The sequence below is a fragment of the Ensifer adhaerens genome, assembly GCF_001270265.1.
GTDB lineage: Bacteria > Pseudomonadota > Alphaproteobacteria > Rhizobiales > Rhizobiaceae > Ensifer > Ensifer adhaerens_B.
In genome coordinates this window covers 1-113,796 of record NZ_LGAP01000010.1, presented here as the reverse complement: position 1 = coordinate 113,796, position 113,796 = coordinate 1, and the positions used below count along the sequence as shown (strand labels likewise).

The following is a 113,796-nucleotide window of genomic DNA, read 5'->3' as shown; positions in this document are numbered from 1 at the left end:
TGAGAGACCCGCACACTTTCCGCACGAGCGATCGCGATCAGTGCGCCGAGCTGGTAAAGCATCTGCTGGCGCAGTTCGTCAGGTCCGAAGGGCAGTTCGCGGCGGCCGAAACCTTGCCGGTCCGGCAAGCCTGGATGCGCACCGATATCGACACCCCTCTTCCGCGCCAGGCGCACCATCCTTGCCATTGTCTCCGGATCGCCGGCATGAAAGCCGCAGGCAACGTTGGCGGAGGTGATGACATCCATCATCGCCTCATCATCGCAGAGGGAATAGGGCCCGAAGCCCTCGCCCATGTCGGAATTGAGATCCACCTTCATGAATTGCTCCTATGCCATGGCGGCAAGCGCCTTGCCGACCAGGCGCGCGGTCTGCCTGATATCGTCGACATAGGTGGCGAGCGCCTTCTCTATGCCCTTGGCCTCTGCATGCGTGGCCGGCACAAAGCGCAGCGTCGAGCCGATGCGAGCCTGCCCCATCCGCCAGAGATCGGCCTCTATAATGCCTGCGATCTTCGGATAGCCTCCGGCCGTGTTGGCATCGCTCATCTGGACGATCGGTTCCCCGGCTGGAGGCACCTGTATGACGCCGGGCACCACACCGTGCGAACGCATCTCCACCACTTCCACCGGATGGATCGGATCGCCGCTCAGGCGGTAGCCGGTGCGGTCGCTGCGTGCCGAGATCTTCCACGGCTGGCTCCAGAACCGCTCTGCGTCGGCCCCGAAAAGGTCATGTTCGCCGGCGGGCAGAGCGCGAATGACGAGTTCGCCATTCTCGCCGACGGGAAACACGTCCTTCAAAGCCACCGCCGGCGGCACGGCGCCGAAGCCGCCCTTTGGCACGGCAGCAGGCTGGACTGCACCAGTCGCGATGCTGTCGCCGACCGCAAGGACCCTTCCACCAAGCCCGCCGAAGCTTCCACGCAGCGACGTGCTGCGCGAGCCCATCACCGGCGCCACGTCCACGCCGCCAGACAGGCTCACATAGGCCCGCGCATCGCGAAGCGGCGGGAAGAGCTCCAGCACCTGACCGGGCTCGGCTTCCCCGGCCCACCAGGGCGCCAGGGCGACACCGTCGAGCTTCGCCCGGCAATCGGCACCGGTGACGGCGAATGCGCCACGTTTGGTAAAGAGCAGCCGGAACGGGAAAGTCTGTACCTCGATTACGGCCGCGCCCTCGGGGTTGCCGAGGAGAATGTTGCCGATCTCCAGAGCCAGAGGATCCATTGCTCCGCAGGCGGTTACTCCGATATTGCGATAGCCCGGCCGTCCCATATCCTGGACAGTGTTCAGCGGGCCCGTTTCGACGATCTCGATCACAACTCGATCCTTTCGGGGCGGAAACGCACGGTATCGCCCGGCGCCATCACGGCTGGCGCGGCGGCCAGCGGATCGAACATCTGGACTTCGGCAAAGCCGATCGAATTCCATCCATTCGGGCCGGTCAGCACCGCAACGCCGGTCTGCATGCCGCCGATCGTGACGCAACCACGCGCCATCTTGAGTGAGGGCACGGTCTTTCGCGGCATGTGGATGCGTGGATCTAGCCCATGCAGGTACCCGAAGCCCGGCGCACTGCCGAGGGCGAAGACGCGATAGGTGCCTTCGTGGTGAATGCGCACGACTTCCCGGTCGCTGAGGCCGCTGAGCTCGCAAAGCGCCGGCAGGTCGGTCGCATGTTCGCCGCCATAGGTGACGGCGATCTCGATGTGCCGACCGGCAAGATCGATACCCTGCGCTCGCTGCCATTTCTCCTGTAGCTGGTGGATGACCGTGTCTGGATCGTCCGGGGTCTCCTTGAGGATCACCAGAAGGTTCGTCATGCCCGGAACGATCTCGGCGACCTGTTCATGCGCCTCGAGCGCGCGGGAGAGCGCCCAGATGCGTCGCTGATTCGGCAGGTCGAAGGGGCCAGGCGCTTCCAACAGGAAGGCGCGCGTGCCGATGAACGAGATTTTCGCCAGTCCCTCGGCATTCGGAACGATTGAGGCGGGAGACGGGAAGGATGCCTTTTGCAGGAGGCTCATTGGGCGTGCTCCATCGTCAAAATAGGATCGCCATAACCGATCAACTCTCCGGCGCGGGCGTGAACTTTTGCGACGACGGCCGCCTCACGCGCGATCACGGGCAGCAGAATGGGCCCGATCTCGACAAAACCGGCAACAGCGCCCGGTTCGAGCGACGTCCCCTCGCCGGCAAGCGACGAAACATTGGGGGCACCGGGATGCCGGTCACGAAACACCCCGGCGAGGGGCGCCTTGAGGACCCGACCTTCGGGCCGCGGCGCGGTCACGTCCGGAGCAGCTTCACGAACGTCCACCGGGCTGGCGCCTGGGTTCAGAACGATCTTCAGCGCGCGCCCGTCCTTCGTGCTGATTTCCAGCTCGCTCGCGCCCGAAGCGCCAAGCCAGGCGGTGAGCGTGGAGATGAGGGCCGGATCGGAGAAGTCACCGATCGCAGATGCGCTTGTCGCGCGGTCACGCCTGGACACCAGCTTCCTCCCTCAAACGCTTTTCAAGATGATGGATATCGACGCAGCCCCGCACGAAATCGGGATCGGCGAAGATCCTTTCGTGCAGCGGAAGGTTGGTGGAGATGCCCTCGATCCTGGCTTCAGACAGGGCGACCTGCATGCGCCGGATCGCCTCGTCCCGGGTCGGCGCGTGGACGATCAGCTTGGCGATCAAGGAATCGTAGTAAGGGGAGACCTGGTATCCGGCCGAGACATGGGTATCGACGCGAATGCCTGGTCCGCTCGGAAAGCGAACGTAAGAAATGCGTCCGGGCGCGGCAATGAATGTGACAGGATCCTCCGCGTTGATGCGACATTCGAAGGCGTGGCCCCGCGCCTCGCCGCAAAAACGGGTCGTATCGAGCACTTCTCCCTGCGCCGCACGCAGTTGCTCGTGCACGAGATCGACACCGGCCGTCGCCTCCGTCACTGGATGCTCGACCTGCAGCCGGGTGTTCATCTCGATGAAGTAGAATTCGCCGCGCTCATAGAGGAACTCGAAGGTGCCGACGCCGCGATAGCCGATCTGCCGGCAGGCCTCCGCGCAGCGCTCGCCGATCCTCTGTGCGAGTTCCGGCGCGATGCCGGGCGCGGGCGCCTCCTCCACTACCTTCTGGTGCCGCCGCTGGACGGAGCAATCGCGATGGCCAACCCAGACAGCGTTGCCGTGATTGTCACAGAGTATCTGGAACTCGACGTGGCGCGGGTGCTCCAGGAATTTCTCCAGGTAAAGTTCGGGCCTGCCGAAGGCGCGGCGTGCCTCCTCGCGCGTGATGGCAACGGCGTCGGTGATATCGGCGCTATCGCGCACGACGCGCATGCCCCGTCCGCCTCCGCCACCGGCCGCCTTGACGATGACCGGGTAGCCAATGGCCTCAGCGATGGCGGGCACAGCGTCGACGTCCTCCGGCAGCGGTTCGCCCGGTCCCGGAACGCAGGGAACGCCTGCCGCCATCATCGCGCGCTTTGCAGCGATCTTGTCGCCCATGGTGCGGATTGACGAGGCCGGAGGGCCCACGAAAACCAGCCCGGCCCTTTCGACGGCCTCGGCGAAATCGGCGTTTTCCGAGAGGAACCCGTAGCCCGGATGGATCGCCTCGGCGCCGGTCACGCGTGCTGCAAGGAGGATCGCCGCCTGGTTGAGGTAACTCCTTGCAGGCGCCGACGGTCCGATCGAGAGCGAACCGCCTTCGCTCGGTGTTGCCGCCCCCGCCTTGTCTGCCTCGGAGGCAACCAGAATCGGGCGAAGGCCAAGCTCCTTGCAGGCGCGCTCGATCCGGACGGCGATTTCGCCGCGATTGGCGATGAGGACGGAATTGAACGGACGACCGACTTCCCGAGCGGCCTTGAAAGACGCGTCCATCAGCCGATCTCCACGAGCGGGTCGCCGAAGGCGACCTCCTGGCCATCATCAAAGAAGATGCGCTTGACCACGCCGGCGAACGGAGCAGAGACCGTCGTGAAGACCTTCATGGCCTCCACGATGCAGAGAGCCTGCCCCACTTCCACCTGATCGCCCACCACTACGATTGGAGCGGCTCCCGGGCTATTTGAGTGATGCACGATGCCTGAGGTCGAAGCACGAACAAGCTGGGTTGGCGGCTGGTCATCCAGGCTTACCGGCTTGACCGTCGAAAGCTCTCGCCCATCTGAGGTCGGAATATCTACCTTGGCTGCCGCTTCGCGCGCCGGATTGCGAATGACGACAGTCGTATCCGCATCGCTGACTGTCAGCTCCGAGACACGCGAACGCCCGACAAAGTCGAGAAGCGTCTTGATCTTTTGGAGATCCATGGTTTTCCCCAAGGCACGAAGATTACCGGTGTGCAGCCCTCAGAGCTGTGTTCCGGTTCGAATTGGGGAGATCTTACACAGCATCCCGTTTGATGGGGGCAGACAAACTTTGAATACGGGCATCGACACCATCAGCCGCAGGCGTCGGACGCGGCAGGTAATAGGCACTGCCACGGCTGATCCCGAGCAAGCGGACCTGAAAGGCAACGGAAAGCTCGTGTGTACCTCAAGAGCGACTGGCATCGGGAATGCGGTAACCAACCTGTGCATCAGAGCTTGATCATCGACGTCCTTGAGTTCCGCCTCCACCCATGCGCGACCAATCTCATAAACAGCCGCTCTATGCGCGGCCGAATTTGCGCGGCCAAGTGTTGACATCAGAGCGTTGTTGCGGGACCACCTTTCAGGCCTGAGCTCAAGCCAAGACTCCGGCATGGATCAAACGCGATCCAGGAACTCGAGCACTCGGCTGGTGAGTAGCACGGTTGCATCCGCGTCATACGACGGGAGCGAGCTGTCGGCGAAGTAGTGCTGATCGCCGGGGTACAGGAAAAGCTCCGCGTCCTCGACCTTCTCCACGATCTCGCGGGCGGCGTCGATATCGCCCTCGCCGACGAAGATCGGGTCGTTGTCCATACCGTGAATCTGGACGGCGACGCCATCCGGCCAGGATCCGAAGGACCACTCGCCACTGATCGGTAGGCAAGAGTAGAAGAGCAGGGCTCCGCGGGCTCCGGGCCGTGTCTGTGCCAGCTTCTGCGCCGGCAGCACACCGAACGAGAACCCGGCGTAGACGAGCTCGGGAGCCAGTACGTCGGCGACGCGGACGCCGCGCTCCCGCATGTCGTCGAATCCGATCTTACCGATATAGGCGAGACCCTCATCGATGCTCTGGAACGTGCGTCCGTCGAACAGGTCCGGTGTGTGCACGATGTGGCCTGTGGCCCGCAAGTCGTTGGCGAACGCGCGCACACCTGAGGTCAGCCCCTGTGCGTGGTGGAACAACAAGACCTCGGCCATACGGAGCTCCGGTTGGGATAGTCTGGTGCACGTTTGGCCACCCTACAGCGTCATCGCCTCGCCGGGAAGAGTGCGGACACGTTACAGAAGTAACGTCGGCGACTCCGGCACAATACCCCGACAAGCCGGGTTTGTCTGAACTATGCCGCTATGCACTTTCCGTGGATCGGATAAAGGGACTGCTACAGCTTCAATGGCAGCTCATCCTTCCTTGCGACCGACCGGTACCGGACTTGCGGTATCGCGACGGATCGTCACGCGATAGGTGTTGTTTTCTATTTTGGCGCGGGCGGTTAGCCGCCCTACCCCTCTCGATGCTTTTTCTGAATCGCCTACCGCGAACGGCCGAATTGCCGAAATCCTCGCCAAGCCACACGCTGAGCCAATCACAAACCCGCTAGAGGTGAAGTGCCATGGCAACAAGAGTTGATGCCGCAACCGCACTTACGGCAGAACTCAGCAAGCGTTTGCGCGAGGTGCGGCTGGAGCGACGATGCTCAAAGGCGAAGCTAGCCACGGCGCTCGGGATCAGTATTCAAGACGTCCAGAGATACGAAGATGGCAAGCACCAGATTTCGGTGCCTATACTCATCCTAATGTGCGAGGCGCTCGGAGCGCATCCAATGGAGATCATCGGTACATCGGTGGAGACTCTCGTGCATGTACGCAAAACACCGAACGTCATCCATAAGCGGCTGCTCGTGGCACAGCAGAGACTGGAAGATATCTGCAAGGAGATTGCAGCGGCAAAATAAGCCCCGTCCGAGGCTGCTGTAATGAGTGAAGGTTCCCTCGAGCTTAAGCTCCAAGAGCGCTCGCGGCGGTCGGATTCTCATTGTTCCTGGTGGCCCCGAGCCCGATCCGGAAGTCGATGCCCACATTGCGCAGCTCGAAATTGCGGTTGTACAGATCTCGCGTCCATTCCGGCACAAAACCGATACCGAGACAGATTTTACAGCATATCGTTTCGACTGAAGAGCAACCGGTCCAAGCGAAAGCCTCACGGAACGGCAGCGACTACATCCCTCAGCTTCGTTGGCGATTGGCCAAACGCTTTTCGGAAAGCCTTCGCGAAGTGGGAGGCGTTTTCAAACCCAACTTCCATCGCGATCTCGATCAAAGGGGCGTCGGTCTCCATCACGAGGTGCTTTGCGCGCTCCAGGCGCATACGCCGATAGATGATGGCCGGCGAGCTATTGGCTTTCTCGACGAAAAGGCGCTCGAGTTGCCGTCGCGACAGTCCCACGGACGCTGCGAGTTTGTCGATGGAGATGGTTTTTTCGATGTTCCTCTCCATTATGATGAGTGCCGCCTTGAGCCGGGGATCGTTGGATTCTATGGACAGCGGCCGACGCGGCTGGATATGCAAGGCGGTGCGGGCCTTGTCGATCTGTAACACTTCGAGGGCGTTTCGCTCCGCGGCTTTGCTGATATGCCGTCTTACGATGTAAGCGGCCATGTCTGCGGCGCTGCTGCCACCTGCACACGACCCGCGGTTGCGATCGAGATTGAAAATCCGGTCTGCCCTGACTTCGTGCCCCGGAAACCGTTCTCGGAACACGTCATGATGAAGCCAGCTCACGCAACTTTGGTGGTTCTTCATCAAACCAGCTTCCGCCAGGATGAACGTTCCCGTACAGACACCGATCAACGAAACCTTTCGTGCGGCGGCTTTCTTCAGATACTCCACGGTGTGATGGTCAACCGGCGTTTCGCTGTTGAGTAGCCCGCCGACGACCACGATGTAATTAAACTCGCTTGGGTCAATGAAATCTGATGTCGGCGCCACCTGTACGCCGCAACTGGAGGTAATCAGGTGGCGGGTGCTTCCCAACACTTGCCAATCAGCCAAGACCCTGCCGGATTTGTCGGCCTCGTCGCTGGCCAGTCTCAGAGTGTCGACGAACAACGCGAAAGCCGAAAGCGTAAACGACCGGGCGAGAATGAAGCCAATCTTCAATCGGCTGACGCTTGGGACATCGTTTGCAGAGTTCATGACCACCTCATTTCAACCTCATACACAGACAGCGGTTCGACGTTCCCGGATGCCGCGTAAAAACCGGCTATGATCATCGTATCCTACCTAATCTGGAATCCGTGGACCAACGGGTCGCGATCATCCACAAAGATCGTGTTGTGGCCAATGATCCGCGCCCAGCCACTCACACTGGGCTTGATGGCACTGAAGTTTCCAATGTCAGTCTCCTCCTCTACACGGCCTTCGAACACCGTGCCGATCAAGCTTTCCTGGCGGAATGTCTCGCCAACTTTCAGCCGGCCCTTACCGTGAAGCTGAGCCATGCGTGCCGAGGTTCCCGTTCCGCCTGGCGAGCGATCTATTGCTTTGTCTCCATAAAACACAGCCCCTCTACCATCGGCATCAGGCCTTGCCGGCTTGTCGCACCATAGAGCATGATGCACGCCGCGTATCCGATCGTCCCAGGGATGAACGGGGTTGCAGACAGGAGCGAGAGCGTCGCGAAGTCTGCGACTGAAGTCGACCACATCACTAGCAGTCATGCCGTCCAACCCCTTCCACGTCTCCTGCGGCTCGACGACAGCGTAGTAGTTCCCGCCATAGGCGATATCGACAACCAGTCTGCCGATTCCCGGCACGTCCACGGAGACGTCGGCGGCGTGCAAATAGCTGGCGACGTTGAACATCCGGACGGACTCCACGAAGTCTCCGACCATCTCATACTGAATGTCCACCCTTCCAGCAGGCGTTTCGATCGAGAGCTTACCCGGAGAACGTGGCGTTACCAGGCCTTCCTCTATTGCAGCTGTCACGAGACCGATCGTGCCCGCACCGCACATGGGCAGGCACCCGCTAACCTCGATGAAGATGACAGCGAAGTCACAATCCTTTCGGTAAGCAGGATAGATGATTGCCCCTGACATCATGTCGTGACCGCGCGGCTCGAACATCAATGCCTGCCGAATCCAATCATGGTCGCGTACAAAGATTTCGCGTCGCTCTGCTATCGGGAGATGCGGCAATAGTGGACCTCCTCCCGCGACAAGTCGGACAGGATTTCCGCAGGTGTGGGAGTCGATACAGAAGAAACTGCGGCGCATCGTTTAGCTTCCCTTAGTGTGTGGTCTCTGCCGCGCCCCTCGTTCGACGGCCTTGCAGCGCGCCTTTGGAGAACCTGTCGAGGAGGATGGCAATTGCAACGATGGCCAATCCGGCTCGAAGACCGAGCCCCATTTCCATGCGGGTCAGGCCGCGGGTGACTTCGGCACCCAGGCCTCCGGCTCCCACAAGACCCGCAAGGACGACCATGGCCAGTGAAAGAAGAATGCACTGGTTTAGGCCGACCAAGAGCGTTGGCGTCGCCGATGGGATCTCGATCTTGAACAGAATTGATCGGGGCGGCGCACCCGTTGCCTGCCCTAACTCCAGAAGGTCCTTGGGAACCTGGTTGAACGCCAGCGTGGTGAGACGCAGCATGGGAGGGACGCCGTACACAATCGTCGCGATGATTGCCGGCACTCGGCCCAAGCTAAAGATCATGACGGCCGGAATTAGATAGACCCATGGCGGCACGGTCTGCATGATATCAAGGACGGGGCGGATGCCGGCTTCAAATCCCTTATAGCGCGAAGCTAGGATTCCGAGCGGGAACGCGATCGATACCGAAATGACGACCGCCACGGTCACCAGACCAAGCGTCTGCATCGAAGCCGTCCAGAGCCCTGCAACGAAGCAGAATGCGAGAGCTACCGCCGTCACGATCGAAACCCTGACGGTGATAAAATACGCCGCAAGAAAGGTAGCCAAGGCAATTACCACGTAAGGAGGTGGGTACAAAAGACCGGCTTCTATCCCGCCAAGCACCATTTCGATGAACTTTGTGACCGCATCGAAGAATGGATGGAAGTTCGTATTCAACCAATCCACCGCAGGGGCAAGATATGCGCCCGGCGAAAACTCAAATAGATCGAGGTTCATCTTCCACCTGCCTTAGCGCGCCGAGCCGCACTTTGTGTAAGCCTGTCGAGCACCATGGTCAGAATGACGATCGCAATTGCCGCATTGATGGATGTGGCGATATCGAGCGTTCGAACCGCGCCATAGATCGTCTCCCCGAGGCCACCGGACCCAACGATGCCGGCGATGACGACCATTCCAAAAGCCATCATCAGGCTCTGGTTTATCCCGGCCATGATGCTTGGGATTGCGAACGGCAGTCGGATTTTCGTGAACATCTGCCAGGACGTGAGGCCACTGGCCTGGCCCAACTCGATGAACTCCCGAGGCGTCATCCGGATGCCGAGCGAGGTCAACCGGATTGCGGGCGGCATCGCGACGATGAACGTGGCGATGAGCGCTGTCGCAGGTCCGTAACCAAGCAGAGCGATCGCTGGCAGAAGATAAATGTAAGGTGGCAGGGTCTGAATGAGGTCGAGCACAGGCTCAAGGACCCGGTTGAAGGATGGAACAAACCCAGCAACGATACCGACGGGTATTCCGACAACCAGAGCAAGGATTGTAGCGGTTGCCACCAGCGCCAGTGTGCTCATCGTTTCGGCCCACAGCCCCATGACAGCGCAGAAGATCAATGCGATCGCAGCGAGGATGCCGGATGCAAGGTTGATTAAGCGCCAGCCGAGCAACGCTGCGATGATTGCGATGATGTAGAACGGGGGAAGCTGAAGGAGCCAGAGGATGCCGTCATAGGTTCCCTCAAGAAGCATTCTGATGAATTCAAACAGCCACTCGCCGTTGTCGTTGATCCAGGCAAGTGCATCATCCGTCCAAGTGTCAAAACGATCCGTGATGATTGAGGTGTCCATTTGCGTCCTCCACCTATGCCGCCGCGGGCTCGTGCTCGGGTGTCCCGGCGACGCCGCGGAGCAATGCGCGGGTCGTGACGACACCGATTACTGTGCCATTCTCGACGACCGCGACCGCGTCACGGTTGGATTGCATGGTAAGATCGATCAGCTCGCCGATGTCCGCGTCAGGTGATGTTCGCAACAGTGCCTCGACATCATGCTGGGGATGCGAGGCCCTGAATTTGGCGACAGGCTGCATGACTGAATGCGCTTTCACCAGATGAATTCTGGAAATTCCGGCGACAAAATCGGAGACGTAATCGTCGGCCGGCTTCGTCACGATTTCCTCGGCGGTTCCGACCTGCACGATTACGCCGTCCTTCATGATGGCGATCCGGTCGCCAATGCGGATAGCTTCCTCGAGATCATGGGTGATGAACACCGCGGACTTGCCGAGCGACTTTGTCAATTGCCGAAACTCGTCCTGGAGCTGCCGGCGGATGAGCGGATCGAGCGCACTGAAGGGCTCGTCCATAAGGATTATTTCGGGGTCGGCCGCTAGCGCTCGCGCAAGGCCAACGCGCTGCTGCATACCGCCCGATAACTCGTTGGGATATCGCGCAGTCCAGTCGGCGAGCCCGACTTTTTCGAGCGCCGCCCGAGCAGTCTTGTGTCGTTCGTCCTTGGCCACCCCTCGAACTTCGAGACCGAAAGCAGCGTTTTCGAGAACGGTCCTGTTGGGAAGCAGTGCCACGCTCTGGAACACCATTCCGATGTTGCGTGCCCGCATGTCGCGCAGCTGCGCGGCGTTCAGCCTCGCGACGTCTTTTCCCTTAACCGTGATCGTGCCGAGGCTCGGTTCAATCAAGCGGTTGAGCAAACGGATCAAGGTCGATTTACCGCTGCCGGACAAGCCCATGATGCAGAAGATTTCGCCGCGGCGGACATGGAGACTGGCGTCAGACACCCCGACAACACAGTTGAAGTCCTGGAGGATCTGCTTTTTTGACAGGCCTCGATCTGCGACCGCCTGAATGGCGGCTGGAGCGCGAGCGCCGAAAATCTTCCAGACGTTCTGGCAGTCGATCAATACTTCATTGGAGTCATTCATCGCTGTTTTCATTGCGTTCCCCTCGGGCCGGCTTGATGCCAACCTTCATGTTTCGAGAGACCGGGACGAGCCGTGATCGTAACGGCCCGCCCTTGCTTGGTTCATTCGGCCTTTATGTTGCCCCAACGCTTTAGGAGATCGGTATGGCTGTCAGTCCACGCCTTGATAGCATCGTCCATTGCCTTCCCGTCGTTGACCGCGCCATTGATCGCGGTGATGTCGGCGAGCGGTACATAGACGCTGGCGATAATTTCGCGTGCATGCGGATATTCGGCGGAGAAGCCCTTCTGGCCAATCCAGTAGTAGCTCTGCGGTGGCGGGAAAACGGCCTTGGGATCATGGAGGAACTTGACGTCATACTTCTGCATCATCCAGGACGGTTCCCAGATTGTGACCGCGATCCATTCCTGCCGATCGACGGCCGACTTGAGTGCAGCGGTCATGGCGGCGGTGCTGCCTTCCACAAGCTGCAGTTTAAGGTCGTAGTCCTTGACGGCGTTGCTGGTGTCGCGCATCAGGCCCGAACCCGGTTCAATACCAACGATCTTGCCGCCGAACTTGTCGGCGTTGTCATTCAGCTGGTCCATGGAATCGATCGTTACATATTTCGGCACGGCGACGCCCTGAAAGAGGCCGTGCGAAACCGGGGAGATTTTTTCCAGGCGGTTTTTATTCTTGTCCCAGTAATCCTGAGCGACGTAATCCGTCTGCGAGGCAAGGATTTGGATGTCCCCTTTGCCGAGAGCGGCGTAGGCGATACCCCACTCGGAGAACGGCACGACCTTGACCGTGTAGCCGGCGTCCTCGAGCACCTTCTTGGTGATCCCGGAAATGGGGGTGAGGTCCTCCCAGGACATCGTGCCCATCGTGATCGACTTCTCTTCCGCGTGAGCGGACATCATGGTCATCCCGACCATCGCGGCGGCGCAGAGCGCTTTCCACAAAGTCTTCATTTTACTCACTCCTAGTTTTTTGTTCCCATTCTCATTGAAGACTTGCGGGCGGCTCAGTCTTCACATTGCGCGGCGAGGGATCATCCCTCGCGGCCTGCACGCAATTCCTGCAGACGGATCACCGAGTTGATGCCCAGCCACGCGAACGGCTCCGGCGGAAGCCGGGACGGCTCGGGATGATCCATATATTTTTCGAGATGCCGGGAGGTGGTCCCGGTCGCCAGCTCGGCTGCCATCATCCCAGCGAGCGTACTCTTCACCGTGCCTAGCCCGTTTTCGCAGCAGGCGGAGAAAAGTCCCTCTTCAATCTCGCCGAAGGCAGGCACGTGGTTCAGGCTGAGACAAATCCGCCCGGCCCAGCAATGGTCGAATGGTATCCCCTTGAGACCTGGAAACCGCGCGTCGAGTGATTTGCGATGCGCCTCCGCCATCTTCGCGAGACGCCGTCCTGTCACGGTGACGGTGGTGTCGTACGTATATTTCGTCCGGATCGCGATGCGCGACTGGCCACCGGATGTGATCTTCCTGACGGTCGCACCCATTGCGTCGGCGGGAAGCAGCGCCCATCCGTCGCGCCCCGAAACCTTACGGCCGAAATCGTCCGAAGGAAAAGCCGCGGTCATCGACGCGTAAGCGAAGATGTGCATCAGTCGCCCGCGGAAATGGCCAAAGTCATCGATGTGACCGTTGACGCCTAGGATAACCTTGCGGGCTGTCACCCTGCCCCACGGAGAAACGGCGGTCCAAGTGCCATTCTCGCGCTTCAACGCGGTGATAGGCGAGCGTTCGAAGATGTCGATCCTGCGCGAAAGCCCGGCGGCAAATTCGCGGATATAGTCCGCGGGCTGGATCAGAACAGCGCCCGGCGTGTACAGCCCGCCGAGATAGTAGTCCGATCCCGTGAGATCGCGCATTTCGGCGGCATCGAGGAACGTATGTTTCTCGCCGGCGCTCTTCAGTGATACGCCGAAGCTCTGGTTCAGCTTCATGCCGCGTGCGGTTGCGGCCGCGTTTATCTTTCCAGACGGATCGAACGTCTCGCGCGACATCCCATACTCCGCCGCCGCCTCGGACGCAAAGGCTATCGCCGAGCGGTTTTGCGCCATCTCAATTCTAGTTGCGTCAGCGCCGCCGCTTGAATACTCACTGGACGAGAGGTTGTGGGGGACATCGATCATAAATCCCGAATTCCGGCCCGATGTCCCCTTCCCCACTTCGCTCGCATCGATGACCACAATCTTATCGTCGGGCCGTAGCTCAAGAAGGCGACGGGCGGCAGAAAGACCTGCAAAGCCTGCACCAATAATCAGCCAGTCCGCGGTCACGTTGCCGTCTAGGCAACGGACCGGGAACGAACGTTGACTGATCGCCTCCCAGCCCGAGATGCCATTTTCGACAGGCAAACGTTTGACGGACTTTGTGATCATCGGATCGTCTCGTCCACCGACCGGTCTGAGATATCGATCCAGATCGTCTTGAGCTCGCAATAGTTGTCATGCGCGAAAATCGACTTATCGCGCCCGCCAAAGCCAGACTCCTTGTAACCGCCGAATGGGGTGGTGGCGTCGCCTTCGCCGAAGCAGTTGACGGTCACGAGACCTGCCCGGATTTCGCGCGAGAGCTTGATCGCGTTTCGAAGGCTTCCGGTGTAAATCGACGCCGTCAGGCCATAGTTGGTGTCGTTGGCAAGTGCTAGGGCCTCGGCCATGGTTTCAAATGTGGTCACGGACAGGATCGGCCCGAAAATCTCTTCCTGGAAGAGACGGCTCTTAGGCGTGACGCCGTCGACGACCGTCGGCTCGATGAAGATGCCTTTCTGTGTTTCACCGCCATGGGCAACCGAGAGCTTCTCGGTTTTCACGTCGTCGAGGAAGGATTTCACTTTTTCGAAGTGGCTTTTGCTGACGAGGGCACCGATGCGGTTTTCGGGATCGAGCGGATCGCCTGTCTTCCATTCGCGCATGTAGGCACCGACGCGCTCGAGCAATTCGTCCTTAATCTTGGAGTGAACGATGAGCCGCGACGTGGCTGAGCAGTTCTCACCCATGTTCCAGAATGCGCCGTTGACGACTTGTTCTGCTACCAGGTCGAGGTCTTCCGCATCCTCAAGCACGACCGCCGGGTTTTTCCCACCGCATTCCAAGACGACACGCTTCAGATTGGAATCGGCAGCGTAGTGCAGGAAACGACGGCCAGTCGGCGTCGAACCGGTGAACGCCACCATGTCAACGTCCATATGCATGCCGATCGGCTCTCCCACATCCTTACCGCTACCGGTAACGACGTTGAAGACGCCCGCCGGAATCCCAGCCTCATGGGCGAGTTCCGCTGCGCGCAGAGTAGAGAGCGTCGTCTCCTGCGCAGGCTTGACGATCACGGAGCACCCTGAGGCGAGCGCCGGGCCAATCTTCCAGGCCAGCATTAAAAGGGGGAAGTTCCACGGCAGGACGCAGCCGACAACGCCGACGGGTTCACGCACCACCAATGTCAGCGCGTTCGAAGCGACTGGAGCGGTGTTGTCATAAAGCTTGTCAATCAACTCCGCGTGCCAGCGGAGGGTGTGAATGGTGTCGGGAATATCGACGGTCTGGCACTCGCGGATCGGCTTGCCGCTGTCGAGGCTCTCTATCACGGCAAGTTCGTGACGGTTTTCCTCAAGCAGCTTGGCAAACTTGAGCAGAGCGGTCTTACGATCACCAGGCGATTGAAGACGCCAGCGGCCATCGTCGAAGGCCGCCCTGGCATTCGCAACAGCAAAGTCCACGTCGACGGCGTCACAAGCCGCGATCTCGGCCAAAGTTTCGCCGGTAGCGGGATTGGTCGTCCTGAACGTCTTGCCCGAGTGGGCCGGACGAAAGGCTCCGTCGATAAACGCGTTGGTGGGCAATTGAAGGTTCGTGGCGATCGCCTTGTATTCGGCGGCGGTCAAGGGTTCATGCATAATTGGCTCCCGACGTGATCTGGGCGACCGTGCGCTTCAAGGTGGCGACGACAGTCTGCAGCGTTCTTTTCTCTTCGGAGTTGAGTGGACGCAGGGGTGCCCGGACCGGGCCTACGTTCAGGCCAATCAATTCGCAGCCGTGTTTGATCGACTGGACGAACTTGCCGCATTCCAGGAAGTCCATGAGCGGAAGCATCGCGGTCATGATCGCGCGGCCCTTGTCGAAGTTTTTCTCCAGCACGCAGGCTTCGTATAGCGCGACGTGTTCGCGTGGGAGGAAGTTGGAGCCCGCACAGACCCAGCTCTTCGCACCCCATGCAAAGAATTCGAGCGCTTGATCGTCCCAGCCACAGGACAGTGAAATGTACGGAAATTTCCGGGCCAACAAATGGAGGTTGGCCATGTTGCCGGAGCTTTCCTTGATCGCTACGACGTTTTTGGATCTGCCCACGCGAGAGAAATATTCGTCTCCCATCATCACGCCCATGCGGGCGGGATAGTTGTAGAGCATGATCGGTAAATTGGCCGCCCGGTCGATCGTGAGTGCGTGGACCGCATTCTCGCGCGCTGTCGGCAAAGCATACGGCGGAGACGACACAAGGATCGCATCGGCACCGATCTCCTTGGCGGCAATTGCATAAGCTACCGAGTCTTCGGTTCTCGTCGCACCGGTTCCAACAATGAGCGGCAGGCGTGAGCCAATGACGTCCTTAGCGAAGGCAGCAAGATCGATGCGCTCCTCGGCACTTTGGGCGTAGTACTCACCCGTTGATCCGCCCACGATAATGCCGTGTACCTTCGCCTCAATCAGCGATTCAAGCACGGCAGCGAAGGCTTCGCGGTCTATCTGCCCGTCCCGTCCGAGCGGCGTGATCGCCGGGGTATAAATACCTTCGAACTTCAAGATGATTTCTCCATCGATGCAGCGGGGACTTCCACGAGCGCGTCCGCCTTCATTCCCTCCGGTGCGATGAACATTTCCATGTTCTCGCGCGACAATTCCCAGTGCTCGAAGACCAGATCGACGACGGTGTCTTCGTCATGTGAACCGATCGCGGCGATGAAGCCGTCGTGATGCTCCACGGCGACCTGAAGACGTTGGCGCATGTCGTCGTTGCGGGGTCGGAAGAAGGTGTGGCCGATCCGTGCGTGGTCGATCAGAAGCCGGCCAAGGCTCGGCTGCAGGTAGGCGTTGCCGGACATTTCGCCAATGATTTCATGAAAGCGGTTGTTCGCGAGCACCATCGAGAGTGCATCGCCGGTCACGCTGGCCGCGCGAAACCGCTCCTGCGTATCCTTGAGGTCGCCAAGCTGCCTTTGCTTGAAGTTCTGGACCGCGAGGCGACCGATCGCCGCGTAGATCATCGGCGCGACGAGAAAGAAGTGCCTGAGCGTCTGATGGTTCATCGGGATGACCCGCGCGCCACGGTTGGCGCGGATGTCGATGTAGCCCTCCCCCTCAAGCCGCCGGAAAATTTCCCGGACGGGCGTGCGAGACAGCCCGTATTGCTCACCTAGACTGACCTCATCCAAGTCTTGGTCTGGATCAAGTTCCATCGTCAAAATCTGACGCTTGAGATCGTCGTAGAGACCGTTCTTTCCGCTCTTCACCGAAACATCCCTCCTGAATTCCGCGAGCGTGGATCCATCGATCCGCGCTGACGACAGGAAGGTCGCATAGTGGGTCGACTGAGTCAATGAAATTGTATAATCTCCGTATACATTGCTTATTACCCAGAAATACAATTCGAAAATCAACCAAGGTTTCCACCACCTGAGGCGAGGTTCAGTTAGCCAGCGTGGACCGCACGAAGGTGCGCTTTGGAGAACAGGCAAACCATTGGATGGAACATGCGCAGGCTCAGTGTCGCCAAGGGCCTTTCGGAGGAAAAACTTGCTGGAGGCGAGCATCACATGACCGGGCCGTGGGGATAGTCGGGCGGCATCATGGCCCACTGTGGCTTCCGCCAAGCGATAGCCACGAATATGGGCGCTGGCCCGCTTAATATATTAGCGATCCTAAATTTTCATGGTGGTGGAAAAAAGCACCGCGGGTATCTCGGCGTTGTCCGCGTCAGTGACGAGCAGAAGATCCAGACGATTTTCATCCAATCGAGCGTGGATGCCCTCGATCTTGTATGGGCGGTCAAGCCGGTGCAACGAACGCAGGTTGCCATTGTTGTCAGCTATTCCAATAGCCGCGCCGACGCAGGGCCCATCGCGGATTGCATCTTCGGTATCTTCAGCAACGGCGCTGAAAACCATGTTGCCGTTAGGCAGAGCCGCTGCGTCCGTGAAAGAGAATGGAACACCTTGGATGGAACCCAGGTCCAGCCGGCCGACAGCGGATGGCTTGATGGCGTCGATACGCTCGCTCTGCAACGCATCCAGTACAGTCGAAAGCTGGTACCGAATGATCGCGTTGCCAGCTTGCCCCTTGTTCCCGCGCTGAAACAAGCGCAGTTCATCGGCAACGACGACCGCGCCTTCGATATTGACCTCTGAAAATTCCTCGTTGAGCGGAACAAGGATGGGGGAAAGATCCAGGCTCCGCGGCGATCCGCAGATGGCGCCATGGGGGTCAAGTCGAAGTAGAACGCCCCTGCGGCGGTTGGGCCTGGACCCTGAGCCAAAAGCCAAGAGCGCACCATGAGGAAAATCCCGGAAAGCGGGAAGGCATGCAAGCGCTTCGAGATCGGGTTTTTGCCGCTTACGAGCAGCCTTAGTTTCGGGCAACACCCCATCAAACAGACGGATCAGATGTCCGGGCTTGCGGTCCGCAACGGAAAACACGCCTAGGTGAAGCTCATCGTCGGCAACAACGTACATGATCGAATTGAGGCACACGAGCCCGCTCGCAGCGCTGAGATGCAAAGGCCGGATGCCGGCATCAGCCGCTGAGATATTGAGCTCGCGTAACTTCGTGAGAACGATCATCACTCTGTCATATCAGGCTGAATTGGTTAGCTCCATCCTACCTGGGGTGGGAGAACAGCTTAGACCGCTACGTTTGGTCAGCAGGATGAGGGCCCAGGCAAGAGCACTCGTGCCGGATAGCGGGAACCAAAGCACGGGGTCCGCGAAGACTGTGGATGGAAACGGGTCCATATCCTTTGCAGCTGAGGCTAGGCTCACCAGGCCAAGCCCCACAAAGTAAACGGGAGCGGTTGCCGCAAGGGTCGGCAGGCAAGACGAAGACGGCTGGCGGCCGGCAACCAAGCCTTGGCAGTGCGCAGACATGGCTGGCTATCTTGTGCATAGCAGCGGCGGCGGCAGGGCTCTTTCTGTTGTTGATCGTGGCCGCGGCCGTGTTGGTCCAACGCGGGTGAAACAAGACTGACGAACGCCCCGATCTGCCAAAGAGAGGTTCTCGATCCGGGCGCAACGGAAATGGATTATGCAGCATGGCCGAGTTTGGCGGCTGTCGCGTCTGTTTTCGGCCATGCGACAGTTCGGTATAAGCCGACGAACTGTCTACAACGCATATCGGATCGAGAGGCTTTGCGTAGACATTGCGGTTGATGCGAAATTTCCCATCTCACAACATCGTGGAAGCCGGCCTCGACGTTGTCGCGTAGTTGAGACTTGCGACAGCAGCGTTGGTCCTGCTGGGGAGTCTCCCCCCTTATGGAAGCAGGACGACCGAACCGCTGGTTCGGCGAGCTTCCATATCAGCATGGGCCTGCGGCGCGTCCTTCAGGGCATAAACTCGAGGTTTTGCAGTCTTGATAACTCCGGTTTCGATAGCCGAGAACAAGCGCTGTGCCGCAGCTTCGTATTCGGTGCGATCCGCCGTGTAGTGCGCAATCGAAGGCCGGGTTACATAGAGCGAACCCTTAGCTCCGAGCATGCTAATCGGCAAAGGTTCTACCGGACCCGAGCTTTCGCCGAAGCTGACGAGGATGCCGCGCGGCTGAAGGCAGTCGAGTGATCCCATGAAGGTATCTGCACCAACCGAGTCGAAGACCACCTTGACGCCTTTGCCGCCTGTGATCTGGCTCACGCGCTCGCGGAAGTCTTCGCGGGCATAGAGGATGACATGATCGCATCCGTAGGCACGGGCGGTTTCGGCCTTCGCCTCGGTGCTGACCGTTCCGATCACTGTGACGCCGAGCGCTTTCAGCCATTGGCTTGCCAGCGATCCGACGCCTCCGGCTGCCGCATGCAGCAGCACCGTGTCGCCCGCCTTGAGGGTCACGCAGCGATGGGTCAGATACTCGGCGGTCAGCCCCTTGAACACTGTGGCGGCGACCGTTTCGCTGTCCAGTCCGGCAGGCACATGCAAGGCCCGGGCGGCGGGGACATTGCGGCAGATTGCATATCCACCCGGAGGTCCACCGACATAAGCCACCCGATCGCCGATCGCGAATCCGGAAACATCCGGGCCGAGTGCGGTGACCTCGCCCACCCCCTCCACGCCCAGGCCGGTCGGAAGCGGCAGCTTCGCGGCGAACACGCCCTTTCGATGATAGATGTCGAGATAGTTCACGCCAATGGCGAAGTGGCGAATCTGAATCTCCCCAGAACCGGGAGGCAGCAGTTCGATTTGCTGGAGAGACAGGACTTCCGACTCTCCATATTTGGAAAGCCGGATGGCATCAATGATATGGGACATGGCTCATCATCCTCTTGTTCGCACAAAAGTCTCCTGATTTACTGCTTTTGTCGATTTGTGTTTCCGGGATATGGTTTTGCAAAAATGGAAAGCGAATGGACTGGAACGACCTAAAATTCTTTCTCGCCGTCGCCCATGCGAAATCCCTGTCAGCGGCGGCAATCCAACTCGGGGTCAGCCCGTCGACGGTTTCCCGGCGGATCGAGGCGCTTGAACAGGCGCTTCAGGTGAAGCTGTTCCACGCCCGCCGCGATGGTTATGACCTGACCGAAGCCGGGCATGGCCTTGTGCCAGCCGCAGAGCGGGCGGGCGCGCAGATGCGGGTATTCGAACGCAGCGCGCAGGAAAAGGACAGCGACCTCGCCGGGCCGGTGCGGATCGAGGCGCCGGAACTTCTGGGGCAGGATTTGTTGCTGCCGGTGATGGTGCGATTCATGGACATGTATCCGTCGATCCGCATCGAATTGCGAAGCTCGGTGCGGCCAGTGCGGCTTGCCGCAGAAGAAGCCGATATCGTTCTGCGTCTCGTGCGCCCGGATCACGGCAGCTATCGCATGAAAAAGATTGGAGAGATCGGGTTCGGTCTCTATGCGTCCGACGAGTATATTCGGCGCAACGGTATTCCAGCCCGATCTGAGGATTTGCACCGGCACAGGATTATCGGCTGGACGGAGGACCTTCACTTCCTAACCATGGCGACATGGCTCGAAAGCGTCTGTCCTGGAATTCAACCGTCGCTTCGTCTCTCCTCCCTTGGGGCGCAACTGTCGGCCGCCCGCAGTGGTGCGGGATGGGCCGTCCTGCCTGACTTTGCCGCTGTTCCGGCCGGGCTTTTGCCGGGGCTTGTCGAATTGCCCGGGCTTGCGTCGGACCTGTGGCTACTCACACACGAACAGTCACAGTCCCTGCCACGTGTGAAACTGGCGCGGGATTATCTGGTAGAAGCCTTGCGGGGTGAGCTGATCGGTCACGCGCGAGATAGCTGAACGGCCGCTCCCCGTGTAGGTGGCCACATCGGCAAAGGCTGAATCCTGATTACATGCCGATGTTCTGGCATGAAATTTGTCGCTCCAACAACATGGAGCACAAGAAATGGAAATATCCGACCAGATTACCTGCCTCGATCCCTACTTCGCATCATTAGAGGAAAGTCTTTCCTCTAGGAACTCCGCTTATGAGCAACCATTTCATCGAACTCTCTGCCAATATCATTGTCGACAAATTGCCTACATGTAAAATATATAAAATCGACAGATGGGTTTCGGCCTCGTACATTGGCTAAGCCTCAAAGAATCCGACACAGGAGCCGACATGCCTTTGCCATCCCGCCCTGCCTCGATCTCCGCAACGGAAAGACATGCGCGATTGGGAAGATTGCGCGAAAACATGGAAGCTGCCGGTTTCTCGGCCGTTCTAATCGGAGCGACAGAAAGCCTTCGCTATTTCACCGGCCTTGTCTGGCATCAAAGCGAACGGCTCCTCGGTGTGCTGGTGACACCCACGACACTTACGTACATCGTTCCGGGTTTCGAGCGCAGTCGCGTGGAGTCACTGCCGCACTTGCCTGGCGAAATCGCCACCTGGGAGGAAGAGGAAAGCCCCGCTCGGTTCATCGCTTCACTGCTGCGAGCCAATGACCGGCTCGCCCTCGACGATGCGTTGCCGCTGTTTGCCTATCATGAACTCGTCAGGAATCTGGGCGTTGATCGCATCGGCGATGGTGCTCGTTTGATCCGTGATCTCAGGCTGTGCAAGTCAGCAGCCGAAATCGCGCTGATCCAGTACGCCATGGACCTCACCCTCGAGGTTCACAAACGCGCGCACGCCATCATGGAGCCGGGTGTACGGGCCTCCGATGTCGTGCGCTATATTGATGAACAGCATCGCGAGCTCGGCGCCTCCGGTGGCTCGACCTTTTGTATCGTATCATTCGGAACCGCCACATCCCTGCCTCACGGGTCTGATGGCGACCAGGTGCTCGAGAAAGGACAGGCGATCCTTGTCGATACGGGCACACGCATCGACGGCTATCACTCGGACCTCACCCGCACCTACATGCTGGACGAGGCGGATGCAGAGTTTGAGCGCGTCTGGTCGATCGAGCGCGAGGCACAACAGGCGGTCTTCGAAGCCGCGCAGCTCGGCGTGGAAGCCCGCCTGCTGGATGACGCGGCCCGAGCAGTGCTGGTGCGCAAGGGCCTTGGTCCGGATTACAGATTACCGGGCCTACCCCATCGGGCCGGTCATGGTCTGGGCCTCGAGATCCACGAGGAACCTTACATTGTGCGCGGTAACGACACGCGCCTTCGTGCCGGCATGTGCTTCTCCAACGAACCAATGATCGTCGTACCGGGTCAGTTCGGAATCCGGCTCGAAGACCACATATTCATGTCCGACACTGGACCGCGCTGGTTCACGCAACCCGCCACCGGCCCAACCAAGCCTTTTGCTTGAACGACATGAGCTGCGCTCGCGCCGGATTTCGAGCCTGAGAACCAGACAAGGGGGCATGCTGCCACCGGTTCAGGATGTTGGCGCATCCTGGCGAAAACGGACCACGGTTCCTGTACGTGCTTTGGTCCACTGCCTGCCGAGATTCGACAGCCGCGGAGCGGCGCAACGGCTCGCTCCGCAACATCTCTCGACATCAAACGACAACGGCTCGCCATGCCCCTGCCCTGGCCAAATCACTAATCAGCCCATCGCCAGCGAGCGACCCGTCGTCGGGTCGAACAGATGCATCTGATTCATGTTGAACGACAGCGGCATCGTGGACTTGGGCTTCGGATTACTTTCGGGGTCGATGCAGGCGCACAGGCCTCGATCCCCGACAGCAAAATAGACCATAGTCTCAGGTCCGAGTGGCTCTACCAGATCGATCTTCGCCTGGATTTCGGCAAAGCCCGGGCGCTCCTGCCGATCACTGATCGACTCTGGTCGAATGCCGAAAGTGACGGTCTTGCCGACGTGACGCTCATAGAGCTCAATGCGCGCGACTGGCACCGGCAACGAACTACCGTCCTCAAGCTGCACGAGCAGGCCCTTGCCGCCTGAAACGAGGGTCGCAGGCATGAAGTTCATCGCCGGCGACCCTATGAAACCTGCGACGAACTGGCTGACTGGCCGATGATAGAGCTCTTGCGGCGGTCCAACCTGTTCAATGACGCCGCCATTCATCACTACTACACGATCAGCCATGGTCATGGCCTCCACCTGATCATGTGTCACATACACCGTCGTCGTCGGCAGCAGTTGGTGCAGCCGTTTGATCTCCGTGCGCATCTGAACCCTGAGCTTGGCATCAAGGTTGGAGAGCGGTTCGTCGAAGAGGAAAACCTTGGGATTACGCACGATCGCCCTCCCCATCGCGACACGCTGGCGCTGGCCGCCGGACAACTGACCAGGGCGACGGTCGAGAAGCTCGCCGATATGAAGCGTTTCGGCCGCCGTGACGATGCGGCGCTGAATTTCCTCCTTCGAGATTTTCTGCTGCTCCAGGCAGAATGAGATGTTTTCGCGAACCGACATATGCGGATAGAGCGCGTAGTTCTGGAACACCATCGCTATGTCGCGTTTGCCGGGGCCCAGGCGGTTGACAATCTGATCTCCGATGACGATCTCGCCCGCTGTGATATGCTCCAGGCCGGCGATCATTCTGAGTGTCGTCGACTTGCCGCATCCCGATGGTCCGACGAAGACAACGAACTCATTGTCTTCGATTTCCAGGTTGATGCCGCGCACAGCCTCGTAGATGCCGTAGGATTTGACGACGTTCTTCAGTTGCAGTCGAGCCATCGGAGCCTCCTACTTTTCCTGCAGCCAGACGAGCATGGCGCCCGCTTCGCGATTGGCCCAGAGGTGATACGGAATTGCCTTGAACGCTTTGGGCTTGAGGACCGGCGGCGATGTTCGGTAAAGACTTCCATCCCAGTCTTCGGAACCAGCCTCGAGCGCCTGTCCTTCGAGAACGACCGCCCCGCCAAGCAGATCCGCGTCGAAGCGCGCGGTGATCTCCGCATCGGCCGGAAGGCGCAATCGCTGCGGCTCGCCGCCGATGTCGGTTTCCTCGACGCAGTAGACGACCGGTCCGCGCTGCAGTGCCACTCGGCCGGCATCTTCGCTTGCAGCCGGATGAGCGTAGAGGCGATCGACCGGCATCGCGATGGAAAGGCGCACTTCGTCACCGTCCTGCCAGTCACGAGTGATCGCGGCATAGCCCTTGTGCGTGCACGCAGCGAGGTCGATCGTCCGACCGTTGACAGTGACGTTGGCGTCGCGGCACCAGCCGGGGATGCGCAGGTGAAGGGTAAAGCGGCTTGGCTTGTCCAGATTGAGGGCAAGGCGCACGTCGCCATTCCACGGATATTGCGTGTCCTGCTTCAACCTTACGAACGTCTCGCCGACCATCAGTTCAGCGGTGTTGGCACCATAGAGATGGACGGCAAGCTCGCCCTCCCGCGACGAATAATAGTATTGGCCAAGAGAGGTGATGAAGCGCGCGATGTTTGTCGGGCAGCAGGGGCAATAGTGCCACTTCCAGCGACGGTTTTGCCCATGGCTCTCGAGGACGTTTTCATAGAAGTAATGTTCGCCGTCGCGCGAAATGCCGGAGAGCGCGCCGTTGAACAACACCGTTTCGAGCCTGTCGGTAAACTTGCTGTTAAGATCTGTCTGGGCCATGCGGTGGCTCCAGAAGCCGAGCGCGACGGCTGCGCAGGTTTCCGCATAAGCAGTTTCATTCGGCAGGTCGTATTCGCGGGTGAAGCCCTCATTTGAAGCGGACGGACCGAGACCGCCGGTCACGTAAAGCTGCCGGCCGACAAGGTTGTCGAACAGACGATCGCATGCCTCTTTGAGCGTGGGATCATCGTTCTCATAGGCGAGATCAGCCATGGCGGAGAAGAGATACATTGCACGCACGGCATGGCCGACCACCTGCCCCTGCTCTCGCACCGGCATATGCGCCTGGCTATAGGCGTAGGTCTGGTAGACGTAATCGGCCGGATCCTCGCCGCGCTTGCGCGCCTCCTCGTCATAATAGGACGGCATCACACCGCGCTCGTCGACGAAGTAGGTTGCAAGCTCGAGATGCCTGGGATCGCGGGTCACACGATAGAGCTTGACGAGCGCAAGCTCTATCTCTTCGTGAGCATCGTATCCGGCAAGCTTGCCGGGCTCACGGCCGAATGTGCCGATGATATGGTCGACCGCGCGGATCATGACATCAAGGAAGCGGCGCTTGCCGGTCGCCTCGTAGTAGGCGACGGCTCCTTCCAGCAGGTGCCCCATCGAGTACATTTCGTGCAAATCGCGTAGATTGGTCCAGCGCTTCTCAGGTTCGCGGCGGATGAACCAGCTATTGAGATAGCCGTCGGCCATCTGGCCCTTCGCTAGTTGCTCGACGATGTCGTCGATCTTCGCCTCGATCTCCGGATTGGGATACGCTTTCAGGGTATAACTCGCCGCCTCGATCCACTTACCGAAGTCGGAATCGAAGAAGTGCTGCATGGAGAGGCCGCTCGGCTGGATTGGCCGCGCAAGCGGGCCGGCTGGCTTGTCGAAATCGAGCACTTCAAGGAAGTCTTCTTCATCCAGCCGCATATGCTGCGTGGGAATGGTGACGTCGCGGACGGTCTGCGACCAGCTTTGCCAGAAACCACCGGTGAAATCGACACGGGCATGATCGGCGGGCACAAAGCGGCCGGCGGGCGCCGCAGGCTTGGCGGAGAATTTGAGAGACTGGGACATGGAACTCCTTTTCGCGGAAAACCGCGTATTCACTTCACTGCGCCGGCGGTCAGGCCGCGCACGTAGTAGCGTTGCAACAACAGGAAGAGGATGATGCAGGGAACCATCGTCACGGTTACGCCGGCCTGCAGCGCGCCCCAGTCGATGATCCCATAGATGCCGGAGGAAACGTTCACCAGCATGATCGGCAGGGTGAACTTGTTCTGATCCGACAGGAAAATCAGAGCCGCGAGGAACTCGTTCCAAGAATTGAGGAAGGCGAACATCGCAACGGTTGCGACACCAGGCAGCGCGATCGGCAGCATGATCCGTCGCAAAATCGTCCACTGCGAAGCACCGTCGATGCGCGCTGCCTCGATTAGTGCTCTCGGTACGGCATCGAAGGCATTGCGCATCATGAAGATCGAGAACGGTAGCTGGAACGTGACGTAGATCAGCACCAGGCCGAACAGATTGTTCTGCAGCCGCAATATCTTCAGAATCAGAAACAGCGGTGTCAGGATCGACTGGAATGGGATCATCATGGTCGCCATAACGACGACGAAGATCAGGGACTGGCCGGGGAATCGGAACTTCGCAAAGCCGTAGCCGGCCGGAACTGAGACCAGCACCGTCAGGACAATCGTGCCGAATGCGATCAGGATTGAGTTGCCCGCATAGACGTACCATCCAGCACCGACATTCTCGAGTCGGCGGTAGTTTTCAAAGGAAAACGCCTTAGAAAACAGGGCTGCCGGGTTTGCCAGTGCCTCCGCGGCGGGCTTGAGCGAGTTGGCGAACGACCAGATGATCGGCATCAGGAAGAAGATAGCGAACAGGATCGAGACTGCGACGAAAGCCACAAATCCGAGCCGCTCGCCGACCGGCAACGCCGAGGAAGTGTGTTTGGGAACATTCATCAGCTTTCCTCCGGCCGTTGGCGCATGAAGGTGAGCTGGATCGAGCTGATCGCAACGAGTACGACGAGCAATGCGAACGACATCGCCGATCCATAGCCAAGGCGATAGGAGGAGAATGAGGCGAGATAGATCGAGAAGACCGCAGAGATAGTGCTGTTTTCCGGCCCACCTTGGGTGATGATGAAGAACTGGTCGAAGGCGAGCATTGAGGATGTGATGTTCAGCACAAGCGCCAGCATAAAGGAGTTGCGCATCAGCGGTAGGGTGATGCGCCGGAAGCGGGTCAAAGCATTTGCACCATCGATCTTTGCGGCCTCCATGACATCGCCTGGAATGCTCTGCAGTCCAGTCAAGAGGATCACCATCGTAAACCCCGCCGTTTTCCATACGACCATGAGGATGACGATCGAGAGGGCTGGCCAGAAACTCTCCAGCGGTCTTGGTGCCTTGTCGACGAGACCGTTGCCGACGAGTATTTGCGCGAAAACCCCACTGTCCGGATTGAGAAGCCACATCCACAGGGTGGAAGCGGCGCCAAAGCCGATGACCACCGGCATGAAGTAGATGGTGCGAAACACGCCGGCGAGCCGAAGTGGGCGGTCGACGAGCAAAGCCAACGGAAAAGCGACCATCATGATCGCTGCCGTCACTAGCCCCGTGTAGAGCAAGGTGAACCCAAGCGAGTGCCATAGCTGGCTGTCACCCAGAAGCTCGATGTAATTGGCCAGTCCGACAAACTTGGTGCGACCAAGCAGCGGCCAATTGTGAAAGCTCATCCAGATCGTCATGATGAGCGGAATTATGAACAGGCCTGTGATGAACGCGATGCTCGGAAGCATGAACAACAGGCCGAGCCAGCCTTCAGGCTCCGGCTTGTTCAGCTCTAAGTCATCACTGCGCGCAGTCGTTTCCTTAGCCACGGAACCCATGGTCTACGGTCCTTCTAATGATCGAAGCGGCGGGGCGAAAGTTTGATTGGGCGCGGGCAGGACAAGGGAGAGAGTGCCCCGCCCGCGCGCCCGTCGTGGCTCCGCCACTACGGGTTGGTTCGCTCCAGTATGCGCGTGAAGTCGCTCTGTGCCTTGGAGATCGACCCGTCGACGTCGTCTCCGAAGATGGCCCCCTGGACCAGATTGACGAAGGGCCCGGTTCGGCTGACGAACAGTTCGTCAGACGAGAACGTATAGGGCGTGCGCGCCTTGGACAGAACGTCATAGGCAACGAGATTGCGCTGATCGAACTTGGCGTATGCTTCCTTGGCGAGATCCGTTCGCGAAGGCATGCCCGCTTCCTTTGTAATGAAGACCTGTTGTTCCGGCGTCATGTAGAAGTCGACGAAGTCAAGGGCGATCCGCTTCTTCTCCTCGTCGATACCCTTCATCAGCGCCAGGCTGTCACCTCCGGCAAAGCTTGAAGCACCGCCGCTCGGACCAGGGATTGGTGCTACCTCAAATTTCACATCCGGATACTTAGCTGTTAGAAGATTGACGATGTAGGAACCGGTCATGAGGATGCCAACCTTGCCGGAGGCGAAGGCTTCGACGGCATTATTGCCATTGCCTGAACGCGACGTTGGATGGATCGCACCGGCTTTCCACATGTCGCGATAGGCGGCAATCGTTTCGCGCAGCGCCGGCGTGTCGACGGTTGCCGCGCGACCGTCCTCGCTCAGAATGTCTGCGCCTGCGGCCCACAGATGCGGCAGAAAATCGTAGATCAGCCAACTGCCGGAATTCGCGACGAAATAAAACCCGTAGGTCCCGTCGCCGAGCGCGGCAATCTTCTTGGCACTTTCGGTAATCTCCTGAAGTGTGGCAGGAGCCTTCTTCGGGTCGAGACCTGCCTTTTCGAAGAGTTCGGTATTGTAGGCGATGATCGAAGCGTCGGGGAGCGCCGGGACACCGTAGATCTTGCCTTCGTAGGTGGCGAGCCGGATGTGAGATGGGCTCATGGCGGAGGCTTCTGGGCGACCCTTGACCCAATCGGTGATGTCTTCCAGGCCGTCAGCGGCCGCGAATGTCGGCAGGTAGATCAGGTCAAGCACGGCGCCGTCAGGCGGGGCACCGCCGGCTATCGCAGCACCGAGCTTGGGCACCATCTGTTCGGCGGTTATTTGCGTCACCACGATCTTATCGGGGTGGGTGGCATTATATCGTTCGGCCAGCGCCTGGAGCACTGCCCCGGATGACGTGCGCACCCAAAGCGTGACCTCGGCGGCATTTGCAAGAGTCGCGCTGGCCAGCAAGGAAAGCGCGGATATCATCAACTTATACTTGTGCATGGCAGTTCCCCTTTTTCGACGCCACCCTTAACCTCCCGGTGGCATGGCCAAAACGTTATGCGACAAAATTCCAGTTGTCGACAGTTTGTGGGCATGAATCTGATAAAACCTTTTACCATCACGATTATTTCTGCTAAAAGGTTTTATCATCGGGATCAAAAGGACGAAAACTTGACTGATAAGGACATCCGCAGGCGCACGATCCATGACGTCGCGAAGGCGGCCGGCGTCAGTATTTCAACGGCATCGAACGCGCTGAACGGCACTGGGCGCACGAACGCCGAAACGAGAGAGCGCGTTAAGCGTGTAGCGAAAGACATAGGCTTTCGACCAAATGCGCTTGCACGCAGCTTGCTGACGAAACGTAGCCACGCGATCGGCATGCTCACCAACGATACCTACGGGCGACTGACGCTGCCGATGGCCGCCGGGGTTTCAGAAGTACTGGTCGACCAAGGGCTTTCGGTCTTTCTTTGCGCCACCAACAATGATCCTCGCCTCGCCCGACTGCATCTGGAGGCACTGCTTGATCGACAGGTCGACGGCATCATTTTCACGGCTACACGCCTCGACCTCCCGCCGCCCATTGAATTGTCGAAGCTCCCGATCCCTGTCGTGTATGTCTTCGCAGAGGGGCCGTCGGACCACATCAGCTTCGTCCCTGATGACGCCCATGGCGCAAGGCTTGCAGTCGAGCATTTGAAGAACAGCGGCCGGTCGCGCATCCTCCACATTACCGGCCCCGATGACTATGTCGCGGTGCGCCGCCGAGCCAATGCCTATCGAGACAGCGTCGGTGAAGGTGCGGAAGTTCTCTATGGCGACTGGAGCGAGGAATGGGGCCATTTCGCCATCGACGCAGTCTTTTCCCGTACTGGTGAAAAGCCTGACGCGATCTTTTGCGGAAATGACGAGATTGCGCGCGGAGTTATCGATGCCCTGCGGGACAAGGGCATCGGCGTTCCCAATGACGTAGCAGTCATCGGCTTCGACAATTGGGAAGTCATTGCCAAGCAGACACGCCCGCCACTCACCACCGTCGATATGGAGCTCAAAGAGTTGGGGCGCCGTGCTGGGCTTGCGATCTTGGCGCTCGCTGCTGGCGAAGACGTTGACACCGGCACGACCAGATTGCCTTGCAGTCTTGTTGTCAGAAAGTCCTGCGGTGGCGAGCTCTGATGCCGGGTGACTCCGCCTTTGCGCCCGTCCGACTAATAAGCAGGGCGTTCGTGATCATTGGATCGCGCACTATGCTTTCCATGAGGGCGCTCGAATCATGCCCAGGCTGCAAATCCCACTTGTCGAGAATGACGTGCAGGAAAATGACAGCCGGGAAGGTCAGTCAGCTCATCACGCTCCGAACAACCGCTTGTCCCAATAGACTGGCTGATGAAGGCTCACAGCGATGCTCGAGAACTCAGGATGAGCGGGGTTGATAAGAATGTTATTATCGAGTCTGGCGACAACGCTTGGCACGAACAGAATGGCACTGCGCTTTTGCAGACACCAATCCTCACCAAATCGCTTGCTGACGACTGCCGGCATGGTATCCCAGCCCGGTACGGCCGCCCCCAACAATACCTCGTAGGTCAGCCCTCGGGGAATTGTAACCTGCACATAATGCTGGTTTGGCGGTAGCCGCCCACTGCCGTGAACAAGCTTTTCCAGTACAGCAGTCGAATAATGTTCACTGCTGTAGATAACCGGACTTCCCGGCGTGTTCCATCGGCCTGGCGCGATCGTAGAGCCTGTGGCATCAAAGATCGGGTAAGCCCCGTTGGGATCGCCTATTCGGAAGGATGACAGCGTTCGATCAAGAACTTGAGCCGTCACGCAGCGCTTCCGTATTTCAAACTAGCGAGGATCTCCAACACCAGTTCGGCCCCTATCTCATTTTGAATGACCACATCGACCGGAGCTCTATCCTCGAGCATGGGATGGCTTCTGAACAGGAAATCTCGCGCGGCCTCCGGGCTCTGCCAGACGTCAACCGCCAGGTTCCATACGCGGGCAACACGCGCGACTCTCATCCCTTCATCGGGTGACAGACGAAGGCTGATCTTACGTCGCTCCAAAGTGGCCTTGGGAACGAACCGATACTTGAAATGCCCGTCATTCGGAGCAAGCAGTTGAGAGACACGCTCAAGCACAGCGATCGGCAACCCCCCCTCGATTCGGGAGATGAGGCCGAGCGGAGACCGCGCTGCGGTTTCCCTGGCAGGAAGACCGAGTACATCCGCAACTTTTTCAAATGCCAACATCGGGATATCCTCACCTCAGTTGAGATCAAAAATAGTCTCATTCGGACTTCTATGCAACCCTTCGCCTGTCCGTTGCGCCTGTGAGAGACCGACACAGGGCCGCGAACTCGGCAGCGGCGGTCGGATTTTCAGTACTTTAACCGCTTTGAATGTCGTACAGGATGTCAACGCTCGGATCGTCATTTGGGAGCGTTTCATCGGGCGGCCAGCGACGCCCGATGAAACGCTCATACTACAGGCGCTGCCACATATGCCGCTTGCTCCTTCCGCAGAGACAGACTTACGCAGATTTGCAAATGTAGGCTCCGCAGTTCCGCCTACTTCAACACAAAAAGCCAAAGTCGCGTTGAGCCTCGAGCAAATCCTGACGCGGATGAAACCGCGCTACTCACCAGCCGAGTGCTTGAGTTCCTGGATCGCGTTTGATCCATGCCGGCGTCTTGGCGTCGCGGACGCAGCCGTTTTTGGAACCTAACTTTTGGTGCCAGACGGACATATACCAGCTCGCTCACAAGTTCGATCAATGTCTGTCCTGACCGGTAGCAAGGGCGGCATCGTCGTCGTTGCATCCGAAGAGGAGGCGTTCGCCTTCATCAACGATTACGCTGCCGAGCACCTGGCGGTCCTTGCCGACAGCGCCTGTTCTGGCCTGGACCAGCTTCATGGCAGCCTCGTCTCTCTTCATGTCGAGCGGCTGGCGTCCCGGCTTATTTCCCTTCGCACGCGCGGCAGCAATGCCATCCTTTGCCCGTTCCGAGATCAGCCGACGCTCAAAATGTGCGATGGCGCCGAACACATGGAAGATCAGCTCGCCAGCGGCCGAAGAGGTGTCGATCTTCTCCTCAAGGCTGAGAAGGTCGATCTGCCGTTCCCGTAGCATTTTCACCGTTTCCAGCAACTCCGCGAGTGATCGTCCGAGCCGATCGAGCCGGACGACGGCGAGTGTGTCGCCGGCGCGGGCATAGGCCAGCAGCTCGGCTAATTGCTATACGCCGACTTCAGAATTGAAAACTAACCCCGCTGCTCCAGTTTATAAAGTACGGGTAAACACGCCCAGGAGGAGCAGTTATGAGCAGAAACACCGTTATTGGCGTCATTGTCGCCGTCGTCGTAATCATCCTTGCCGTTGTCTTCCTACTTCCGGGCAAGACGACCACAACGGAAACAGCGACACCGCCGGCGACTACGACCGAGCCGACCGCCCAGCCCTCGACGACGACTCCGTCGACTACTGAACCGTCGACCACTCAGCCCTCTACGACCCAGCCTTCAACGACTGCGCCAGCTCAATAGGGTATACTTGCGAGACTACTGCGAGCACGCTACCGACGCCGAGTGTCGCGCTAGACGGCGGTCATTGGGTGGACGCGCCTTAAAGCTTCTCGTAACTGCTGAGGCTATGCCTCGAAAATCTGATAGTTCGCCCAGACACTTCGAGAGATTTCATCCTCGGTCGCCCATTCGGCATCGGAATCGTTGAGTAGGGTTAGAAACCCGCTCTTGCCCTCGATTTCTTCTGGCGATCGATAACCCTGCTCAATTGAGTGGTAGCGGAACTGTTTATACACGCGCAGTTTGCTGCGCTGTCCACGAGACCGCACCCGGTGGAACCTTTCGAAACAAACGCGATTTACTGCTGAGGAGGCAGCCTCCGGCAAACGAGGCAGTCATTTCCATTCACGGAAACAGAGCACGCCCATGCGTGACGAAGACACCAGAGAACAGTACAGCAAGGTGGTCCGCGGCTGGAACACGCGGTACGATCTGGATGAATTCATCCGGGCACACGGGCTTCAACCTCTAGCCGCACGCGAGCTGTTCGCGAAATTCGGACCTCATAAATTCGACCTCGATCGGAAGGTCGAGGAGCTTCGTGCCGCGGAACAATCCAATCTCGGGCACTGATCCTGGTTGCGGAACAAACTGTCCGATCGGCGGATTCCTCTTCGCACCCCCCGACGACCAGGCGGTCTTCTCTCCAATCGGCGGTCGCCTGGGATTTCAAAGCGCTCGGCGAACCTTATATAGGCTTCACATCTTGGGTTGCAGGGGCACTTTTCCACTCGCGAGAAATAGTGCATTGTGCGCCGCCGAGAGGAACCATGATGACCTATGATTGGGAAGGCGCCCGCAGGCGGCGTTTCAGGCAGGCGAGAATTTGGCTGTTGTTGGCGCTATTCGCATGGTTTGTCGCCATCGCCCTACCCTCGTGACACAGGCGCTACCCGCAAAAAAGCGGCCTTCGCGGAGTTGACGTTGGAGAATGGAAGGCCGCTAGTAATATCAGCAATACGCTAGTATACGCGCAATCTGGTGATTGACGAGTTTTTGTTCGCTTAGATCTTTGAAATCAATCTGGCCTACCCGCAGTTGGCGAAAAGGCTTCTTCGTGGAACCCGACGCCACATCGCGCGTTTCGCCTGCATTAAGTCAATTTCTGCGGTTCCGCCCTGCCACAGCGGCCGGTCTTTCCACGCGAGAAAACTGGCAGCGCGTCGCATTCGTGGCGTGTGATAAGCAGAATGGGAGTTCCTTCATGCTCAATCTTCCTGATCCCTCGGCGGGTAACCTCAGCGCCACCGAAGCGGAAATGCTCCAACGGATTTTCAATCGGGTGTGCGTGGAAGAGCGAATTCCGAAAATGGACATCCGAGCCGAACGGCTTGCCAAGTTCATTATTGACGAGTTCGACGTCGGAAACAGAGAGGAAGAGTCTCTTTTAGAGTGCGCCAGATGGCTTGTCCGCTGCAAAAAGAAGCCGCCCGTCCGTACGCCGGCATTTGTGAAAAAGATGGTGGCCAAGAGGCGGCACTGATACCAAGCGTGCGAGACCGCGCATTCTTCCCCCATCTCACCCTTTCCCTACACGATGCGCCGGATCGCCTCAGCAAAGCTGACGCCGAGTGCCATCGCTGCAATGCCGGTGACGCCGAGCGCGTAGGCGATCCCCCAATCAGTACTTTGCCCATAGAGATCGCAGGCGCCTTATCAAAGGGTGCCGCCTCCCGGCATCAAAACGTGCCCGAATTATGGGTTCGATCACGGCGCGAAGGATCTCTTCGGCGCGCACCTCGGTGATGACCATGTTCGGCTTCACCATCGGCGCGCCGGCCGCGCTGGCGTGGCCGGCGCGCCGATGGTCAGGACGTCAGCGACGTCCCGATAGGCCCTCGTCTTCAGGCCTTCCCATTGTTTGACGAGTGTGAGGCCCGCCGCATTGATGCGTCGGTTCAAAGTCATGTTGCTACTTTCATGGTGGTGGAGGAGTATCTTCTCAGCCGACAGACTGAGGAGTGGGTGATGGATTTCGAAAAAGTCGGGCGAAGCCGAATGATGATGCGGCTGCCACGACACCGGAAACAAATTTCCGATGCCAACTTTCTTGCGATCAACGATTTGCTGGAAGCCTACGGCCTAGCCGCTGTGAAGCGCGATGAGTTACGCGAGCAATTGATGCCAGACCCCAGGAACATGGAAGAGTATGAAGATCTCTGCCAAAAACTGGAGGACGACATTATCAAGATGCTGGCTAGTGTGAGCCCGCGAATGGTTCGCTAACATCCACTTTGTTCCCAGTAGATTCTCAGTAGCGAAAAGGTACGACCAGTTCGCAATCTTCGCTTAACAAGTGAACGGCATGCTCTCGTTAGTTGCCGTCGCCCCCTGACCCCCCGCCGGCAACTCGGAACCGCAATCCAACTCTCCGGATTGCGGTTTTCCCGTGACGGAGCAGCAGATGGGCTATGATTGGGATGGCGCCCGCTGGCGCCGGATGAAGGTGGTTAGATACGGGACCGCCGTGGCTTTGGCGGGTCTACTGGTCGCGGTTGCGGCGCAGGTTGTGACCAGGACGCTATAGAGACCGCGCAGAGCCACATGCGCTTGCACAAGGCTGGGATGTTGGCTTGGGCGAGCAGAGTTGGCCCGCTCGCCCGCTTTCGGGCCTGTGTTCTATTGCTGGGAGAATACCTCGCCTGCCAATGCCATTGCTGACTGAACACGACTGAAGCCAGCATAGGGAAGCATGTGGAGAATGGCTTCGCTCACCTCCTGCCTCGTGGCTCCCGTATTCAGCGCACCCTGGACATGTACCTTCAGCGGCATTTCATGCGCCATAGTCCCGCGCGCAGTGAGCGCGGCGACGCTCGCCAATTCGCGGGACTTGATATCAAGACCCGGCGTCGAGAACACGTCTCCGTAGGAGAACTTGAGGATGTAGCGACCGAGATCGACAGCCACCATCCCGAATGGCCGGCGGAGCGGTAGGCAAACGCGCCGCTATCTGGGGACGGCACCGCTCCCGGAAAAGGACAGGATCGCCGCGTCGGCGATTTCCGCAAAGCGGGCACTCGGCCCTTGCACCCCGCTGCTCTGCTGGGCGACACGCGCGCCCTCGATCAACAGCAGCAACGTGTCGCAGAGCAGTTCCGCATTGGCGACACCGGCCTTGCGGCAAAGCACCACGACGCGATCGCGTTGCGCATCCTTGAACTTCCGGATCACCGACCTGCCGGGATGGTCCTCGTCCGTCAGCTGGACGGCGGCGCTCATCATTTCGCAGTGGCAATTGTCGTCGCCGAGGTGCTCGGCGATCCGCCGGACCCAGGCCCTGAGCTGCGCCAGCCCGTCGCCGGGGTGGGCGTCCTCCAGCTCCCGCCAGAAGCCGTCCATCTCCATTCCCGCGCGCTGAAGACATTCGACGATGAGTTCGTCCTTCGAATTGAAGTGACGATATAGCGTCATCTTGTTGCTGCTGGCGGCATCGGCGATGGCGTCGACACCGGTCCCGCGAATGCCGCGCCTGCGGAACAGCTCGCGCGCCGCCTCGACGATGCGATCGCGCGGCAAAAGACGTGGTTGCTTGCAGGAATCCGTGGTCATCGCATTCGGCTCGACGTCGTCGGCATGGAAAAACTTGCCCCTTGACGACCTGTTGGCGATCGATAACATGCGACGGTGTTACCGACCAGTAACATTTTCGCCAGCGGCACATCGAGGAGTGGCCGTTTGTAGCGAAGGCTTCCGGGACACGGCGGTAACCGCAGAAAAATTTCTAGCGTAATGTCGGTGGGCGCGGTCGTCAGGCGTCTTTTAGCCAGAGTGCACACCGCTCAGACTTATAAGCTTCGATCACGTTCAAGATTTGGGTCGGTCCGGCCCATCGTGATCTCGTGCTGGAGCCTTACGATGCGCATGCTGGATGGGCCGAAGGCGAAGAACCGCGCCGCTGACCGCATGGTCCGCGTGGCAGACATCTGCCTGCCCGTTTTCGGGATCTCCCGAAATGCCGCCAGCATCCCTGCCGCAAACATTCTGCCAGACGAACGCTCCAATCGCGGGGCACCTTACCAAAACGACGCCCCGTGGACCCTTCACGGCGCCGCCTTGCAAGGATCGATCCCGCCATGATCGACTTCTTCATTCACCGGCCGATCTTCGCGTCGGCAATCGCGATCATCATGACCCTCGCCGGCGGCATCTGCTATTTCCTGCTGCCGATCTCGCAGTTTCCCGATGTGACGCCGCCACAGATCGTCGTCGCCGCCAACTATCCGGGTGCCAGTGCCCAGGTCGTCGCCGATACGGTGACGACGCCGCTCGAACAGCAGATCAACGGCGTGCCGGGCATGCTCTATATGACCTCGACGAGTTCGAATGACGGCTCGTCGCGGATCATCATTTCCTTCGAAGTGGGCTATCCGATCGACGTCGCCGCACTCGACGTCCAGAACCGCGTTTCGCAGGCAGCATCCTCGCTTCCCGCGCTCGTCAACCAGACCGGCGTGACCATTGCCAAGCAGATCCCGAACTTCACCGTGCTGGTGAGCCTGGATTCGCCCGACAATTCGGTCGACTTCGCCTCGGTCAGCAACTACGCCTACCTGCAGATCCTCGATCCATTGAAGCGCCTGCCTGGGGTCGGCGACGTCCAGCTCTTCGGCGAGCGTCGCTACTCGATGCGCGTCTGGCTCGATCCCGACCGTATGGCCAATCTCGGCATCACCGCCGTCGACGTGCAGAACGTCATTGCCGAGCAGAACATCCAGGTCGCAGGTGGCAAGATCGGGCAATCGCCGGCACCGGCCGGGACACCCTTCGAGATGCAGATCAACGCGCTTGGCCGATTGAGCGATCCGGCGCAGTTCGGCGACATCGTGCTTCGGGCCGACCAGACGACCGGGGCGACGACGCGGCTGCGCGATGTGGCACGCATCGAACTCGGCGCCTTGCTCTACTCGTCGTCGGTCACCTTCAACGGCAAGGAAAGTGTCGTACTCGCCGTATTCCAAGCGCCTGGCTCCAACGCGCTCGATCTGCAAAGCCGTGTCCAGACCAAGATGGACGAGCTTTCGCAGCGCTTTCCCGCAGGCATCGCCTATCACATGTTCTACGACACCACGCGTTTCGTCTCGGCGGCGATGAAGGATGTCGTGTTCACGCTGCTCGAGGCGCTCGCCCTCGTCGTTTTCGTCGTCTTCATCTTCCTGCAGAACCTGCGCACCACGATCATCCCGACGATCGCCATTCCGGTATCGCTGATCGCGACGCTGGTCGTCATGTACCTATTCGGCTTTTCTCTGAACATGCTGAGCCTGCTCGGCATGGTGCTCGCCATCGGTCTGGTGGTCGACGACGCGATCGTCGTCGTCGAGAACGTCGAGCGTCAGCTCGAGGCCGGACTGCCGCCGCTGGCCGCCACACGCAAGGCGATGCAGGAGGTGACCGGGCCGATCATCGCGACGACGGCCGTGCTTCTCGCCGTCTTCATTCCAGTTGCCTTCATTCCAGGCGTCGCCGGCAGCCTCTACAACCAGTTCGCCCTGACGGTCGCAATCTCGGTCGCCTTTTCCGCCTTCAATTCGCTGACCCTCAGCCCGGCGCTGAGCGCCGCTTTCCTGCGTTATCGCGGCGAACCGCGCTTTGCGCTCTTCCGCTGGTTCAACACCGGCTTTCATGCGCTGTCGCACGGCTATGCACGCAGCATAGCAGGGCTCGTGCGCTGGCGCTGGGCGCTGTTTGCCCTCTTCCTCCTCGCCATCGGTTCCACTTACGCGCTGTGGCAGCGCACGCCGTCGACCTTCCTGCCGGTCGAAGACCAGGGCTATTTCTTCGTCGTCATCCAGCTACCTGACGGTGCCTCGCTCGAACGGACCGAGACCGTCGCGCGGCGATCCGAGGAGATCCTTCGCGGCACCGCCGGTGTCGATTTCGTCGGCTCCGTCGTCGGCTTCAATTTCCTGTCGTTTGCCGCCCAGTCGAATTCCGCAGTGCAGTTCGCCGTCCTCAAACCATGGGACGAGCGCCCCCCAGAACAAGGTGCCTCGGCGCTGCGCGAGGCAGTGACGCCGCAACTGCTGCAAATCCCGGACGCGCTCGTGCTCGCCTTCGATCCCCCGTCGATCCAGGGGCTGGGGGCGACCGGCGGCTTCGAGTTCCAGGTCGAGGACCTGGGCGGGCGCAGCGCTCAAGCGCTAGGCGACGCCACGCAGGCGCTGATTGCCGAGGCGCGCAAGCAGCCGGAGATCAATCCCTACCAGCTCTTCTCCACCTTCAGCACGTCGAGCCCGCAATTCGACTATGACCTCGACCGCGATAAGGCCAAGCTGCTCGGCCTGAACCTGCCCGACATCTTCAATACGCTGCAGATCTATTTCGGCTCGCTCTACGTCAACGACTTCAACCTGTTCGGCCGCACCTTCCGCGTGACGCTGCAAGCCGACCAGGGCGCGCGGGCCTCGGCCACGGATCTTTCGCGCCTCTATGTTCGCAACGCGGCGGGCGAGATGGTGCCGCTCAACACGCTTGGTTCGTTCAAGCCGACGGTCGGTCCCGAGACCATCACCCACTACAACAACTACCCGTCGGCGCTGATCAATGGCGCGGCAGCGCCCGGCTTCAGTTCGAGCCAGGCGGTGGCGGCGATGGAGCGGGTGGCCCGTACGACGCTGCCGCGGGACTACACATTCGAATGGACCGGCATTACCTATCAGGAGATCCGCGCAGGTTCGATCGCCGCGCTCGTCTTCGCGCTCGCGCTCGTTTTCTGCTTCCTGATCCTGGCCGCCCAGTACGAAAGCTGGTCGATGCCGTTCATGGTGCTGCTCTCGGTGCCGTTGGCGCTTCTGGGCGCGCTGTCGGCGCTATGGCTCCGTGGAATGCAGATCGATGTCTATTCGCAGATCGGTTTCGTGATGTTGGTAGGACTTGCCGCCAAAAACGCCATCCTGATCATCGAGTTCGCCCGCCGGCGGCGCGAAGAAGGGCTGGACGTTGTGGCAGCAGCAGCGGAAGCGGCGCGCCTGCGCTTGCGCCCGATCCTGATGACGGCCTTCGCCTTCATCCTCGGCGTGCTGCCGCTGATGTACGCCAAGGGCGCCGGTGCTGCCAGCCGCCAGTCGATCGGCACCACCGTGTTCGGCGGCATGCTCGTGGCGACCGTTCTCACGCTCATTTTCGTCCCGGTCTTCTACGCGGTCATCGAACAATGGCGGGAGGGACTTTCCTCGAAGCCCGTCGGCCAGCAGCGGGAGCCGGAGGCGGCGGAATAAGGATTGGAGCCTGACATGCGTGGTTTAAGACTGGTCGTTGCCGCAGTGGTCATAATCGCTGCCCTTGCTGCGGCCTATCACTACAGGAATGGCGGGTTTGAGATCAAAGGCGGCGATGCCGGGGCCGCCCCGGCTCCGGCGCAACAGGCCATGCCCGTTCCCGTCGCGGCGGTCGTCAAGAAAACGATCCCCATCTATCTCGACTATTCCGCACGGACCGAGGCGATCCGCAACGTGACGCTTCGCGCCAAGGTCTCCGGCTATATCGCGTCACAGGCGGTTTCGGACGGTTCGGATGTTCAGCGCGGCGACCTCCTCTACCGGATCGACACACGCGACTATCGGGCGGAACTGGATCAGGCAAAGGCCCAGGCCGAAAGGGACGAAGCGTCACTCGCCTATCTCCGATCCAATCTCACGCGCGGCAACGAGCTTGCCACGACAGGCTATCTGGACAAGGACAGTTTCGACCAGCGTCAGAGCGCAGTACATCAAGCGGAGGCTGCACTTGCCATGTCGCGGGCGGCGGTGCGCACCGCTGAGATCAACCTCGACTACACCGAAATCCGCGCGCCCTTTGCCGGGCGGCTCGGGCGCAACCTGGCGCCGGAGGGAACACTGGTCAGCAACACGACCGGAACCCCGCTCAACAACCTTGTGCAGCTTTCACCGATCTATGTCTCGTTCAACCCGAGCGAAACCGAACTCGCCGACATCCAGAAGGCCCGGACAAAGGGCAAAGTGGAGGCAGAGGTGCTTCTGCCCGGCGACAAGGAACCGCGTTACCGCGGCGACCTCAGCTTCATAAACAACATGGTCGAGGGCAATACCGGAACGGTGGTAGCGCGCGCCACGATCGACAATGCCGATCTGACCCTGCTTCCCGGTCAGTATGTCCGCGTGCGCCTCAAGATCAGGGATGAACCGAACGTGATGATGGTGCCGGAGACGGCGCTCGGATCGAGCCAGCTCGGCAAATATGTCTATGTCGTCGGCAAGGACGATACGGTCGAGCAGCGGCTCGTCACCCTCGGCCCGACCAGCGGTGATCTCATTGGGTTGGCCTCGGGTGTTTCGGAAGGCGACCAGGTGATCGCCGGAAACCTGCAGAAGATCTTCCCCGGCGCGCCGGTCAAACCGATGCCGGCGGAGCAGGCGCAGAAGTAGCGGCAACAGCGATCACTTTAGTAGCCGAGGCTAGGATCGCTGAAAAATTGATGGGAAGACCATTCCAAATGTTATGACAACGATGGCGATGAACTGGAGAGATGTCGGTGTTTCACCGAGCACCACGATGCCGATCAGGGCCGTGGTCACTGGAATGCACGGCATCAACAGCGACGCCGGTTGCGAGCCTAGTCGGCGAGGCCAATAGCGACGGCTGGAAAGTTTCCGGTCAGTGACTTCCTTCGAAACTAATCCTGTCGCTGGGCCTCAAGCAAGCGATGCTGTTCGTTGGGCTCGTTTTTTAAACGTCTACCCCTGGAATTTCGGGCATGACCGTGAGGTTCTCGTCGCCGAAGGCTACTGACACGTAACGGCCCATCAGATGGCTGAGGATCGCCGTCGACGCTACCGCAAGCTTTTACGCGACCCACTCCTTTGCGCCGCCGTCGTCGATTGCTCTTGAAAATAAGGTCAGCGGCGTTATACTAAATTCCCAAAATCAGTATAACGCCGCTCCCACCTGAGTCTTCGGCCGTTATACTAACCTTCGCGATTCAGTATAACGGGGGCAATATGCGCCAGATCGACCTGATGTATCGCACGATGACCGCCGAACTCGGCCAACGTCTGCTCGACGCCAGCTTCTCGGCCGATTTCCCGATCGAAGGTCGCTTCGTGCCGGTCACGGTCAAAGCCCGCAAATACTGGTATTTCGACCAGCCAGGGGAAGGCGAGGGCCACCGGCAGCAACGCCGGTATGTTGGACCGGCCGACGATCCCGAAATCAACAGGCGGGTAGAGGACTTCCGCGCGGTCAAGGACGACGCCAAGGCCCGCCGTAAGCTGGTCACCACCCTTGTTCGCGAGGCTGGATTACCAGCTCCCGAACCGTTTTCCGGCGATGTCGTCGAGGCGCTGGCCAAAGCTGGCATTTTCCGCTTGCGGGCCTGCTTGGTAGGAACGGTAGCGTTCTCGACCTATGCGGGCCATCTTGGCGTCCGTCTTCCTGCCGCCTCGATGATGACGGGTGATGCTGATTTCGCCCAGGACTACGCGATCAGCTCCGAAGTAGGGGATTCGCTTCCACCCATTCTCGAAATCCTACAAGGCGTCGATCCGACCTTCCGGCCGATCCCGCATCGCTCAGGGTCAGCCCGATCAACGGCATTCAAGAACCGGGCGGGCTACAATGTGGAATTCTTGACCGGAAATAGGGGTAGTGATGATTATCTCGATAAACCGGCCGACATGCCCGCCCTGGGTGGGGCAAGCGCCGATCCGCTGCGGTTTTTGGATTTCCTCATCTATGAGCCCGTGCGAGCCGTCCTGCTACACAAAAGCGGCATCTCCGTGATCGTCCCGTCTCCGGAGCGCTATGCTGTTCACAAGCTGATCGTGGCCTCCCGCCGCGTAGTCGATACGATTGGGGCTGCAAAGCGCGACAAGGACTTGAGGCAAGCAATCCTGCTCTTCGACGCACTCGATGCTTCCAACCGTCTCGATGAGCTGTCGGACGCTCTCAAGGAAGCCTGGGAGAGGGGAGAGGCCTGGCGCTATGCGATCCAGGCCGGAATGGGCTACATGTCCCGAGGGGATAGAGCTGCTACGGCCGCGTTGTTCCGTGAACTGGGCATCGATTGCGAAGCCGAGTAGGGCTCCCTTCGGTCACCATTTCGGAAAACGCAATTTGCTTTGCCCAAAAGCAAACGTCGATACCGCAACGTTGGCCAAGTCGACGTGATTCCTGGCCGCCCTCCCCGGGCACACAGGCTGAACGGCTGCTCCGCCCTTCTGTATCCGTCCTGAGAAATTCAACCTCCTGCCCGATATGATGCGTGATGGCTGATGCGCGATGAGACAGATATGAGAACGACACTTGCGATCGATGACGATGTCCTGATTGCCGCCAAGGCGATGGCAGTCCAGCAACACCGCAGTCTTGGCGAGGTCATTTCCGAGCTATCGGCCCAGCACACCTGTGTGCCGCAATAGAGCGCCGCTCTTGCGACCGATAAGGCGTGGCGCGTCATTCATGGTTCGCCGTCTCATCCTGATCGTCGCCGCGCACCTTGCCGCCGTTGGCGATCAGTACCCGCTTGCCGGACCCGAACTGACGAAGCGTCCAGGGCGACACACCGGCTACTTCGGCAAAATGGGCTGCTGTCATCGGCAGCGTGCTTCGAATCGGCGCCCATAGCGATCACGATAGATACAATAGCCTTCGCGCTCGCGGGAACGGCCTATCAGGTTGCCCATAATTCCACCGGCCACAGCGCCGATAGCCGCACCGCCCCAGCTATCACTCACAACGCCTCCGATGATTGCGCCGGTTCCTGCACCGATCGCAGTCCCTCGCTCTGTCTGAGTGCAGGACGCGAGGGTACCAATCATTCCAACCGCAATGATAAGCTTTCTCATGCTTTCACCCCTTCGCTCGATATCAACCTGAGCATTTCACCGTGGCATCCTCGGCATGAGGTTCAGCATCTACGCAACGCGTACAATTGTCGATAGTGCCGATTTATAGGCGGAAGGGGGTATCCCTGGCGGTCGCGCAGCCGAACGCCAGGACGGTTGCCGTTTTGGTCGATTAAGAGCTCCGGCAGCTTCGAGGGCGGATCGAATGGACTGGATGGGGCTCATCCTCGGATCCTCCTGCCCCTTCTCAACATTCTTGACGCTCAGCTCCGAATGGCCAGACACCTTGGCTAGGTCCGCTTGTTTCCAGTCGAGCATGGCCCTTATGGCCTTGATATGAGCGGGCGCGATCATGTCTCTGAAAATCAGTTGGTCGGTTTGAAAGGACTCGAACCGCCGCCCCCTCTCTGCCGAACCGGATTGGCGAGTCCGCGGCATGGCGCTCTACGATTTCTATTGTTCCTACATCGACCAGAGAACCGATAGCGGGGCGGCGTGCAACTTCTCTCCGAAGGGGGTCACGCGATCATGATCGTGAAGCACCAGGCCGCGTATGAAGCGATCCCCGACGGCGTCCTGTAGCTGCCTCAAACCTCTGAAGTCGTCCGATTTGACCGTCGCCGTTCACCAATTGCCCGGAATGTTCGGCGATATCCCGACTGATTTAAAGTCAAAGGTCGACCAATTTAAAGTCGGCTGGCTTCTCGCAACGTTGCGAAGACAATCGCCGAGACTTCTAAACCCAATTTTGCGGGGTCGGAGTTGGCTCTGTAGTCAATGATCACACCTTCTCACGCCGATAGCAGGACCCGCGTCAGCGGATGTCTGGCGTCGGCAAGGCCGTCGATGACGTTGAAGTGATGCCTGTCCGGTTCCACGACAGTAGCCGTGGTTGCGCCCACTCCCGTCCAGATATTGGCAAGCAACGCGTTCTGGCGCAGGAATTCCGAGCGCTCGCCGCCGCCGACCCAGCAGGTGATGCGGGCATTTCGCATGGGTCGCAGCAATGCCGGGCTCTGCGAAAGCGCCTCGGCCTCGTCGATCGCCAGCCTCTCGTTCATCGCTGTCGACATGATCGGACGCAGATCATGCACACCTGAGATCGAGACGACGTTTCGGATCCGCTCCTGGGCGTGCGGCGAGAGCGGCGCGGTCGCCGTGATCATCCGGCTGACGAGATGGCCGCCCGCCGAATGGCCGGTCAGCATCATCGGACCCTCGACCAGTTTCGAGGCCTCGCTGATTGCGGCGGCGACTTCCTCGACGATCCCCGCGATGCGGATCTCCGGGCAGAGCGTGTAGGAGGGCATGGCAACGGCATAACCACTGGCGATGGCCCCTTCGGCCAGATGCGACCAAAAGCTTTTGTCGAGTTGCAACCAGAATCCGCCATGCACGAAGACGACCAGACCTTTGGCTGGGCCATCGGGGAAAAACAGGTCCATGCGGTTTCTGGGTCGCTCGCCATAGGCAAGGTCAAGTTTCGCAAGCCCTGATGCCGAGAGAGCGTTGCGGAATGCCTCGGCAGGCCCAACCCACGCCTCCGGCCACCGGTCGCCGCGTGCGATGTTCACGCCGTTGGCATAGGCGTCGTTCCAGTCCGAAACACGGTGTTCGACCATCGACAAAATCCTCCAGTTGATGTCCCCCAAGCATAGAAATCACCCGCCCCATCGACAAACGCAATGCCGAGATTCAAAAAAACTTTAGGCTTGAAATAATTTTGGACTGGTGCAATGCTGCCCCATGTTCAGCTGAGAAGTGGAGGTCTCGCTGTGCCCATCACGATCATTGGAGTCGTCGCAGCGACGGCGCAGCCCATCGGCAACGATGTGGCGATGCTTGCTACCTGTTCGCACGACCGCACGAACTTTAGCCGGCTTTGAAAAATGCCTGAGCAACAGGCAGGAACTGAACAGGGGAACAGCCGCCACATGCTTGGACCGACCTCGCACGTCGATACGTTCACACGCGATCATCTGCCACCACCGGAAGAATGGCCTGAATTCCTTCTCGAAGGTTTCGACTATCCGGATCATCTCAACGCTGCCGTCGAACTGACGGACGCCGTCGTTGCAAAGGGTTTTGGCGACCACACCGCGCTGATCGGCAACGGGCGCCGCCGAACCTACAAGGAACTGTCCGACTGGACGAACCGGCTGGCGCATGCGCTGGTCGAGAACTACGGCGTAAAGCCCGGCAATCGCGTCCTGATCCGCTCCGCCAACAATCCGGCCATGGTCGCCTGCTGGCTGGCGGCCACTAAGGCCGGCGCCGTCGTCGTCAACACCATGCCGATGCTCAGAGCCGGCGAACTGACCAAGATCGTCGACAAGGCGGAGATCAGCCTGGCTCTCTGCGACACGCGCCTTATGGACGAGATGATCGCCTGCGCAAAAGACAGCCGCTACCTGAAACAGGTCATCGGCTTCGACGGGACGGCGAACCATGACGCCGAGCTCGACCGGGTTGCGCTCGACAAGCCGGTCGTCTTCGAGGCTGTGAGCACGGGTCGGGATGACGTGGCGCTCCTCGGCTTCACATCAGGGACGACAGGGGTCCCGAAAGCGACGATGCATTTTCACCGCGATCTAATGATGATCGCCGACGGTTATGCCAGAGAAGTTCTCGGGGTCACGCCCGACGATGTCTTCGTCGGCTCGCCGCCGCTCGCCTTCACCTTCGGTCTCGGCGGCCTTGCGATCTTCCCCTTACGCTTCGGGGCGGCGGCAACACTGCTCGAGCACGCGACGCCCTCAAACATGGTGGAGATCATCGAGAGATACAAAGCGACGATCTCGTTCACTGCCCCCACCGCCTATCGGGCAATGATGAAGGCGATGGACAACGGCGCGGATCTTTCATCCCTGCGGGTCGCGATCTCGGCCGGGGAAACGCTTCCGGGTCCCGTCTTCGAGGAATGGACCGCGAAAACCGGCAAACCGATCCTCGACGGGATCGGCGCGACCGAAATGTTGCACATCTTCATTTCCAACCGCTTCGAGGATCGCAAGGCCGCGTCGACAGGCAAACCCGTCGGTGGTTACGAAGCACGGATTGTCGACGACGAGATGCGCGAAGTGCCGCGCGGCACGATCGGCAAGCTCGCCGTGCGCGGCCCGACCGGCTGCCGCTACATGGCCGATGCCCGCCAGCGCAATTATGTGCGCGAAGGCTGGAACTTGACGGGTGACGCCTTCTATCAGGACGAGGACGGTTTCTTCCATTTCGCCGCCCGTTCGGACGACATGATCATCACCGCCGGCTACAATATAGCCGGCCCCGAGGTCGAGGCGGCCTTGATCTCGCATCCGGAAGTCGCGGAGTGCGCTGTCGTCGGTGCGCCCGATACTGAGCGCGGCCAGATCGTCGAAGCCTATGTGGTGCTTTCAGCCGGGGTAGCGGCAGACGATGCGACGATCAAGCGCTTGCAGGATCATGTCAAGGCAACGATCGCGCCTTACAAGTATCCGCGATCGGTAAAGTTCCTGGACAGCCTGCCGAAAACAGCCACGGGCAAGATCCAGCGGTTCCGATTGCGGTCGGAGAACTGAAACATGAGCAAGTCATACGATCCTTCGAAGGAAGGCGCCCAGATGTCGTTCAAAGGACGCATGTCCTACAGCGACTACCTGATGTTGGAAAAAGTGCTCGATGCACAGGAGCCGCTCTCAAAGGCGCATGACGAGATGCTGTTCATCATTCAGCATCAGACGTCAGAGCTTTGGATGAAGCTCGCACTTCACGAGATCAACGCGGCGGTCCGCTCGATCCGCGAAGACCGACTGGAACCCGCCTTCAAGATGCTGACGCGGGTGGCGCGCATCTTCGAACAGCTGAACAGCGCCTGGGACGTGCTTCGCACGATGACACCAAGCGAATACACCACGTTCCGCGAATCCCTTGGGCAATCCTCCGGCTTCCAGTCGTGGCAGTACCGGGCGATCGAGTTTCTCGCCGGCAATCGCAACGTCGCCATGCTCGGGCCGCATGCACACCGCCCCGACATCATGGAAAAGCTGGAGATGATTCTCGCCGCGCCGTCGCTCTATGACGAAGCGATCCGTCTCCTGGCTCGCAAAGGGTTCGATGTCGGCGAGGAAGCGGACAAGACCGATTGGCGCGAAACGCGCACGGAGAGCGGCAAGGTCTTTGCGGCCTGGCAGACCGTCTACCGCGATCCGGAGCGCTACTGGATGCTCTATGAGCTCGCCGAGAAGCTTGTCGATTTCGAAGACTATTTCCGCCGCTGGCGCTTCAACCACGTCACGACAGTCGAACGCATCATCGGCATGAAGCGCGGAACCGGGGGAACATCCGGCGCATCCTACCTCAAGAAGATGCTCGAAGTGGAACTCTTCCCCGAGCTCTGGCACGTGCGTACAGGTCTCTGATAGAACACAACTCAAAAGGGAACCTATTAGGAGGAGAACAGCATGAACCGCATTCTGGCAGCGAGCCTTCTTGGCCTCTCGCTTGCGACGTCAAGCCTCGCTAACGCCGAGCCGGTGAAGATCGGCGTCATCACCACGCTTTCGGGCGGCGGCGCCGGTCTCGGCATCGACATGCGCGACGCATTCACACTTGCGATCAAGCAATCGGGCAACAAGGACTTGGAGCTGGTGATCGAGGACGATGCCCAGAAGCCGGAACTTGCGGTACAGATCGCCGAGAAGATGATCCAGGGCGACAAGGTCGACCTCATGACCGGGATCATCTGGTCGAACCTTGCCATGGCCGTCGTACCGAACGCCGTCGCGCAGGATGTGATCTATCTTTCGCCCAATGCCGGTCCCTCGGCGCTTGCCGGTGCGAACTGCAATCCGAACTATTTCAACGTCGCCTATCAGAACGACAATTTCCATGAGGCGATGGGGCAATACGCCAACAAGGACTACAAGAACGCCTTTATCCTGGCGCCGAACTATCCGGCCGGAAAGGATGCGCTGACCGGTTTCAAGCGCTACTACAAAGGGGCGCTAGCCGGCGAGATCTACACGCAGGTCGGCCAGACCGACTATGCCGCAGAAATCGCCCAGATCCGCGCCTCGGGCGCCGACTCCGTCTATTTCTTTCTGCCCGGCGGCATGGGCATCGCCTTCATGAAGCAATATGCCCAATCGGGCGTCGGTATCCCGGTCACGGGCCCCGGCTTCTCCTTTAGCCAGGACGTTCTGCCGGCGATCGGCGACGCCGCTCTCGGCGTCAAGAACTCGGCGACCTGGTCCAAGGATCTCGACAACGAGGCCAACAAGAAATTCGTCGAAGCCTTCAAGGCCGAGTACAAGCGCCTGCCGTCGATCTATGCGGCCCAGAGCTGGGATACGGCGAACCTGATCCTCGCTGCGCTTTCAAAGGCGAGCGTCAAGGACAAGGACGCCTTCCGCACGGCGCTCAAGGCGGCGGATTTCAAGTCCGTGCGCGGCGAGTTCGCCTTCAACAACAACAACCACCCGATCCAGAACATCTATGTGCGCGAGGTGGTGAAAGAAGACGACGGCGTCCTGACCAACAAGATCATCGCGACTGCCTTCGAAGATCACAAGGATGCCTACGCCGAGAAGTGCGGGATGTAACGCTTGCACCTGTTGTCGCCCGGGTGTTCGGCTTCGATGCCGACATCCGGTCGATGATCCATGCAACCCTGCCACCAAGCTTGGACCGGTCTCTTGTTCACCGCACTCCTGATCGAACAACTGCTCAACGGGCTCCAGCTCGGCGTGATGCTGTTTCTGATGGCCGCCGGCCTGACGCTGATTTTCGGCGTCATGGGCCTGATCAATCTTGCCCACGGCTCACTCTACATGATCGGCGCCTTCGCCTGCGCCACGGTCGCCGCCGCCACCGGCTCCTTCTGGATCGGGCTGATCGCCAGCCTCGCGGCGGCCGCTGGCGTCGGCGCGATCATCGAGGTCGCCGTCATCCGCAGGCTCTACGACCGTGATCATCTCGATCAGGTGCTCGCCACCTTCGCGCTGATCCTGATACTCTCTGAAGGCGCTCGCTGGCTCTTCGGCTCATTCCCGCTCTATCTCGACATACCGCCCCTGCTTCAGGGTGCGGTGCCCCTGCCGGGCGGTGGCCAGTATCAGCTCTATCGTCTGGCAATCATTGGCGTCGGTGTCGCCGTGGCTGTCGGCCTCTATCTGCTGATCTCCCGGACCCGCCTCGGCATGCGCATCCGTGCGGGCGAGTCGGACCGCGAGATGATTGCTGCGCTCGGCGTCGATATCGGCACGCTTTACACGGTCGTCTTCGCGCTCGGCGCGGCGCTTGCGGGCCTTGCCGGCGCATTGGTCGGCGCGCTGCAGTCGGTGCAGGTCGGAATGGGCGAACCGGTCCTCATCCTCGCCTTCGTCGTCATCGTCATCGGCGGCATCGGCTCCATCAAGGGCGCCCTCGTCGGCGCGGTAATCGTCGGGGTCGTCGACACCATGGGCCGCTTCCTGCTGCCCTCGATGCTGGCCCTGACGATGCCTGCATCGCAGGCGACCACGATCGGGGCGGCGCTGGCTTCCATGCTGATCTATGTCGTCATGGCCCTCATCCTCGCCTTCAGGCCGAGCGGCCTGTTCGCCGCGCAGTCGTGAGGTCCCGATGAACCGCGAAACGACAGTCAATCTGCTGCTGGCCCTCCTCCTTCTCGGCGCACCGCTTGTCGCCGCCGGCATGGGCGAACCCTTCTACGTGACGCTTGCAACCCGCGTCGTCGTCCTGGCGCTTGCCGCCGTCGGCCTCAATCTCGCGCTTGGGCTTGGTGGACTGCTTTCCTTCGGACATGCGGCGTTCTTCGGTCTCGGCGGCTATGTCGCAGGCATCCTCGCGACCCACGCCTTCAATGCCGAGCCGCTCGTTGCCGGTATTCCGGCCACGACGTCGATGCCGCTCATCTGGATAACGGCCGTAGTGGTCGCCGGGTTCGTTGCGCTGCCGATCGGCGCGATCAGCCTGCGCACGACCGGCGTCTATTTCATCATGATCACGCTCGCCTTCGCGCAGATGATCTACTATTTCGCGATCTCCTGGCCGGCCTATGGCGGCGAAGACGGCCTGTCGATGTCGATGCGCAACGCCTTCCCCGGCGTCAACACCGCCAAGCCCCTGCCCTATTTCCTGATCTGCTATGCCGCGCTCATGGCAACGCTTCTCCTGTTCCGCGTCGTCGAGGGCTCGCGCTTCGGCAGCGCCCTGCAGGCGGCGAGACAGAACGGAACGCGCCTTGCCGCAGTCGGCATCGAGCCGTTCAACATCCGGCTCGTCGCCTTCGCCGTCTCGGCGATGATCACCGGATTTGCCGGAGCCCTCTATGCCGATCTCAATCGCTTCGTCGGCCCCTCGATGCTGTCCTGGCACATGTCAGGCGAACTGATCGTGCTCATCATCCTCGGCGGAAAGGGACGGCTCTTCGGGCCCGTCGCCGGCGCGATGATCTTCGTCTTCTTCGAATACGTGCTCGGCGGCATCACCGAGCGCTGGCAATTCTTCCTCGGCCTTATCCTGCTCGGCATCGTGCTCTTTGCACGCGGCGGGCTGCTGGGCCTCCTGTCAGGAAAGCCGCGCCATGTCTGAGCCAGTCCTCGAAATCCGCGATCTCAGAAAATCCTTCGGCGCACTCAAGGCTACGGACGGGGTCAGCCTCGAGCTTCGGCCGGGACAAATCCATGCGCTGATCGGCCCGAATGGCGCCGGGAAGAGCACCCTTATCCACCAGATCGCCGGTTCGCTCAAAGCCGACAGCGGCACGATCCGGTTTCTCGGCCAGGACATCGGTGGGCTCGACATGGCGGCCCGCGCCAGGCTCGGTCTCGCACGCAGCTTCCAGATCTCCTCGCTCGCGCAGGAGTTCTCAGCCCTTCGCAACGTCATGCTGGCGGTGCAGGCAAGCCACGGCAGCAGCTTTCGCTTCTTCCGCCAGGTGGTTGATGACAAGGAGCTGACCGAACCGGCGATGGCGATGCTGGAGCGTGTGGGCCTCGCCGCGCGCGCCCATATACCGGCGGCGGAACTGTCCCATGGCGAACGCCGGCAGCTCGAAATCGCTATCGCGCTGGCGCTTTCGCCAAAGGCTTTCCTGTTCGACGAACCGATGGCCGGCATGGGACCGGAGGGCTCCAAGCGGCTGACGTCGTTCCTCGACGGCTTGCGCCACGAAGCGCCGATGCTGCTCGTGGAGCACGACATGGACGCGGTCTTTGCGCTCGCGGACCGCATATCCGTGCTCGTCTACGGCCGCATCATCGCAACCGGCACGGTCGACGAAATACGCAGCGATCCCGACGTTCGCCGGGCCTATCTCGGAGAAGCCGCGTGAGCCTCCTCGAATTGAAAAACCTCGAAACCTTCTATGGCGCTTCCCAGGCGCTCTTCGGCGTCAACCTCGATGTGCGGGAGGGCGAGGTGGTCGCCCTCATGGGCCGCAACGGCATGGGCAAGACGACGACCATCAACTCGATCCTCGGCCTCGTGCGCCCGCGCGCCGGCGCGATCAGTTTCGCGGGCAAGGCAATCTTCGGCATGCGGCCGCACCGGATCGCCAGGCTCGGCCTGGGCCTCGTTCCCGAGGGACGGCGCTGCTTCCCGAACCTCACGGTCTTGGAGAACCTCGTTGCCACCGCCCGCGGCAACGAGTGGACCTTGGAGAAGGTCGTCGCGCTTTTCCCCCGCCTCGGAGAGCGTCGCGACCAATACGCCAACACGCTCTCAGGCGGCGAGCAGCAGATGCTTGCCATCGGCCGCGCGCTGATGACCAATCCCAGCCTGCTCATTCTCGACGAGGCAACCGAGGGGCTGGCGCCGGTCATCCGGCAGGACATCTGGTCGGCGATCCGCACGTTGAAGGCGGCGGGCCAATCGATCCTCGTCGTCGACAAGACGCTTTCGGAATTGCTGCCCGTCGCCGACCGCTGCTTCGTGCTTGAGAAGGGCGCGACGGTGTTCAAGGGGCCGCCGGCAGCGCTGACGCCGGCGCTTCAGGACCGCTATCTCGGCGTCTAACCGGTCGTTCAGGCGGCGGGAACACCACCGCCAAGCACCACGGAATAGGCCGCAGCGTCGATGTTGCCGCCCGAGATCACGCAGACGATGTTTCCTTTAAGGTCGGGCCGCGAGATCGCGGCTGCGAGCGAGGCGGCGCCCGCTCCCTCGGCGACGATCTTGGCCTTCCTGAACAGCAGCCGCATCGCATCGGCCACCTGGGCAGGGCTGACGGCGACGGCCCCGTCAATCAGCTCCCGTGCGACCGGCCAAAGCTGCGGCACCAGCGATGGAGCGCCGATGCTCTTGATAAACGACGGGCGGGTTTCCACCGTCACGATCCGCCCTGCCTCAAGGGCCGCGCAAACCGGGGCGGCGCTATTATCCTCGACCGCAAAGACGCGCAATTGTCGCGGGCCGGCCTTGACGGCGCAGGCGACCCCGGTGGTCATGCTGCCGCCACCATACGGGGTGAGCACCAGATCGACTTCCGGCAGATCCTCGATGATTTCCAGGCCGATGGAGCCGTTGCCGGCCAGCACCGCCTGATCGGTCACCGGATTGATCAGCAATTCCGGCGCATCCGGCCGGTCCGCGCCGACAATGTAGTCCCACCAGGTCTCCGCGCTCACCAAACGCACCTCGCCGCCAAGGTCACGCACTCCGTCGATCTTCCTCTGCGGCGCTCCCCGATACATGTAGGCAACCATCGGCACGCCGGCCAAGCGCGCGGCCCAGGCCATGCCGTAGGCCATGTTGCCGGAGCTTGTAACCGCTACGCCATTCCGCAAAGCCGTGGGATCACGCGAAAGCACGGCGTTCAGTGCCGGGCGAAGCTTGAAAGCGCCGATCGGAGAAAGGGTCTCCAGTTTCAGGAATATCTGCCGGTCCGTAAACCCAAGGTCGAGCCTGACCAGCGGCGTGCGCGCAAAATAGGGTGCGATACGCTTACGAGCTTCCGCGATTTCGTCCAGTGTCGGGCGGTGTGGCGCGATCATTGTGAAAGTCCCCTGTTACGGCTCTCCCACGTTCAGGCACGCCGATTGCGACGTATGAACCGGTTAAAGACTGCAGGCGGCAGGCCGCCCGCAGTCTTTGAGAACATCGAGATCAGGTCACGGCCGCCCGGACGGCAAAGCGCGCGTCCTGCCATGCCCCGGTGCGCAAGATCTCTTCGAGGACGGCAACCGCCTGCCATACGTCGGCGTAGCTCACATAGAGCGGCGTGAAGCCGAACCGCATCGTCGTGGGTGCACGGAAATCGCCGATGACGCCGCGGGCAATGAGCGCCTGCATGATCTCGTAGCTGTTCGGATGGCTGAACGAAACCTGGCTTCCGCGCTTGGTCCCGTCGCGCGGACTTTCGAGCTCGAGGCCGTAGGCGCCGCATTTCGCTTCGACGAGCGTGATGAAGAGGTTCGTGAGCCGGATGCTCTTCTCGCGCAGCTGGGTCATGTCGACCACGTCCCAGATGTCGAGCGCGCCCTTGAGCGCACGGAGCGACAGGATCGGCTGCGTTCCGCAGAGGAAGCGGCGGATCCCCTCGCCGGCGGCATAGTGCTTCTCGAAGGCAAAGGGGCGAGCATGCCCCCACCAGCCGCTGAGCGGCTGGCGGATATCGCCGTGGTGACGCGTGGCGGCGTAGATGAAGGCAGGGGCTCCGGGGCCGCCGTTCAGGTACTTGTAGGTGCAGCCGACGGCAAAATCGGCATCAGCGCCGTCAAGATCGACCGGCAGGGCGCCGGCCGTATGGCAGAGATCCCAGATGACCAGCGCGCCGTGCTCGTGCGCCTTGCGCGTCAGCGCCGCCATATCGCGCAGTTCGCCGGACTTGTAGTTGACATGGTTGACCAGAACCACGGCAACGTCGCCGTCGATCAGGTCCTCGATATCGGGCGCATCGACCCCTTCGAGACGCAGCGAGGCGCCAGGGCGCGTCGAAACCACGCCTTCGGCCATGTAGAGATCGGTAGGGAAACTTCCGCCTTCGCTAACGATCACCGAACGATCCGGTCTCAAGGCCATGGCCGCATGCAGGGCCTTGTAGATGTTAATCGACGTGGTGTCGCAAACGGCGGTCTGGCCGGCAGCCGCCCCGATCAGCCGCCCGACCCGGTCACCGAGCGCAAGCGGCATGTCGAACCAGCCGGCGGTGTTCCAGCTGCGAATGAGATCCTGACCCCATTCCTCGGTTGCGGCCTTGCGGAGCTCGTCGAAGGCAGCGGTCGAAGCAACTCCGAGCGAGTTGCCGTCGAGATAGATGAGGCCCGGCGGCAGGATAAAACGTTCGCGCATCGGGCGCAGCACGTCGGCCGCATCCATGGCCTCGATCGCTGCAAAATCAGGAACTGCACTCATAAATTTGGTCCTCATTTATTCGCGAACGGTTTCGCGGGCGGGCGCCGGCCCGCGACTTCGCTTGAGGCTCGGAAGAGCCAGCATGGCCAGAACGAACAGGCCGGTCGCAAGTTTCAGATCCGGCGGCGGCATGCCGGCCGCCAGGCAGAGGGAGACGAGCTGATAGTAGACGACCGCACCGACGAATGGGGCGGCGAGTTGGCGCAGCACGCTTTGCTTGCCGACGATCGCTTCGCCGATCATCAGCGCCGCGAGGCCGTTGATCAGGATGCCGAGCCCCATGTTGACGTCGGCAAACCCTTGCGACTGCACCATGAGCGCGCCGCCGCCCGCCGAAAACGCGCCCGCGAGCCCCACGCCGCCAATTGTCGCCATCCACACATTGATGCCCTGGGCCTCCGCCATGTCGGGATTGGCGCCGACGGCGCGGACCGCTGTTCCCTTCTCCGTCCTGAAGAAATGATAGAGCAGGAAGAAGACGACGAGCGCGATGAGGCCTGCCACAACGATCTTGCTTGGCGGGAAACCCGGTTGCAGCCCTGGCACCCAGTCGAAGACCGTCGGCGCTCCGAAGACCGAGAGGTTCGAGCGACCCATGATGCGCAGATTGATCGAATAGAGCATCGTCATCATCAGGATGCCGGCGAGCAGAGTGTGGATCCGGAAGCGCAGGTGAATGAACGCCGTGCAGCAACCGGCGACGAAGCCGGCCACCAAGGCAATGGCGATTGCAGCCAATGGCGACATGCCGGCCGCCATCAGAACGCCGCAGACGCAGCCGCCGAGGGGGAACGCGCCTTCGCTTGTCAGATCCGGGAAACTCAGCATGCGGAACGGGATCATGATCCCCAGCACCACAAAGGCGAGGATCAGGCTTTGCGCCAGGGTGACGGGAACGAGCGAGACGAAGCTCGAGATGATGTTTTGAATGATATCCATGATCGTCAGCTCGCCAGGAACATGCGGTCGGTTTTGACGGAGAAGTGGCCGATCAGGTCCGGCACCGTCGTCTGGGCCTTGTCCTTGCCGTCGATTTCCAGGCGAACGCGGCCGGCATCGAGCATGACGACCTTGTGGCCGAAATCCACGGCGTGCTGCATGTTGTGCGTCACCATGAGCGTGGTCAGCTTCAAGGCTTCGACCGCTCGGATCGTCGCCTGCATGACGATATCGGCAGTGCGCGGGTCGAGGGCCGCGGTGTGTTCGTCAAGTAGCAGCAGTTCCGGCGAACCGCCGACCGCCATGATCAACGACAGGGATTGCCGCTGGCCCCCTGACAGCAATTCCACCCGGGTGTCGAGACGGTTTTCCAGGCCGAGCCCAAGCAGAGACAGCCGCTCTTTGTAGGACGCGAGCCGCGTCGCGTTCAGGCCGCGGCGCAGGGTGCGCCTGTTGCTGCGCAGGTCGGCGAGCAACATGTTTTCCGCCACCGTCATGCTTGCGGCGGTACCGCGCATCGGGTCCTGGAATACGCGCGCCAGCCGCATGGCGCGTTTGTGGACGGGCATCGCCGTCACGTCATCGCCATTGATGACGACGTGTCCCGTATCGAGCACGAGTGCACCGGAGATGGCGTTGAGCATGCTGCTCTTGCCGGCGCCGTTCGAACCGATGACCACGCCGAACTCGCCTGTTGCAAGGCGCAGGTTGAGGCCGTCGAGCGCGACCTTTTCGTCTGCCTGCCCCTTGTAGAATACCTTGCGGGCCGATCTGATTTCCAGCATTGGCTCCCCCCTTAACCCATGAAGTGACAGCGCTCCCTGCGCTGTCACCTACAGCGCCGCGCGTCTTTTAAGGCGCGCAAAGGTCGCTGTAACACTTTGAATGCTGCATGTTTTTATCCTTAAATCGGAGACGATTTAGGGAAACATGCAGGAGTCAGTTCGGTCGAAGGTCAGTCGACCACGCAACCGCAGTCGGCGAGCGATGCGGGCGCCTCGATGCCAAAGGCGGCCATTGCCTTCTTTGAGACCAAAGGCGCATGATCTTCATAGCTCGGGCGCGACGGCGCGATCGTCTTCGGATCCTTGCCCTTGAGGATCTCCGCGGCAATCTTGCCGGCATTGACGCCGACCTGCTCGTAGTTCACGGCAAAGCTCGCCGGCACGACGCCGTTGCGGACGGCACCGTCGTCGGAATTGACGATTGGGATCTGCGCCTGGCGCGCAGCCGCCGAGACGGCGCCGATAGCCGGCTGGAGCAGATTGGATGCGGGGGTGTAGATCACGTCGGCCTTGCCGGCGAAGGAGGCGATACGCTGCTGGATGTCGTTGACGTTGTCGACGCCAACAGCCACGACCTCGAAGCCAGCGGCAGGTGCGGCCTCCTTGATCTTGTCGAGCAGCGCCGTGTCATTCGCCTCGCCCGGATTGTAGGGCACGCCAAAACGCTTGGCTTCCGGCAGGAGCTTGCGGGTGAAGGCCATCACGGCAGCCACATCCTGAAGGTCAGTCGCGCCGGTCATGCCGTCATCGCCCGCCTCCCAGGAGGGAACCAGCTTCGCGGCCACCGGATCGGTGACGGCGGAAAAGATGACCGGGATCCCGGATCCGGCGAGCGCCTTCTTGGCGATCTGCGAGACGGGCGTGGTGATCGTATAGATCAGTTTCGGCTGTTCTGCCTGCAGCTTGGCAATCATCTGCGGCACGAGCGAGGCGTCGAAGTTTGTGTGGCTTTCGGTGTAGACGACATCGGTGCCTTCCACGAAGCCGTTTTCAGCCAGCGCCTTCTTGAAGCCGGCAATCGATGCGCTCAATTGCGGATGTTCGCCGAAATTGGCGATGCCAATACGGATCGGATCAGCAGCGGCCGTTCCCGCTCCCCATGCCAGCGCGCCGGCGACAACCAATCCCGAAAGCCAAGTCCTCTTGCTCATACATCCCTCCCAGAATCTGACGAGCGTTACCGCCCTCCTCGGCGGCGTGCGTGGATGATGGAGACGGTCTGACTTCTTGTCAAATAAATATATATATTTTCAACAATGCCCCCAAAACTATATATATTTGTGTCGATGCGATGCGGGCGTTAAGGGAACTTGATGCAAGACCACGAACAGTCGACCAAAACAGAATCGGCCTACCGGTTGCTACGCCGCGACATCCTGGCGACACGGCTCAGGCCGGGTGCGCCGATGAAGCTGAGTGCGTTGCGCGAAAGCTACGGTATCGGCTGGACGCCTCTTAGGGAGGCCTTGTCGCGACTGGAAGCCGAAGGGCTGGTCACGGCGATCAGCAACCGCGGCTTCGCCGTTGCACCGGTTTCACGCGAGGAGCTCGACGACCTCACCCGAGCACGCTCGGTCGTCGAAATACCGCTGCTCATCGAGTCGATCGAAAAGGGCGACAGCGCATGGGAGTCTGCCGTCGTCACTGCGCACTACCGGCTGTCCCGCTGCAAGATTGCCGTCGAAAACGTCTCCGAAAGCGAGATCGACGAGTGGGACGAGAAGCACGCCGCTTTCCACGCTGCCTTGATCGGCGCGGCAAGCTCGAGCTGGCTTTCCCGTTTTCAGGCGACGATTTCCGACCAGCTTCGCCGCCACCATCGCTTCCTCAGTCTCGCCCCGACATTAAGGGCGGCGGCAGGGATGAGCGAGGGCTACGAAGAAGCGGTTGCCGCCTTGCAGGACGCCATGGCGATCGAACATCATACCGAACTGATGGAGGCAGCACTCGACCGCAACGTCGAACGCGCCCGCAGGCTGATGACCGACCACATCGGCTTTACGGTCAATGTCTATGTCCAATCCGAGGATGGCGGCCGCTCCTCTCCGGCCGGGCGCCAATCGTTGCCGCGGCATGCGTCCAAATGACGGCGCGTGACAGCCTGTCCAAGAGCCGGAAACGTCTCTAAAAGCAAAAGGACAGGGAAGTGCCTGCCGATGTGTGCGGCAGGATAAGAAGCGGACGTTTGCTATGATGGGTGAAGACAAGTTCGACACTTCGCCGGAATGGGTGGATGGCGAGACCAAGGCGCTCGAGGCTCCGGGCGATCACCGCGCCGAGCTCAGGCTATGGCTGCGCTTGCTGACCTGTTCGACGCTGGTCGAGAGCGAGATCCGTCGGCGGCTCCGGGAGGAATTCGATTCGACGCTGCCGCGTTTCGACCTGATGGCCCAACTCGAGCGCGCCCCTGATGGTATGGTGCTTGGTGAAGTTTCCAAACGCATGATGGTCTCGCCAGGCAACATAACGGTTCTGGTGGAGCGCCTCACCGAGAGCGGCCACATCAGCCGCACCACCCTGCCGACGGATCGGCGCGTGCAAGTCATCGCGCTGACACCCTTCGGCCGCGCCGAGTTCGAGAAGATGGCGGCAACGCATGCGGACTGGATCTCCGAGCTATTCGCGGGCGTTTCGCCCAAGGAAGGCGGCGTGCTGATGGATGAACTCGCCAAGCTCAAGCGCTCCGTTATCTCCGCGCTGGCAAGAAACACCTAAGACGCTTCCGGCTTCGCCCACCACTTTTCTTGACGTCTGAGAAACGGCCCGCCGCCAGCGGTCCGTGCGGCACATCCGCGCTTGCGGAAGGCGCATTCACGCAAAACAATTTTAAGCTTGAAATTTCTTCTGAACGAGTCCACCCTGCCTCCAGCAGTTCGGGATGACGGCCAACGACATCTCGACGGCGACGCGCGCGGCCGGAGCTCGGGAGGAGAACGACATGCGGATCGTCTGTATCGGTGGCGGGCCAGCCGGCCTTTATTTTGCGCTGCTCATGAAGCGCCAACACCCGCAACACCACGTAACGGTCGTCGAGCGGAACCGCGCCTTCGACACGTTCGGCTGGGGGGTGGTCTTCTCGGACGCGACGATGCAGTCGATGCGCCAGTGGGATCCGGAGACAGCTGAGGCGATCGAGGTCTCCTTCAATCATTGGGACGATATCGAGCTGGTCTTCAAGGGCCGCAAGATCAGGACGACGGGTCACGGCTTCGTCGGCATCGGTCGCAAGAAGATGCTCAACATCCTCCAGGATCGTTGCCTCGAGCTCGGTGTCGAACTCGTTTTCGAGCAGGACGTGGAAAGCGACGAGCAATTTGCCGATGCTGACCTCATCATCGCCTCCGACGGCGTCAACTCCAGAATCCGAAACAGATACGCCGATATCTTCCAGCCGGACATGGTCGTACGTCCGAACCGCTATGTCTGGCTCGGCACGGACAAGCGCTTCGATGCCTTCACCTTCGACTTCCAGCGCACCGAACACGGCTGGTTCCAGGCGCATATCTATCGTTTCGACGAAGACACCTCGACCTTCATCGTCGAGACCACGGATGATGTTTTCCAAGCCCATGGCCTCGACCAGATGGACCAGCAGCAGTCGATCGCGTTCTGCGAAAAGCTATTTGCCGAGACGCTCGACGGTCACAAGCTGATGACCAATGCGCGCCATATGCGCGGCTCAGCCTGGCTGAACTTCGGCCGGCTAATCTGCGAGAATTGGAGCCATTTCAACGGCAATAGCCACGTCGTGCTGATGGGCGACAGCGCCCACACCGCGCATTTCGCCATCGGTTCGGGCACCAAGCTTGCGATCGACGACGCCATCGAGCTTACCCGCCAGTTCGATACGCTCGGCCACGACAAGGCCAACATCCCCGACGTGCTGGCGGCTTACGAAGAGGTCCGTCGGGTCGATGTCGCCCGCATCCAGAATGCGGCTCGCAATGCCATGGAGTGGTTCGAGGTCGTCGGCACGCGCTATGCCGATACGCTGGAGCCCGAGCAGTTCATGTATTCGATGCTGACCCGCTCGCAGCGCATCAGCCACGAAACCCTTCGCCTGCGCGACAAGGACTGGCTCGAAGGCTTCGAACGCTGGTTCGCCGAACGCGCCGGTGTCGAGCCGGCGGCAAACGGGGCCGTCCCGCCGCCGATGTTCACGCCGTTCAAGCTCCGCGGCCTGACGCTCAGGAACCGTATCGTGGTTTCGCCGATGGCGATGTATTCGGCGACGGATGGCGTACCGAACGACTTTCATCTGGTGCATCTGGGCGCGCGCGCCATGGGAGGCGCTGCACTCGTCTTCCCGGAAATGACCTGTGTATCGGCCGACGCCCGCATCACGCCGGGATGCCTGGGTCTGTGGAACGACGAACAGACGCAGGCTTTCAGGCGCATCGTCGACTTTGTGCACCAGCAGACCCCCGCCAAGATCGGTATCCAGCTCGGCCACGCCGGACGCAAGGGAGCGACCAAACTGGCCTGGGAGGGGATCGACCAGCCCTTGAGCGAAGGCGCCTGGCCGCTCATTTCGGCGTCGGCCCTGCCCTACCTCAAGCATTCGGACACGCCGCGCGAAATGACCCGCGCGGATATGGACCGCGTCGTTGCCGACTTCGTGCAGGCCGCCGAGCGGGCCCGCGACCTCGGCTTCGACATCCTCGAACTGCACGTGGCGCACGGCTACCTGCTGTCGAGCTTCCTGTCACCGCTCACCAACCTTCGCACGGACGAATATGGCGGCGACCACGCGGCCCGCGCCCGCTTCCCGCTCGAAGTGTTCCACGCTGTTCGCAAGGTTTGGCCCGAAGACAGGCCGATGTCGGTGCGTCTGTCGACGCACGACTGGCACGAGGGCGGCAACACGCCGGAAGACGCAGCAGTCTTCGCCCGCCTGTTCAAGGAAGCTGGCGCCGACATGATCGACTGCTCCTCCGGCCAGGTGGTCAAGGAAGAACAGCCGGTCTACGGCCGGCTGTTCCAGACACCCTTTTCTGACAAGATCCGCAACGAAATCCAGGTTCCGACCATCGCCGTCGGGGCGATTTCCGAAGCGGATCACGCAAATTCGATCATCGCTGCCGGCCGTGCCGATCTCTGCGCGATTGCCCGCCCGCATCTGGCGGATCCGTCCTTCGTCATGCACGAGGCAGCGAAAATCGGTTATGACGGCCAGCCCTGGCCGAAGCAGTATCACTCCGCCCGCGCGCAATATGTGAACAATCTGGCGCGCGCAGCAACGACGGCAGGCAAGCCATGAACCGCAGGCACGCTCTCGTCACAGGTGCCGGAAGCGGTATCGGCAAGGCGATCGCGATCGCGCTCGCAGCCGATGGCCATATCGTCAGCCTTGCCGGGCGCCGCGCAGCGCCGCTCGAAGCCGTGCGAGAGGAAATTCTGTCATCAGGCGGCCAGGCCCATGTCCACCATGGGTTCGATGTGACCGACCCGGCAGCGGTCGGACAAGGCATTTCGGCTGCGATTGCGACGAGCGGAGAGATTGCCGTTCTCGTCAACTGCGCCGGCGAGGCCCCTTCGGCGCCGTTCGAGAAAACCGATCTCTCACTCTGGCAACGCGTGCTCACGATCAACCTGACCGGGGTCTTTCTGGTGACACAGGCAGCACTTGCCTCCGTGCGCCGTGCCGGAAACGGCCGGATCGTCAACGTCGCGAGCACGGCGGGCCTCACCGGCTATTCCTATGTTTCGGCCTATTGTGCATCGAAGCACGGCGTCATCGGCCTGACGCGGGCGCTGGCACTCGAGCTTGCGCGAACCGACGTCACGATCAATGCCGTCTGCCCTGGTTTCACGGACACACCGTTGATTGACGGCGCGCTCGATACGATCAGTGAGAAGACCGGCCGCTCGCGCGAGGAAGCACGTGCAAGCCTCGCGCGGGCCAATCCGCAAGGGCGCCTGGTGACGCCTGACGAGGTGGCCGACACCGTCTCCTGGCTCGTGTCGGAGAAGGCGACCGCGATCACTGGCCAAGCCATCGCAGTCGCCGGTGGCGAAGTTCTCGGAGGATAGAGATGACAAACCCGATGCAGGCCAAGAAGCGCCCGTTCAAGGACCACAAGGCCAAGCACTTCCTGTTCGAAACGGATGCCGAAGGCCGGGTCGCCACGATCACCCTCAACCGTCCGGAAAAGAAAAATCCGCTGACCTTCGAGAGCTACGAAGAGCTTGTCGATCTCTTCCGGGCACTCGGCCGCGCCAGCGACGTGCGCACCGTGGTGCTGACCGGCGCCAGTGACAACTTCTCCTCCGGCGGCGACGTCTTCGAGATCATCGAGCCTCTGACACACATGTCGATGCCCGACCTCATCGATTTCACCCGGATGACCGGCGAACTGGTGCGCCAGATCCGCGCGTGCCCCCAGCCCGTCATCGCCGCCGTCGACGGCATCTGCGCCGGCGCCGGGGCAATCCTGGCGATGGCCTCCGATTTCCGCGTGGCGACACCGGAAGCGAAGACCGCGTTTCTTTTTACCCGCGTCGGACTGGCGGGAGCAGACATGGGCGCCTGCGGCATTCTTCCCCGCATCATCGGCCAGGGACGCGCCGCAGAACTGCTCTTCACCGGTCGGGTGATGACCGCAACGGAAGGGCATGCCTGGGGCTTCTACAATGCACTGCACGAGCGTCCGTCGCTGCTTTCCGAGGCGCAGAAATTCGCACGCACCATTGCCGATGGCCCATGGTTCGCCCATGCGATGACAAAGAAGATGCTCGATCAGGAATGGGCGATGGGCATCGACCAGCTGATCGAGTCGGAAGCACAAGCCCAGGCGATCTGCATGGCGACCGGCGACTTCCGCCGCGCCTTCGAGGCTTTTGCCGCCAGGGCCAAGCCCGAGTTCAGGGGAAACTGAGTATGAGTTCCCTCAAGACGACCCCCGGGCAGCCGACCCGCGATCATCTCGACTGGCCGTTCTTCGAGGAGAGCCACCGCGCCCTTGCCACGGAGTTGGACACGCTCATAGCCCGTGGCGGTCTCGGTGAAATCGATCGCGCAAATGTCGATGCCGCCTGCCGGCATTTGGTCAGCGCTCTCGGCGCTGCGGGCGTGCTTCGCCATTGCGTGCCGAAGGCGTTCGGCGGCGCGAGCGAAGAGATCGACAGCCGGTCGCTCTGCCTTATCCGCGAGACACTGGCCTACACCGAAGGCCTTGCAGACTTTGCCTTCGCCATGCAGGGGCTCGGCACCGGAGCGATCAGCCTTTCCGGTTCGCAGGCGCTGAAGCAGGCCGTTCTGCCCAAGGTCGCCCGCGGCGATTGGATCTCCGCCTTTGCGCTTTCCGAGCCCGATGCGGGATCGGATGTCGCGGCAATGGCCTGCGCTGCCCGGCGCGACGGAGAGCACTTCGTGCTCGATGGCGAAAAGACCTGGATCTCGAACGGCGGTATCGCCGATGTCTACACCATCTTCGCCCGCACCGGTGAAGCGCCCGGCACGCGCGGCATCTCCGCCTTCGTGGTCTTCGCCGACACACCGGGCTTCACGATCGCTGAGCGCATCGAGACGATTGCGCCGCATCCGCTCGCCCGGCTTCGTTTCGACAATTGCCGTATCCCGGCGTCACAGCTGCTCGGCAGTCCGGGCGAAGGCTTCAAGATTGCCATGCGCACGCTCGACATCTTCCGTCCGTCCGTCGCTGCGGCTGCCATCGGCTTTGCCCGACGAGCACTCGACGAGGCGGTGGGGCACGCGAAAAACCGCAAGATGTTCGGCGCGACGCTTGCCGATCTGCCGACCGCACAAAGCACGCTCGGCGAGATGGCGACCGCAATCGACGCTGCTGCACTCTTGACCTGCCGCACGGCATGGCAGCGCGACGTGCAGAAGCGGCCGACGACCCGCGAGGCGGCAATGGCCAAGATGACGGCGACCGAGAATGCGCAATGGGTCATCGACCAGGCGCTGCAGCTCTTCGGCGGTCGGGGGGTGCGCGTCGGCGAGATCACCGAGCGGCTCTATCGCGAAATCCGTGCGCTGCGCATCTACGAGGGCGCGACCGAGGTTCAAAAGCTCATCATCGGCCGCGAGCTGATGAAAAGCACGGGACGATAAGGGGAGGTGTCGAGCATGCATGGCTCAAAGGCGTCGTTCGACTGGCAGGATCCATTCAACCTGGATGCACAGTTGACGGAAGAAGAACGCATGGTGCGCCACACCGCCGAGGGCTACGCCGAGGCCCGGCTTGCTCCTCGCGTGCAGGAAGCATTTCGTCACGAAAAGACCGATCCCTCGATCTTCGCCGAGATGGGCGAGCTCGGCCTGCTCGGCCCCATGGTCTCCGAGGACTATGGCGGCGCGGGACTGAACTACGTGTCCTACGGCCTGATCGCTCGCGAGATCGAACGCATCGACAGCGGCTACCGCTCGATGATGAGCGTGCAATCTTCCCTGGTGATCGTACCAATCTATGCCTTCGGCAGCGAAGCGCAGAAACGCAAGTACCTGCCGGGGCTGATTGCCGGAACGAAGATCGGCTGCTTCGGCCTGACGGAACCCGATCACGGCTCCGACCCCGGTTCAATGATCACCCGCGCCGCCAAGGTCGACGGCGGCTATCTGCTCTCCGGCTCCAAGACCTGGATCTCCAATGCGCCGATCGCTGATGTCTTCGTCGTCTGGGCAAAGACTTCCGATGGCGTCATCCGTGGCTTCATCCTTGAAAAGGGATGGAAGGGCCTGAGCGCGCCGGCGATCCACGGCAAGGTGGGTCTGCGGGCGTCGATCACCGGCCAGATCGTCATGGACGAGGTCTTCGTGCCGGAAGAAAACATGCTGCCTGACGTGACGGGGCTGAAAGGCCCCTTCACCTGCCTCAACTCCGCGCGCTTCGGTATCGCCTGGGGCGCGCTCGGTGCGGCGGAATCCTGCTACGGGACGGCGCGCCAATATGTGATCGACCGCAAGCAGTTCGGCCGGCCGCTTGCCGCCAACCAACTGATCCAGAAGAAACTGGCGGACATGGCGACGGAAATCGCCCTTGGCCTGCAGGGCTGCCTGCGCCTCGGACGGATGAAGGACGAAGGCAACCCGCCGGTCGAACTGACCTCGATCGTCAAGCGCAATTCCTGCGGCAAGGCGCTGGATATCGCCAGAACCGCCCGCGACATGCTCGGCGGAAACGGGATCTCGGACGAGTTTCCGGTGGCCCGACACCTCGTAAACCTCGAGGTGGTCAACACCTATGAGGGCACGCACGACATCCATGCGCTCATCCTCGGCCGTGCCATTACCGGCATCGCCGCTTTCGCGAACTGAGGTCCGACACGCATGTACAGGACCAAGAGGCCGCTGCGGTTCGGAGACTGCGACCCCTCAGGGATCGCCTACTTCCCGTCCTACCTCAACATCCTCGTCGGGGTGACGGAAGACTTCTTCGCGTCGCTCGGCTTTCCCTGGAAGGCGATGGTCGACGAGCGGCGGATCGGCGTACCGACGGTGCGCCTCGATCTCACCTTCGTTTGTCCGGGCTTTCAAGGCGACGAGCTTGACTTCGCGCTGGCGGTCAATGGCATCGGCCGGTCGTCGCTCGACATGGAGCATACGGTGTCTGCAAGGGACACCGTGCTCTGGACCGCGAAACAGCGCGTCGTTGCCACCTCGCTCGACAATCACGCTTCACTAGCCTGGCCGGATGACATCCGCGCCGCGCTGTCACAACATCTGGAGACGACCAATGCACACCATCCTGCAACCTGAAGGTTGGGCAAAGCCCATCGGTTACGCCAACGGCGTCGCTGCCAACGGTCGCACTGTTTTCGTCGGCGGCCAGATCGGCTGGAACGAACGTTCCGAGTTCGAAACCGACGATTTCGTCGAGCAAGTGCGCCAGACGCTGAAGAATGTGGTTGCCGTTCTCGCCACGGGGGGAGCCGAGCCTCACCACATCACCTCGATGACGTGGTACTTCACCGACAAGCACGAATATGTCGGCAACCTCCGCGGCATTGGCCAGGCCTACCGCGACATTATCGGCAAGCATTTCCCCGCAATGGCGGCGATGCAGGTGGTCGCACTGGTCGAGGACCGCGCCAAAATCGAGATCCAGGCCACCGCCGTCATCCCCGATTGAGGCTTGCGAGCATGCCCGAGATCAGATTTTCGCAGAGCGTTTCCGCCCGACTTGAAGACGGCGTTCTCGTCGTCACCATCGACAACCCGCCCGTCAACGCACTCTCTGCGCATGTTCGGTCCGGCCTGGTGGCGGCGCTCGATCATGCTGCCAGTCTCCCGGCGATTGCAGGCGTTATCCTCACCGGTGCAGGCAGCACATTCATCGGCGGAGCTGATATCAAGGAATTCGGGAAGCCGCCGGTCGAACCGATGCTTCCGGAAGTGATCGACCGCATCGAGAGCTTCGACAAGCCGGTCGTCTCTGCCGTCAACGGCGCAGCCCTTGGCGGTGGCTGCGAGATCGTGCTGGGCTGCCATGGCCGCATCGCTGGCGAAAAAGCATCGTTCGGGCTGCCCGAAGTGAAACTCGGGATCGTTCCGGGTGCCGGCGGGACACAGCGTCTGCCACGGTTGATCGGCCAGGTTGCGGCCATCGACCTCATCGGCACGGGGCGTGCCGTCAAGGCGGGCGAAGCTGTGACGCTTGGGCTTGCCGATGGCATCGCCACCCATCCCGTTGTCGCGGCCATCGCGCTGGTGCACGAATGTGCCGAAAAGCCGCTGCGTCGGACCGGTATGATTCGCGTTCCACCCACGGACCCGGCAGCGGTCAGTGCGGCGGAAGCGAAAGTGCTGGCAAGAGCGCGCGGCCAGTCCGCTCCCGCGGAGGCCGTTCGCCTCGTCAAGGCAGCAGGTGAGCTCAACCTGAGACAAGGATTGGCCGAAGAGCGCGCCACCTTCCTGCGTTTGCGCGATTCCGGTGAGTCCGCTGCCCTGCGGCACGTATTCTTCGCCGAGCGCGCCGCGGGAAAGGTCGAGGGCCTCGACAAAGTCTCGCCGCGCAAGATCGTGACCGTCGCAGTGGTCGGCACCGGGCTAATGGGATCCGGCATCGCAGTCGCCGCCTTGACCTCTGGCCACCGCGTGATCGCGCTGGAGCAGACGCAGGAAGCAGCCGCCAGCGGGAGGGCCCGCATCGCCGAGACCCTCGACAGGACCGTGCGCTCCGGACGGCTGACCGCGGATGGACGCGACGACTGCCTCGCTCGATTGCAGACAACCGCGCAAGCCGCGGACCTCGCTAAAGCCGACCTCGTCATCGAAGCGGTTTTCGACGACCTTGAGGTCAAGACAGATTTGTTTCGCAGGCTCGACGGCATCGTCACACCCGGCGCCATCCTTGCGACCAATACGAGTTACCTCGATCCCGATGCGATTGCCGCGGCCACGGCCGATCCGTCGCGCGTGGTTGGGTTACACTTCTTCTCGCCCGCCAATGTCATGCGGCTTGTCGAAGTCGTCGATTGCACCAAGACCTCGCCAGACGCCCTGGCCAGTGTCCTCGCTTTTGTGAAACGCCTCGGCAAGCTGCCCGTCGTCTGCGGCGTCACCGAAGGTTTCATCGGCAACCGTATCTTCTCCGCCTATCGCCGCGAGGCGGAATTCATGCTGGAGGATGGGGCGCTCCCTCAGGAGATCGATGCCGCGCTCGAGGCCTATGGCTTTCCGATGGGTATCTTCGCCGTCAACGACATGGCCGGGCTGGAGATCGCCTGGGCACGCCGGAAGCGCCAGGCCGCGACGCGGGATCCTGCCGCACGTTATGTCGAAATCGCCGACAGGCTTTGCGAGGCGGGCCGCCTCGGTCGCAAGAGCGGTCGCGGCTGGTATGCCTATCCCCATGGCGAGCGGACCATTGATCCGGAAGTGACAGCAGCGATCGAGGCGGCGCGGGCAGCCAAGAACATCACGCCGCGCAGTTTCACCCCCTCGGAGATCATGAGCCGGCTTTTGAAGGCAATGGTCGATGAAGGAACGGCACTGATTGCCGAGGAAATCGCCGCGCGTCCCGGCGACATCGATCTGGTGATGATCAACGGCTACGGCTTTCCGCCACACAAGGGTGGGCCAATGTTCGCCGCCCAGCAAAGCAAGGACCCGGTATCATGAGCGAGGCCTATGTCATCGGCGGCGTTCGCACGCCAATCGGTCGCTACGGCGGCGCCTTGTCGGCGGTGCGGCCCGACGATCTTGCTGCTCACGCAATCCGCGAGGCGCTGGCACGCTTTCCCCGCGTGCCTGCCGAGGGGATCGATGAGGTCGTCCTCGGCTGCGCCAATCAGGCAGGCGAGGACAATCGCAATGTTGCCCGCATGGCCTCTCTGCTTGCGGGACTGCCGGACACGGTACCCGGAACGACGATCAACAGGCTTTGCGGCTCAGGCCTGGATGCCGTCGGTTACGCCGCGCGCGCGATCCGCCTGGGCGAGGCTGAAATCGTGATTGCCGGCGGCGTCGAAAGCATGTCGCGCGCTCCCTTCGTCATGCCAAAGGCCGAGAGCCCCTTCCAGCGCAACACTGATATCCACGACACGACGATCGGCTGGCGGTTCGTCAATCCCGTTATGGAAGCGCGATATGGCATCGAGTCGATGCCGGAGACCGCCGAAAATGTTGCGGCCGAGTTTGCTGTTTCGCGCGCAGACCAAGACGATTTTGCGTTCCGCAGCCAGGCCCGTGCAGCGGCTGCGCAAAAGAGCAAGCGTTTCGCCCGTGAAATCGCCCCCTATGCGATCAAGGGGCGCAAGGGCGAGACGACACGCATCGAGCAGGACGAACACCCGCGTGAGACGACCATCGAAAAACTTGCCAGCCTGCCGACGCCGTTCCGCGCCGATGGGACGGTGACGGCCGGCAATGCATCCGGCGTCAACGATGGCGCGGCCGCGCTCATTCTTGCCTCTGGCCGCGCGGTTGAGCGCTATGACCTCAAGCCGCTTGCTCGGGTCGACGGGATGGCGACGGCAGGCGTTCCTCCGCGGATCATGGGCATGGGTCCTGTCTTTTCCACCCGAAAGCTCCTGGAACGCCTAGGCCTTGGCATCGGCGACATCGACATCGTCGAACTCAACGAGGCTTTTGCAGCACAGGCCCTCGCCTGCATGCGGCAACTGGGGCTTGCCGACGATGCGCCCCACGTCAACCCCAATGGCGGCGCCATCGCACTCGGCCATCCGCTTGGCATGTCGGGCGCGCGCCTGGCGCTTACGGCTGCATTGGAGCTTGAGGCTCAGGGCGCGAAGCGCGCGGTTGCGACCATGTGTATCGGCGTCGGACAGGGCATCTCGATGCTTCTGACGCGGCCGTGACGTCCGCCTCGTGGAAGTATTCAAGTTCAACGTCGGGCGCGATCGCCGGAGGACAGCATTCTCGATCGGCTCGAACACCGCCCGGAAGGCCCGGCTGAATTGGCGTGTGCTCAGACCCGTCGCATCCGCCAGTTCCACTACAGACAGCACGCTTCGCAGGTTCGCCTTGGCGTAGTTGACCGATTTCTGGATGCAGTACGATTTCGGGTCGAGTTCAAGCAGCGCCGAGAACTGCGACCGACCGCCGGCCCTGCGGTGATAGACCCACGGCTAGCGGCCTACATCGTGCGTTTCGCAAACGCGTCCAACGGCATGACTAAGCACGAGATCGCGATGTGCGTAATTCAAGCAGAAGTGGTCATTGCAGCAAAGGCGCGAGGCTAACCTCTGCGGACGGAAGACGTTGCCCTTTCGGCGTTATGCGATTTTCAAAGCGACCGAACGCGACGGTACATCCGCAACCCTGCTGGAACAGTCAAGCAGCTCCGGCGTTGCCCATGCATGGAGACCCAGCGTCACACTACACGACCATCCTCCCCGAAGCGCGAGATCTATTGCCTCGAGGAATTCGCGACGGATTATGACCTGAGCGCCAACCGTGCTCTGGAGCTTTATAAGCGGTTCGGGCGGGTGCGATCGAAACCCGATACGTTGATGCAGGTTATTCGCCAATCAACAAACTCGAAATCATGAACCAGCATGCGCCGCGCTAAGGTTTTCAAGACTTCAAAGGAGTGACGCAATGCCTGCTGAGCAAGACTTTGATTCCGAGGACTTCTCCGACCGTCTCGCAGCGATGAGTAACGACGAACTGTTTGCGATCATGCAAAAGCTTGAAGAGGAAAGCGCAGATATTCCTTCCGAGAAACGCGACGCGAGCGATGTGTTCGCGAAAATCGCCTTGGTGGAGACGGCCATCGAGGATCGGTTCCCGGGCCAGCTTCTGGCGCCCTACAAAGATTGGCAACAGCATCGGACCGATATTTGAGCAGGAGCCCGTATTATGACCGAGAGATCTGAAAGCACCGAACGACTGTTTCAGCAGCTCGATGCCGTTGTTGCTGACATCATCGACCAGTTCGCGAGCCAGGGACATGGAACTGCAGTCGTTATCGAAACCCTGCAGGACGTTCTGGCAAAGCGGCAGGACGCCTACAAGCGCGATCCCGATCCGGCGGAAAAAGATGTGAGCGAGCCTGTAAACGACTGGCCGGGCGCCGACAATCGCAGCGCAACGACAAAGGAGTAGCAATATGCTCCCGTCCCCAGACCAACTTCGTCGCCTACCGGGTGAAATCTGGGGCGATCGAGATCGTCACCGTCATCCACGGTGCCCAGCAATGGCCAATCAAGCTGGATTGATCCGCAGATGATGAAGCCGCGATCGACCGCACCACGTCGGCCGGGCGTTCGGCGCTTTCGTGATCGGTTTGCTGGCCGAGTGGTTCGACCTGCAGACAATGATCGGCATCGCGGCCAACCTCTTTGCGTTGATCGTATGCGCAGCGCTGCCCTCCGTGCCCGCGCGTCCGATTCAATCAGCCCTCCGCCAATAGGGTGCGGAGGGCCAAGGCACAAAAGACTGGTGGAGAGGCTTACCGCTCGATCATGCGGTTCCAGCGCTTGTTCCACTCCTGGCGGTTCTTGTTGATCGCATCCCAATCGAGAACCTTCGCCGTTTCCATGTTCGTCTTGAAGGTGGCGAGCTTTTCGGTGGCCTCGGCCGTGCCGGCCTTGGCGTTCTTGTTGGACGGGATGATGTTGCCGTGGTCGAGCGCAAGGCTCTGCGCTTCTGCCGACAGGAGATAATGCGCAAGCTTCTGGCTCAGCTCCGGTTCGCTGTTGTTGGCGATCACGCATTCGGTTACGGCGAGAACGACAGAGCCTTCCTTTGGCTGCGCGTATTCAACCGGAATGCCCTTGTCTTTCAGGTTGTTGACCGCCGTCGGTGTCAGCGGGAAGATCGCGGCTTCGCCGGTCTGGACCATCTCCGAGATCTTGGCGGAGCTCGGAATAAACTCGATGACGTTCTTGCCGACCGTATCGGAGAACTTCTCGAAACCGGGCTCGACATTGGTCTCGTCGCCGCCCTGGATGCGGTTGAACATCAGGAAGGCATGCAGGCCGAAACTCGAGGCCGAAGCGGACTGGAACACCACGGCATTTTCGAACTTCGGGTCGGCCATGTCCATCCAGGAGCTCGGTGCCGGCCAACCCTTTTCGTCGAAGAGCTTCTTGTTGTAGGCAAGGCCCGTCATGCCCATGTCGACGCCGATGGCCATGTCGTCCTTGAGGCGGGCGGCCGGCTGGATATCGGCGAGCACCGGATCGTCGCCGATCTTCTGGCAAAGCCCGGCGCCGATCGCGCGCACCATGACGCCGTCGTCGAGGAGCATTACGTGCATCTGCGGATTGTCCTTGGCAGCGGTCGCCTTGGCAAGAATGTCGGCAGAGGTACCGGGAACGATCACGACCTTGACGTCATTGGCCTTCTCGAAAGGCGGCAGCACATGCTCGGTATAGGCGCGCTCGAAGTTGCCGCCGTTCATGCCGATGTAAAGCGTCTTGGTTTCCGCCTGGGCGGTGGTTTGCTGAAATGCGAGCGCAAGCAGCGCGAGGGCCGAAGTTCTCATAAGGCGTTGGTCAATCATGGTATTCCCCTTTCTGTTTACAACGAGTCTGCAGTTTGAGCCGCTGCGTGAGCGAAGCGACCGATGGAAAAGGCGTCGATGGGCGTGGTGCTGCGCCCGCTGGTGACGAGTTCCGAAAGCACTTCGCCGACGGCAGGCGCGATCTGGAAACCGGCGCCGCAAAAGCCGAAGGCGTGGAAAAGGCCGGGCGTTGTCCGGCTTGGGCCGATCACCGGGTTACCGTCCGGCATGTCCGCTTCCGTGCCGGACCAGAACCGGATCACTTGGGCATTCGCCAGATGCGGAAAGAGCGCGATTGCGCGCTGCATAACCGATGATGCTGCAGTGACCGACGGCCGCGAGAAATCCGGATCGGCAAGCGCTGCCCCGCGCCCGCCGCCCATCACGTAGTTGCCGCGCGCCACTTGGCGCCCATAAAAGCTGCCGCCCTGCTCGCCCATACTGACCGGCAAGCGCAACGGCAGTGGTTCGGTGACCACCATCGAGGGATAGATGCGTTTCAGTGGAACGGTTTCGCCGAACTGTGCGGCAAACGTATCGGACCAGGCGCCGGCGCTGTTGACGAGCTGGCGGCTGCGGATTTCGAGATTTTCGCCAGCCAGCACCGCGAATCCGTTGCCGGTCGCCCGCACGTCGCGGACCGGCATCTGCTCGAAGACCTTCACACCCGCCCGTTCCGCTGCGCGGGCAAAGGCGGGCGAGACCAGTCTGGGATTGGCGTGGCCGTCTCCTGGGCAAAGCGATGCGCCCGCACCTGCCGCCGACAGCCAGGGGAACCTTGTCTTCAGAGCCTCCGCCCCGACCAGTTCCAGATCGAGCCCGTAGGGCCTGGCCATCTCGGCATAGGCTTCAAGCTTGGCAAAATCCCTTTCTGTGCGCGCAAGCTTGAGATGACCGGACGGCACGTATTCTCCGTCGATGCCGACCAGCGCCTTCAGCCGCGGCCAGATACCGTGTGCCCGCTGGGAAAGCGGCAATTGCTCGGCAGGCCTGCCTTGCCGCCGCACGCCGCCATAGTTGACGCCGCTTGCCTGCGCACCGCAAAAGCCCTTGTCGAGCAGCACGACGTCAAGCCCCGCCTGGCGCATCGCCAGCGCTGCGGAACTGCCGACCAGCCCGCCGCCGATGATGGTAACATCTGTTGAAATGCGCTGGATCATCGGCTTTCCTCCGTATCGAGCGGACCGCCAAAGCCGAGCGGAATGGGCTTCACCGGCGCCTGTGCCCGCAGACGACCGGTCTCTTTCGGTTCGACCTTTCGGATACTGCTCAGCACCTCAACGGCCGCGGCAGAACACATCCGCCCCTGGCAACGCCCCATGCCGACACGGCTCAAGGCCTTCATCCGGTTGATTTCACCGATGCTCCCGGCACCGACTGCGCAGTGGATCTCGCCGATGCGGATCTCCTCGCACCGGCATAGCGTCGTCTCTGGCGGTACCGTCTCGAACCAGTCGCGCGGGAAGGGAAACGCACTTTCAAGGATTTCGCGCTGGCGCAGGATCCGTGCCCGGGCAGCTGTCAATTGCCGGGGACGATCGCCAGCGACCGTGTTGCCGATATCCTGAAGGATCGCCAATGCCGCCAGCTCGCCGTCGATTTCGGCCGCATCGGCACCGGCAATGCCGCTGCCGTCGCCGGAGACGTAGATGTCCTTCCGGCTCGTGCGGCCCTGAGCATCGCGTTCCGGCAACCACGCCCGGTCGCGATCCTCAAAGCGGAAACGACAGCCCGCGAGATCGGCGAGCTGCGTTTCCGGACGCAACGCAAACCCGTAACCGATTGCATCGCATGCGAGCGCTTCCGTGCGGCCGCCTGCGCGAAATCGGATGCCCTCGACCCGCTCTTCGCCGAGAACGGTCTGCGGCCGCACGCCATAGCGAACCTTGACGCCCGACAGCTGGAGTTGAGCCCCGTAGAACAAGCCAAGCGCGACGATGCGTGGCGCCCGGACAAAGAGCGAAACCAGATGGAATTTCGAGCGGAACGGCGCCGTATCGAGCACCGCTTCGACCCTGGCGCCTGCCTTCATGTATTGCCAGGCGACGAGATAGAGCAGCGGGCCGGACCCCATGAAGACCAGCCGATCGCCGACCGTGCAACCCTGCGCCTTCAAAGCCGTCTGGGCAGCGCCGAGCGTATAGACGCCCGGCTTCGTCCAATCTGGAAACGGCAGCACGCGATCGGTAGCGCCGGTGCACAGGAGCAGCTTGGAAAAGGCGATCTGCCGATGCACGCCCTCGCGCAGCACATCGAGATGCCCACTGCGCTCCAAGCCGCTGACATTCCAGACAAGCGTTTCCGGACGATAATCGATCGATGGCCGCAGCCGCTCGAAAACCGCGTGCAGCCGCTCGGCCTTTTTCGCCTCCGAGCCATACCGGTTGCGATAAGAGCGTCCGTCGTCGACCAGCGGCCGCCGGTAGATCTGCCCGCCGGCGCGAAGCCCTTCGTCGAGAACGATCGGCCGAACACCCGCCTCGACCAGTCGTTCCGCGGCGCGGATACCGGCGGGGGCGGCGCCGACGATGACGATCGGCAAGGCTTCAGTCATGCTCGACACCTTCCACAGCATCCGTGAGAAATGCCATGCCCGGCTCAAGCGCCGTGCTGCAGGCACGCACGCGGCTGCCATCCGCCATCATCACGAAGCAATCCTGGCAGGCTCCGATCAGGCAGAAGCCGGCGCGGCTCTCACCGGTAAATTCCGTGCGGCGCAGGCTGGTTTCCAGCGAAAGGATGGCCGTCATGACGGTATCGCCGCGCCGTCCGGCTTCCGGCAGGCCGTTGAGCAGGAACGGGATTGCCTCCTCATCCCGGCGGTACCGGCGCTTGAACAGGGCTTGTCTCGACATCGCCGCCCTCAGCCTTTACCGACAAGAAGACGATCGAGCCCAAACATCCGGTCGAGAACGATCATGGTCACGGTCGCAAGCGCAATCGTCAGCGTGGAAACCGCAGCCATCATCGGGTCGATGGATTCGCTCGCATACATGTACATGCGAACGGGCAAGGTCACGGTCGAAGGCGACGTGACGAAGATCGACATCGTCAGTTCATCGAAACTGTTGATGAAAGCGAGCAGCCAGCCGCCGCTGATCCCCGGCAGCAGCAAGGGCAAGGTGATGCGCTTGAACACTGTCCATTCCGCCGCCCCGAGAGTTCGGGCAGCGTTCTCGGCATTGCGATCCATGCTCGTCAACGACGCCAGGACAAGCCGCAGCGTATAGGGCGTGACGATGATGGCATGCGTGGCCACCAGCCAGGTGAAGGAACCGGTCATGCCCATCAGCGAAAACAGCCGGAGAAAGGCAACGCCGAGAACGAGATGCGGAATGATCAATGGCGACAGGAACAACGCGTTCAGCACATCGCGACCACGAAACTCGTGGCGCGTGATGGCAAGCGCAGCCGGCACGGCCAGCAGCGTTGAGATCGTTGCCGCGAGAAGCGCCAATCGAATGCTGTTGCCGAACGAGGACATGAAGTCGTTGTGGTGGAATACCGCCTCGAACCATCTCAGCGACAGACCGTTCCACGGCATCGCCAACGTGTTCTCCGGAGTGAAGGCCACGAGGCACACCACGACCATGGGGGCCAGCATGAACACGACAATGAGGCTGTGAAAGCCCAGCGCGACAGGACCGTTTCTCTGCATGAATTCAACCCAACTTCCGTTTTGCCTGCTGCTCGATAAGCCTGTTGTAGGCGAGCATGATCACGAGGTTGGCGACGAGGACGATGATGGCGATAGTGGCGCCGAGCGGCCAATTGAGCTCGATCAGGAACTCGTCGTAGACCAGCGTCGCCGCCATCTTCAGCCGTCGCCCGCCGAGAAGGCCGGGGATCGCGAAGGAGCTTGCCGACAGTGCAAAGACGATCAGGCTGCCGGAGAGAATGCCAAGGGCGGCCTGCGGAAAGACGATCCGGCGCAGGGCGGTGAAGCGGGATGCGCCGAGCGTGAGTGCTGCCGCTTCGACGGTCGGATCCAGCTTCTGCAACACCGTCCAGACCGGGATGACCATGAACGGCAGCATGATGTGAACGAGGCCGATGACGATCGCCGCTTCCGTATAGAGCAGTTGCACCGGCTCAAGGCCGACGGCGGCAAGCGCGCCGTTCACCAGCCCGTTCTTGCCCAACAGCATGCTCCAGCCGAAGGTGCGCACGACCACGGAGACCAGCAACGGGCCGATGATGACGAGCAGGAAAATCGACCGCCAGGGCTTGCGCATGTTGGAGAGGATGTAGGCTTCCGGAACGCCGATCAGCACGGTGAGCACGGTGGTCAGCAGCGCCAGGCGCAGCGTGCGCCAGAAGGTCGAGAGATAATACTCGTCCTGCAGCACGGTGAGATAGTTGGCGAGCGAGAAGTCGTTCTGAATGCCGGCAGTATAGTCGTAGCTGTTGAACGACAGGATGATCGTCAGCGCCAGCGGCAGCAGCACCAACCCGATGAAAAACAGTGTCGCCGGGCCCGAAAGGAACAAAGGGGCAAAGGCGCGCGGCGTCGCCGCAGGGGTCGCCGCGCCCGTCACTGGGCCGCTCCCGCAGCAAGAACGCGACAGTCGCCATGCTGCCAGGACAACCCCACATTTTCGCCTTCAAGCGGTGGTGGTGCTCCCAGATTGGGAACAGCAACCGCCAGAACGCCAGCCGGCGTCGTTGCGCTCACCAGCCACTGACTGCCCATGAAGTAGCGGGTCGTGACGGTTCCCTGAAGCTGTCCGTCGGACGGCGTCGTCAGCCGCAGCTTTTCCGGGCGAATGAACACGGAAACATCCTTGCTTGCCGGCTTGCTGCCCGTCTCGAACACGATGTCGGTATTGCCGATGGAAACGGTCGCGCCCGCGCCGTTTGCGACCGCGGTCGCCGGCATGAAGTTCGACTTTCCGACAAAGGAGGAGATAAAATCGTTGCGCGGATGTTCGTAGAGTTCGTAGGGCGTGTCGACCTGAGTGATCTTGCCTTTCTCCATGACCACCACGCGATCGCTGATCGAGAGCGCTTCGGCCTGGTCGTGCGTGACCATGATCGTGGTGATGCCGACGGCCTGCTGGATCCGACGCAGCTCGAACTGCATCTCTTCGCGAAGCTGGGCATCGAGGTTGGAGAGCGGCTCATCCAGCAAGAGAACCGGCGGATTGATGACCAGCGCCCGGGCAATCGCCACGCGCTGGCGCTGACCGCCGGACATCTCGCGCGGATATCGATCGGCAAGCGCCGAGAGATGGACGAGGGCGAGTATGTCCTTGATCCGCGTTTCGCGCTCGGCCTTCGCGATTTTGCGCATCTCTAGGCCGAAACTGACATTCTGCGCCACCGTCATATGCGGGAACAGCGCGTAGCTCTGGAAGACCACACCGAGCTGCCGTTGCGGCGGCGGCATGTGGGTAATATCGCGGCCGCCCATCATGATCGTGCCGGAGGAGGGACGCACGAGGCCCGCGATCATCTGCAGCGTCGTGGTCTTGCCGCACCCGGATGGCCCCAGAAGCGAGATGAACTCGCCCTTCTCCACACCAAGCTTGAAATTGTGAACAGCAGCAACTTGTCCGTAGAATCTGGAAACCTGCTCTAGGCTGAGGAAACTCATGCTCGCTCTCCCGTCACTCATTGCCTGGAGAAATCGCCTGCCCTGATTTTCTTGTCAGCGACCCATGCGGCAACGAAACGTCGTCAAAATCCATCGGGCCTGCTCAGACGGATCTCGAAGCCGGCAACTGTGATCGCTAGTTTTGCGCACACAGTTTTCCCGGCGTGGACGAACGAAAGTCCGTGCACGCATTCAAACCATCACCTGAGAAAGGCTTGAGGGTTAAGTTCCGGAATTTGACAAAAAACACAAACCAAATTTTCTATGTTGAAATTTTTTATAAAAAAAGTCCATAATTCGGAATACTAGATAGGAAATTATATCGATATGGCGCAAATTTCGGAATCAGATGCAGGCGGAAGCTCGAGCCTTTCGAAGGCAGTCCACATCCTGAAAGATCTGGCGGCCCATTCGGTCGAGGGTGTGCGGTTGATCGATCTTGCGCGCAGGTTGAATCTCAGTCAGCCATCGGCGCATCGACTGCTGAAGACCCTGATCGCCGAGGGCATGGTCGAGCAGATGTCGGACAGCAAATCCTACCGTCTGTCCCTGGAATTCTTTTCGATCGCCTCGCAGGCGAGCCGGCGCGAAGGCATCCTCGAGATCGCCCGCCCATCGCTGCTAAGGCTATCAGCCACATTCAACGACACGGTGTTCCTGCTGGTGCGCAGCAACTTCGATGCGATCTGCCTCGATCGCGTCGAGGGGCCATTCCCCATCCGCTCGTTTACCGGTGACATCGGGGGCAAGGTGCCGCTGGGCATCGGTCAGGGCAGCATCGCCATCCTCTCCTACCTGCCAGAGGAGGAACGCGAGGCCATCATCAAGTTCAACATGCCGCGCATCATGGATCGTGCGGCGATCGATGAGGTGGATCTGCGCATCAAGATCGAGGAAGTGCGCCGCATCGGCGCCGCGCAGATGAATTTCGAGATGATCGAGGGAATGGCCGGCTTGGGCGTGCCGGTGCTGGACCGAAACGGTATCGCCGTCGCTTCGCTCAGCATCGGTACCCTGGCGTCACGGCTGACTGAAATGCGCAGCAGCACGATCACCGATCTGCTCAAGTCGGAGGCGCGGGCGATCAGCAACAAGCTCAATCCGTTCGATCCGACCCTGCGTTATCCCGCATCCGCACTCCGCGCCCAATCGAAGAGCTGACGTCGTCCCCTCGAAGGGGACCGCTTCTTCGGGCGCGCAAAGTGCGCGCGCGCCAGGATGCGGCGGGAACGCTCTGGCAGCAAGTTTGTTGCCGCCTGCGATGAACCTAAAGAGATCACTCGAACCAAGTCCTTGCGCTGGCGCCGCCAGCGATCCAAAGGGGCCGGATTGAGCACGTTCCCGACGATACATTATGCGATCCGGTGGCAGGCTCAATTGCAGCCGTCGCCTCATTTTCTGCTGAAGCGATATCACGCCTGGCGCGCTACACGCTCAGAATCAGAAAGACCAAGGCCGCGATGGGTAGCGCGACCAACAGGGTGAGGAGCATTTCGACTCCAACATTTTGCCAATAGTGCGGGCGCTTAAATTTGTCAGCACGCCGCATAACGATACCCTCCATTCACAATGCATTTTACTGCGAACCTGGTTGGAAGCCATCGGAGTTTCACAGGTCGGAGAAAGTATTGCTACACGCACCGCCGGCTCACGATGTCCCTGTTTTGAAACGGCGTCATGAAGAAGCTGGAGCAGTAGCACTGCACCGCGTCGAGAACCGGATGCCAAATCATACATCGACACTCCGCCGTCTCAAACGCCTTATTGCCAAAGGGAGGCGGTGGTGATCGTCGTAATGAAGACCGCCGCACCCCACCGAAACGGGGCGACTGCGCCCCCCCCAAGCAGCAGCAAGTACTCCAGGGATACACTGCCAGCCACGGGTGGCTGTGGAAGAGCGTTCTGAGCTGCATCTAGATGGGCAGACGCCCATCTAGATGCCGGCCCATCGGCGTGCCCGCGCAACCAACGCCGGAGACTGAGGTAATTCGGACACAGCGCACGGACTGCAAGTGCGGCCAACTGATGTTCTCGGTCACCGCTTGCGGACGAACTCGGTGCGCAGGACCAGTCCCTTGATCGCGTCGTGCCGGCAGTCGATCTCTTCCGGGTTGTTGGTGAGCCGGATCGACCTGATGACTGTGCCCTGCTTGAGGGTCTGGCCGGCACCCTTCACCTTGAGGTCTTTGATCAGGACCACGGAGTCTCCGTCGGTAAGAAGATTACCGGACGCATCGCGAACCTCCGCAGCTTTCGCGGCCTCCGCGGCGATTTCCGAAGCCGGCCGCCATTCGCCGGTCGTCTCGTCGTAAACGTAGTCATCGCTCTGGTCACTCATGTTCGCTCCGCTGTAGTACCTGCTTGTCTTTATCGGATCGCCGTGATGCTCTCGGCATCAGCTGCTAGACCCATATGTGCCTCTATCCCTGTCACCGCGCGAAATCAAACCGTGGTTTAGCGCCGGAGGAAGTCGGCCGCTTATTGCGCACCTACCATTCAAAGGTTTGAGTGGCTGGACCACGGCTGTTCAAGGCGTTGTTTCCCACCTCGATGCGCAGCCGCACCACGGGGGCAAAGTCGGGATCCTCGGTATTTCCCTTGGCGCGCAGATCGCCTTGGCTGCTTCGGTCGGGAAAAGCGATATTGATGCACTGGTGCTTGTCGATGGTGGTTTCCCGAACGGCTACGCGCAGCCTGTTCGCGCACTACCGCCCCTGCGTCTGATCTGGGGTAGTGCCGACCGAACCTTTCCGTTGTCGGTCGGCCAGGACTTGCAGCGAATGGCTGAGAGGCTTGGGCGGCCCGCCTCCCTCGATGTCTATGAGGGCGGCGCACACGACTTCTTTTTGAAGTCGGGAACACGGTATGCAAGGGCGGCTCACCAGAGCGCAGCGGATTTCCTCGCATCTCAGTTGTCGCGATAATCCGATCCGCCACATTGTTCTTTATTTGTTCCAGTCTTCATGGCAGGCTACGACGACGACCGGCCATAGGAAGGGATGCCTCATGGGGGATAAAAGAACAACGTTTCGTCAGTTGCATGAGGAGCCGGGGGCATTCATCATTCCGAACCCTTGGGACATCGGAACGGCGCGGATACTTGCAGCGCTGGGCTTTCGGGCCTTGGCGACAACGAGCGCCGGCATGGCATTTTCATATGGTGTTGCCGAGGGACAAACGTCTAGCGAGGATACTTTGAACCATTGCCGTGCTCTTGTATCGGCAACTCCCCTTCCAGTTTCGGCCGATCTCGAAAAAGGATTCGGGGATAGCCCGGAGAGTTCAGCCCAAACCATTCGCGCCGCCGCTGATATAGGTCTTGCCGGCTGCTCACTTGAAGACCATACGGGCAACCCCAATGAACCGATCTACGATTTCTCCCTTGCCGTCGAGCGCATCCAGGCGGCCGCGGAGGCTAGGTCAGCCCTCTCCCATGATTTTGTTCTGACGGCGCGATGTGAGAATTTCATGTGGGGGCGGCCCAACCTGGACGATACGATAGAGCGACTTCAGGCGTTCGAGGCGGCTGGCGCTGACGTGCTTTACGCACCAGGTCTCAAGGACTTGGATACGATCCGCCTTGTTTGCGAATCCGTATCGAAACCGGTCAACGTTGTCATGGGCCTACCGGGAACGACATTCAGCGTTGCAGAACTGGCGTCTGTCGGAGTCAAAAGGATCAGCGTCGGTTCAGCGCTGGCGCGTCTCGCCTACGGGGCGGTTGCAAACGCTGCACGGGAAATGGTCGTAAGCGGGACGTTTGAGTTCGCGCAGCAGGCCATGGGGTTTGCCGAGATCGAAGGCTTTTTCACTGGCGTTACCAAGTCGTGACGTGTCGCAAAAGCTTGATTTATGCGACTGATTTTTGCGACATTTGTCCTGATGATCTCGGCTTACTGACATGCCGTCACCAGTACGGCCGTCATCAAGGGGATATCGGTCAAAAGGCGCTTGCCGCCTCTGTAGTAGGGATTAGATCGACGGCTTTGCAACAGAACCGTACCATGCCGAGTAGGACTTTTCGCGACCACTGAGCCTGCCAGGGTGGCGTGGCTCAGAGTGCAAAATGGCAATTGAGTCACGGGGCAGCAGGTGAGCCATGGGCTGTAGCCTTCCGGCCCCGATCATGACACATCGCACGGCACTATGGTGCCGCTCCCTTCGCCTTGATAGGATTTGAACCGTTGGCACCTGCTTTCGAGCGGCCGGGAATACAGCTCTTGATGGGGGGCGAACCTAAGGCCACCAATAATCTACAACGATGGAAATCTCCGAGCAATCAGTGACTATCCGGCCCTTGCATCCATTGCGGGATATCCCGCTTGGCATGAAGCACGCGCCAAAGGTCGATATAGTCGGCCTGCTCGCGATAGAAGACGAGATAGGGGTATCTCTTCAAATAGACGCTCCGCAAGTCAGGTAATCCCAATTCGTATGAATACCTCAACGAGCCGGATTGCGGATGGCTCGCGATCAAATCATAAGCCGCTTGAAGGGCGTCGATAAAGCCGAGAGCGACTTCCGTTCCCGCCTCGCGCACGTAATGGTCGACGGCCGCTTCGGCATCACTGCGCGCCAATTCACGTGGAATAATCGGCTTCTTGCTCACTTGCTCTACCGACCACGAACTCGATCACGCAACGTGGTGAAATAATCAGCGTCGGCCGGTTCAGTCTGCGCAGAGGAGGCACCGTCAAGCAACAGCCTGCGTAATGTGAGCCGGTCCTGATCTCGGCGGATCAACTCCCGGATATATTCGCTGCTTGTCCCATAGCCCCGCCCGGCCACTTGCTCATCGACGAAGCTCTTCAAATAGTCCGGTAGGGAAATGTTCATTGTGCTCATGTGAACGAACATACGCCGCTTGGCAAAAATTGGCAAGAATGGCCGCTTCTAGCAACGCGCACCGGACGCGGCAATGCCTAGCTGTGGCGTGATTCTGATACGGGTTCCGCTCGATACATTATGTGATCGTTTGACACCAAACGAGCACATCCGCTTGGGCTGTCTCGTCGGGCGTAACCTCGATCGAGATGGCGTGACGAGACGACCACGCCCGGCTTTCAAGGCGAAAGTGGCGCTTGCCGCGATCAGGATCGATCAGACGCTGGTGGAACCGTCCCAGCAGTTCGCTGCCGGGCAAAGGTCCCTGCCGAGGGCGAGGAGGCCAAAGACTGGTTCGCGTGGGCAAGCTTCGCGCGTTCTGACCGGTCCGGCGCCGCCCCGTTCGAGCAGCAATGCACACAGGTAGCCATTGTAATGCCGTTCGTGGGCGTTGGCTGTACCTCAAAGGCGCCGACGCGCGACCCAACGACGGCGTAAACAGTGGGTGCCAACTGACGCTCTTGAAGGGATCTGAACCCCAGCCTCGTCATGCCGAGTTTGTGGCTGGACCATGGCGTGGCACGCTGCACTTTCCCTGTAATCATGCCGCTACGAAGAGCAAAGACATGATCGCACGCTGCGCAGACTGTAGCGCCGGCCAAGTATAATTATTTTCCGCCCGTGTTTCCCGTTTATTTTGTGGCCGCCTTTAGCACGCCTTCCTGCAGGTCCGCCTCATCGGCAAGAATGGCGGCTGCCTCGTCCAGCAAGACGTCTTTTGCATTCTTGCGGGCATTCTCAATGGCAATATCAGCACTCAGGCTACGCTCGTTTGGACGCAGGCCATCATCCTCACCGGCATTTTCGCCGTCGCTTGCTTGCGCTCGAGACTTGAGCCGTTTTTCTCGATCAGTCAATTCTTTGCGACGTTCGGCTTCATTGAGGGAGACAACCCCTTTCTCTCGCTGCGCTTTCAGGTCCGCAATGTCTTTTAACAGGCTTTGGAAATCCGGATTGTTCTCAACCCGCGCATTATGGCGGCTTTGCAGTGTCGGCAGCAACGTCCTAACAGTGTCGGCGGGTGCGTAGTTCGCGGGCTTGATCTGCGCCCACGGCAGGGCATTGTCATAACTGGTCTCGCCAAAGCTTGTCGGGTCATAAAGTCCCGGCAAGTTGATATCAGGCGTCACGCCGCGCAGCTGCGTCGTCCCGCCGTTGATCCGGAAAAACTGCGCAATCGTCACTTTCAGCTCACCGAATTCGGGTTTGCTGTTGCGAACCATCTGGTCAAGACTGACGACCGTTTGAACGGTGCCCTTGCCGAAACTGGGTTCGCCGACGATCACGCCTCGACCGTAATCCTGAATTGCCGCGGCAAAAATCTCCGAAGCCGACGCCGAGCCGCGATTGATCAGGACACCCACAGGGCCTGTCCAGACAGGCGCTGGAAAATCAGCGCTTCTTATCGCGACCTTACCGTCACTATCGCGTTGCTGAACAACCGGGCCATTGCCGATGAACAGGCCGGTCAAATCAATCGCCTCGTCCAGTGAACCGCCGCCATTGTTGCGCACGTCGATGAGAACGCTGTCGACTTTCTCTTGCTTCAGTTCGCCGAGAAGCTTTCCGACATCCCGGCTAGCACTTCTATAGTCCTTGTCTCCTTTGCGTCGGGCTTCAAAATCCTCGTAGAATGCCGGCAGAGTAATCACCCCGATTTTACGCGTGGCTTCGCCCACTTTCACGGACAGCACAGCCTTCCGGGCAGCCTGCTTTTCGAGGCTGATTTTATCGCGCACCAGGCTGACAACCCGATGGGTGGCATCTGCTCCGGCATCCGCCGGCAGGATGTCCAGGCGCACGACGGACCCTTTTTTCCCTCGTATCATTTGCACGACTTCATCAAGGCGCGTGCCAACCACTTCTATTATCGCGCCGTCCTTGCCTTGGCCAACGCCGGTAATGCGGTCTCCGACCGAGAGCTTGCCGGACAATTGCGCCGGCCCACCGGGCACGAGCTCACGGATCGTCGTGTAGTCGTCGCGTTCCTGCAGTACCGCACCGATACCAACCAGCGAAAGCTTCATCGCGATATTGAAATCGGCCGAAGCGTTCGCGCCGAAGTAGTCCGTGTGCGGGTCGGTCGACGTTGTGTAGGCGTTCATGAACGACTGGAAAACGTCATCGCTTTTATACTTGTAAGCTCGCTCGAGAGCATTTGCATATCGCTTGTCGAGCGTTTCTCGAATAGCCACGTCGGTCTTGCCGCCCAGCTTCAACCGCAACCAGTCGCTTTTCACGCGCTTGCGCCACAACTCATTGCTCTCGGCTTCCGACTGCGGCCAAGGCGCCTTATCGCGCAGCACGGAAAAGTTTTCCTGCGCGCCGAAATCGAAGTCCTGCTTAAGCAGGTTGCGCGCGTAGTTCATGCGGTCGACAACGCGCTTCCCATAGACGTTGAAGATTGCAAACGGGATCTTCAAGTCCTTCCGTTCGATGGCGTCGTCGATCTCGCTGCGGTCCGACATGAAGCCGTCGATGTCCGCTTGCAGGAAGAGCACGCGGTCCGGATCAAGTGATTTGATGAACCGATCCATGATCCTGGCCGACAAGGCGTCGTCGAGTGGAACGGGCTTGTAACTGAAACGCGTCAGAAATTTTGCACTCAACTGAGCGGCCTGTGCCTGTTGCTTAACCGGCTCCAAAACAGGCGGTGAAGCGACTTCCGCATAGGCGGGCTGTACGATTGCAAGAAATGCACCAAGGAAAACGTGTGATATGCGCATTCAGCGTTGATCCAATTCTTAGTGCCGAGTGTCGATCCGCGATCTAGGTGACGCAATTATGGTTTTTTGGCAACCGGGTGGATCGTGCGCGCATCCAACGACCCTTCGGCTCAAGGAGGTTGACGCAAACCTGCGAGCGGCCAAGGAGCGCAAGGCGACCGATGCGGGCTGCTACAGCGCCAGGCCGCATGTCGGCGAAGACTTAGAGTCCGAAATCGGCTTGCGAACGCTAGGCCGAATTTTCCCGAATCTTCGCACGCCCGCCTGCCTGTTTTGTGCGGCTTGGATAGCAGGAAATCCCCCCGGGAGTTCACGCTTTGAAATGAACGGTCACTTAAAATGACTTCCTATTCCGGGTCAGTGCGGTCATGTGAGTATTGAAACTCGTCTGAGCCACTGCTCGACGACTAACGGACCAAAGAGCTGACTACATGGAAAACCCGGTCGCATTGAATCGCATCGCCGAAAACACCGTCTTTCGTAAAGGTGATGTTTTCGTCCTCTTCGGCGAACTATTCGGTCGCGGATATGCGACTGGCTTGCTCGATGAAGCCCGGCGGGCTGGAATGGAGATCGTGGGCATCACGGTCGGGCGGCGCGACGAGAACAACGCACTGCGGCCTCTGGACGCCGAGGAACTCTCTGCCGCCGAGGGGCGATTGGGCGGCAGGATTATCAACATACCTGTTATGGCTGGCTTCGATCTCGACGCTCCGGCAGGAGGCCCGACTCCGACTGATCTCCTCGCGAGTATGACGCTGGAGAGCTGGGAACATGACACGCTCGACTGGGACTACGTTGAGCAGTGCCGGGACATCGCCACCTCGCGGTTCACGAATTCACTTTCACAGGTCATGACCGTTCTCGACGGTATGATTGCCGACGGCCGCAATGTCTTCTTCGCCCATACAATGGCCGGAGGCATCCCAAAAGCGAAGGTATTCCTGGTCGTCGCCAATCGAATCTACAAGGGGCGTGGTCCCCGCCACATGTCGTCGCAAGCCCTGGTCGACAGCGATATGGGCAAGCTCATCCTGCAGAATTTCGACGAAGTCTCCGCAATCACCTTTCGACATCTTATCGACTCCAGCGCGGCGATCCGTGAGCGCGTAGAGGCATCGGGTGGTCAGGTCCGGTATACGGCCTACGGTTACCATGGAACGGCAGTCCTGATTGACGGGAGTTATCGTTGGCAGACCTACACCAATTACACCCAAGGTTACGCCAAGATGCGGCTCGAATGCATCGCGCAGGAAGCCTGGGCAGCGGGTGTCAAGGCAACCGTCTATAACTGTCCCGAAATCCGGACCAATTCTTCCGACGTATTTACGGGTATCGAGCTTCCCCTGATACCGCTGCTACTCGCCTTGAAGAAAGAGAACGGTGGCCAATGGGCAGAGGACCAATGGCAGGCATGCCAGCAGCTTCTGGCAGACGGCTTCACGATGAAGGATGTGTTCCAAAAAATTACCGATATGCAGGCCAACGAGGTCATGCGTCCGTTTTACGACTTCTCGGCGTGGCCCATGGCAAACAGCCAAGCACAGTCCGATCTGACCATCGGCACGTCCAATGAGATCACGCAGATGCATCGGGACAGCAAGGCGATGATCAGCGACCTCCTGAGTGCTCTCGTGGTGGAGGCGACCGGGCAGCTAATTTTTGGCGAGTCCTCAGATCCCTCCGGTCCTATCCAGTGGCTCAACCACGATATCGTGGCGCGCCGACTTAACGCTTCCCACCTGCAATGGAAGTCTCCCGCGCCGTTGATCGCGCAAGGGGCGGAAGACTCTCATCTTGAGTTGGCCTGACAGCTTCCCAATCTAGCTTGGAAGCTGGTTGCTCTCAGGGGCCAGAAGGATACGAAGGTCCGGCAGAGTGCGCTTCAAACCGCCGCATTTCCAAGCGACCGCGCTTAGATACCTGTCCAAAGGAGCGCGACCAGGACTGCGCCCCACTTTGTCGATAGCCTCGCATTCCTTCCGCTTCACTGGCCTGAAAAATAGAGGCGTCGAAGGGCACGATCGAAGCCCTGAACGAAATAGCCTGAATTGCCTCCATCTCCGTCAATCCAGGAGGGGTCTTCCTTCAGATGTTTTCGCCGCAGTATGTCGGCCGGCTTGTTCGATTTCTTGAACGTAAGAGACTCGCGGAACGCGTAGTGTGAAAACAGTCGCATGAACTCACCGAGGTAGATGTCGGAGACCGCGTCGTTGTTTTCAATGACCAGCATGTTCTCATCATTTGTGTCGGTCGATGCCTGCGAAAAGTTCGCGGATCCAACAATGACAATCGGCTTGGATCCAAGCGGGTCGATCAGCATGTATTTCGTATGAACGAACCGAACGTTTACATCCTCCTGGATTCGGTCGATTTCTTTTAACCAGCGATCGAATGCGTTGATTGTGATGTAGTTGCCGACGGCAACGGTTGTGTTCGGTCGCTTCCGGATCCGATCGACCTCGGCCGCTTGCACCTTATAGCTCCTGCCATTGCCTTTCTTCTCCATGAGGGCGAAGCGTAATACGTCGTCTGTCTGGTCATAGACGGTCACGAACCGACTGTTCATGCCGAATGCGAAGGTGGTGAAGATAGCCCGCTCCGCATTTCCTGCAAGCTGCGCATACCAGTCGAGAGCGGTGAGGTCTGTCCGTGGGGAGAAGACGGCGACGGTATCGCCTGACGTGTTTATCTGCTGCGGTGGGGTTGGCGAAATCGCCGTGGCGGCTATAGCTGTCGGCCGAACCGTCTGGTCCTTATTTAGGACTTCCCAGTAGGCAAAATAGGCTTCTGCAATCTTTCGGTCTCGAACGATGTGTGCATTGTTCGAATGACCAAAAATTCCATTGTCGCTGAGGTTGGTCGAGCCGGTCCACACTTCGGAGAATGTTCCCGCTCGCCGGAGGACGAAGAACTTATTGTGCGCGAATTGCCCGGACCGAGTGCGAGCTTTGGTGAGACCCGCGATCCCGGAGCCTTTCAGTGCATTTTCGTTGCCCTCACGCTGGCTATCGCCGTCGTAAAGGACTTTGATCTTGGCGCCACGATCATGCGCTGCCCTGATCGCTGCATGAATTCGCTTGTTCTCGAATTCAAAGATGGCGCCATACAGTTCATCTCCCTGACCTGCCCGGCTCAGGAAGGTCTCGAGGCCCTCGACTAGGCCACGCGACAACCAATCGTAGGCTGCCTGCCCCACCTCATCTGGCGGGAGGTTTTGAAAGCGCCGGGCATATTCCTGCGAAGCGATTGCCCCGCGGTTAAAGAAGATCGCATGCTTGCCTTGATCAATGCGCTCCGTCGTCACCGTGAGGGACACATCCACGTCCTCGACCAGGACACCAGGCTGCCCAGCCATTGCTACGATTCTATACGTGTATTTCCTCCCAGGTGACGGGGTGTAGTCGGACCACTGAAACGTTTGCAACGGATGCCGGAACGACGACACCGGAACGCCCGGATCCGGATGCGGGTCAACGCTCTCAAACGTTTTCAGACCTGGCAGCCATATTTTCTCGTCATCCTCATGTCGGGTGCGTTGGATGGCAAAACCAAGGATACCGCGCGTGCGGATATCGTTCTCGCTCATGTCCCAACCGAGAACAACGACATTGGTGCCCGCCACCGCGAGTGCCGTGAGACCGTTGCGACTGCCCTTCTTCCTCATCGTTACCTCCTCCGGGGAATAATGCCGACGGGAGCTTCTCACCATGCGGGTAGTCCTGCAAGGCAAGGTAGAATATGCGACTTGGCGTCCTCTACGCTATGCTCGCATCAGACCTAAAGCCCGTGGTTGTTCATTCCGGGCCCGGACATGTGACGGCGAACAGAGAGGCGATGGCCAAGCTGTTCGACCGGGGATCGAAGGGATCGCGGATGGTTGTGTGCGTCGATATGTTGGGAGAGGGTTTCGATTTGCCCTATCTCAAGATCGCGGCTCTGCATGACAACCACAAAACCTGCGGCCGGAGTGTTGGCACCCCGACAGTCGCGTCCAATGACGGCCATCACACCGCGCTTACGGTGGGCTCACGCCCGGCATTCACGATCGAGCGGCCTTTGTGGTCCCGCGTTTTGCTTCCATTGCCTGAAAGCGCGGTGAACTTCCCACCGCACCCAATTGCTGCAACCCCCAACTTCACCTACATTGACCAAGTGGTAAAAAAGACGCGTTCCAAAACGCGCAATCAATCAGAGGGGAATTTAATGCATAGCAATTCCTTCAATTTGGCCATTTCCAGAAGAACCCTGATCAAAGCTGCCGGCGCCTCCGCCGTGGTGGCCGCGGCGGGTCTGCCGGGTCGTCTGTTCGCTGCGGACCCGATAAAGGTGGCGGCCATCTATACCGTCCCGGTCGAGCAGCAGTGGGTCAGCCGTATCCACAAGGCGGCTAATGCCGCCAAGGAGCGCGGCGACATCGAATATGTCTATTCGGAAAACACCGCGAACAACGATTACGAGCGCGTCATGCGCGAATATTGCGAGGCCGGCCACAAGCTGATCCTGGGCGAGGTCTTCGGCGTCGAGGATGCCGCCCGCGCCGTCGCCAAGGACTATCCGGACGTCGCCTTCCTGATGGGCTCGAGCTTCAAGCCAGATGCCGCCGTACCGAACTTCTCGGTTTTCGACAACTATATCCAGGACGCATCCTATCTGTCCGGCCTCGTCGCCGGCGCGATGACCAAGTCCAAGAACATCGGCATGGTGGGAGGCTATCCGATCCCGGAGGTCAACCGGCTGATGAACGCATTCATGACCGGCGTAAAGGAAGTGGCCCCGGACACCAAGTTCCAAGTCGCCTTCATCGGCTCGTGGTTCGATCCGCCCAAGGCCAAGGAGACCGCATTCGCCCAGATCGATGGCGGTGCGGACCTTCTGTATGCCGAGCGGTTCGGCGTGTCCGACGCCGCCAAGGAGAAGAAGATCCTGGCCATCGGCAATGTTATCGATACCCAGGCGGACTATCCGGACACCGTTGTCGCCTCCGCGCTGTGGCATTTCGAACCGACGCTCGACAAGGCGATCGCCGAAGTGAAGGCCGGCACTTTCAAGGCCGACGACTACGGCGTCTATTCCTTCATGAAGAACGGCGGCTGTTCGCTCGCGCCTCTCGGCACCTTCGACAGCAAGGTTCCGGACGACATCAAGGCCAAGGTCGCGGAGAAGGAAAAGATGATCAAGGACGGCTCGTTCACCGTCGAGATCAACGACGCCGAGCCGAAGTCGAGCTAGCCCTCCCTTCCTCCCGTTCATGGGAAAGGTGGTTGGCAGTGCCGGACGAAGGATTGCCCTTCGCCTGCAGCGACCATTCTCTCCCTGGACGGGAAAGGAAGCCTCCCCCGTAACGCCACTTCCGGTCACCGACGTGTCAAGCAATCCCGCCCTTCGTCTTTCCCGCATCAGCAAGCGTTTCGGCCCGCTCAGGGCCAACGACGCCATTTCCTTCGACCTGAAGCGGGGCGAAGTCGTCGCGCTTCTCGGGGAGAACGGTGCCGGCAAGACGACGCTGATGAACATTCTCTTCGGCCACTACGTCGCCGACGAGGGAACCGTCGAGGCCTTTGGCAAGCCGCTTCCGCCGGGAGATCCACGCGCGGCCCTTGATGCCGGCATCGGCATGGTCCACCAGCACTTCACCCTTGCCGACAACATGACGGTGCAGGAAAACATCGCACTTGGCACGCAGAGCCTCTGGCGCATGCGGCTCGACCGGGCCGCAGCGCGGCGGCGCATCGAGCAACTGTCCGCCGATTTCGGCCTCGCCGTCGATCCCGCGGCCACCGTCTCCACCCTTTCGGTCGGCGAACGCCAGCGCGTCGAGATCCTGAAGGCCCTTTATCGCGAAGCCCGCATCCTGATCCTGGACGAGCCGACGGCCGTTCTGACACCCGCCGAGACCGATGCGCTGTTCCGGACGCTGAAGCTGCTCGTCGCCAAAGGCCTGTCGATCATCTTCATCTCCCACAAATTGCACGAAGTGATGGCTGTCAGCGATCGTGTGCTGGTTCTGCGCTCCGGCCAGCTCGTCGGCGAGCGCGAAACAGGCTCGACCGATCGCAAAGAACTCGCGGCCCTCATGGTTGGCCAGGAGGTCAAGCCGGCGGAGGTCAGCCCGGTGAAACTGGGCGCACCGTTGCTGGCGCTCGAACGCGTCTCCACGACACCGTATAACGGGGCCGGTCTCGATAAAGTGTCGCTCACGCTCACAGCCGGTGAAATCACCGGGCTTGCCGGCGTTGCCGGCAATGGCCAGGCTGTCCTTGCTGCCCTCATCGCCGGCATCCGGCGTCCAACCGGCGGCAGCATTTCCATCGCCGGGCGGGAAGTCGCCGACTGGTCGCCGCGCGCCGCGCTCGCCCATGGCGTGGCCCGCATTCCGGAAGACCGCCACGCTATCGGCAGCATCGGCGACATGAGCGTGACGGAGAATGTCATCGCCGAACGCTACCGGAGCCCGCGGTTCAGCCGCATGGGCTTCCTGAACTGGAAGGCCGCCGGCCGCTTCGCCGAGAAACTCATTGCCGACTACGACGTCAAATGCCCCTCGCCCGAGGCCCGCATACGCCTGCTCTCGGGCGGCAACATGCAGAAGCTCATCCTCGGCCGGGCCCTCGATCCCGACCCGGCGGTCATCCTTGCAAGCCAGCCGACCCGCGGCCTCGATGTCGGCGCCGTCGCCTATGTTCATCGCATGCTGCTTGAAGCGCGAGACAGGGGCGCGGCGATATTGCTGATTTCGGAAGACCTCGAGGAAGTCCTGGCATTGTCCGACCGTATCATCGTCATGTCCAAGGGACGCTTTTCGACGCCGTCTTCGCGCGGCGAGCGCAGCATTCGGGAACTGGGGGAGCTGATGGCAGGCCACAGCGCGGAGCGCAGCGATCATGCGGCTTGAGCCGAAGCCCGCACCGTCCTTGGCGGTCACCTTGCTGTTTCCGCTGGCAGCCATCGCCACAACGCTGATGCTGACGTCGTTACTGGTTCTCGCCGCTGGTGCTTCGCCACTGTCCGTCTTCTATCTCGTGGCCAAGGGCGCGGCCGGCTCACAGTTCGCGCTGCTGGAAACCTTGACCCGCGCGACGCCGCTGATCTTCACGGGCTTGGCGATCGCCGTCGCCTTTCGGGCCAAACTCTGGAACATCGGCGCAGAAGCCCAACTCTACATCGGTGGCGTCGTCACCGTGCTGCTGGGAACCGGCGCACTGCCGCTACCTTCCGTCATTCTGATCCCGGTGATCATGGTCGCCGTCATGGCCGCAGGCGCGCTGCTTCTGCTCGGCCCGGCCGTGCTGAAGACCCGCTTCGGCGTCGACGAGGTGGTCACCACGCTGCTGCTCAATTTCATCGTCCTGCTGTTCGTGTCGATGCTGCTTCAAGGTGTGCTCAAGGATCCGATGGGGCTCGGCTGGCCACAATCGCAGAAGGTCATCGCCGAAGCGCAACTGCCGCGCCTCATCCAGGGCAAGCGCCTGCACTACGGCTTCGTCATCGCCCTTGCTTCGGCCGTTCTCGTCTGGGTCGTCATGAAAAAGACGGTTCTCGGCTACGAAATGCGCGCTGTCGGCCACAATTCTGAGGGCGCACGGTTTGTCGGCATTCTGGTCAACCGGACGCTGATGAAGACGGCGTTGCTTTCGGGCGGTTTAGCCGCGCTTGCTGGCTTTTCCGAAGTCTCGGGGCTCAAGGGCAACCTGACGCTCGACCTGTCGCCGGGTTACGGCTACACCGGCATCGTCGTCGCGATGCTCGCCATGCTCAATCCGCTCGGCGTCATCGCATCGGCCGTCTTCGTCGCCGGCATCTTCGTCGGCGCCGATGCCATGAGCCGTGCAGCCAAGGTGCCGAGTTACATAGCGGACGTCATGGTCGCCACCTCGCTTCTGACGATGGTTGTCGCGATCCTTCTGACGCGATTCCGGATCAGGTGGAGGTGACATGGACGCTCTCGATATCCTCTTCACCGCCTCCTTCTGGGTTGCCGCAATCCGAATAGCATCGCCGCTGATCTTCGCGACCATGGGCGAGTTGATCTGCGAGCGCGCGGGCGTTCTCAACCTCGGCATCGAGGGGATCATGACGGCAGGCGCGTTCGCGGGCTGGTTCACCGTATATTCTGGTGGCGATCTTTGGGCCGGCGTGCTGGTAGCCGCCCTTGTCGGCGCCATGTTCGGGCTTTTGCACGCCACGCTCACGGTACCGCTCGGCCTGTCACAGCACGTCGTCGGTATCGGCGTTACGCTGCTTGCCACGAGCCTTACCTATTTCACCTATCGGCTTGCACTGCCCGAGGTGACCTCGCCGCCAAAGATCGAGCCGTTCCAGCCCCTGCCGATCCCGGGCCTGTCCAGCATTCCCGTCGTTGGTGAGGCGCTGTTTACCCAGACGCCGCTCACCTATCTCGCATTCGTATCGGTCGCAGCCGTCGCCTGGATCCTCTATCGCACGCCCGTCGGCCTCGCCGTTCGCGCCGCCGGCGAAAACCCGTCGGCGGTCGAGGCGCAGGGCATTTCGGTCACCGGGATCCGCATGGGCGCCGTGGCCGTCGGCAGCGCGCTGATGGCGGTCGGTGGCGCCTTCCTCACCATCTCGGCCTTCAATTCCTTCTTCTTCCAGATGATCAATGGCCGCGGCTGGATCTGCATCGCGCTGGTCGTCTTCGGTTCCTGGCGGCCGGGTAAGGCGCTGATCGGCGCAATCCTGTTTGCCGCCTTCGATGCCTATCAGGTTCGCCTGCAGCAGATATCGGGCGGCATCGTGCCCTATCAGGTCTTCCTGATGATGCCCTATGCGCTCTCGATCCTGGCGCTGATCCTGGTCGCACGCCGCGCCACCTATCCCAAAGCTTTGATGATCCCGTACCAGAAAGGCGAAAGATGAGTTTCGACCTGATCGTAAAGGGCGGCACGCTGCCCGATGGAACCGTCGCCGATATCGGCATCAAGGGCGACAGGATCGCTGCGATCGAGCCAAGCATCGATGCCGAGGCCGGTCGTGTCGTCGATTCCTCGGGCAACCTCGTCAGCCAGCCCTTTGTCGATCCGCATTTCCATATGGACGCAACGCTGTCCTACGGCCTGCCGCGTATCAATGCCTCGGGCACGCTGCTCGAAGGCATCGCGCTGTGGGGCGAACTCAAGCCGCTCCTGACCCACGAGGCCGTCAAGGAACGCGCGCTGGCCTATTGCGACTGGGCGGTCTCGATGGGCCTCCTCGCCATCCGCACCCATGTCGATACCTGCGACGACCGCCTTCTTGCGGTGGAAGCGCTGCTCGAAGTGAAGAAGGAGATCGCGCCCTATATCGATCTCCAGCTCGTCGCCTTCCCGCAGGACGGGCTCTATCGCTCGCCGAATGCGCGCGAGAACACCATCCGCGCCCTCGACATGGGCGTCGACATCGTCGGCGGCATCCCGCATTTCGAGCGGACCATGTCCGACGGCACGCGTTCCGTTACCGAACTTTGCGAGATCGCGGCCAAGCGCGGGCTGATGGTCGACCTGCATTGCGACGAGACCGACGACCCGCTGTCGCGACATATCGAGCAGCTTGCCTATGAGACCCAGAGGCTCGGCCTGCAAGGCCGGGTGACTGGCTCGCACCTCACCTCGATGCATTCGATGGACAACTACTACGTCTCGAAGCTGCTGCCGCTGATTGCGGAAGCTGGTGTCTCGGCGATCCCCAATCCGCTCATCAACATCATGCTGCAGGGGCGGCACGACACCTATCCCAAGCGCCGTGGCCTGACGCGAGTGCCCGAGATGCTGAAGGCCGGCATCCGCACCGGCTGGGGTCAGGATTGCGTGCTCGATCCCTGGTACTCCCTCGGCACAGCCGATATGCTCGACGTCGCCTTCATGGGACTGCACGTCGCCCAGATGTCCTCGCCCGCGGACATGCGCACCTGCTTCGACATGGTCACCAAGGTCAATGCCGAGATCATGGGACTCGATCATCTCGGCCTAGCCATCGGCAAATCGGCAAGCCTCGTCGTGCTCGATGCGGGCAACCCCATCGAGGCGGTGCGCCTGCGCGCCGAGCGGCTTTGTGTCGTCGCGAAGGGCAAGGTCGTGGCTGAACGCGAGAAGCGCGATACGGCCCTGTCCATCAAGGGCCGTCCGGCGACCATCAACCGCCGCCACGTCGTGCCACCGCAAGCGCGTTGAACGAACTGGACGAGAACAAGCTTCAAAACCTCAATGCGCGCGCACCCCGGCTCGATCGAGTGCCGTCGCAACGCCTTGCAACGAGATCGAGAACAGAACGGCCGCGCCGCCATCGGCGGCCTTGACCTTTAATGTGATGCGGGCGGCCGGCGCGGAGGCCCTCCTGCCAAGCCTGGCCGCGTGCCCATGCCTCGTTGTAGACGAGAGCCAAGTCAGAGACCCTTCGTGTCTGCTGGAGTGCTTCGAACAGCCATCCTCCTGAAACCATGGCCAATTTGTCTCTGTTGCATTTGAAAATGGAATCCGCCCTCAGCGCATCATCGCCAGCGCGGCCGTGAAGAAATCCTCGCCTCCGAAGTTTCCCGATTTCAGCGCCAGTAGCATATCGCCCTGCGCATTGCCGACCGTTCGCAGCACCGGCACGCCGGGCGCGATCTCCGGGCCGATCAGGAAGGCTGGAATGGCCAGCCTGTCGACCGCGGCACCCGAGGTTTCTCCGCCTGCGACGACCAAGCGCCGCACGCCTCTTGCTACCAGCTCGGCGGCGATGATCGAAGTCGCGGTTTCGATCGCGTGGCCGGAGGCCTCCCGTCCGTATTGCGACTGCAGCTGCAAAACGGTTTCAGGCGATGCGCTCGCCGCGATGACGACCGGACCGGCGGCAATGCGGTCTCCAGCCCAGGAAATCGCAGCGGCAATCTCGTCCGGGCCGGCAAGCAGCCGCTCCGGGTCGAGCCGCAGGACGGGCATCGACCGTTCGGCGACATCGAGTTGCCGCAGCGTCGCCTTGGAGCAACTGCCGGCAACGACCACGGCAGGCCCGCCCACCGGGCGAATGGCATCCGCTGTCGTCGTCCCCCCGGACGATACCCGGCCGGAGCGGACGAGTGCGCGGGCAAGGCCGAGGCCGAGCCCCGACGCGCCGGTGGACACCGGCGTTTCGAGGGCGATCTCGCCGAGCGTTTCAAGATCGCGTTCGAAGACCGCGTCCGCTATCGCCGTCTTGACGCCGGTGACCTGCAGAGCCTCGAGCCGGGCTCTTACCGTATCAGGTCCCGCAGCGATTGCCGGCAGATCGATGAGGCCGACGGCGCCACGCGACTGTCTGGTCATGACGCGCACAAGATTGGCGTCGTGCATCGGGTTGAGGGGATGATCCTTGAGCGGGCTTTCATTCAACGGCTCTCCGTTAACGAAGAGGTGGCCGAAATAGACGGTGCGTCCCGTTTCCGGAAAGGCGGGCGTAACCAGCACCAACCCGCCGCCGGCAGCGGCGCTCAGGGCCTCCGTCACCGGACCGATATTGCCGGCGTCGGTGGAATCGAAGGTCGAGCAGATCTTGTAAAGCACATGGGCCGCTCCGCGCTCGCGCAGCCATCGTTCGGCTTGCGTCGCTGCAGCCACGGCGTTAGCGGCCGCGACCGAGCGGATTTTCAGCGATACGACGACCGCGTCGACATCCGGCAGCGCCAGGGACGGATCGGGAATACCGACCGTCTGCACGGTGCGCAGGCCGTTTTTCGTCAGTGTGTTGGCAAGGTCTGACGCGCCGGTGTAATCGTCGGCGATCGATCCAAGCAGGATGGTCATCAGCTAGCTCCGTGCAAAAGGTCTGAACCAGTCGAGGCCGTCCAGCGTACGACCACGGGGGATGTATTCGCAGCCGACAAAGCCGCCGTAACCGAGTCGGTCGATTTCCACGAACAGATAGGGATAGTTCAACTCCTCCCCGTCCGGCTCGTTGCGCGACGGCACGCTGGCGATCTGGATATGGCCGGTGATCGGCAGCAGGCGGCGCAAGGCCATGACCACGTCGCCATGCAGGATCTGGCGGTGATAGATGTCGAACTGCAGTTTCAGGTTCGGCATACCGAGTTCCGCGATCAGCTTTTCGGCCGCGCCGAAGTCATTGAGGAAGTAGCCCGGCATGTTTCGCCCGTTGATCGGCTCGAGCAACAGGTCGATGCCCTCCTCTGAAAGCCGCCCCGCAACGTAGGCGACGGAGCGCCGGTAAGATGAGGCTGCGTCTTCGTCGTGGGGATCAGCAAGGCCGGCCATCAGGTGCAGCCGCCCGACACCCGTCGCCGCCGCATAGTCCAGCGCCCGCTCGACGCCCGCTTTCAGCGCATCGAACCGTCCGGGAAGCGCCGCGATACCCCTCTCGCCGGCGGCCCAATCGCCCGGCGGCAGGTTGAACAAGGCCTGCTGCAGATTGTTGCGGGCGAGCCGTTCGGCGATTGCCTCCGGTGCGGCTTCATAGGGAAAGAGATATTCGACGGCGGCAAACCCGGCATCGGCCGCGGCGTCGAAGCGGTCGAGGAACGGCCATTCGTTGAACATCATCGTCAGGTTGGCGGCGAAAACCGGCATGGTGGCGTTCCTTACGGCTTCTGAGGCTCTTTGGTCGCACCGGGCAATGTTGCACCCGACAGCTGGGCGTAGAGCCGCGCGAGCGAGGAATCGTCGTCGCGGCCCATGCCGGCTCCGGACGCACCCAAATACATCTGCAGGGCCGCAGCTGCGAGCGGTACCGGATAGCGCTCGCAGCGAGCCATATCCTGGACGATGCCGAGGTCCTTGACGAAAATCTCGATGCTGCTCAGCGGAGTATAGTCTCCGGCCAGCACATGCGGCACGCGGTTTTCGAACATCCACGAATTGCCAGCCGAGGCCGTGATCACCTCATAGACCTTGTCGAGGTCGAGGCCCTGCTTGGCGGCGAAGGCTATGGCCTCGCAGGCCGCCGCGATGTGCACGCCGGCGAGAAGCTGGTTGATCATCTTGAAGGCAGCACCGGTTCCGGCCGCGTCGCCGAGCTCGTAGACCTTGCCCGCCATGGCGTCGAGACCCGGGCGGGCCGTGTCGAACGCCTGCCTGGAGCCGGATGCCATGATCGTCAGTTCGCCGTTTGCCGCCTTGGCGGCGCCACCCGAAATCGGTGCGTCGAGATAATGCAGACCAAGAGCCTCCACCCGTTGTGCCAGATCGCGCGCGACGGCGGGATCCATGGTCGCCGACGAAATGAAGACTGCTCCGGGCTTCATCGTCCTCGCGACACCCTCGACGCCGAACAGCACAGCCTCGGTCTGCGCACCGTTGACGACGACGGAGACGACAATGTCGGCATCCTTTGCCGCACCGGCGGGCGTGGCCGCGCCGCGTCCGCCCTCGGTGGTGAAGCGGTCCACCGCCGCAGGAGTGATGTCATACCCAACGACGTCGAGGCCTGCGCGCTTCATCGACCGGGCCATTCCGAGCCCCATGGAGCCAAGGCCGATGACGGCCGCGACAACTGCGGGGCCTGAGTTTTCAGCAAGCGGTGACATCACGAGTTCTCCAGTCTTGTAAAGGAAGAGCTGCCCCTCCGGATGCTGCCACCCGGAGGGGCCGGTGTTTACCGGTTGACGGTTTTCGCCGGAACCGTCAACACCGCCAGCGAACCGATGACCAGGGCTGCGGCGAGAAGATACATGCCCGCGCTATTGCTGCCCGTAAGATCCTTCAGATAGCCCACCAGAAACGGCCCGAGGAACCCGGCGAGATTGCCGACCGAATTGATCCAGGCGATGCCGGCGGCCGCGCCCGTGCCGGCGAGAAAAGCGGTCGGAAGCGACCAGAAGAGCGGCGCGCAACTGATGGCGCCCGCAGCGGCCAGCGAGAGGCAGACGATTGAGACCGTCGTGCTTGTTGCCGTCGTTGCCGCGACAAAACCACCGGCGGCGATGAGGGCGGGAATGACCAGGTGCCACCGGCGTTCACGCAGCCTGTCGGCGGAGCGTCCGAGCACCAGCATGGCAACGAACGTGCAGATATAGGGGATAGCGGAAATCAGGCCGATATTCAGGTTCCCGCTGACGCCGGAGGCCTTGACTATGGAGGGCATCCAGAAATTCAGGCCGTATTGCCCAAGCACGAAGCAGAAATAGATGAGGCACATCAGCCAGACGCGGCGGTCCGTCAGCGTTCCGGTAATGCTGTGCGGGCTCGAGGCCTTGGCCCGGTTCTCCGCCTCGATATTGGCCGCCAGCACACGCTTTTCGTCTTCGTTCAGCCATTTCGCGTCACGGATCGTATCATCAAGGTAGAAGAACGTGGCGACGCCGAAAAGGATGGCCGGGATGGCTTCGATCAGGAACATCCACTGCCAGCCGGAAAGGCCATGCGTGCCGTGGAAGCTGTCCATCAAGAGACCCGAAAGCGGATTACCGAAAATGGCGGATATCGGGATTGCGGACATGAAGGTGGTGATGATTCTGCCGCGGCGATGGGCCGGATACCAAGCGGTCAGATAGAGAATGATGCCGGGGAAAAATCCCGCTTCGGCAACGCCCAGCAGGAAACGTAGGACATAGAAGACGGCTTCCGACGAGGTGAACATGAAGGCGGCGGAAATGACGCCCCAGGTGACCATGATGCGGGCAATCCACACCCGCGCGCCGACCTTGTTCATGATAATGTTGCTCGGCACTTCAAACAGAAAATAGCCGATGAAGAAAATACCTGCGCCGATGCCATAGGCCGCTTCCGAGAGGCCGAGCTCACTCGACATCTGCAGCTTCGCGAAGCCGACATTGACGCGGTCGAGATAGGCGACCACGTAGCACAGCATCAAAAAGGGAACGATTCTCCAGAATACCTTGCCATAGGCCCGGTCTTCCACCGTCTGTGCGGCGTACGCGCCATCGACTTGCGCCTGCGTTTGCAGCGTCATGATTTTCTCCTCCAATTGTTGCCGCGGTCTCCTTCCGCGGCACGCCGAGCCAATAATGGCAGCGCTGCCATTTTCTTTAATCCATTTTGGCAGCGCTGCCAACGCAAAATTGGTAGCGCTGCCAAAAAAATCTTGCTTCTTGAAGAGAGTGGTGAAAAATGAGGACTGCATGGTGGGCGACACCGGAGGGATGACGCCTTAGCGGCTGAAGCGCCCACCCAAGGCCGGGTTCGAAAGTGACTATGGAGTTCAAACACCAGGCGACAGTGACGCTTGCCGAGGTCGCGGAAGCGGCCGGCGTCGGCGAGAGCACGGTCTCGCGGGTGCTGCGCAACCACGGCTCGTTTTCCGGCAAGACGCGGGACCGGGTGATGGCTGCGGTCGAGCGGCTCGGCTATGTGCCGAACCGGATCGCAGGAACGCTCGCCTCCACCGCTTCGCGCCTTGTCGCCTTCGTCATTCCCTCGCTATCCAACATCGTCTTTCCCGATGTACTGCGCGGCGCCAGCGCCGTTCTGGAGGAAAACCGGTATCAGGCGGTCTTCTCCGTCACCGACTATGACCCGGGGAAGGAAGAAGCGCTTGCCGCCGCGATGCTCGCCTGGCGGCCCGCGGCGGTGATGCTGGCGGGGTACGAGCACACGGAGGGCACGGTGAAGATGCTGCGCGCAAGCGGCTGCCGGATCGTCGAGCTGCTCGATCTGGACGGCGATGCGCTTGATCTGGCGGTCGGTTTCTCCAACCGCACAGCCGGGCGCGAAAGCGCGGCTTTCCTGCTCAAGCGAGGCTATCGCCGGATCGGGTATGTCGGCCACGACCTCGACCGCGATACCCGCGCCGGCAAGCGGTTTTCCGCTTTTTGCGAAACGCTGGGCGCGCATGACGCCCCCCTCGCCGATCGCGAAATTCTCGCCGGGGCATCGTCGGTGGAAAACGGCAGGCTGGGACTGGAGCGGCTGCTCGCCCGGATGCCCGATCTCGACGCGGTCTATTTCTCCAACGACGACATGGCGCTGGGCGGCTATTTTCACTGTCTGGCGCGGGGGATTGCGATCCCCTCGCAGCTTGCCATTTTCGGCTATAACGGCCTCGATATCGGCCGGGCAACGCCGCAGCCGCTCTCGACCATCCGCACGCCCCGCGTTGCGACCGGACAGGTGGCTGCACAACTTGTCGTCACCAATTCGCCACCCCAGGTCGTCGATCTCGGTTTCGAGCTGATCGAAGGGGCAACCGCCTAATACTGGAGGAACAATCATGTCCGAGGCGCGCCTGCGTGAGGAAATCTGCCGCTACGGCCGCTCGCTGTTCGAACGCGGGCTGACGCCCGGGTCGTCGGGCAATATATCGCTGCGGCTGGAGGATGGCGGCTGGCTGGTCACGCCGACCAACGCCTCGCTCGGTTTCCTCGACCCGGCCCGTATCTCAAGGCTCGATGCCGCCGGGCGTCTCGTGTCCGGCGACAAGCCGACCAAGGAAATTCCGCTTCACACGGCCCTCTACGAAACGCGCGGCAGCGCCCGCGCCATCGTCCATCTTCATTCCACCCACGCGGTTGCGCTGACCATGCTGCCGGAGATCGATCCGCGCGCCGCCCTGCCGCCGATGACGCCCTATTATCTCATGCGCGCCGGCGAGACCGCACTGGTCCCCTATTACCGTCCCGGCGATCCGGCGGTGGCCGACGCGATCCGCGGGCTGGCGGGCAAATATTCGTCGGTCCTTCTGGCCAATCACGGACCAGTCGTCGCCGGCGACAGCCTGGAGGCGGCCGTTTTCGCCACCGAGGAATTGGAGGAGACGGCGAAGCTCTATCTGCTGCTGCGCAACCTCAACCCCCGTTACCTCAGCCCGGCGCAGGTGGCAGATCTCACCGAGACCTTCGGCCTCGACCTGCCGTCGCATCACGACCACGACCACGATTGATGCGCTATCGCCTGAAGCAGGCACTCATTCCTTCACCGCCCCGGTCATGGACGACACGTAATAATCGACGAAGAAGGAATAGAGGATCACCACCGGCAGCGAGCCGAACAGCGCGCCCGCCATCAGCGCTCCCCATTCGAACACGTCGCCGCGGACCAGCTCCGTCAGCACGCCCACGGGCACGGTCTTGTTCTCCGAAGACTGGATGAAAGTGAGCGCATAGATGAACTCGTTCCAGGAAAGCGTGAAGGCAAAGATACCAGCCGAGATAAGGCCGGGGACGGCAAGCGGCAGGATAATCTTGATCAGGATCTGCCAGCGCGTCGCACCATCCACCAGCGCGCTCTCCTCGAGCTCGAACGGGATCGACCTGAAATAGCCCATCAACAGCCAGGTGCAGAAGGGAATGAGGAAGGTCGGATAGGTAAAGATCAGCGCCAGCCTGGAATCGTAGATGCCGAACTTGAAGACGATGAATGCCAGCGGAATGAACAGGATCGAGGGCGGCACGAGATAGGCGAGAAAGATCATCAGGCCCACCGGCCGCGAGCCCGAGAACCGCACCCGCTCGATCGCGTAGGCCGCAAAGACCGAAGCCGCAAGCGACAGAAACGTCGCGCAGGTCGCCACCAGCATCGTGTTCCACAGCCAGCCTGGATAGGAGGTTTCGAGCAGCAGGTACTTGATATGGTCAAGCGTCGGCCCGACCACCCAGAAGGGGCTGTAATTGTTGTAATCCGTCAGCTGCGAATTCGGCTTCACTGCAGTGATCGCCATCCAGTAGAACGGAAAGAGCAGCACGAAGACGAACACCGCCATCGGAAGATAAACCATCACGATCCTGCGTGGCAGGCGGTTGAGATAGCTCATTCCCTGTACATCATCTGTCAGAACGGCATCTTCGGATTTCACGGTCGTTGTCATCGTCATTCTCCCCCAATCAATCCTGGCCGCCCTGCTGCCATTTACGGCGTTGCAGACCGAAGAAGCTGAACATGATGGCGGCAAGCAGGAAGGGGATCATCGCCACAGCGATCGCCGCCCCCTCGCCCAACTGTCCGCCGGGAATGCCGCGCTGGAAAGACAGCGTCGCCATCAGATGCGTCGCATTCACCGGCCCACCCTTGGTGAGCACATAGATGAGCTGGAAATCGGTGAAGGTGAACAGCACCGAGAAGGTCATGACGACGGCAATGATCGGCGTCAGCATCGGCAACGTCACATAGCGGAAGCGTTGCCAGCTCGTTGCACCGTCCAGCGACGCCGCCTCCTGCAGCGAAGCCGGAATGGTCTGCAGGCCAGCCAGCAACGAAATGGCGACAAAAGGAATGCCGCGCCAGACATTGGCTGCGATCACCGAGGCTCGGGCATTTTCCGGATCGCCCAGGAAGTTAATCGGACTGTCGATCACGCCGAGCTGCATCAGCGACCATGAAATGATCGAGAACTGCGCATCGTAGATCCACCAGAAGGCCAGCGCCGAGAGCACGGTGGGAACGACCCAGGGCAAGAGTACGATTGCCCGGAAGAAGGACTTGAATGGCAAATTTTCATTCAGCAGCAGCGCCAGCCAGAGCCCGAAGACGAATTTCAGGATCGACGCCACAATCGTGTAGAGCAGCGTGTTGAAGACCGAGAGCCAGAAGACCGAGTCCTCGGCAAGGAAGATGTAGTTTTCGAGCCCGATGAACACCCCGTCACGACCGATGCGCGTGTCGGTAAAGCCAAGCCAGACGCCGAGACCGAGTGGATAGGTGAGGAAGCAGACAAGGAAGACGGCGGCCGGAAGCATGAAGAGGAAACCAATCATGTTCCTGTTCTGCATGAGCGAGGCCATCGCGGATGGCGGCTTCCTGGATGACGCTGTGGACATCGGACATCTCCCGTATAGCGGATTGGGGAACGGGTATCGGCGGGGCATTTCCGCCGATACCTTGTCTCAGCGGCCTATGCAGGCCACGTTGGGATTTAGACCCGGTAGTAGCGGTTTGCCCGGCGCTCAGCCTCTACAATTGCCTCTTCCGGCGTCATCTGCCCCGTAACCGCGGTGGCGAACATGTCGACCAGCACGTAGTCGGCCATGACGCCGGCGGACGCATAGCCGAGCGGGCCGGCATAACCGTTCGGGCGCAGCGTTTCGGAGGCGCGCGCATAAGGCGCGTGGATCGGATCGGACGTCCAGACGGGATTGTCGGCGAAAGCCTTGAGCGGCTGGCAGCAATACGCGCTGGAGCCCGTGATCCAGGCATTCATCTGGTCGGCCTCCATCATGAACTTGATATAGGCCTTGGCCGCTTCCGGATATTTCGTATGGCTGAAGAGCAGCAGCGAACTCGTCTGATGCAGCTCGACGCTCTGGCCGACCGGACCGACAGGGAAGTTCGTGGTGCGGATGTCGGCTGAAAGTTCCGCCATCGCCGGGTCCTTCTTCGACGCATAATAGAGCGAGACGCCGTTCGCCGTCAGCGACACCTGGCCCGCCAGGAAAGCCCGGTTGTTGTTGATGTCGAGCCAGCTCTCGGTGCCCGGAATGAAGGTCTCGTAAAGCGCCTTGGCATAGTTGACCGCTTTGAGCGTCTCGGGGCTGTTGATGACGACCTTGCCACCTTCATCGACCATCTTGCCGCCATGGCTCCAGAGCAGCCAATGGGCATAGTTGTTGCCGTCGCCGACGGCCTTGCCGTGCGGGAAGCCGGCTGGCGTGCCCTTGGCCTTCATGGCTTTGCAGAGTTCGAGGAATCCGTCGGTTTCCTTCGGAAATTCGCTGAAGCCGGCCGCCTTCATGTGACTATCCCGGTAGCAGATCGCATTGCCGATGGCCGCCAGCGGCATGGCGATGAACTTGTCGCCGCGCGAAGCATAACCCTTAACGCCATCGTACCAGCCGCCGTATTTGCCGCCGAGGTAGTTGGCGAGTTCGGTCAGATCGACGAGCTTGTCCGGATATTGATGGGCATCGTCGAACCAGCACATCACCATATCCGGCCCGGAGCCGACATTGGCAGCGACGGCCGCTTTCGGGCGGATGTCTTCCCAGCTTTCCTTGTCGATGCGGACCTCGACACCGGTCGCTTGGGTGAACTTCGCGGTGTTGGCAAGCCATGCATCCTCGTCACCCTTGACGAAGGGTGTCCAGCGCAACAGCCTCAGGTTTGCACCGTCCTCCGGCTTGTAGGCCGGCTCCGCCCCTTGGGCGAAAGACGAGCGGATGCCGAAAGGCGAAAGGCCGGCCATGCCCGCGACCGCGGCGGATGCGGCAAGAAAATCACGTCTCTTGAAAGTCATAGTGCTCCTCCTGGTGACACGGGACATCATCCTTTCCGGCACCCGCCGTCCCGTTTGGCGAATGCTGAGTTAATGGCTTCCGGAAATGCCGGAATGCCGGCCGATGCGTCAGGGCTCCTCTTCCCTCACGCAACGCAAAACGGGACGGTATCAGTCGGTCAGCCGCACGCCGGTTTCGGCGTCGAACAGGTGCACATGATCGGCATCGATCGATAGGTGGATTGCCTCGCCCGGCCGGGCGGTCACGCGCTCACGGAAAACGCAGGTGACGTCCGTGCCCCCGAAGCGCACGATCAACTGCGTCTCGTAGCCGGTGGGCTCGATAACCGCGACGGTCACGGGAAACCCGTTCGGGTCGAGCGACATATATTCCGGCCGCAAGCCGTAGATCAGATCACGCCCTCTGGCCGCCGATGGCGGCCGCGCGACGGGCAGCGCCATGCCATCGGTTGCGATAAAGCTATTCGGATTTTGCGGGTCGAGCCTGCCCTTGATCATGTTCATCGCCGGCGAACCGATAAAACCCGCGACGAAAAGATTGGCGGGACTGTCGTAGAGGTCAAGCGGCGCGCCGATCTGTTCGACAATGCCGTCATGCATGACGACGATTTTGTCGGCCATGGTCATCGCCTCGATCTGGTCATGCGTGACATAGACGGTGGTCGTCTTCAGCCGCTGGTGCAGTTCCTTGATCTCGGCGCGCATTGCTACCCGCAGTTTCGCATCGAGGTTGGACAGCGGTTCGTCGAAGAGAAACACCTGCGGATCGCGCACGATCGCCCTGCCCATGGCCACGCGCTGGCGCTGGCCGCCGGAGAGCTGGCGCGGATAGCGGTCGAGCAGCTTGGTAAGTCCCAAAATTCCGGCCGCGGTGCCGACGCGCTTCTCGATCTCGGATTTCGGCGAGCCGTTCAGCATAAGGGAGAAAGCCATATTGTCGGCGACCGTCATATGCGGGTAGAGCGCATAGTTCTGGAACACCATGGCGATATCCCGATCCTTGGGCGGCAGGGCGTTGACCACCTTGTCGCCGATGCGGATCTCGCCCGCTGAAATGTTTTCAAGCCCGGCCAGCATTCGCAGAAGCGTCGATTTCCCGCAGCCCGACGGGCCGACAAGGATGACGAATTCGCCATCCTCGATTTCGATGTTCACGCCCTTGATGACGGGAAAGGCTCCGAATGATTTTCTGACATCGACGAAGTCAACGCCTGCCATATGCTTTCCTCCCTGTGAATTTCATCTGACATCGGCGGATTGTCCGGCGGCCTCCTCATGCCGTTCTCGGACCCCGTCCGGTTCCCTCTCGACTGCCCTTACCCTCGGCCCACCAGCGGCATCTTCGTCGCCATGACCGTCATCGTCAGCACATTCGCCTCCAGCGGCAGGCTTGCCATGTAGACAACGGCCTCCGCGATATGCGCGACCGGGATCGTCGGCTCACTGGCGGTCTCGCCATTCGCTTGCAACACCCCGGCATTCATCTTCGACGTCATGTCGGTCGCGGCATTGCCGATATCGATCTGGCCGCAGGCGATGTCATATTTGCGCCCGTCGAGCGCGGTCGACTTGGTCAACCCCGTGATCGCATGCTTGGTTGCCGTATAAGGCGCGGAGTTCGGCCGCGGCGTCTGGGCCGAAATCGAGCCGTTGTTGATGATCCTCCCGCCGCGCGGCGCCTGCGCCTTCATCAGCCGGAACGCCTGCTGTGTGCAGAGAAAGGCACCCGTGAGGTTTGCGGCGAGAATACCGCTCCATTGCTCGAAGGTCACATCTTCCAGCGACACTGGCGGCACGGTGGAACCAGCATTGTTGACCAGCAAGTCGAGCCGGCCGAACTCCGTGCGGATCGCCTCGAAAAGGCGAGCGACCGCAGCCGGGTCGCCGATATCTGCAACGATCGCCCGCACGGTTCCTCCCGTTTGCACCGCTATGTCGCCAGCGGCTTTATCTAGCACGTCGGCGCGCCGGCCGGTGATGACGACGGTATAACCCTCCGCGCTCAAGGCCCCGGCGATGCCGCGTCCGACGCCCGTGCCGCCGCCCGTCACCAATGCGATCTTGCCTTCGCCGGATTTCAAAGCGCGGACCATCTCAGATATGTCCTCCGAGTTCGTCTTCGATATGGATCCTGATGATCTCGTCGAAGTTGGTTTCGGCTTTGAAACCCAGTTGGGAAGCACGCCGCGCGTCGAAATCGGTCGCCCAGCCTGAAACAATCGACTGGATAACCGGGTCGGGCTCACGGCGGATGAGCTTGACGGCATTCTCACCGGCCACACGCCGAAGCGCCTCGATCTCTTCACCAACGAGGGCGGAAAGGCCAGGCATGGTCAGGTTGCGTCTCGGGCCGATCGCGGACGTATCCATCCGCGCGGCATGAATGAAGAAACCGACCGCCGAACGCGGGCTTGCAAACCAGTGGCGCAAGTTCTCGTCCACCGGCAACACCGCCTCCTGACCTGCCAGCGGCTCGCGGAGAATATTGGAAAAGAAGCCGGACGCCGCCTTATTGGGTTTGCCGGGGCGGATGCAGATCGTCGGCAGGCGGATGCCGACGCCATCGAAAATGCCGCGCCTCGAATAGTCGGCGAGAAGCAGTTCGCAGATTGCCTTCTGCGTACCGTAGCTCGTCAGTGGCGTGGTAAAGAACTCGTCGCCGATCTTTTCCGGGAAAGGCTTTCCGAAAACGGCGATCGACGAGGCGAAGATGACCCGCGGAACGTAGCGCTCCCGCAAACCCTCATGGCGGATCGCCTCGAAGAGCGCCCGCGTTCCGTCAAGATTGACCTTGTAGCCCTTGTCGAAATCAGCCTCGGCCTCACCGGAAACGATCGCCGCGAGATGGAAGATCACGTCGGGGCGCAAAGCGACCAGTTTCCCGGCGGCGTCTTCGGTTGAAAGATCAAGCGCGAGTGCCTTCGCGACCGGCGACAGCCCTTGAGGCACAGGCGGCTCGATCACATCCACCAGCGTCAGCCTGGAAATATCGTAGCCAAGCGCGCCTTCCTCTGAGGCGAGCTTCTCCACCAGCTTGCGGCCGACCATCCCGGCCGCTCCAATCACCATGACATGCATTTCCGGCGAACCTCCCCGTCTGCCGTCCGGCTCAGCCGGATCAGCCTGCTTTCCCGCTCTTGTTCTTTTCCCGTTTTTTCTGCCCGCTTCCCGCAAGCAGTTCCTTCGTCGTGTCGTAGATCCGGGTGAGATGCTGACGAAATGCAGCGATCACCGCGTCCCGGTCGCGCCGCTCCAGTGCCTCCACGATCTCGGTGTGATCGTCATAGCTGGCATCGATAGCGCCCGGCCGTGACATCGCGCTGCGCCGGTAGTCCATCATGTAGGTGTAGAGATCGGTGACGAAATCGGACAGCAGCGGGTTTCCGCAAGCCCGATAGATTCCCATGTGGAATTCGCGGTCGCAGATCAGGAAGCGCATGGCGTCATCGCCACACAGCTTCTGCGCTTCGAGCAGGCTTTTGAGCTTGCCCAGCGTCTCTTCATCAAGCCGATCGGCAGCATCGCCGACGACCTTCAGCTCGATATGCAGCCGGGCCGCATGAACATCGTCGAGATCGTAGCTGTCGATGGCGTTGGGCGAAGCGATGGTAACGGTGAGATGGCTGAGATCGACATTGCAGATCCGTGTGCGGCTGCCCTGAGACACCTCGACGATTCCGCGCGCGGCGAGCGTCTGGATGGCACCGCGCACAGTCTCGCGGCTGACATGAAGCACATTGGCGAGTTCCCGTTCACCCGGCAAGACGTCGCCGGGGCGCAGCATGTTGGTGGCGATTAGCACCATCAGCTTGTCGGCGATGAGGTCACGAGCCGTGCGCCGGTCGAGACTCTGCCCGACCTTTGGCATTTGCGTGAGTATCGGGCTGCCGTCCATCGCCAACATCACCTCCAACTGACCCACTGGTTGGTCCAGCAGATCAGTTTCTATGGAGCCGCGAAAAGTATGACTAGTCAAGACAGGTTCGTTGCTGCACCGCATCAAAGATCGGCCCTGGAATGGCGCCGCTGCCGGTCACCTTGCGCTTCGGTGGTCTGGGGGAGCGCGGCAGCCTATCCTTGATGAGGATCAGGATTGAGTAAAAATGACCGCATAGGGAGACTGGGGCGGGGCGATCCATCTGTCGCGCTGATCAGCGCCATGACGATCTTCAACCATTGGCCGGAAGATCTCTATAAGCGCCTGATTGCGGAGGGAAAGCAGCGCCCGCTGCTGCTCAATGCCGCCCGCGTCGAGCCGCAACTCGGCTCGCCGGCGCGCGGCGGCCTCCCGGCAACACTCGCCCGCCCGCTATGACCTTCGTAAAATTCGCCTTCAACATCCGAACTTTTGCGTCGATTTCAGCCCGCCACAATACGGGCTGAAAAGTCAGGAGATATGCGACAGATCGTCGAACCAGACACCGCTAAAATTCGGTTCAACGGGGCCGGTAAGGAATACACTCCCGGCACCGTCCCACCGGACCGTAACCGTTCCACCATCGCATTCAACTTCTACAGAGCTGTTCAACAAACCGCGCCGGATTCCATTTACGACTGCGCCGCAGGAACATGACCCCGAGCCAAGTGGGATACCGCCACCGCGTTCCCAAATACGCAAACGAATCCGCATCGGGCTTATTACCTGAACAAAATGGACATTGGTTTTCAGCGGAAACAACGGGTGGGATTCGAACTCCGGTCCAAGCGTCCCCACGTCCAGAGTCTCGGCGTCTTCGACAAAGAAAGTGCAATGCGGATTTCCCATGCTGCAAGCAGATGGAGCGCCGGGTAGTGGTAGCTGCAGAGTGTCTGTCTGTTGGGCGATCGGCACATCCCGCCAATCTACAAGCGGCTCGCCCATATCAACCGATATCAGGCCATCCGTTTCGTGAGAGCAAGTAAGAAGCCCACGATTGGTTCGGACTACTACGGATGAGGATCTGGTTTCTCGCAGTAGCTTCCAGGCAACGCCTCGTGTGGCGCTACCACAAGCATTGAGCGTCGAACCGTCCGGATTCCAGAACGTAAGCCGAGCCGCCGCGTCCTCGCAATCCGTCAGCACCGCGAGCTGATTGAAGCCTATTCCCCGGTTCCGATCTCCAAGCCGTTTGGCGATATCCCGATTGATGATGTTTGCTTGCCCACGTAGATCGACAATAACGAAGTCGTCCCCGTTCGCGTGCATCTTCTGAAAGCTCAATGACATTGTTGATCCCAAGGTTCACTTCGTCGCAAACTTGCCGATTTCTGCACCAATTGAATTGCAGAATTTTGCAACGTGAGAAAGCAGGATTTCGCGACACGGGCGTTGCATGCCTCCGTCATGCAGCAACGCTCAAGTCACGGTCGGGATTTCTGCCTCACGCGCGTGAACTGCGGCCACGGAGGGGCCGCTGCGATCCGCTGGATGTAGGCCACGATATTGGGCCGGCGTCCGAGATCGCACAAATTTCCCGACTAAAAATAGGCTGGGGAACGAGGCCTGCTCCTCGCCTGGCGAAACAGGACGAGGAGCGTTCGTATATCTTCACGTCGTGGCCATCACGACCGAGAAGGATCGCCGCGAATGCCCGGCTAACGAGCCACCCACAATTCGGATGCGAAGAGGTTTCATGGCTAGGACTCACCGAGCGGACCGGACACGATCGACAGCGCGTATCACTGAGGCGACCAGGCCCAGGGTTCCACCAAGGACGCTGACGCCGAACCATCCCACATGCGACCAGACATAGGTTGCGAGAGCCGCGCCCGCCGCGCCGCCAAGGAACATGGCGGTCATGAAGATGGTGTTGAGGCGGCTACGAGCCTCGTGGTCAAGAGCGTAGACGATGTGCTGGTTCGAAACCAGGGCGCTCTGAATGCCGAAATCAAGAACGATCACGCCGATGATCAGGGCGATCAACGAACTCCACACTCCGAAAACACCCCATGCCACCAGCGTTAGCAGCGTTCCAAGCCAGACAACGAAGTGCGGGCCCTTTCGGTCGGCCACCTTGCCAGCGAGTGGCGCCGCGAATACGCCCACCGCGCCCACGATGCCGAACAAGCCCGCGACATCTGCGCCAAGGTTAAACCGCGGTGTCGCGAGATAAAAGGCGAGCACCGTCCAAAACGCCGTGAACGAACCGAACAGCGCCGCCTGCATCAAGGCCGCCGACCTAAGAGCGGGCTGCCTCTTCCAAAGATGGGCCAACGACCGCAACGCGGTGCCATAAGGCATGCGGGAGGTGGGTGCATGTGACGGGAGAGTGACGAACATCAGCGCCGAGGCAAGCAGCGCCATCGGCACGCCGAGCCAGAACATTTCGCGCCATCCGAAATGCTCGCCGACAAACCCGGACAAGGTTCGGCTAAACAGGATACCCGACAGCACGCCCGCCATTACCGTGCCGATCGTTGACCCCCGTTTCTCTGGCGGAGCCAACGATGCCGCGAAAGGAACGATTTGCTGCGCAACGGTCGAGCTCGCGCCAACGATCAGCGAGGCCGCCACGAGTAGCCAGGCCGACGGTGCCGTCGCGGCCAGCACCAGCGCAGCGGCGAGAATGATGAACTGGACGATGATAAGTTTGCGTCGATGCACGATGTCACCGAGCGGAAGAAGGAAAAACAGGCCCAACGCGTAACCAAGCTGCGTTGCGGTGGGAATGAAGCCGGTTATGGACTGGTCACCAAACTCGCTCTCGATGATGCCGAGCATCGGCTGATTGTAGTAGATGTTCGCCACCGCGATGCCGCTCGCGGCGGCCATGGCGAAAAGCGCTGTCTTTCCAAGGTTGGTATGGGACGTTGTCCTATGACTTTCAGGGATATCCATGATGCTCACCAAGGTTGCTAGAGAATGTCGGCACGTATCTAGCTTTTTATCTTGGATAGATTTAGTGGTCCTTGACGTTCCGCCTCTATAACGGAAACCGATATAATGAACACCGATGACGTGCTTGTCTTCACGACCGCAGTGAGCGCTGGAAGCTTGGCAGAGGCCGGAAGGCGGCTCGGCCTGGCACCGATGCTTACAAGCCGACGTTTGTCTTCGCTGGAAGCCACGCTCGGCGTGCGCCTTCTCCATCGGACCACGCGGTCCCTGTCCCTCACTCCGGAAGGCGAGACTTTTCTTCCCTTCGCGCACGCCCTCGTCGAGAACCAGGCGGAGGCAATGGCCCGCCTCCGATCGGAAACCCGCGGCGCCGCTGGTCTTCTACGCGTATCGGTTCCGGTGGCGTTCGGCACAAAGTTCGTCACACCGCTGGTCCCGGGGCTTCTAAGCGCCAATCCCGATTTGCGTATCGCCCTGGAGCTTACGGATGCCTTGCCTGATCTGGTCGCGACCGGAACCGATCTGGCGATCAGGATTGCACGCCTCCGCGATAGCAGCCTTATCGCGCAGAAGCTTGCGGACAACCCACGTGTCGTCGTGGCCGCCCCGAATTACCTTGAGGAACGCGGCACACCGGCAACTCCCGACGAGTTGGTCAATCACGATTGCCTCCCACTTCGTGGAGCAACTCATTGGACCTTTCAGGTTGACGGCGTTGAGCGTCACGTGCGCCTGAGTTTTAGGTTCACGTCCAGCAATATCGAAGGCTGCCATGCCACCTGCCTTGCCGGTGGGGGAATAGCACTCCTCTCCTTATGGAATGTCGCAGACGACATCCGACAGGGCTGTCTCGTCCCCCTGCCACTTGGCGGAGCCAGGCCGGAAACGATCGGAATCTGGGCTGTTTACCCCACGACACGGCTAGTTCGTCCCAAGGTTCGGACATTCATCACGGCTCTTCGAGACAGGCTCGGCAAAGTCGCCGACCTACTTGAGCAAGACGATAACGATCGCCTATCACCCTAGGTGCCCGAAGTTTCAACGTACGCGATGACTGACATGCCAGGACTCAAGCTTGCCTGATTGGGCTGACCCGGATCGATTTTGAACGGACTGAAATCCGCTGCGGTATCTTGATGAAGTTGCCAGTAGCGTTGTCGGTTCGCAAGATTACGCACAGAGACAGGTGACCTGCGAACGCTTGACGTCGATCCTAAAGGGGATCGGCGTAACGCCGACCGACCGTCGATCGACGAAAGACCAATCACCAACATAGAGATCGAAGCCATCTGGGGTCTGCACGCCGCGATCTCGAGCCGCGCGACGAGGGCATCCATCGGCAGCAAGGTAGGTTTGCCGAGAACGACCCGATCACATTCTCGATCCAAACGGGCCCGTGAATGATTGCCGCTCGCGCGCTCTTCAAAAGCGCGTAGACTGTCTCGACCGGCAGATTTACCCCTGGGAGAGGAGATCAGCCATGCATCACTTCACTATAGACCAGGCACGAATATATATTGAGTTAGCGAGCGCGAAATAGTATAATTTGGGCATGGAGACAGACGCACGGAAACTGAGCAAATCAGCGCTTTATGAGCTTCGCCGGCAGGTGGTCCGGTTGTACAAGGCCGGTCACAAAGTG

107 protein-coding genes and 6 pseudogenes (1 of these 113 only partly in view) are annotated in these 113,796 nt (G+C 60.7%); 45 read left to right on the top strand and 68 right to left on the bottom strand.

The window, feature by feature from the left end; genetic code table 11:
* From AC244_RS16875 to AC244_RS16845, 7 genes are all read right to left on the bottom strand, one after another.
* Positions 1-320 carry the 5' end (the start) of a LamB/YcsF family protein gene (locus AC244_RS16875; protein WP_053249986.1) on the bottom strand. The gene continues 448 nt to the left of window position 1, outside the view, so only the first 320 of its 768 coding nucleotides appear in the window; the start codon lies at positions 318-320; the stop codon falls past the left edge of the window.
* A 9-nt stretch (positions 321-329) separates the two neighbouring features.
* On the bottom strand, positions 330-1,322 hold the full coding sequence (locus tag AC244_RS16870) for a biotin-dependent carboxyltransferase family protein (protein WP_053249985.1): 993 nt from the start codon (positions 1,320-1,322) through the stop codon (positions 330-332).
* Positions 1,319-2,029 (bottom strand): 5-oxoprolinase subunit PxpB, encoded by a 711-nt coding sequence (gene pxpB / locus AC244_RS16865; protein ID WP_053249984.1) that lies wholly within the window; start codon positions 2,027-2,029, stop codon positions 1,319-1,321. The genes AC244_RS16870 and pxpB overlap by 4 nt, the downstream gene beginning before the upstream one ends.
* Positions 2,026-2,493 carry a hypothetical protein gene (locus AC244_RS16860; RefSeq protein ID WP_053249983.1) on the bottom strand — a complete coding sequence of 156 codons (468 nt, stop codon included), beginning with the start codon at positions 2,491-2,493 and terminating at the stop codon, positions 2,026-2,028. The genes pxpB and AC244_RS16860 overlap by 4 nt, the downstream gene beginning before the upstream one ends.
* Entirely contained in the window at positions 2,480-3,877 is a 1,398-nt protein-coding gene (locus AC244_RS16855) for an acetyl/propionyl/methylcrotonyl-CoA carboxylase subunit alpha (protein ID WP_053249982.1), read from the bottom strand. Before AC244_RS16855 ends, AC244_RS16860 begins: the two co-directional genes overlap by 14 nt.
* The gene (locus AC244_RS16850) at positions 3,877-4,308 is read right to left on the bottom strand and encodes an acetyl-CoA carboxylase biotin carboxyl carrier protein (protein ID WP_053249981.1); all 432 of its coding nucleotides are present in this window, start codon (positions 4,306-4,308) and stop codon (positions 3,877-3,879) included. Before AC244_RS16850 ends, AC244_RS16855 begins: the two co-directional genes overlap by 1 nt.
* 438 nt (positions 4,309-4,746) lie before the next feature.
* Positions 4,747-5,328 (bottom strand): dienelactone hydrolase family protein, encoded by a 582-nt coding sequence (locus AC244_RS16845; protein WP_053249980.1) that lies wholly within the window; start codon positions 5,326-5,328, stop codon positions 4,747-4,749.
* Positions 5,329-5,741: 413 nt separating this feature from the next.
* Between AC244_RS16845 and AC244_RS16840 the strand changes: the two genes are divergently transcribed.
* Positions 5,742-6,083 carry a helix-turn-helix domain-containing protein gene (locus AC244_RS16840; RefSeq protein WP_053249979.1) on the top strand — a complete coding sequence of 114 codons (342 nt, stop codon included), beginning with the start codon at positions 5,742-5,744 and terminating at the stop codon, positions 6,081-6,083.
* A gap of 245 nt (positions 6,084-6,328) precedes the next feature.
* Here the strand turns inward: AC244_RS16840 and AC244_RS16835 are convergent, their stop codons facing one another.
* From AC244_RS16835 to AC244_RS16780, 12 genes are all read right to left on the bottom strand, one after another.
* Entirely contained in the window at positions 6,329-7,324 is a 996-nt protein-coding gene (locus AC244_RS16835) for a GlxA family transcriptional regulator (protein ID WP_053249978.1), read from the bottom strand.
* A gap of 83 nt (positions 7,325-7,407) precedes the next feature.
* Positions 7,408-8,406: a 4-hydroxyproline epimerase gene (locus AC244_RS16830; RefSeq protein WP_053249977.1), complete on the bottom strand. Its 999-nt coding sequence runs from the start codon at positions 8,404-8,406 to the stop codon at positions 7,408-7,410.
* 13 nt (positions 8,407-8,419) lie between these two features.
* Positions 8,420-9,283: an ABC transporter permease gene (locus AC244_RS16825; protein WP_053249976.1), complete on the bottom strand. Its 864-nt coding sequence runs from the start codon at positions 9,281-9,283 to the stop codon at positions 8,420-8,422.
* Positions 9,280-10,128 (bottom strand): ABC transporter permease, encoded by an 849-nt coding sequence (locus AC244_RS16820; RefSeq protein ID WP_053249975.1) that lies wholly within the window; start codon positions 10,126-10,128, stop codon positions 9,280-9,282. Before AC244_RS16820 ends, AC244_RS16825 begins: the two co-directional genes overlap by 4 nt.
* Before the next feature lie 13 nt (positions 10,129-10,141).
* A complete protein-coding gene (locus AC244_RS16815) occupies positions 10,142-11,221 on the bottom strand; it encodes a quaternary amine ABC transporter ATP-binding protein (RefSeq protein ID WP_414735928.1) in 1,080 nt (359 codons plus the stop codon).
* 101 nt (positions 11,222-11,322) lie between these two features.
* The gene (locus AC244_RS16810) at positions 11,323-12,174 is read right to left on the bottom strand and encodes a glycine betaine ABC transporter substrate-binding protein (RefSeq protein ID WP_053249973.1); all 852 of its coding nucleotides are present in this window, start codon (positions 12,172-12,174) and stop codon (positions 11,323-11,325) included.
* Positions 12,175-12,254: 80 nt separating this feature from the next.
* On the bottom strand, positions 12,255-13,601 hold the full coding sequence (locus AC244_RS16805; protein ID WP_053249972.1) for an NAD(P)/FAD-dependent oxidoreductase: 1,347 nt from the start codon (positions 13,599-13,601) through the stop codon (positions 12,255-12,257).
* Complete coding sequence (locus AC244_RS16800; RefSeq protein ID WP_053249971.1) at positions 13,598-15,115, bottom strand: aldehyde dehydrogenase; 1,518 nt, start codon at positions 15,113-15,115, stop codon at positions 13,598-13,600. The genes AC244_RS16805 and AC244_RS16800 overlap by 4 nt, the downstream gene beginning before the upstream one ends.
* Positions 15,108-16,019 (bottom strand): dihydrodipicolinate synthase family protein, encoded by a 912-nt coding sequence (locus AC244_RS16795; RefSeq protein WP_053249970.1) that lies wholly within the window; start codon positions 16,017-16,019, stop codon positions 15,108-15,110. Before AC244_RS16795 ends, AC244_RS16800 begins: the two co-directional genes overlap by 8 nt.
* Positions 16,016-16,726 (bottom strand): GntR family transcriptional regulator, encoded by a 711-nt coding sequence (locus AC244_RS16790; protein WP_053250045.1) that lies wholly within the window; start codon positions 16,724-16,726, stop codon positions 16,016-16,018. The genes AC244_RS16795 and AC244_RS16790 overlap by 4 nt, the downstream gene beginning before the upstream one ends.
* 408 nt (positions 16,727-17,134) lie before the next feature.
* Positions 17,135-18,052: a DUF6929 family protein gene (locus tag AC244_RS16785; protein WP_053249969.1), complete on the bottom strand. Its 918-nt coding sequence runs from the start codon at positions 18,050-18,052 to the stop codon at positions 17,135-17,137.
* A gap of 688 nt (positions 18,053-18,740) precedes the next feature.
* Positions 18,741-19,730, bottom strand: coding sequence for a quinone oxidoreductase family protein (locus AC244_RS16780; protein WP_053249968.1), 990 nt, complete (start codon positions 19,728-19,730; stop codon positions 18,741-18,743).
* Positions 19,731-19,744: 14 nt separating this feature from the next.
* Here AC244_RS16780 and AC244_RS16775 point away from each other — a divergent pair, with 14 nt between their 5' ends.
* Both AC244_RS16775 and AC244_RS16770 read left to right on the top strand, forming a co-directional pair.
* Positions 19,745-20,716, top strand: coding sequence for a LysR family transcriptional regulator (locus AC244_RS16775; protein WP_234716952.1), 972 nt, complete (start codon positions 19,745-19,747; stop codon positions 20,714-20,716).
* 325 nt (positions 20,717-21,041) lie between these two features.
* Positions 21,042-22,184, top strand: a complete 1,143-nt coding sequence (locus AC244_RS16770; RefSeq protein WP_053250044.1) for a M24 family metallopeptidase — start codon at positions 21,042-21,044, stop codon at positions 22,182-22,184.
* Between the two features lie 240 nt (positions 22,185-22,424).
* On the opposite strand, the gene AC244_RS16765 is transcribed toward AC244_RS16770, so the two are convergent.
* The 5 genes from AC244_RS16765 to AC244_RS16745 form a co-directional block, all read right to left on the bottom strand.
* Positions 22,425-23,525 (bottom strand): ABC transporter ATP-binding protein, encoded by a 1,101-nt coding sequence (locus AC244_RS16765; RefSeq protein WP_053249966.1) that lies wholly within the window; start codon positions 23,523-23,525, stop codon positions 22,425-22,427.
* A 9-nt stretch (positions 23,526-23,534) separates the two neighbouring features.
* Positions 23,535-25,478 carry a glycoside hydrolase family 127 protein gene (locus AC244_RS16760; RefSeq protein ID WP_053249965.1) on the bottom strand — a complete coding sequence of 648 codons (1,944 nt, stop codon included), beginning with the start codon at positions 25,476-25,478 and terminating at the stop codon, positions 23,535-23,537.
* 29 nt (positions 25,479-25,507) lie between these two features.
* Positions 25,508-26,377, bottom strand: coding sequence for a carbohydrate ABC transporter permease (locus AC244_RS16755; protein WP_053249964.1), 870 nt, complete (start codon positions 26,375-26,377; stop codon positions 25,508-25,510).
* Complete coding sequence (locus AC244_RS16750; RefSeq protein ID WP_053249963.1) at positions 26,377-27,306, bottom strand: carbohydrate ABC transporter permease; 930 nt, start codon at positions 27,304-27,306, stop codon at positions 26,377-26,379. Before AC244_RS16750 ends, AC244_RS16755 begins: the two co-directional genes overlap by 1 nt.
* Before the next feature lie 107 nt (positions 27,307-27,413).
* Positions 27,414-28,658 carry an ABC transporter substrate-binding protein gene (locus AC244_RS16745; protein ID WP_053249962.1) on the bottom strand — a complete coding sequence of 415 codons (1,245 nt, stop codon included), beginning with the start codon at positions 28,656-28,658 and terminating at the stop codon, positions 27,414-27,416.
* A gap of 93 nt (positions 28,659-28,751) precedes the next feature.
* Here AC244_RS16745 and AC244_RS16740 point away from each other — a divergent pair, with 93 nt between their 5' ends.
* Entirely contained in the window at positions 28,752-29,837 is a 1,086-nt protein-coding gene (locus AC244_RS16740; protein WP_082366881.1) for a LacI family DNA-binding transcriptional regulator, read from the top strand.
* 171 nt (positions 29,838-30,008) lie between these two features.
* Here AC244_RS16740 and AC244_RS35350 read toward each other — a convergent pair whose 3' ends face one another.
* The 3 genes and pseudogenes from AC244_RS35350 to AC244_RS16725 form a co-directional block, all read right to left on the bottom strand.
* Positions 30,009-30,491: an RES family NAD+ phosphorylase gene (locus AC244_RS35350; RefSeq protein WP_082366880.1), complete on the bottom strand. Its 483-nt coding sequence runs from the start codon at positions 30,489-30,491 to the stop codon at positions 30,009-30,011.
* Entirely contained in the window at positions 30,488-30,919 is a 432-nt protein-coding gene (locus AC244_RS16730; protein ID WP_053249959.1) for an antitoxin Xre/MbcA/ParS toxin-binding domain-containing protein, read from the bottom strand. Before AC244_RS16730 ends, AC244_RS35350 begins: the two co-directional genes overlap by 4 nt.
* Before the next feature lie 520 nt (positions 30,920-31,439).
* A pseudogene (locus tag AC244_RS16725) lies at positions 31,440-31,901 on the bottom strand (recombinase family protein); the annotation flags it as partial.
* A 716-nt stretch (positions 31,902-32,617) separates the two neighbouring features.
* Here AC244_RS16725 and AC244_RS16720 point away from each other — a divergent pair.
* A complete protein-coding gene (locus tag AC244_RS16720) occupies positions 32,618-32,824 on the top strand; it encodes a hypothetical protein (protein ID WP_053249958.1) in 207 nt (68 codons plus the stop codon).
* Between the two features lie 631 nt (positions 32,825-33,455).
* Positions 33,456-33,734, top strand: coding sequence for a hypothetical protein (locus AC244_RS16715; protein ID WP_053249957.1), 279 nt, complete (start codon positions 33,456-33,458; stop codon positions 33,732-33,734).
* Between the two features lie 278 nt (positions 33,735-34,012).
* Here AC244_RS16715 and AC244_RS35340 read toward each other — a convergent pair whose 3' ends face one another.
* Positions 34,013-34,159, bottom strand: a complete 147-nt coding sequence (locus AC244_RS35340; protein WP_202596084.1) for a hypothetical protein — start codon at positions 34,157-34,159, stop codon at positions 34,013-34,015.
* Positions 34,160-34,219: 60 nt separating this feature from the next.
* On the opposite strand from AC244_RS35340, the gene AC244_RS16710 reads away from it, so the two are divergent.
* Complete coding sequence (locus AC244_RS16710) at positions 34,220-34,477, top strand: hypothetical protein (RefSeq protein WP_152975983.1); 258 nt, start codon at positions 34,220-34,222, stop codon at positions 34,475-34,477.
* Positions 34,478-34,870: 393 nt separating this feature from the next.
* Here the strand turns inward: AC244_RS16710 and AC244_RS16705 are convergent, their stop codons facing one another.
* Together AC244_RS16705 and AC244_RS16700 are read right to left on the bottom strand one after the other, a co-directional pair.
* Entirely contained in the window at positions 34,871-35,161 is a 291-nt protein-coding gene (locus AC244_RS16705; protein ID WP_063934111.1) for a carboxymuconolactone decarboxylase family protein, read from the bottom strand.
* 36 nt (positions 35,162-35,197) lie between these two features.
* Positions 35,198-35,800 carry a TetR/AcrR family transcriptional regulator gene (locus tag AC244_RS16700; protein ID WP_053250043.1) on the bottom strand — a complete coding sequence of 201 codons (603 nt, stop codon included), beginning with the start codon at positions 35,798-35,800 and terminating at the stop codon, positions 35,198-35,200.
* A 306-nt stretch (positions 35,801-36,106) separates the two neighbouring features.
* Between AC244_RS16700 and AC244_RS16695 the strand changes: the two genes are divergently transcribed.
* The 3 genes from AC244_RS16695 to AC244_RS16685 are packed head-to-tail and all read left to right on the top strand — an operon-like array spanning position 36,107 to position 40,635.
* A complete protein-coding gene (locus AC244_RS16695; protein ID WP_053249955.1) occupies positions 36,107-36,328 on the top strand; it encodes a hypothetical protein in 222 nt (73 codons plus the stop codon).
* On the top strand, positions 36,325-39,468 hold the full coding sequence (locus tag AC244_RS16690; RefSeq protein WP_053249954.1) for an efflux RND transporter permease subunit: 3,144 nt from the start codon (positions 36,325-36,327) through the stop codon (positions 39,466-39,468). Before AC244_RS16695 ends, AC244_RS16690 begins: the two co-directional genes overlap by 4 nt.
* A gap of 15 nt (positions 39,469-39,483) precedes the next feature.
* Complete coding sequence (locus tag AC244_RS16685; RefSeq protein WP_053249953.1) at positions 39,484-40,635, top strand: efflux RND transporter periplasmic adaptor subunit; 1,152 nt, start codon at positions 39,484-39,486, stop codon at positions 40,633-40,635.
* 30 nt (positions 40,636-40,665) lie between these two features.
* On the opposite strand, the pseudogene AC244_RS38860 reads toward AC244_RS16685, so the two are convergent.
* A pseudogene (locus tag AC244_RS38860) lies at positions 40,666-40,818 on the bottom strand (EamA family transporter); the annotation flags it as partial.
* Between the two features lie 390 nt (positions 40,819-41,208).
* Here AC244_RS38860 and AC244_RS16680 point away from each other — a divergent pair.
* Entirely contained in the window at positions 41,209-42,288 is a 1,080-nt protein-coding gene (locus tag AC244_RS16680; RefSeq protein WP_053249952.1) for a GSU2403 family nucleotidyltransferase fold protein, read from the top strand.
* Positions 42,289-42,498: 210 nt separating this feature from the next.
* Positions 42,499-42,600 (top strand): annotated as a pseudogene (locus AC244_RS38615) (CopG family transcriptional regulator); the annotation flags it as partial.
* A 61-nt stretch (positions 42,601-42,661) separates the two neighbouring features.
* On the opposite strand, the gene AC244_RS37170 reads toward AC244_RS38615, so the two are convergent.
* The 4 genes from AC244_RS37170 to AC244_RS16665 form a co-directional block, all read right to left on the bottom strand.
* Positions 42,662-42,802: a hypothetical protein gene (locus tag AC244_RS37170; RefSeq protein ID WP_161807873.1), complete on the bottom strand. Its 141-nt coding sequence runs from the start codon at positions 42,800-42,802 to the stop codon at positions 42,662-42,664.
* Positions 42,799-43,053, bottom strand: coding sequence for a YMGG-like glycine zipper-containing protein (locus AC244_RS35330; RefSeq protein WP_065781547.1), 255 nt, complete (start codon positions 43,051-43,053; stop codon positions 42,799-42,801). Before AC244_RS35330 ends, AC244_RS37170 begins: the two co-directional genes overlap by 4 nt.
* Before the next feature lie 69 nt (positions 43,054-43,122).
* Positions 43,123-43,371 carry a helix-turn-helix domain-containing protein gene (locus AC244_RS38855; protein WP_414735929.1) on the bottom strand — a complete coding sequence of 83 codons (249 nt, stop codon included), beginning with the start codon at positions 43,369-43,371 and terminating at the stop codon, positions 43,123-43,125.
* 473 nt (positions 43,372-43,844) lie between these two features.
* On the bottom strand, positions 43,845-44,675 hold the full coding sequence (locus AC244_RS16665) for an alpha/beta hydrolase (RefSeq protein ID WP_053249950.1): 831 nt from the start codon (positions 44,673-44,675) through the stop codon (positions 43,845-43,847).
* A 312-nt stretch (positions 44,676-44,987) separates the two neighbouring features.
* Between AC244_RS16665 and AC244_RS16660 the strand changes: the two genes are divergently transcribed.
* From AC244_RS16660 to AC244_RS16630, 7 genes are all read left to right on the top strand, one after another.
* Entirely contained in the window at positions 44,988-46,607 is a 1,620-nt protein-coding gene (locus AC244_RS16660; RefSeq protein ID WP_053249949.1) for a benzoate-CoA ligase family protein, read from the top strand.
* Positions 46,608-46,610: 3 nt separating this feature from the next.
* Positions 46,611-47,447 (top strand): tryptophan 2,3-dioxygenase, encoded by an 837-nt coding sequence (gene kynA / locus AC244_RS16655; RefSeq protein ID WP_053249948.1) that lies wholly within the window; start codon positions 46,611-46,613, stop codon positions 47,445-47,447.
* Positions 47,448-47,489: 42 nt separating this feature from the next.
* On the top strand, positions 47,490-48,629 hold the full coding sequence (locus tag AC244_RS16650; RefSeq protein WP_053249947.1) for an ABC transporter substrate-binding protein: 1,140 nt from the start codon (positions 47,490-47,492) through the stop codon (positions 48,627-48,629).
* Positions 48,630-48,722: 93 nt separating this feature from the next.
* Positions 48,723-49,643: a branched-chain amino acid ABC transporter permease gene (locus AC244_RS16645; protein WP_152975982.1), complete on the top strand. Its 921-nt coding sequence runs from the start codon at positions 48,723-48,725 to the stop codon at positions 49,641-49,643.
* A gap of 7 nt (positions 49,644-49,650) precedes the next feature.
* Positions 49,651-50,622, top strand: a complete 972-nt coding sequence (locus AC244_RS16640; RefSeq protein ID WP_053249945.1) for a branched-chain amino acid ABC transporter permease — start codon at positions 49,651-49,653, stop codon at positions 50,620-50,622.
* Complete coding sequence (locus tag AC244_RS16635; protein ID WP_053249944.1) at positions 50,615-51,364, top strand: ABC transporter ATP-binding protein; 750 nt, start codon at positions 50,615-50,617, stop codon at positions 51,362-51,364. Before AC244_RS16640 ends, AC244_RS16635 begins: the two co-directional genes overlap by 8 nt.
* The gene (locus AC244_RS16630; RefSeq protein WP_053249943.1) at positions 51,361-52,047 is read left to right on the top strand and encodes an ABC transporter ATP-binding protein; all 687 of its coding nucleotides are present in this window, start codon (positions 51,361-51,363) and stop codon (positions 52,045-52,047) included. The genes AC244_RS16635 and AC244_RS16630 overlap by 4 nt, the downstream gene beginning before the upstream one ends.
* Before the next feature lie 8 nt (positions 52,048-52,055).
* On the opposite strand, the gene AC244_RS16625 is transcribed toward AC244_RS16630, so the two are convergent.
* The 5 genes from AC244_RS16625 to AC244_RS16605 all read right to left on the bottom strand — a co-directional run bounded on the left by AC244_RS16625 (position 52,056) and on the right by AC244_RS16605 (position 57,259).
* The gene (locus AC244_RS16625; protein WP_053249942.1) at positions 52,056-53,024 is read right to left on the bottom strand and encodes a threonine/serine dehydratase; all 969 of its coding nucleotides are present in this window, start codon (positions 53,022-53,024) and stop codon (positions 52,056-52,058) included.
* A gap of 112 nt (positions 53,025-53,136) precedes the next feature.
* Complete coding sequence (gene kynU, locus AC244_RS16620) at positions 53,137-54,384, bottom strand: kynureninase (protein WP_053249941.1); 1,248 nt, start codon at positions 54,382-54,384, stop codon at positions 53,137-53,139.
* A 15-nt stretch (positions 54,385-54,399) separates the two neighbouring features.
* Positions 54,400-55,323 carry an ABC transporter permease gene (locus AC244_RS16615; RefSeq protein ID WP_053249940.1) on the bottom strand — a complete coding sequence of 308 codons (924 nt, stop codon included), beginning with the start codon at positions 55,321-55,323 and terminating at the stop codon, positions 54,400-54,402.
* Between the two features lie 5 nt (positions 55,324-55,328).
* Positions 55,329-56,108, bottom strand: a complete 780-nt coding sequence (locus AC244_RS16610) for an ABC transporter ATP-binding protein (protein WP_053249939.1) — start codon at positions 56,106-56,108, stop codon at positions 55,329-55,331.
* Between the two features lie 170 nt (positions 56,109-56,278).
* Positions 56,279-57,259 (bottom strand): ABC transporter substrate-binding protein, encoded by a 981-nt coding sequence (locus AC244_RS16605; protein WP_053249938.1) that lies wholly within the window; start codon positions 57,257-57,259, stop codon positions 56,279-56,281.
* 162 nt (positions 57,260-57,421) lie between these two features.
* Between AC244_RS16605 and AC244_RS16600 the strand changes: the two genes are divergently transcribed.
* The 11 genes from AC244_RS16600 to pcaF all read left to right on the top strand — a co-directional run bounded on the left by AC244_RS16600 (position 57,422) and on the right by pcaF (position 69,392).
* On the top strand, positions 57,422-58,195 hold the full coding sequence (locus AC244_RS16600; RefSeq protein WP_053249937.1) for a GntR family transcriptional regulator: 774 nt from the start codon (positions 57,422-57,424) through the stop codon (positions 58,193-58,195).
* 103 nt (positions 58,196-58,298) lie between these two features.
* On the top strand, positions 58,299-58,823 hold the full coding sequence (locus AC244_RS16595; protein WP_234716951.1) for a MarR family winged helix-turn-helix transcriptional regulator: 525 nt from the start codon (positions 58,299-58,301) through the stop codon (positions 58,821-58,823).
* Positions 58,824-59,046: 223 nt separating this feature from the next.
* Positions 59,047-61,368 (top strand): bifunctional salicylyl-CoA 5-hydroxylase/oxidoreductase, encoded by a 2,322-nt coding sequence (locus AC244_RS16590; RefSeq protein WP_053250042.1) that lies wholly within the window; start codon positions 59,047-59,049, stop codon positions 61,366-61,368.
* On the top strand, positions 61,365-62,141 hold the full coding sequence (locus tag AC244_RS16585) for an SDR family NAD(P)-dependent oxidoreductase (protein WP_053249935.1): 777 nt from the start codon (positions 61,365-61,367) through the stop codon (positions 62,139-62,141). The genes AC244_RS16590 and AC244_RS16585 overlap by 4 nt, the downstream gene beginning before the upstream one ends.
* Positions 62,142-62,143: 2 nt before the next feature.
* Positions 62,144-62,986, top strand: coding sequence for an enoyl-CoA hydratase family protein (locus tag AC244_RS16580; RefSeq protein ID WP_053249934.1), 843 nt, complete (start codon positions 62,144-62,146; stop codon positions 62,984-62,986).
* Positions 62,987-62,988: 2 nt separating this feature from the next.
* Entirely contained in the window at positions 62,989-64,185 is a 1,197-nt protein-coding gene (locus AC244_RS16575; RefSeq protein ID WP_053249933.1) for an acyl-CoA dehydrogenase family protein, read from the top strand.
* A 15-nt stretch (positions 64,186-64,200) separates the two neighbouring features.
* Complete coding sequence (locus AC244_RS16570) at positions 64,201-65,388, top strand: acyl-CoA dehydrogenase (protein WP_053249932.1); 1,188 nt, start codon at positions 64,201-64,203, stop codon at positions 65,386-65,388.
* A 12-nt stretch (positions 65,389-65,400) separates the two neighbouring features.
* Complete coding sequence (locus AC244_RS16565; protein ID WP_053249931.1) at positions 65,401-65,829, top strand: acyl-CoA thioesterase; 429 nt, start codon at positions 65,401-65,403, stop codon at positions 65,827-65,829.
* Positions 65,807-66,202 (top strand): RidA family protein, encoded by a 396-nt coding sequence (locus AC244_RS16560; protein WP_053249930.1) that lies wholly within the window; start codon positions 65,807-65,809, stop codon positions 66,200-66,202. The genes AC244_RS16565 and AC244_RS16560 overlap by 23 nt, the downstream gene beginning before the upstream one ends.
* An 11-nt stretch (positions 66,203-66,213) precedes the next feature.
* Positions 66,214-68,193, top strand: a complete 1,980-nt coding sequence (locus tag AC244_RS16555; protein ID WP_053249929.1) for a 3-hydroxyacyl-CoA dehydrogenase NAD-binding domain-containing protein — start codon at positions 66,214-66,216, stop codon at positions 68,191-68,193.
* Positions 68,190-69,392 carry a 3-oxoadipyl-CoA thiolase gene (pcaF, locus tag AC244_RS16550; protein ID WP_053249928.1) on the top strand — a complete coding sequence of 401 codons (1,203 nt, stop codon included), beginning with the start codon at positions 68,190-68,192 and terminating at the stop codon, positions 69,390-69,392. Before AC244_RS16555 ends, pcaF begins: the two co-directional genes overlap by 4 nt.
* 78 nt (positions 69,393-69,470) lie before the next feature.
* Here pcaF and AC244_RS38100 read toward each other — a convergent pair.
* A pseudogene (locus tag AC244_RS38100) lies at positions 69,471-69,656 on the bottom strand (GlxA family transcriptional regulator); the annotation flags it as partial.
* 478 nt (positions 69,657-70,134) lie between these two features.
* On the opposite strand from AC244_RS38100, the gene AC244_RS16540 reads away from it, so the two are divergent.
* Together AC244_RS16540 and AC244_RS16535 are read left to right on the top strand one after the other, a co-directional pair.
* Positions 70,135-70,380, top strand: a complete 246-nt coding sequence (locus AC244_RS16540; protein ID WP_053249926.1) for a hypothetical protein — start codon at positions 70,135-70,137, stop codon at positions 70,378-70,380.
* A 15-nt stretch (positions 70,381-70,395) separates the two neighbouring features.
* Positions 70,396-70,641, top strand: a complete 246-nt coding sequence (locus tag AC244_RS16535; protein ID WP_053249925.1) for a hypothetical protein — start codon at positions 70,396-70,398, stop codon at positions 70,639-70,641.
* Positions 70,642-70,675: 34 nt separating this feature from the next.
* Here the strand turns inward: AC244_RS16535 and AC244_RS16530 are convergent, their stop codons facing one another.
* Genes AC244_RS16530 through AC244_RS16495 form a run of 8 tightly spaced genes read right to left on the bottom strand, consistent with a single transcriptional unit; the run spans position 70,676 to position 77,639 of the window.
* Entirely contained in the window at positions 70,676-70,930 is a 255-nt protein-coding gene (locus AC244_RS16530) for a hypothetical protein (RefSeq protein ID WP_053249924.1), read from the bottom strand.
* Between the two features lie 57 nt (positions 70,931-70,987).
* A complete protein-coding gene (locus tag AC244_RS16525; protein WP_053249923.1) occupies positions 70,988-72,043 on the bottom strand; it encodes an ABC transporter substrate-binding protein in 1,056 nt (351 codons plus the stop codon).
* A gap of 17 nt (positions 72,044-72,060) precedes the next feature.
* Complete coding sequence (locus AC244_RS16520) at positions 72,061-73,203, bottom strand: NAD(P)/FAD-dependent oxidoreductase (RefSeq protein WP_053249922.1); 1,143 nt, start codon at positions 73,201-73,203, stop codon at positions 72,061-72,063.
* Positions 73,200-74,597, bottom strand: coding sequence for an NAD(P)/FAD-dependent oxidoreductase (locus AC244_RS16515; RefSeq protein WP_053249921.1), 1,398 nt, complete (start codon positions 74,595-74,597; stop codon positions 73,200-73,202). Before AC244_RS16515 ends, AC244_RS16520 begins: the two co-directional genes overlap by 4 nt.
* Positions 74,590-74,898, bottom strand: a complete 309-nt coding sequence (locus tag AC244_RS16510; RefSeq protein ID WP_053249920.1) for a (2Fe-2S)-binding protein — start codon at positions 74,896-74,898, stop codon at positions 74,590-74,592. The genes AC244_RS16515 and AC244_RS16510 overlap by 8 nt, the downstream gene beginning before the upstream one ends.
* A gap of 8 nt (positions 74,899-74,906) precedes the next feature.
* Positions 74,907-75,701, bottom strand: coding sequence for an ABC transporter permease (locus tag AC244_RS16505; RefSeq protein WP_053249919.1), 795 nt, complete (start codon positions 75,699-75,701; stop codon positions 74,907-74,909).
* Positions 75,702-75,705: 4 nt separating this feature from the next.
* Complete coding sequence (locus tag AC244_RS16500) at positions 75,706-76,581, bottom strand: ABC transporter permease (RefSeq protein ID WP_053249918.1); 876 nt, start codon at positions 76,579-76,581, stop codon at positions 75,706-75,708.
* A complete protein-coding gene (locus AC244_RS16495; RefSeq protein WP_053249917.1) occupies positions 76,578-77,639 on the bottom strand; it encodes an ABC transporter ATP-binding protein in 1,062 nt (353 codons plus the stop codon). The genes AC244_RS16500 and AC244_RS16495 overlap by 4 nt, the downstream gene beginning before the upstream one ends.
* A 327-nt stretch (positions 77,640-77,966) precedes the next feature.
* Between AC244_RS16495 and AC244_RS16490 the strand changes: the two genes are divergently transcribed.
* A complete protein-coding gene (locus tag AC244_RS16490; RefSeq protein ID WP_053249916.1) occupies positions 77,967-78,800 on the top strand; it encodes an IclR family transcriptional regulator in 834 nt (277 codons plus the stop codon).
* An 874-nt stretch (positions 78,801-79,674) separates the two neighbouring features.
* Here the strand turns inward: AC244_RS16490 and AC244_RS16485 are convergent.
* Positions 79,675-79,977, bottom strand: coding sequence for an alkylphosphonate utilization protein (locus AC244_RS16485; RefSeq protein ID WP_053249915.1), 303 nt, complete (start codon positions 79,975-79,977; stop codon positions 79,675-79,677).
* Positions 79,978-80,143: 166 nt separating this feature from the next.
* On the opposite strand from AC244_RS16485, the gene AC244_RS16480 reads away from it, so the two are divergent.
* Positions 80,144-80,563 (top strand): dienelactone hydrolase family protein, encoded by a 420-nt coding sequence (locus tag AC244_RS16480; RefSeq protein WP_053249914.1) that lies wholly within the window; start codon positions 80,144-80,146, stop codon positions 80,561-80,563.
* Positions 80,564-80,645: 82 nt separating this feature from the next.
* The gene (locus AC244_RS16475) at positions 80,646-81,470 is read left to right on the top strand and encodes an isocitrate lyase/PEP mutase family protein (protein ID WP_053249913.1); all 825 of its coding nucleotides are present in this window, start codon (positions 80,646-80,648) and stop codon (positions 81,468-81,470) included.
* A 448-nt stretch (positions 81,471-81,918) separates the two neighbouring features.
* On the opposite strand, the gene AC244_RS16470 is transcribed toward AC244_RS16475, so the two are convergent.
* The 3 genes from AC244_RS16470 to AC244_RS16460 form a co-directional block, all read right to left on the bottom strand.
* Entirely contained in the window at positions 81,919-82,248 is a 330-nt protein-coding gene (locus AC244_RS16470) for a type II toxin-antitoxin system RelE/ParE family toxin (protein ID WP_053249912.1), read from the bottom strand.
* Between the two features lie 5 nt (positions 82,249-82,253).
* The gene (locus tag AC244_RS16465; protein WP_053249911.1) at positions 82,254-82,520 is read right to left on the bottom strand and encodes a type II toxin-antitoxin system ParD family antitoxin; all 267 of its coding nucleotides are present in this window, start codon (positions 82,518-82,520) and stop codon (positions 82,254-82,256) included.
* A gap of 635 nt (positions 82,521-83,155) precedes the next feature.
* Positions 83,156-85,249, bottom strand: a complete 2,094-nt coding sequence (locus tag AC244_RS16460; RefSeq protein WP_053249910.1) for a carboxy terminal-processing peptidase — start codon at positions 85,247-85,249, stop codon at positions 83,156-83,158.
* A gap of 431 nt (positions 85,250-85,680) precedes the next feature.
* On the opposite strand from AC244_RS16460, the gene AC244_RS16455 reads away from it, so the two are divergent.
* The gene (locus AC244_RS16455; RefSeq protein ID WP_053249909.1) at positions 85,681-87,060 is read left to right on the top strand and encodes an enoyl ACP reductase FabMG family protein; all 1,380 of its coding nucleotides are present in this window, start codon (positions 85,681-85,683) and stop codon (positions 87,058-87,060) included.
* Between the two features lie 176 nt (positions 87,061-87,236).
* Here AC244_RS16455 and AC244_RS16450 read toward each other — a convergent pair whose 3' ends face one another.
* Complete coding sequence (locus AC244_RS16450; RefSeq protein WP_053249908.1) at positions 87,237-88,916, bottom strand: phospholipase D-like domain-containing protein; 1,680 nt, start codon at positions 88,914-88,916, stop codon at positions 87,237-87,239.
* A 539-nt stretch (positions 88,917-89,455) separates the two neighbouring features.
* Here AC244_RS16450 and AC244_RS16445 point away from each other — a divergent pair.
* From AC244_RS16445 to AC244_RS16425, 5 genes are all read left to right on the top strand, one after another.
* Complete coding sequence (locus tag AC244_RS16445; protein ID WP_053250041.1) at positions 89,456-90,481, top strand: BMP family protein; 1,026 nt, start codon at positions 89,456-89,458, stop codon at positions 90,479-90,481.
* Between the two features lie 133 nt (positions 90,482-90,614).
* Positions 90,615-92,144, top strand: coding sequence for an ABC transporter ATP-binding protein (locus AC244_RS16440; RefSeq protein ID WP_053249907.1), 1,530 nt, complete (start codon positions 90,615-90,617; stop codon positions 92,142-92,144).
* Positions 92,134-93,183: an ABC transporter permease gene (locus AC244_RS16435; RefSeq protein WP_053249906.1), complete on the top strand. Its 1,050-nt coding sequence runs from the start codon at positions 92,134-92,136 to the stop codon at positions 93,181-93,183. Before AC244_RS16440 ends, AC244_RS16435 begins: the two co-directional genes overlap by 11 nt.
* 1 nt (position 93,184) lies before the next feature.
* Positions 93,185-94,126 (top strand): ABC transporter permease, encoded by a 942-nt coding sequence (locus tag AC244_RS16430; protein WP_053249905.1) that lies wholly within the window; start codon positions 93,185-93,187, stop codon positions 94,124-94,126.
* Positions 94,123-95,415 (top strand): amidohydrolase family protein, encoded by a 1,293-nt coding sequence (locus tag AC244_RS16425; protein ID WP_053249904.1) that lies wholly within the window; start codon positions 94,123-94,125, stop codon positions 95,413-95,415. Before AC244_RS16430 ends, AC244_RS16425 begins: the two co-directional genes overlap by 4 nt.
* Positions 95,416-95,724: 309 nt before the next feature.
* Here the strand turns inward: AC244_RS16425 and otnK are convergent, their stop codons facing one another.
* The 4 genes from otnK to AC244_RS16405 all read right to left on the bottom strand — a co-directional run bounded on the left by otnK (position 95,725) and on the right by AC244_RS16405 (position 100,126).
* On the bottom strand, positions 95,725-97,005 hold the full coding sequence (otnK, locus tag AC244_RS16420) for a 3-oxo-tetronate kinase (protein WP_053249903.1): 1,281 nt from the start codon (positions 97,003-97,005) through the stop codon (positions 95,725-95,727).
* Positions 97,006-97,008: 3 nt separating this feature from the next.
* Positions 97,009-97,785, bottom strand: coding sequence for a 2-oxo-tetronate isomerase (otnI, locus tag AC244_RS16415; RefSeq protein WP_053249902.1), 777 nt, complete (start codon positions 97,783-97,785; stop codon positions 97,009-97,011).
* Between the two features lie 11 nt (positions 97,786-97,796).
* Positions 97,797-98,741 carry an L-threonate dehydrogenase gene (gene ltnD, locus AC244_RS16410; protein WP_053249901.1) on the bottom strand — a complete coding sequence of 315 codons (945 nt, stop codon included), beginning with the start codon at positions 98,739-98,741 and terminating at the stop codon, positions 97,797-97,799.
* Between the two features lie 68 nt (positions 98,742-98,809).
* Entirely contained in the window at positions 98,810-100,126 is a 1,317-nt protein-coding gene (locus AC244_RS16405) for an MFS transporter (RefSeq protein ID WP_053249900.1), read from the bottom strand.
* A 242-nt stretch (positions 100,127-100,368) separates the two neighbouring features.
* On the opposite strand from AC244_RS16405, the gene AC244_RS16400 reads away from it, so the two are divergent.
* Together AC244_RS16400 and AC244_RS16395 are read left to right on the top strand one after the other, a co-directional pair.
* Positions 100,369-101,367, top strand: coding sequence for a LacI family DNA-binding transcriptional regulator (locus AC244_RS16400; protein WP_053249899.1), 999 nt, complete (start codon positions 100,369-100,371; stop codon positions 101,365-101,367).
* Between the two features lie 16 nt (positions 101,368-101,383).
* The gene (locus AC244_RS16395) at positions 101,384-102,052 is read left to right on the top strand and encodes an aldolase (RefSeq protein WP_053249898.1); all 669 of its coding nucleotides are present in this window, start codon (positions 101,384-101,386) and stop codon (positions 102,050-102,052) included.
* A 24-nt stretch (positions 102,053-102,076) separates the two neighbouring features.
* Here AC244_RS16395 and AC244_RS16390 read toward each other — a convergent pair whose 3' ends face one another.
* The 7 genes from AC244_RS16390 to AC244_RS16360 all read right to left on the bottom strand — a co-directional run bounded on the left by AC244_RS16390 (position 102,077) and on the right by AC244_RS16360 (position 109,232).
* On the bottom strand, positions 102,077-102,976 hold the full coding sequence (locus AC244_RS16390; RefSeq protein WP_053249897.1) for a carbohydrate ABC transporter permease: 900 nt from the start codon (positions 102,974-102,976) through the stop codon (positions 102,077-102,079).
* Positions 102,977-102,992: 16 nt separating this feature from the next.
* Entirely contained in the window at positions 102,993-103,925 is a 933-nt protein-coding gene (locus AC244_RS16385; protein ID WP_053249896.1) for a carbohydrate ABC transporter permease, read from the bottom strand.
* A gap of 95 nt (positions 103,926-104,020) precedes the next feature.
* Positions 104,021-105,337, bottom strand: coding sequence for an ABC transporter substrate-binding protein (locus AC244_RS16380; RefSeq protein ID WP_053249895.1), 1,317 nt, complete (start codon positions 105,335-105,337; stop codon positions 104,021-104,023).
* 150 nt (positions 105,338-105,487) lie between these two features.
* A complete protein-coding gene (locus tag AC244_RS16375) occupies positions 105,488-106,555 on the bottom strand; it encodes an ABC transporter ATP-binding protein (RefSeq protein ID WP_053249894.1) in 1,068 nt (355 codons plus the stop codon).
* Between the two features lie 98 nt (positions 106,556-106,653).
* On the bottom strand, positions 106,654-107,430 hold the full coding sequence (locus AC244_RS16370; protein WP_053249893.1) for an SDR family oxidoreductase: 777 nt from the start codon (positions 107,428-107,430) through the stop codon (positions 106,654-106,656).
* A 1-nt stretch (position 107,431) separates the two neighbouring features.
* Positions 107,432-108,415 carry a D-erythronate dehydrogenase gene (denD, locus tag AC244_RS16365; protein WP_053249892.1) on the bottom strand — a complete coding sequence of 328 codons (984 nt, stop codon included), beginning with the start codon at positions 108,413-108,415 and terminating at the stop codon, positions 107,432-107,434.
* Positions 108,416-108,455: 40 nt separating this feature from the next.
* Positions 108,456-109,232, bottom strand: a complete 777-nt coding sequence (locus AC244_RS16360) for a FadR/GntR family transcriptional regulator (RefSeq protein WP_053249891.1) — start codon at positions 109,230-109,232, stop codon at positions 108,456-108,458.
* A gap of 216 nt (positions 109,233-109,448) precedes the next feature.
* On the opposite strand from AC244_RS16360, the pseudogene AC244_RS35315 reads away from it, so the two are divergent.
* Positions 109,449-109,643: pseudogene (locus tag AC244_RS35315) on the top strand (acyl-CoA dehydrogenase); the annotation flags it as partial.
* Between the two features lie 81 nt (positions 109,644-109,724).
* On the opposite strand, the gene dapF reads toward AC244_RS35315, so the two are convergent.
* The 3 genes and pseudogenes from dapF to AC244_RS16355 form a co-directional block, all read right to left on the bottom strand.
* Positions 109,725-110,543: a diaminopimelate epimerase gene (gene dapF / locus AC244_RS35310; RefSeq protein ID WP_082366874.1), complete on the bottom strand. Its 819-nt coding sequence runs from the start codon at positions 110,541-110,543 to the stop codon at positions 109,725-109,727.
* Between the two features lie 262 nt (positions 110,544-110,805).
* Positions 110,806-110,951, bottom strand: a pseudogene (locus AC244_RS38095) (NAD(P)-binding protein); the annotation flags it as partial.
* 9 nt (positions 110,952-110,960) lie between these two features.
* The gene (locus tag AC244_RS16355) at positions 110,961-112,154 is read right to left on the bottom strand and encodes an MFS transporter (RefSeq protein ID WP_053249890.1); all 1,194 of its coding nucleotides are present in this window, start codon (positions 112,152-112,154) and stop codon (positions 110,961-110,963) included.
* A 105-nt stretch (positions 112,155-112,259) separates the two neighbouring features.
* Between AC244_RS16355 and AC244_RS16350 the strand changes: the two genes are divergently transcribed.
* Complete coding sequence (locus tag AC244_RS16350; RefSeq protein ID WP_053249889.1) at positions 112,260-113,180, top strand: LysR family transcriptional regulator; 921 nt, start codon at positions 112,260-112,262, stop codon at positions 113,178-113,180.
* Positions 113,181-113,796: the final 616 nt, after the last annotated feature.

What these genes read in the sequence shown, in the direction of transcription:
- AC244_RS16840 (WP_053249979.1), top strand. Translation starts at nt 5,742, where the DNA reads ATGGCAACAAGAGTTGATGCCGCAACCGCACTTACGGCAGAACTCAGC.
- AC244_RS16375 (WP_053249894.1), bottom strand. Translation starts at nt 106,555, where the DNA reads ATGGCAGGCGTTGACTTCGTCGATGTCAGAAAATCATTCGGAGCCTTT.
- AC244_RS16825 (WP_053249976.1), bottom strand. Translation starts at nt 9,283, where the DNA reads ATGAACCTCGATCTATTTGAGTTTTCGCCGGGCGCATATCTTGCCCCT.
- AC244_RS16720 (WP_053249958.1), top strand. Translation starts at nt 32,618, where the DNA reads ATGCGTGACGAAGACACCAGAGAACAGTACAGCAAGGTGGTCCGCGGC.
- AC244_RS16800 (WP_053249971.1), bottom strand. Translation starts at nt 15,115, where the DNA reads ATGCATGAACCCTTGACCGCCGCCGAATACAAGGCGATCGCCACGAAC.
- AC244_RS16600 (WP_053249937.1), top strand. Translation starts at nt 57,422, where the DNA reads ATGCAAGACCACGAACAGTCGACCAAAACAGAATCGGCCTACCGGTTG.
- AC244_RS16370 (WP_053249893.1), bottom strand. Translation starts at nt 107,430, where the DNA reads ATGGTCCGCGCTTTGAAATCCGGCGAAGGCAAGATCGCATTGGTGACG.
- AC244_RS16705 (WP_063934111.1), bottom strand. Translation starts at nt 35,161, where the DNA reads ATGGTGGCTGTCGATCTCGGTCGCTACATCCTCAAGTTCTCCTACGGA.
- AC244_RS16650 (WP_053249947.1), top strand. Translation starts at nt 47,490, where the DNA reads ATGAACCGCATTCTGGCAGCGAGCCTTCTTGGCCTCTCGCTTGCGACG.
- AC244_RS16640 (WP_053249945.1), top strand. Translation starts at nt 49,651, where the DNA reads ATGAACCGCGAAACGACAGTCAATCTGCTGCTGGCCCTCCTCCTTCTC.
- AC244_RS16435 (WP_053249906.1), top strand. Translation starts at nt 92,134, where the DNA reads ATGCGGCTTGAGCCGAAGCCCGCACCGTCCTTGGCGGTCACCTTGCTG.
- AC244_RS16785 (WP_053249969.1), bottom strand. Translation starts at nt 18,052, where the DNA reads ATGATCGTTCTCACGAAGTTACGCGAGCTCAATATCTCAGCGGCTGAT.
- AC244_RS16715 (WP_053249957.1), top strand. Translation starts at nt 33,456, where the DNA reads ATGCTCAATCTTCCTGATCCCTCGGCGGGTAACCTCAGCGCCACCGAA.
- AC244_RS16665 (WP_053249950.1), bottom strand. Translation starts at nt 44,675, where the DNA reads ATGGTCGAACACCGTGTTTCGGACTGGAACGACGCCTATGCCAACGGC.
- AC244_RS16710 (WP_152975983.1), top strand. Translation starts at nt 34,220, where the DNA reads ATGGATTTCGAAAAAGTCGGGCGAAGCCGAATGATGATGCGGCTGCCA.
- AC244_RS16855 (WP_053249982.1), bottom strand. Translation starts at nt 3,877, where the DNA reads ATGGACGCGTCTTTCAAGGCCGCTCGGGAAGTCGGTCGTCCGTTCAAT.
- otnI (WP_053249902.1), bottom strand. Translation starts at nt 97,785, where the DNA reads ATGCCGGTTTTCGCCGCCAACCTGACGATGATGTTCAACGAATGGCCG.
- AC244_RS16615 (WP_053249940.1), bottom strand. Translation starts at nt 55,323, where the DNA reads ATGGATATCATTCAAAACATCATCTCGAGCTTCGTCTCGCTCGTTCCC.
- AC244_RS16460 (WP_053249910.1), bottom strand. Translation starts at nt 85,249, where the DNA reads ATGCGCATATCACACGTTTTCCTTGGTGCATTTCTTGCAATCGTACAG.
- AC244_RS16445 (WP_053250041.1), top strand. Translation starts at nt 89,456, where the DNA reads ATGCATAGCAATTCCTTCAATTTGGCCATTTCCAGAAGAACCCTGATC.
- AC244_RS16580 (WP_053249934.1), top strand. Translation starts at nt 62,144, where the DNA reads ATGACAAACCCGATGCAGGCCAAGAAGCGCCCGTTCAAGGACCACAAG.
- AC244_RS16625 (WP_053249942.1), bottom strand. Translation starts at nt 53,024, where the DNA reads ATGATCGCGCCACACCGCCCGACACTGGACGAAATCGCGGAAGCTCGT.
- AC244_RS16535 (WP_053249925.1), top strand. Translation starts at nt 70,396, where the DNA reads ATGACCGAGAGATCTGAAAGCACCGAACGACTGTTTCAGCAGCTCGAT.
- AC244_RS16475 (WP_053249913.1), top strand. Translation starts at nt 80,646, where the DNA reads ATGGGGGATAAAAGAACAACGTTTCGTCAGTTGCATGAGGAGCCGGGG.
- pcaF (WP_053249928.1), top strand. Translation starts at nt 68,190, where the DNA reads ATGAGCGAGGCCTATGTCATCGGCGGCGTTCGCACGCCAATCGGTCGC.
- ltnD (WP_053249901.1), bottom strand. Translation starts at nt 98,741, where the DNA reads ATGTCACCGCTTGCTGAAAACTCAGGCCCCGCAGTTGTCGCGGCCGTC.
- AC244_RS16390 (WP_053249897.1), bottom strand. Translation starts at nt 102,976, where the DNA reads ATGACAACGACCGTGAAATCCGAAGATGCCGTTCTGACAGATGATGTA.
- AC244_RS16755 (WP_053249964.1), bottom strand. Translation starts at nt 26,377, where the DNA reads ATGAATGTTCCCAAACACACTTCCTCGGCGTTGCCGGTCGGCGAGCGG.
- AC244_RS16805 (WP_053249972.1), bottom strand. Translation starts at nt 13,601, where the DNA reads ATGATCACAAAGTCCGTCAAACGTTTGCCTGTCGAAAATGGCATCTCG.
- AC244_RS16425 (WP_053249904.1), top strand. Translation starts at nt 94,123, where the DNA reads ATGAGTTTCGACCTGATCGTAAAGGGCGGCACGCTGCCCGATGGAACC.
- AC244_RS16485 (WP_053249915.1), bottom strand. Translation starts at nt 79,977, where the DNA reads ATGAGTGACCAGAGCGATGACTACGTTTACGACGAGACGACCGGCGAA.
- AC244_RS16520 (WP_053249922.1), bottom strand. Translation starts at nt 73,203, where the DNA reads ATGATCCAGCGCATTTCAACAGATGTTACCATCATCGGCGGCGGGCTG.
- AC244_RS16565 (WP_053249931.1), top strand. Translation starts at nt 65,401, where the DNA reads ATGTACAGGACCAAGAGGCCGCTGCGGTTCGGAGACTGCGACCCCTCA.
- AC244_RS16360 (WP_053249891.1), bottom strand. Translation starts at nt 109,232, where the DNA reads ATGGACGGCAGCCCGATACTCACGCAAATGCCAAAGGTCGGGCAGAGT.
- AC244_RS16750 (WP_053249963.1), bottom strand. Translation starts at nt 27,306, where the DNA reads ATGGGTTCCGTGGCTAAGGAAACGACTGCGCGCAGTGATGACTTAGAG.
- AC244_RS16405 (WP_053249900.1), bottom strand. Translation starts at nt 100,126, where the DNA reads ATGACGCTGCAAACGCAGGCGCAAGTCGATGGCGCGTACGCCGCACAG.
- AC244_RS16765 (WP_053249966.1), bottom strand. Translation starts at nt 23,525, where the DNA reads ATGGCTCGACTGCAACTGAAGAACGTCGTCAAATCCTACGGCATCTAC.
- AC244_RS16845 (WP_053249980.1), bottom strand. Translation starts at nt 5,328, where the DNA reads ATGGCCGAGGTCTTGTTGTTCCACCACGCACAGGGGCTGACCTCAGGT.
- kynU (WP_053249941.1), bottom strand. Translation starts at nt 54,384, where the DNA reads ATGAGTGCAGTTCCTGATTTTGCAGCGATCGAGGCCATGGATGCGGCC.
- AC244_RS37170 (WP_161807873.1), bottom strand. Translation starts at nt 42,802, where the DNA reads ATGACAGCAGCCCATTTTGCCGAAGTAGCCGGTGTGTCGCCCTGGACG.
- pxpB (WP_053249984.1), bottom strand. Translation starts at nt 2,029, where the DNA reads ATGAGCCTCCTGCAAAAGGCATCCTTCCCGTCTCCCGCCTCAATCGTT.
- AC244_RS16560 (WP_053249930.1), top strand. Translation starts at nt 65,807, where the DNA reads ATGCACACCATCCTGCAACCTGAAGGTTGGGCAAAGCCCATCGGTTAC.
- kynA (WP_053249948.1), top strand. Translation starts at nt 46,611, where the DNA reads ATGAGCAAGTCATACGATCCTTCGAAGGAAGGCGCCCAGATGTCGTTC.
- AC244_RS16770 (WP_053250044.1), top strand. Translation starts at nt 21,042, where the DNA reads ATGCCTTTGCCATCCCGCCCTGCCTCGATCTCCGCAACGGAAAGACAT.
- AC244_RS16575 (WP_053249933.1), top strand. Translation starts at nt 62,989, where the DNA reads ATGAGTTCCCTCAAGACGACCCCCGGGCAGCCGACCCGCGATCATCTC.
- dapF (WP_082366874.1), bottom strand. Translation starts at nt 110,543, where the DNA reads ATGTCATTGAGCTTTCAGAAGATGCACGCGAACGGGGACGACTTCGTT.
- AC244_RS16680 (WP_053249952.1), top strand. Translation starts at nt 41,209, where the DNA reads ATGCGCCAGATCGACCTGATGTATCGCACGATGACCGCCGAACTCGGC.
- AC244_RS16850 (WP_053249981.1), bottom strand. Translation starts at nt 4,308, where the DNA reads ATGGATCTCCAAAAGATCAAGACGCTTCTCGACTTTGTCGGGCGTTCG.
- AC244_RS16395 (WP_053249898.1), top strand. Translation starts at nt 101,384, where the DNA reads ATGTCCGAGGCGCGCCTGCGTGAGGAAATCTGCCGCTACGGCCGCTCG.
- AC244_RS16385 (WP_053249896.1), bottom strand. Translation starts at nt 103,925, where the DNA reads ATGTCCACAGCGTCATCCAGGAAGCCGCCATCCGCGATGGCCTCGCTC.
- AC244_RS16635 (WP_053249944.1), top strand. Translation starts at nt 50,615, where the DNA reads ATGTCTGAGCCAGTCCTCGAAATCCGCGATCTCAGAAAATCCTTCGGC.
- AC244_RS16605 (WP_053249938.1), bottom strand. Translation starts at nt 57,259, where the DNA reads ATGAGCAAGAGGACTTGGCTTTCGGGATTGGTTGTCGCCGGCGCGCTG.
- otnK (WP_053249903.1), bottom strand. Translation starts at nt 97,005, where the DNA reads ATGACCATCCTGCTTGGATCGATCGCCGACGATTACACCGGCGCGTCA.
- AC244_RS16495 (WP_053249917.1), bottom strand. Translation starts at nt 77,639, where the DNA reads ATGAGTTTCCTCAGCCTAGAGCAGGTTTCCAGATTCTACGGACAAGTT.
- AC244_RS16685 (WP_053249953.1), top strand. Translation starts at nt 39,484, where the DNA reads ATGCGTGGTTTAAGACTGGTCGTTGCCGCAGTGGTCATAATCGCTGCC.
- AC244_RS16450 (WP_053249908.1), bottom strand. Translation starts at nt 88,916, where the DNA reads ATGAGGAAGAAGGGCAGTCGCAACGGTCTCACGGCACTCGCGGTGGCG.
- AC244_RS16540 (WP_053249926.1), top strand. Translation starts at nt 70,135, where the DNA reads ATGCCTGCTGAGCAAGACTTTGATTCCGAGGACTTCTCCGACCGTCTC.
- AC244_RS16505 (WP_053249919.1), bottom strand. Translation starts at nt 75,701, where the DNA reads ATGCAGAGAAACGGTCCTGTCGCGCTGGGCTTTCACAGCCTCATTGTC.
- denD (WP_053249892.1), bottom strand. Translation starts at nt 108,415, where the DNA reads ATGCATGTCATGGTGATTGGAGCGGCCGGGATGGTCGGCCGCAAGCTG.
- AC244_RS16815 (WP_414735928.1), bottom strand. Translation starts at nt 11,221, where the DNA reads ATGAATGACTCCAATGAAGTATTGATCGACTGCCAGAACGTCTGGAAG.
- AC244_RS16380 (WP_053249895.1), bottom strand. Translation starts at nt 105,337, where the DNA reads ATGACTTTCAAGAGACGTGATTTTCTTGCCGCATCCGCCGCGGTCGCG.
- AC244_RS16400 (WP_053249899.1), top strand. Translation starts at nt 100,369, where the DNA reads ATGGAGTTCAAACACCAGGCGACAGTGACGCTTGCCGAGGTCGCGGAA.
- AC244_RS16810 (WP_053249973.1), bottom strand. Translation starts at nt 12,174, where the DNA reads ATGAAGACTTTGTGGAAAGCGCTCTGCGCCGCCGCGATGGTCGGGATG.
- AC244_RS16780 (WP_053249968.1), bottom strand. Translation starts at nt 19,730, where the DNA reads ATGTCCCATATCATTGATGCCATCCGGCTTTCCAAATATGGAGAGTCG.
- AC244_RS16490 (WP_053249916.1), top strand. Translation starts at nt 77,967, where the DNA reads ATGGCGCAAATTTCGGAATCAGATGCAGGCGGAAGCTCGAGCCTTTCG.
- AC244_RS16760 (WP_053249965.1), bottom strand. Translation starts at nt 25,478, where the DNA reads ATGTCCCAGTCTCTCAAATTCTCCGCCAAGCCTGCGGCGCCCGCCGGC.
- AC244_RS16455 (WP_053249909.1), top strand. Translation starts at nt 85,681, where the DNA reads ATGGAAAACCCGGTCGCATTGAATCGCATCGCCGAAAACACCGTCTTT.
- AC244_RS16510 (WP_053249920.1), bottom strand. Translation starts at nt 74,898, where the DNA reads ATGTCGAGACAAGCCCTGTTCAAGCGCCGGTACCGCCGGGATGAGGAG.
- AC244_RS16740 (WP_082366881.1), top strand. Translation starts at nt 28,752, where the DNA reads ATGAATCTGATAAAACCTTTTACCATCACGATTATTTCTGCTAAAAGG.
- AC244_RS16690 (WP_053249954.1), top strand. Translation starts at nt 36,325, where the DNA reads ATGATCGACTTCTTCATTCACCGGCCGATCTTCGCGTCGGCAATCGCG.
- AC244_RS16830 (WP_053249977.1), bottom strand. Translation starts at nt 8,406, where the DNA reads ATGCGCCGCAGTTTCTTCTGTATCGACTCCCACACCTGCGGAAATCCT.
- AC244_RS16525 (WP_053249923.1), bottom strand. Translation starts at nt 72,043, where the DNA reads ATGATTGACCAACGCCTTATGAGAACTTCGGCCCTCGCGCTGCTTGCG.
- AC244_RS16660 (WP_053249949.1), top strand. Translation starts at nt 44,988, where the DNA reads ATGCTTGGACCGACCTCGCACGTCGATACGTTCACACGCGATCATCTG.
- AC244_RS16350 (WP_053249889.1), top strand. Translation starts at nt 112,260, where the DNA reads ATGAACACCGATGACGTGCTTGTCTTCACGACCGCAGTGAGCGCTGGA.
- AC244_RS16700 (WP_053250043.1), bottom strand. Translation starts at nt 35,800, where the DNA reads ATGACCACGGATTCCTGCAAGCAACCACGTCTTTTGCCGCGCGATCGC.
- AC244_RS16820 (WP_053249975.1), bottom strand. Translation starts at nt 10,128, where the DNA reads ATGGACACCTCAATCATCACGGATCGTTTTGACACTTGGACGGATGAT.
- AC244_RS38855 (WP_414735929.1), bottom strand. Translation starts at nt 43,371, where the DNA reads ATGCTCGACTGGAAACAAGCGGACCTAGCCAAGGTGTCTGGCCATTCG.
- AC244_RS16745 (WP_053249962.1), bottom strand. Translation starts at nt 28,658, where the DNA reads ATGCACAAGTATAAGTTGATGATATCCGCGCTTTCCTTGCTGGCCAGC.
- AC244_RS16355 (WP_053249890.1), bottom strand. Translation starts at nt 112,154, where the DNA reads ATGGATATCCCTGAAAGTCATAGGACAACGTCCCATACCAACCTTGGA.
- AC244_RS16610 (WP_053249939.1), bottom strand. Translation starts at nt 56,108, where the DNA reads ATGCTGGAAATCAGATCGGCCCGCAAGGTATTCTACAAGGGGCAGGCA.
- AC244_RS16555 (WP_053249929.1), top strand. Translation starts at nt 66,214, where the DNA reads ATGCCCGAGATCAGATTTTCGCAGAGCGTTTCCGCCCGACTTGAAGAC.
- AC244_RS16590 (WP_053250042.1), top strand. Translation starts at nt 59,047, where the DNA reads ATGCGGATCGTCTGTATCGGTGGCGGGCCAGCCGGCCTTTATTTTGCG.
- AC244_RS16835 (WP_053249978.1), bottom strand. Translation starts at nt 7,324, where the DNA reads ATGAACTCTGCAAACGATGTCCCAAGCGTCAGCCGATTGAAGATTGGC.
- AC244_RS35340 (WP_202596084.1), bottom strand. Translation starts at nt 34,159, where the DNA reads ATGACTTTGAACCGACGCATCAATGCGGCGGGCCTCACACTCGTCAAA.
- AC244_RS35330 (WP_065781547.1), bottom strand. Translation starts at nt 43,053, where the DNA reads ATGAGAAAGCTTATCATTGCGGTTGGAATGATTGGTACCCTCGCGTCC.
- AC244_RS16695 (WP_053249955.1), top strand. Translation starts at nt 36,107, where the DNA reads ATGCGCATGCTGGATGGGCCGAAGGCGAAGAACCGCGCCGCTGACCGC.
- AC244_RS16730 (WP_053249959.1), bottom strand. Translation starts at nt 30,919, where the DNA reads ATGTTGGCATTTGAAAAAGTTGCGGATGTACTCGGTCTTCCTGCCAGG.
- AC244_RS16595 (WP_234716951.1), top strand. Translation starts at nt 58,299, where the DNA reads ATGATGGGTGAAGACAAGTTCGACACTTCGCCGGAATGGGTGGATGGC.
- AC244_RS16515 (WP_053249921.1), bottom strand. Translation starts at nt 74,597, where the DNA reads ATGACTGAAGCCTTGCCGATCGTCATCGTCGGCGCCGCCCCCGCCGGT.
- AC244_RS16570 (WP_053249932.1), top strand. Translation starts at nt 64,201, where the DNA reads ATGCATGGCTCAAAGGCGTCGTTCGACTGGCAGGATCCATTCAACCTG.
- AC244_RS16430 (WP_053249905.1), top strand. Translation starts at nt 93,185, where the DNA reads ATGGACGCTCTCGATATCCTCTTCACCGCCTCCTTCTGGGTTGCCGCA.
- AC244_RS16585 (WP_053249935.1), top strand. Translation starts at nt 61,365, where the DNA reads ATGAACCGCAGGCACGCTCTCGTCACAGGTGCCGGAAGCGGTATCGGC.